We start from the raw sequence: 111,991 nt of genomic DNA on the forward strand, positions 1-111,991 counted from the left end.
CTGGAGGCCAAGGGCCTGGAGTACGACGCCACGGTGGTGGTCTCGCCCGCGGAGATCGCGGACGAGTCCCCGGCGGGCCTGCGGGTGCTGTACGTGGCGCTGACGCGTGCGACGCAGCAGCTCACCGTGGTCGCGACCGAGCGGGACGAGCCGGACGCGGACGGGGTGCCGGCGCTGCTGCTGCCGTAGCCGTACGGCCGGATGGTCGGCAGCCGTGAGCGTGGTCCCGCAAGAGGCGCCCGGGAGGGGGATCATTTCGGGCGATCCTTTGTTAGCCTGGTGTACGGCACCGACTCGATCCAAGCCCCCGGGCCCAACCTTCGTCGCCTAGAGCGACCACTTGCCGCGAGGCGAGCATGGCGGGTCGGTGTCGTAAGCGTCGCACCGTCAGAGGTGCAAACAGGTCCGCGCCCCCCACTCCGTGGGGGGCGCGGACCTGTTTCGTATTAACCCACCATTCCGCCGGCCCCGGTTATCTCGTATGGTGGAAGTGTCTTTCCGAAATTTGTGGCTGGTTACCTTGTACCGGCTGGTAGGTGGGACGATCGGACAACACAGGTCCAGCCACGCCTGCCGTGCGGCCCTGTGTGTACAGCGAACCAGGGACAGAAGAGGAACACGGCCATGGCAACGGCGCCCAGCGTCTCGTATTCGATGACGGTCCGCCTGGAAGTGCCCGCGAGCGGAACCGCGGTCTCCCAGCTCACCACCGCCGTGGAGTCCTCCGGAGGCTCGGTCACCGGCCTCGACGTGACCGCTTCCGGCCACGAGAAGCTCCGTATCGACGTCACCATCGCCGCGACCTCCACCGCGCACGCCGACGAGATCGTCGAGAAGCTGCGGGGCATCGAGGGCGTCAGCCTCGGCAAGGTCTCCGACCGCACCTTCCTGATGCACCTCGGCGGCAAGATCGAGATGGCGTCCAAGCACCCCATCCGCAACCGTGACGACCTCTCGATGATCTACACCCCGGGCGTGGCCCGCGTGTGCATGGCCATCGCGGAGAACCCCGAGGACGCCCGGCGCCTGACCATCAAGCGCAACTCCGTCGCAGTCGTGACGGACGGCTCCGCCGTGCTGGGCCTGGGCAACATCGGCCCGATGGCCGCGCTGCCCGTCATGGAGGGCAAGGCCGCCCTCTTCAAGCGCTTCGCCGGCATCGACGCGTGGCCGATCTGCCTCGACACCCAGGACAGCGACGAGATCGTGGCGATCGTCAAGGCCATCGCCCCGGGCTTCGCCGGCATCAACCTGGAGGACATCTCCGCGCCGCGCTGCTTCGAGATCGAGGCCCGCCTGCGCGAGGCCCTCGACATCCCCGTCTTCCACGACGACCAGCACGGCACGGCGATCGTCGTGCTCGCCGCCCTCACCAATGCACTGCGCGTCGTGGGCAAGGCAGTTGGCGACGTCAAGGTCGTCATGTCGGGCGCCGGCGCGGCCGGTACGGCCATCCTCAAGCTGCTCCTCGCGGCCGGGGTGAAGAACGCCGTCAGCGCCGACATCCACGGCGTCGTGCACGCGGGCCGCCCCGACCTCGTCGACGCGGCCGCGGACTCCCCGCTGCGCTGGATCGCCGACAACACCAACCCCGAGGGCTACACGGGCACGCTGAAGGAGGCCGTGGTCGGCGCGGACGTCTTCATCGGCGTCTCGGCCCCGAACGTGCTCTCCGGCGAGGACGTCGCCGCCATGGCCGAGGGCGCCATCGTGTTCGCGCTCGCGAACCCGGACCCCGAGGTGGACCCGGCCGTCGCCCGCCAGACCGCCGCCGTCGTCGCCACCGGCCGCTCGGACTTCCCGAACCAGATCAACAACGTGCTGGTCTTCCCCGGCGTCTTCCGCGGCCTGCTCGACGCCCAGTCGCGCACGGTCAACACCGACATGATGCTGGCCGCCGCCGCCGCGCTGGCCGACGTGGTCGGCGAGGACGAGCTGAACGCGAACTACATCATCCCCTCCGTCTTCAACGACAAGGTCGCCGGAGCCGTGGCCGGAGCCGTCCGCAAGGCCGCCTCGGGGGCGTGACGGCCGCTGTGACCGCCCTCACGGGCCACCGCTTCCGGCGCGTCGCGAGATGCGGGCCCGGCGGGGCGCCTCTAGGGTTGCGGGGATGCCCGCGTGGTCCGCGGTCCGCATCCACCGAGGGCGGACGGAGCGTCACCGCGGCGTGACTGTGGCGCTTTTCGTGTGACCCCGGCGGGTGCCGGATTGGCTTTCCCGCCGCTGGTGGGGGCAGGATGCGTAACCGGGCGAGAGGGTCTGACGTTCAGACCCGGGTCCGGGGACTGTCCGAGGGCCCTGGCAGCATCGGCTTCGATCTCACGCCTCTAAGGCAAGTTGAACACGGGAGTACAACATGAACCGCAGTGAGCTGGTGGCCGCTCTGTCCGAGCGCGCCGAGGTGACCCGCAAGGACGCCGACGCCGTTCTGGCCGCGCTCGCCGAGACCGTTGGCGAGATCGTCGCCAAGGGCGACGAGAAGGTCACGATCCCCGGCTTCCTGACCTTCGAGCGCACCCACCGTGCCGCTCGCACCGCGCGCAACCCGCAGACCGGCGACCCCATCCAGATCCCGGCCGGCTACAGCGTGAAGGTCTCCGCGGGCTCCAAGCTCAAGGAAGCCGCCAAGGGCAAGTAGCACCGCCCTTGTGCCGAGGGCCGCGCAGGCCCCCGGGACGGCAGTAGTACGTAGAACGCCGAAGGGCGGCCACCCCGGGAGGGTGAGCCGCCCTTCGGCCTGTCCGGGGGCGGTCCGGCCGGTTTCCGCCCCGCCGGGAGCGGCCCCGCCCCCGGCAGGGCGCCCTCCGGGGGCGCTCCGCGGCCCGCGGGCCGCCCGTGGCCGGTTCCGGGCCCCGGGGCCGCGGGGGAGCCCGCCGGGCTCCCGGACGGGCTCCCGGGCCCCGTGCGCGCCGCCGCGTCCGGCCGGCCCCCCCGGGGCACGACGGAGCCCGCCGGCCCCGTGCGGGGGCCGGCGGGCTCCGTCGTGCGGCCGGGAGCGGCTCAGACCAGGTCGCCGCCGGGCAGCTCGACCTTCGCGCCGAGCTCCACGAGCTTCTCCATGAAGTTCTCGTAGCCGCGGTTGATCAGGTCGATGCCGTGGACCCGCGAGGTGCCCTCGGCCGCCAGCGCCGCGATCAGGTACGAGAAGCCGCCGCGCAGGTCGGGGATGACCAGGTCGGCGCCCTGCAGCTTGGTGGGGCCGGAGACCACCGCCGAGTGCAGGAAGTTGCGCTGGCCGAAGCGGCAGGCCGAGCCGCCCAGGCACTCGCGGTACAGCTGGATGTGCGCACCCATCTGGTTGAGCGCGGAGGTGAAGCCCAGGCGGGACTCGTAGACCGTCTCGTGGACGATCGAGAGGCCGGAGGCCTGCGTCAGCGCCACGACCAGCGGCTGCTGCCAGTCGGTCTGGAAGCCGGGGTGCACGTCCGTCTCCAGCGCGATGGCCTTGAGCGGGCCGCCCGGGTGCCAGAAGCGGATGCCCTCGTCGTCGATCTCGAAGGCGCCGCCGACGCGGCGGTAGGTGTTCAGGAAGGTCATCATCGAGCGCTGCTGGGCGCCGCGCACGTAGATGTTGCCGCCGGTCGCCAGGGCCGCCGAAGCCCAGGAGGCGGCCTCCAGGCGGTCCGGCAGCGCCTTGTGGTTGTAGCCGCTCAGACGGTCCACACCGGTGATCCGGATGGTCCGGTCGGTGTCGACGGAGATGATCGCGCCCATCTTCTGCAGGACGCAGATGAGGTCCTCGATCTCCGGCTCGACCGCCGCGTTGCTCAGCTCGGTGACGCCCTCGGCCAGGACGGCCGTCAGCAGCACCTGTTCGGTCGAACCGACCGAGGGGTAGGGCAGACGGATCTTGGTGCCGCGCAGGCGCTGCGGCGCCTCCAGGTACTGGCCGCCCTCGCGCTTCTCGATGGTCGCGCCGAACTGGCGGAGCACGTCGAAGTGGAAGTCGATCGGCCGGCCGCCGATGTCGCAGCCGCCCAGGCCCGGGATGAAGGCGTGGCCGAGCCGGTGCAGCAGCGGGCCGCAGAAGAGGATCGGGATGCGCGACGAGCCCGCGTGGGCGTCGATGTCGGCGACGTTCGCGCTCTCGACGTGCGTCGGGTCGAGCACCAGCTCGCCCGGCTCCTCGCCGGGACGCACCGTCACCCCGTGCAGCTGGAGCAGCCCGCGCACGACCCGCACGTCACGGATGTCGGGAACGTTGCGCAGCCTGCTGGGTTCGCTGCCGAGCAGCGCGGCGACCATGGCCTTGGGCACGAGGTTCTTCGCACCGCGGACACGGATCTCGCCCTCGAGCGGCGTGCCGCCGTGGACAAGCAGTACATCGTCACTGACTGTGCCGGTCATGAATCTCGCGTTCCGGGAGGGGTGGGCAGGGGGCCAGGGAAAAGAGTAAGGGCCTCCACCCCCGTGTTCGCATGGCTGACGCGCCCGTAGGACTGTCATGAATTCGGCACAACACCCTCCGTATCCACCCCATGGCGGAGTGTCGCGTTCCGCCCCGGCCCGGCGCACGCCCCCCGTCCTGCCGCCGGGCGCCCTGAGCTGCGCGTGATCGGATCTCGCCGCCCGCGTCCCCCGCGGCGCGAATGTGCGAGACCATGTCGGCATGACCGAGGTGTCCTCCCTCACAGGGCGGTTGCTCGTGGCCACCCCCGCCCTCGCGGACCCGAATTTCGACCGCGCGGTGGTGCTGCTGCTCGACCACGACGAGCAGGGCTCCCTCGGCGTCGTCCTCAACCGGCCGACGCCCGTGGGCGTCGGCGACGTCCTGCTGTCCTGGGCGCCGCTGGCCGGTGATCCCGGCGTGGTCTTCCAGGGCGGGCCGGTGGCGCTGGACTCGGCGCTGGGGGTGGCGGTCATTCCGGGTGAGGAGGGCCCGCTCGGCTGGCGCCGGGTGCACGGGGCCATCGGGCTGGTCGACCTGGAGGCGCCGCCCGAACTGCTCGCCGCCGCCCTCGGATCGCTGCGCATCTTCGCCGGCTACTCCGGATGGGGGCCCGGCCAGCTGGAGCGGGAACTGGGCGAGGGGGCCTGGTACGTGGTCGATTCGGAGCCCGGCGACGTCTCCTTCCCCGACCCGGAGCGGCTCTGGCGGGCGGTGCTGCGCCGCCAGCGCGGCGAGCTCGCCATGGTCGCCACCTATCCGGACGACCCGTCGCTGAACTGACCCGGGCGGCGTTCAGTACCCTGGGTTGCATGAGCACTCTTGAGCCCGAGCGCGGGACTGGCACGGGGACCCTCGTAGAGCCGACGCCGCAGGTGTCGCACGGTGACGGCGACCACGAGCGCTTCGCCCACTACGTCCAGAAGGACAAGATCATGGCGAGCGCGCTCGACGGGACCCCCGTCGTCGCGCTCTGCGGCAAGGTCTGGGTACCGGGCCGGGACCCGAAGAAGTACCCGGTCTGCCCCATGTGCAAGGAGATCTACGAGTCCATGGGCCCCGGTGGGGACAAGGACAAGGGCGGCAAGGACAAGTAGTCCGCCCGTAGCGGCAGTACCGAAGGCCCCCGGGGTGCGCTCAGGCGTACCCCGGGGGCCTTCGGCGTACTAGGGTCTGCGCAACGAGCACTCTGTGGAACGGGCGTTGCGCAGGGTGCAACTGGCTGCTGCGAAGGGCTGACGCATGGACCTGATCCCCCTACCCAGGGTCGCCGTGTTCCACGAGGAGGGCCGCCGCTACGCCTTCGGGCCCGAACCGGTCCTGACCGCCGGGCCGGGCGCCGAGGGCGTGGCCCGCTGGCTGCGCCGCGAACTCGGCGCGGCCACCGGCTGGAACCTCCCGGACGGCGGAGGCGCGGGCGGGCGCGGAGCGCGCGGTGACATACGGCTGGCCGTCGACCCCGCGGTCGGCGCCGGCGCGGGCGGCGGCGCCGAGGGGCCCGCGGCGGAGGCGTACCGGCTCGACGTCGGCGCGGACGGCGTCGAGCTGACCGGAGCGAGCGCGGCCGGACTGTTCCGGGGCGCCCAGACGCTGCGTCAGCTGCTCGGGCCCGACGCGTACCGCAGGGCGCCGGTGGCGGGAGGGGAGTGGAGCCTGCCGTACGCCGGGATCGTGGACGCCCCCCGGTTCGGGTGGCGCGGGCTGATGCTCGACGTCGCCCGGCACTTCATGCCCAAGGACGGGGTGCTGCGCTACATCGACCTGCTCGCCGCGCACAAGCTGAACGTGCTGCACCTGCACCTGACGGACGACCAGGGCTGGCGGATCGAGATCAAGCGCCACCCGCGGCTGACCGGGGTCGGCGCGTGGCGGGCGCGCTCCCGCTGGGGCCACCGGGCCTCGCCGCTGTGGGACGACACCCCGCACGGCGGCTTCTACACCCAGGACGACATCCGCGAGATCGTCGCCTACGCCGCCGAACGGCACGTCCGGGTGGTCCCCGAGATCGACGTGCCCGGGCACGCGCAGGCCGCCATCGCCGCCTACCCGGAGCTGGGCAACACGGACGTGGTGGACACCGCGGCCCTGGGGGTGTGGGACGACTGGGGGGTCAACCCGAACGTGCTCGCCCCGACCGAGGCCGTGCTGCGCTTCTACGAGGGCGTGTTCGAGGAGGTGCTGGAGCTGTTCCCGGCCGAGGTCTCGCCCTTCGTGCACGTGGGCGGGGACGAGTGCCCCAAGGAGCAGTGGAAGGCCTCCGGAGTGGCGCAGGCCCGGATCGCCGAGCTGGGCGTGGACGGGGAGGACGGCCTCCAGTCCTGGTTCATCCGGCACTTCGACGGCTGGCTCGCGCAGCGCGGCCGGCGGCTCATCGGCTGGGACGAGATCCTGGAGGGCGGTCTGGCCCCGGGCGCTGCCGTGTCCTCGTGGCGCGGGTACGGGGGCGGGATCGCCGCCGCCGAGGCCGGCCACGACGTGGTGATGTGCCCCGAGCAGCAGGTGTACCTGGACCACCGTCAGGCGGCGGGCGAGGACGAGCCGGTGCCCATCGGGTACGTGCGCTCGCTGGAGGACGTGTACCGCTTCGAGCCGGTGCCGCCGGCCCTGTCCGCGGAGGCCGCGGCCCACGTGCTCGGCGCGCAGGCCAACGTGTGGACCGAGGTGATGGAGCACCAGGGCCGGGTCGACTACCAGGTGTTCCCGCGACTGGCCGCCTTCGCCGAAGCGGTGTGGTCGTGGCAGCCGGCCCCGGCCGAGCGGGACTTCGCCCGCTTCGAGGAACGCCTGGCGGCGCACTACGGGCGGCTGGACGCGCTCGGGGTCGAGTACCGGCCACCGGGCGGCCCGTTGCCCTGGCAGCGCAGGCCCGGCCTGCTCGGACGTCCGATCGAGGGCACGCCCCCGAACGTGTGACGGCCTGAACCGGAACTCTTCCTCGATTTAGGTGTATACGGGGAAAAACGGGCGTCCGGCGGGGTCGGGCGGAAGGCGGCCCCGGCCGCCCGACCCTCGCGCCGGGCGGCCCGGAAGATGTGCCAGAGTTGCCACGTCCCGGCGGTGAGGACGTACCGTACGGCGGACAGGCGTGAGCGCCGGGACGGGGACATCGGGAAGGGGCAGCTGGGTTGACCACGCACGCACCGCACGTACCGCACGCATGGGATTCGGCTCAGGGGTCCCAGGGGCCTCGGGCGGCGCAGTCCGTGACGCTGCCGGCCTCGCTCGACGAGGCCGTCGCGGCTCTCACGGCCATGCCCGCCGCCGTGCCCGTCGCCGGCGGCACCGACCTGATGGCCGCCGTCAACGCCGGGCAGCTGCGGCCCGCCGCGCTCGTCGGGCTGGGCCGGATCAACGAGATCCGCGGCTGGCAGTACCAGGACGGCCACGCGCTGCTCGGCGCCGGCCTCACCCACGCCCGGATGGGACGGCCGGATTTCGCCGCTCTGATCCCCGCCCTGGCCGCCGCCGCCCGCGCCGCCGGACCCCCGCAGATCCGCAACGCCGGCACCCTCGGCGGGAACATCGCCACCGCCGCGCCCACCGGTGACGCCCTCCCGGTGCTGGCCGCGCTGGAGGCCGTACTCGTCATCGTCGGCCCGGAGGGATCGCGCGAGATCCCCGTCTCGTACCTGCTCGCCGGCCGCGAGATGCTGCGGCCCGGCGAGCTGATCGGCTTCGTGCGGGTGCCGCTGCTGCACGCGCCGCAGGTGTTCCTCAAGGCCACGGGACGGACCGGGCCGGGGCGCGCGGTGGCGTCCGTCGGCCTGGTCCTGGACCCCGCGCGCCGGGGCGTGCGCTGCGCGATCGGGGCGGTCGCCCCGATGCCGCTGCGCCCGCTGGAGGCCGAGCAGTGGGTGGCCTCGCTGATCGACTGGGACGCCGGACGGAGCCTGGCCCCCGAGGCGCTGGAGGCCTTCGGCGAGTACGTCGCGGCCGCCTGCGTGCCCGACCAGGGCGAACCGGTGGCTCCCGGAGTACTGCATCTGCGGCGGACGGTGGCCGTGCTGGCACGCAGGGCCCTGGGGAGGGCACTGACCTCATGAGTGGGAACGGGAACGGGTACGTGAGCGGAGCGACTGGGGACCCCGGCGACGCGGGTTCCGCGAGCCCCGAATGGGGCTGGGAGCCGGTGCCGCACGGCGGCGAGTACGACTCGGACGCGACGGCCTTCGTGAAGCTGCCGCAGGACATGCTGGACGCGCTCGGCACCGGGGAGCCGCTCGCGGCGCCCGGGCACGGGTACGTGCCGCCGCCGATGATCGTGCCGCTCGGCTCGGTCACCACCGACCCCTCCGCCACGGGCACCTGGGCGCTTCCGGTGCAGTGGCCGGAGGCCGCCGGCTCGGTGCCCGCCGCACCGGCGCCCGGCACCGCCTCGGGCCGGGTGTCGGGCCAGGGCCCGGCCCCGGTGGGCGGGCCGATTCCGGCCACGATCCCGCTCCCGGCCTCGGTGGCGGCCGCGTACGCGCAGCCGGGCCGGGAAGCGGAGCAGGAACCGGAACCGGAACCGCGTCGGGAGGCGCAGCACGCGCCGCGGCAGGACGTCCGGCCGGAGTACGGGCAGGAGTTCGGGCCGGAGTTCGGACAGGAGTACGGGCAGGGCTACACGGCGGGCGAGGGCGCGCACCCCGGGCACGGCGGGTACGAGGGCCACGACCCGTACGCCGGGCAGGAGGGTTACGCGGGGCAGGAGGAGTACGCGGGCCAGGAGGGGTACGCGGACCACGACCCGTACGCCGGCCAGGGCGCGCAGTCCGGCCACGACCCCCGCCAGTCCGGCCACGACCCCGGCCAGGGCTACGACGCGCAGGGCGGTCAGGGCTTCCACGGCGGGCAGGACCTGCACGGCGGTCAGCGGGACCCGCATGGCGGCCAGGACGCGCACCCGGGGCGGGACGGGCGTTCGGGGACGGGCGAGACCGCCGAGTGGCGGTTCCCCGACCCGGGTACGGACACCGGCACCGGGCAGTGGGCGCTGCCCGACGCGGTCCACCGGGCCGACGGGTCCGAGCTGCCCGAACCGTCCGTCCGCTCGGGCGAGTTCCGGCCGGCCGGGCTGGGCGCCGACTGGAGCCAGGCCCCCGCGACGCTGCCGGGCGGCGCCGCCGCGCCCTGGGCGAACCACCCCGACTTCGAGGGCGCGCGCGGCAACGCCGGGCAGCAGCCCTCCGGCGACCCCGCCGCGGACAGCGGCGTACTGCCCGGCACCGATGCCGCGGTGGCGGCGGCCGCGGCCGCCGCCGGACAGGTCCCCGCCGGCCCCGGCACGGGCGCGCTGCGCCGCGGGCCGCGCGTCCTGGGCGGCCCGGGGGTGGGCACCCCGCTCCCGGAGGGCGAGCCGGTCCACCCCGCCCCGCACGACATCGAGGCCGCGCACGGCACGGCGGCCCCGGGCGGGCTCGACCTGTTCGGGGGCGTGCGGACCGAGGCCGAGGCGGCCCCCGAACCCGAGCACCCCGCCCGGGACGCGGACGGCGACGGGCACGCTTTCGCCGCCTTCGGCCACGCGCCCGAGCAGCACCCGCGACCGGAGCCCGGCCCCGCGGCGGCCGGAGCCGGGCAGACGCCGGAGCCCGCGGAGGGCGCCGGGGACGAGGCGTTCGCGGGGGCCACGGACGAGGCGTCGGCGGGGGCCGGGGCGGTGGCCGAGCAGGAACCGGCCGCGGCACCGGAGCCGGAGCCCGAGCCCGAGCCGGGCCGTGGGGCGGAGTCCGGGCCGGAGTCCGGCGCCGGATCCGACGCCGTCCCCGGGACTGCGCCGGTCGTGGCGTCGGACGGGGTCGCGCCGGAGGGTGCGGACGCAGGGGGCGCCGGGGCCGCGCCCGTGCCGGACGCGGACACCGCCGACCGTGCCGTGGCACCCCCGGAGGAGGGCGACGCGGTCGGTCTCCCGGGCGCGGGGGCGGCGTACGAAGAAGAGACCGATACCGAACCCGTCGCCCAGAACGAGCATCCGGCGGCCTCCTACGTCCTGCGCGTCAACGGCGCCGACCGGCCCGTCACCGGCGCCTGGATCGGCGAGTCCCTCCTCTACGTGCTGCGCGAACGCCTCGGCCTGGCCGGCGCCAAGGACGGCTGCTCGCAGGGCGAGTGCGGCGCCTGCGCCGTACAGGTCGACGGCCGGCTCGTCGCCTCCTGCCTGGTGCCCGCCGCGACGGCCGCCGGCAGCGAGGTGCGCACCGTCGAGGGACTCGCGACGGACGGGGAACTCTCGGACGTGCAGCAGGCGTTGTGCAGGTCGGGTGCGGTGCAGTGCGGGTTCTGCGTACCGGGCATGGCCATGACCATCCACGACCTGCTGGAGGGCAACCACGCCCCCAGCGAGCTGGAGACCCGGCAGGCGCTCTGCGGCAACCTGTGCCGCTGCTCCGGCTACGCGGGGGTCATCGGCGCCGTCCGCGAGGTCGTGGCCGAGCGGGCGGCGGCGGGCGCCGAGCCCCCGGCCGCGCCGGCCGGCCCGGCCGCTCCGGCGTCCTCGGAGACGGGCGCGCCCGGATCGGGCGCGGCGGATCACGGCGCGCCGGACCGCGGTGCGGCCGATCACGGCGCGCCGGACCACGGTGCGTCCGATCACGGTGCGTCGGCGGCGCGCATTCCGCACCAGGCACCGCCCGGCGAGGGCGGGTTCCACGGCGCGCACGGCGCCCACGGCCACGGCATCCACCACGGAGGCACGGAGTGAGCGGGCAGGACGCGGCGACGGCGACGACGACGGCGGCCAACGCCACGGTGACGGCCCCGTCGGCCGCCGAGCCGCCGGAGCAGCAGGTTCCGCGCGGCATCGGCGCCTCCGTCCCGGCCGCCGACACCCGGGCCAAGGCCGAGGGCACCTTCCCGTACGCGGCCGACCTGTGGGCCGAGGGCCTCCTGTGGGCCGCCGTCCTGCGCTCCCCGCACGCCCACGCCCGCATCCTGTCCGTCGACACCTCGGCCGCCGCCGCCATGCCCGGCGTGCGCGCCGTCGTCACCCACGCCGACGTCCCCGGCGCCACCACGCACGGGCGCACCGTCGCCGACCGGCCGGTCTTCGCGCACGACGTCGTCCGCCACCACGGCGAGGCCATCGCGGCCGTCGCCGCCGACCACCCCGACACGGCCCGGCTCGCCGCCGCCGCCATCGCCGTCGAGTACGAGCTCCTCGACGCCGTCACCGACCCCGAGCAGTCCTTCGGCGCCCCGGCCCTGCACCCCGACGGCAACCTGATCCGGCACATCCCGCTCCGCTACGGCGACCCGGAGGCGACCGGCGAGGTCGTCGTCGAGGGCCTGTACCGGATCGGCCGCCAGGACCCGGCGCCCATCGGCGCGGAGGCCGGGCTGGCCGTACCGCGTCCCGACGGCGGGGTGGAGCTGTACACCGCCTCCACCGACCCGCACACCGACCGCGACCTGGCCGCCGCCTGCTTCGGCCTGGAACCGGACCGGGTGCGGGTGGTGGTCACCGGGGTCCCGGGCGCGACCGCGGACCGCGAGGACGCCGCGTTCCAGCTGCCGCTCGGCCTGCTCGCCCTGCGCACCGGCTGCCCCGTGAAGCTGGCCGCCACCCGCGAGGAGTCCTTCCTCGGGCACACCCACCGCCACCCGACCCTGCTGCGCTACCGCCACCACGCGGACGCCGAGGGCCGCCTGGTCAAGGTCGAGGCGCAGATCCTGATGGACGCGGGCGCGTACGCCGACTCGTCCGCGGAGTCGCTGGCCGCGGCGGTGGCCTTCGCCTGCGGCCCGTACGTCGTCCCGCACGCCTTCGTCGAGGGCTGGGCGGTGCGCACGAACAACCCGCCGTCGGGGCACGTGCGGGGCGAGGGCGCGATGCAGGTGTGCGCCGCGTACGAGGGGCAGATGGACAAGCTCGCGGCGGCCCTCGGCGTCGACGGCGCAGAACTGCGCATGCGCAACGTACTGGCCACCGGCGACCTGCTGCCCACCGGCCAGACGGTGACCTGCCCGGCTCCGGTGGCGGAACTGCTGCGCGCGGTACGGGACTTCGAGCTGCCGTCGCTGCCGAAGGACACGCCCGAGGAGGAGTGGCTGCTGCCCGGCGGCCCGGAGGGCGCGGGCGAGCCGGGCGCGGTGCGGCGCGGGGTCGGGTACGGGGTGGGCATGGTGCACATGCTCGGCGCGGAGGGCACGGACGAGGTGTCCACGGCCACCGTCAAGGTGGTCGACGGCGCGGCCACCGTCATCTGCTCGGCCGTCGACACCGGCCAGGGCTTCGCGACGCTGGCCCGGCAGATCGTCCAGGAGGTCCTGGGCGTCGAGGACGTGGCGACGGCCCCGGTCGACACCGACCAGCCGCCGGCCGGCCCGGCGGCGCACGGCCGGCACACCTGGGTGTCGGGCGGCGCGGTGGAGCGGGCGGCGAAGATGGTCCGCACCCAGCTCCTCCAGCCGATGGCGCACAAGCTGGGCATGTCCACCGAGCTCCTCCAGATCACCGAGGGCCGGATCACGTCGTACGACGGGGCGTTCTCCATGACGGTGGCGGAGGCGATAGAGGGCAAGGAGCTCTGGGCCACGGCCCAGTGCCGCCCCCACCCGACGGAGCCGCTGGACGGCGACGGCCAGGGCGACGCGTTCGTGGGCCTGGCCTTCTGCGCGATCCGCGCGGTGGTGGACGTGGACATCGAACTGGGCTCGGTGCGCGTGGTGGAACTGGCCGTCGCGCAGGACGTCGGCCGGGTGCTCAACCCCCGCCAGCTGGAGGCCCGCATCGAGGCCGGCGTCACTCAGGGCGTGGGGGCCGCGCTGACCGAGAACCTCCGCACCGTCGCCGGCCTGGTCCGCCACCCGGACCTGACGGGCTACGCCCTGCCCACCTCCCTGGACGCCCCGGCGGTGCGCATCGTCAAGCTCGTCGAGGAACGCGACGTGGTGGCCCCCTTCGGCGCGAAGGCGGCGAGCGCGGTCCCGGTGGTGACGACCCCGGCGGCGGTGGCCTCGGCGGTCCGTGCGGCGACGGGTCGCCCGGTGAACAGGCTCCCGATCCGCCCCTCGGCGGCGGTCGCGACCCCCAACTCGTGACCCCACCACCGGCATTGCACGTGCAACCCCGGGGTTGGGGGCTGTGGGTGCCGGTCGCTAGAGTGCTCGGAGCGAGTGTTTACGCGCGCGTGCGAAGGCGTGCGAACGGGGACGGGGAGCCGGGGAGGCCATCGTGGCAGAGGAGAACGGGACGGGTGTGTTCGGCGCGGGCCCCTCGGGGGGTCTCGCGGACGCGATCAGGGCCCAGGCGGACGCGCAGTCGAGGGCCGCGGCGCTGAGGATCGAGCACGACTCGCTGACGGAGTACAAGGGCATGGTGGATGCCCTGCTGGAGGAGCTCAGCGGTTCGGACGCCGACCACAAGAAGCTGGCGGACGGCACGCTGACGCAGGCGGCGCTGGGGCGCGGCTTCCCGGAGGCCGACGCGATCTACACGTCGTACTCGACGGTCATCACGGAGCTGGAGGGCCTCTCCAAGGGACTGGCGGGCCAGATCGAGGGCCTGGGCATCGCCGTGCTGTCGGCGGGCAACGGCTTCGCGGACGTGGACGAGGAGACGAGGCGCCGCATGGCCGCCATCGCCAAGGAGGCGCGGGCGCAGTACGTGCCGGAGCGGGACCCGTACGTGGAGGAGCAGCGCAAGAGCGCGGCGGGGGGCACGGTCTGATGGCCACCGACTTCGAAGGACACACGCACCAGCAGCTCAAGGCGATGAGCGACGCGCTGAAGCCGGAGACGGTCAAGGCGCGGGCGGAGCAGCTGAAGAAGGCCTCCGAGGACATCGCCAAGATCGCGGAGAAGCTCAAGAAGCACCGTGTGACGGGCTGGGAGGGCGAATCCGCCACGGCCTTCCAGGAATGGGTGGGCCGCGCGGGCAACGCGACGCTGCGGCTGAGCGAGTACAGCGAGCAGGGCTCGCACTGGATGACGCAGGCCGTCCAGAAGATGGTCGAGGCGCAGGGCATGCCCGCGTACGACACGGACGCGGCGGCCAACCTGGAGGCGGCGCGCAAGTACCACAACGACCCGGACGCGGCGGCGCTCGGGTCGGAGGCGCGGTCGAAGCTGAACTCGGAGCTGACCGAGGCCAAGAAGCGGATGAAGGCGCTGGCCGAGGCGTACGAACTGTCGTCGCAGCAGATGAACAAGGCGGAGATCCCGACGTTCCCGCCGCCGCCGGCGGCTTTCGTACCGCGTGGGATCCACGACATCTCCGACATCTCCCGGAGCGGCGACGCCACGAACGGTGGGACCAGCAACCGCCGCGGCGTGGAGGACACTTACTCCCCGCCGTCGAGCCGCGACGGAGTGGAAGACGTCCCGAACGCACCGCGCTCGGCTTCCGCCCACCCGCCGCAGTCCGACGGGCAGCTCCCGTCGGTGCAGGCGATCCCGGACCGGGAGGTGAGCGTGGACCTGGACAACGTCGCGACCCTCCCGGCCACCACCCTGCCCCAGACGGCGAACCCGCCCGTCACCTCGCTGCCCGGCGGTCCTGGTGGCGGCGTGAACCCGGTGGGCGTCGTTCCGCCGCTCACCCTCCCGCCGGTCGGCGGCGTGAAGGGGCCCGGGCCCGGCGGTATCGGCCCCGTGGGCGGAACGCTTCCGGTGACAGCCGGTCCCGGTGGGCCGGGTGCCAGGGCCGGGCACGTCGGAAGCCTGCCCGGGATGGCGCCGCGGGACTCCGGCATCACGGGCGGCCGGCCCGTGGCGTCCGGTGGCCCCCATGCCGGCATCCCGCGCGGCACGGTCATCGGCGCCGAGGGCGCGCACGCCGCCCAGGGAGCCCGCGGTATGGGCATGGGCGGAGGCATGGGCGGAGGCATGGGTGGCCCCCACGGCGCCCCGGCCGGCTCTGTGGCGGGACGGCGCCTGGCCATGGAGGCCGGCGGCGTGGTCGGAGGCCGTCCGGCCGGACCGGTGGGTCGTCCGGTGGCGGGCGGGCAGCCGTTCACGCAGGGAGGTTCGGGTCTCGTCCGCAGCCCTGCGGGGGGAGCCGGGGCAGGTGCGATGGGCCACGGGGGAGCGGGAGCGCGTACCCCCGGCAAGCGACGCGAGGACCGGGGCGGCGAACGCCCCGACTACCTCGCCGAGGACGAAGAGACCTGGCTGGGCAGCCGTCGCGTTGTCCCGCCGGTGATCGACTGAGCAGAACGGACAGAGCACCGGATGCGCATGCGCAAGGCGACCTCGGCCCTGGTGGGTCTGCTGCTGGCCGGGGTCGCCGCGACCCCGGCCCACGCGGACACGATTCGTTCGCAGCAGTGGCACCTCGATGCCATGAAGGCCGACGACATGTGGAAGACGAGCACGGGCAAGGGCATCACCGTCGCGGTGATCGACACCGGTGTGAACGTCATTCCGGAACTCGAAGGACAGGTTCTCTCCGGCGCTGCCTTCCCGAAGGGCGACGGCGGCGACGGGCGCGATGACTACGACGGCCACGGCACCAGCATGGCTGCGATCATTGCCGGTACCGGAAAACACCCCAGCGGTGACGGTGCCTACGGCTTGGCCCCGGGTGCCAAGATTCTCCCGATCCGGGTGCCTGACATGTTGGAGGAGTCGACCACTCCGGCGATGGTCGCAGCCATCAGGTACGCGGCGGACTCCGACGCAAAGATCATCAGTATCTCCCAGGCCCTGTACACACCGCCGGAAGCCGACCGGGATCGGGCAGAAGCGGTGAAGTACGCGCTGGCCAAGGGGAAGGTGATCTTCGCAGGCGTCGGCAATGACGGAGACTCCACCAACAAGGTGCTCTACCCCGCCGCGACTCCCGGTGTCGTAGGAGTCGGCGCCGTGGACGCGGACGGAAAGGCGACCCCTGAGTCCCAGCACGGCCCGCAGGTAGACCTGTCGGCCCCCGGTGTCGACATCGTGACCGCCTGCAAGGGGAAAACAGGGGTGTGCAAGGCCCACGGCACCAGTGATGCGACGGCCCTCGCCTCCGCGTCCGCCGCCCTCCTCTGGGCCGTCCACCCGGACTGGACCAACAACCAGATCCTGCGCGTCCTGCTCAACACCGCAGGCAAGCCCACCGACGGCGCCGAGCGCAACGACTACGTCGGGTACGGCGTCGTCCGCCCCCGGGTCGCGTTGCCGACCCCCGGCGACCCCGGCCCCGCCGACGTGTTCCCCCTGCCCGACCTGGCCGCAGCGGCAGCCGCCCCCGGGGGGTCTCCCTCGGAGGCTCCGGGGGGTGCGACTCCGGGGGCGGCGGCGTCCGCAGCGGCCCCGCTGGCGTCGGACGGGGGTTCGGGCGGTGGGGTGCTGCCCTGGGTCGGGCTCGGGCTGGGGGCGTGCCTGCTGATCGGCGGGGCGGTCACGGCGGTCGTCGTACGCCGTCGCCCCCACCACGGCTGACGGCACCCGCCCGGCCTCCCCGGATCCGGGCCAGCCTCGCTCCCGCTCCGCTCCGCTCCGTTGCGTTCCGTTCTGTTCCGTTTCGACGAGGGAGTTCACGCGATGTCGTTCGACGAGGAATGGTCGGCGGCGCGCGCCACGGCCACCGCCAGCGTCGCCATGCGCCTCAACCAGCTGGCCCCCGAACCCGGCGGGGGTGGTGGTAGCGGCGCTGGCGGCGACCTCGAACTCAACCAGGACCACATCGGCGCCATCGGCTCCGAGGCGTACAAGCTGCACTCCCGCCTCCTCACCGACGGTCGGCACGCCGCGACCGCCACGATCGAGGCGGCGGGCGCCCTCACCCGGGAGGGCTTCGCGAGCGGGGCGGCCCTGTCCACGGCGCAGACCACGTGGGAGAGCCAGGTGAAGACGCTGCTGGCGGCCTGCGCCAACGTCTCCAACGCCCTGAACTACTCGCTCTCCGCGCATGCCAAGGACGAGCAGCAGCTCCGGGCCGACCTCACCGCGTCCGCACTCACCACTCACCTCACGTAGGCGCCCGCATGCTGACGTACGAGAACGTGATCAACGCCCCCGTCGACAAGCTGCGGACGGCCGCCGCCGACTGGCAGGCGATGGCCGGAAAGCTCGACGAGCTGGCCGAGGCGGCGCGGGGCGGCATGAAGGCGAAGTCCGACAAGGCCCAGTGGAGCGGGGTCACCGCGGGCGTGGGGCGGCCCTTCGTCGACAAGACGGCCAAGGAGTTCGAGGACGCCGCCGAGGAGGCCAAGGGCGTCCACAAGGCGCTGACCGAAGGGCTCGCGGTCTTCACGTCGTCCAGGGAGCAGCTGAAGAGGATCGCCGCCGAGGAAGCCCCGGCGGCCGGCTTCCAGGTCGACGCGACCGGCCGGGTGAGCGCCGTCCCGCCGGCGACCGAGGGGGAGCGGAACGCGGCGCGCCACGACCCCGACCACCAGCGGTCCTTACGGGAGAACCGCGGGCTGTGGCAGCAGAAGATCGACGACATCATCGACACCTGCGACGACGTCGACCGTTCCCTGGCCCGCCTGCTCGGCGCCAACGTCACCGACGCCCACGACTTCGGCGGGCCCCGGTACGGCAGTCTCGACGCCGAGCAGGCGGGCCGCGCCGCCGACCTGGCGAAGAAGGGCCGCGACCTCGGCCACGACGAGCTCGTGGAGCTCAACGAACTGTTGGCCGACAACGCGAAGGTGCCGGAGTTCTCGAAGAACTTCTACGAGGCGCTCGGGCCCAGGGGCGCGCTCGAATTCTTCGGGTACATGTCGACGGACACGTACGACTACGCCCAGCTCGACGAGCAGCGGCTCAAGGACGTCCGGGAACTCCAGAAGAACCTGGGCATGAACCTGGCCACCGCCACGAACTCCACGACCCAGCCCCACCTCCCCGACAGCTACGCGCAGGAGCTGCGCAGGCTCGGCACCCAGCACATCCCGATCGCGAAGTACGACCAGAACCCGCCGTACGGCTACCAGCTGCTCGGCGGCATCATGCGCTACGGCACCTACGACCCCGGGTTCCTGGTCCCCATCGCCGAGCACGCCACCCAGATCCACGCCAAGGACCCGGACTTCTTCAACGGCACCCGCCACCTCAACGGGTACGGGAAGAACCTCTTCAACCCGTCCGGGGTCAACGGCGCCGGCTACGACCCGGTGGTGTCCTTCCTGGAGGCGATGGGGCACAGCCCCGACGCGGCGAAGCAGTTCTTCGACCCCGACCGCACGCCGCACGCGTACCAGCGGGACGGCACGGAGAAGTCCGGCCCGGCCGACCTCGGCAAGGGCGGGGACAAGAAGCCGATCACGAGCTACCTCGACTTCTTCGGCAACGAGAAGTACGACTTCACGATCGACATGGAGGGGACCAACCCCGACGACCTGAAGAAGGTCCAGCAGTACATGCCGGACGCCCTGGGCCACGCCCTGGAGGCGGCGACGCTCGGCCACGCGTGGGACGACCCGACGCCGAAGCTCGTCCGGGACGACACGTCGGCGAGCATCATGCAGGAGGTCGTCGGCATGTACGGCGGGAGCGCGGAGCTGCTCAAGAACCAGGAGTCGATGGCGGACAGCCTGGGACGGATGGGAGCGGGCTACATCGACGATCTGAACCACGGCTTGAACGAGAACCACCGGGACAGCGTGTTCGCGCGGGCCGGCGAGGGCCATGCGGAGTTCGAGCGGTATGACGCCCGGAAGTTCCTGAGCAGCCTGGGCCAGCATCCCGACTCCTACCTCACGATGTCGCGGGCGGAATCCGTCTTCCAGTCCTCGATGCTGGAGTCCCAGGTGGGTCCGGACGGCAAGCTCAACCAGAGCGGCCTCATGGAAACCGCCCGCACCGGTGGTGAGTTCCAGGGGATTCTTGACGAGTCGCGAGGCAAGCAGATCGACGCGAACGCCGAGAAGTGGATCAAGGACTACGACAAGGCCCTGGAAAAGCGTTCCGGATGGGTGGAGTTCGGTACGACGGCGGCCATCGCGGCCGGTGTCGCCTTCGCGCCGGCTACCGCGGTGGCGGCCGGAGCGGCAGCCGTGATCGTGCCGCTCGCCGTCGATACGGGCTCGGGGGCCCTGGAACAGATGGCCGGCGGGCTCATCCAGGACTGGTCCGATGCCGAGTCGGAACGCAAGAAGGACCAGGTGGAGGGCAGGGCCCACGAGGACAAGCAGGCCGTCTACCAGAACGGTGAAGAGCTGGCCCGCTCGCCTGTGAAGCACTTCCTGCGGCAACATCCGCCGAGCTCGGAAGATCCGTTCGACGAGGTGCTGAAGCAGTCCGTACTCACCGGCTACAACCACGGCTGGGGTCTTGAGCAGCACACGGGCAACGAGCCCGTGACCGAGAAGTAGGGGGCGCGGATGCGTGCAGGGAGGTCGGCGGGCGGCATCGGCCCTCGCCGCGTTGTGCGGATCGCCGCCTTCTTGGTGGGCGGGATGCTGCTCGTGGGCTGTAGTGGCGGAGCGGAGCCAGCCGGGCCGCCGGAGCAGGCGGAGGTGTCCGCGGGCGGGGCGTGCCCCGAGGGGATGCTGAACCCCGATGCGGTGAGCGGTGTCGAACGGGTGACCGGCACGAACCGGTTCCAGCGGCCGGACGCGGGCGAGAATCCGGGCGTCACATGGGTGGCCGGCGTGCTGGCCCGCGGCTACGCCAAGGACCGGGGGTCGCTGGGTGGAAGGGCGTGCGAGGTCACACCGTCGGACGAGAAGAACCGGAGGCGGGTCTCGGTGAGCTTCGAGATCCAGGGCGTGCTGCAGCGGACCGGCGAGCAGAGCGAGAGCGGAAAGGGCTACTACTGGGAGTACGCCCTGGGCCGCAACGCCCTGGCCCTGTCGGACAGGGCGAAGCTCTTCTTCGACTGTGCGAGCGCCCGCCTGGCGGGGGCCGACACGGCCGTTCCGGTCGCGGCGAGCGTGACGGTGTCGCACGGATCCGACGGGGACGATCCGCGGCTGCGCGAGGCCAACCTCGCCGTCGTGCACTCCGCTGCTCGCGCCTTGGCCGCGGAGCTGGGCTGCAAGGACGGCGGAGGTCTGCCGGAGAAGCTGACGGTCCAGGAGAAGTCGGCACGGACCAGGTAGCGCCCCCCGCCCCCCGCCCCGTGCCGGCCGACCGGCACGCAGGGTCGTCCAGGCCGTGTCCGGGGTGGTCCGGTCCGGGGAATGGCGAAGGCCGTCCGGGGGAGCGCCTGCCCCGGACGGCCCGCTGCGAAGCCGTGACCGGAATCGAACCGGCGTAACTCGCTTTGCAGGCGAGTCCCTCAACCACTCGGGCACACGGCTGGGTGGTGGTGATGTGCACGACCGTACGAGGGTGCGCGGGGGTGGGGGAAGGGGTTCGGGGGGCGTGCAATGCGACTGCCATGCCGCGTTCACAGTTCACAGTTCGCGGCTCCTGGCTCCTGGCTCCTGGCTCCCGGGTCGCGGCTCCCGGCTCTCGGTTCGCCTTTCGGCGGTTGGGGTCCGCGGGGGCGGGGGTTCGTGTGCTGGTGGGTCCGTCAGGTGCTACGGATGAGGTGTGTGCCGCGGACGCCGCCCGACTCCAAGGCCCGGTGGTGGGCCCACGCGATGGCGGAGAGCGGGCGGACGGTGTCCACCACGGGGCGGAGGATCCCGGCGTCGACCAGGCGGGCCAGTGCGAAACGGAACCTGGAACGGAACCGAGGGCGGAGTCGGGTCGGGCGCCGCTGCCCGCGTCGGCGCCGCTGGAGCTGCGCCGCCTCCCCATTGCGCCCTAGGTCCTCCGGCCGATACGGAATGCGACCAATTGACAGGGTCGAAAGAGGGCTACGCACCTTACTCTGGGGCGATGAGTGCCCTCGAACCCCGCGTGCCCCAGCTCGACGTCCCGGCCCCGCTCCCGCCGCCGGGCGGCGTCATGGGTCCCGCCTACCGGGCGCTCAGCGTCGGGATCATCTCCGTCGTCTTCCTTATCGCCTTCGAGGCCACCGCCGTCGGCACGGCCATGCCCGTCGCCGCCCGCGAGCTGGACGGGATCGGGCTCTACGCCTTCGCCTTCTCGGCCTACTTCACGACCAGCCTCTTCGGCATGGTCCTGTCCGGGCAGTGGGCCGACCGGCAGGGACCGCTGCGGCCCCTGGCGGTCGGCATCGGTGCCTTCGCCGCCGGGCTGGCGCTGTCCGGGACGGCCGGCGCCATGTGGGTGTTCGTGCTCGGGCGGGCGGTGCAGGGCTTCGGCGGCGGCCTGGTGATCGTCGCGCTCTACGTGGTGGTCAGCCGGGCCTACGAGGAGCGGCTGCGCCCCGCGATCATGGCGGCGTTCGCCGCGAGCTGGGTGGTGCCGTCCATCGTGGGGCCGCTGGCCTCCGGGACCGTGACCGAACACCTGGGCTGGCGCTGGGTGTTCCTCGGGATGCCGGTGCTCGTCGTCGTCCCGCTGATCGTCGCCCTCCCCGCCATCCGCCGCACCGCCTCCGGGCCCGTCGACACCGGCGCCCCCGCCGCCGCCTTCGACCGGCGGCGCATCCGCCTCGCGCTGATGATCTCGACGGGAGCGGGACTGCTCCAGTACGCCGCCCAGGACCTGCGGTGGCTGTCGCTGCTCCCGGCCGCCGCGGGCGCCGCGCTGATGGTGCCCGCGGTGCTCGGGCTGCTGCCGCGCGGCACGTACCGGGCGCGGCGCGGTCTGCCGTCGGTGGTGCTGCTGCGCGGGGTCGCGGCCGGGTCGTTCATCGCGGCGGAGAGTTTCGTGCCGCTGATGCTCGTCACGCAGCGGGGGCTGAGCCCGACGCTCGCCGGGTTCTCGCTCGCGCTGGGCGGGGTGACCTGGGCGGGCGGTTCCTGGCTGCAGTCGAAGGCGCGGATGGAGCCCTACCGGGAGCGGTTGATCGTGGGCGGGATGGTGCTGGTGGCGCTGGCGATCGCGGCCGCGCCGGCCGTGCTGGTCCCGTCCGTGCCGGTGTGGACGCTGGCCCTGGCGTGGGCCGTCGGCTGCCTCGGGATGGGGCTGGTGATCGGTTCCACGAGCGTGCTGCTGCTCAAGCTGTCGGCGCCGGAGGAGGCGGGCAACAACTCCGCCGCCCTGCAGATCTCGGACGGGCTGGCGAACGTGGTGCTGCTGGCCGCCGGCGGCGCCGCCTTCGCCGCGCTCGGCGGGGGAGCGGTGGGCGCCGCGCACGCGGTCGCGGACGGCGCGGCCGGAGCCTCGCACCCCGGGGCGTTCGTCGTGGTCTTCCTGCCGATGGCGTGCGTCGCGCTCGTCGGGGCGTGGGTGGCGACGCGCCTGCACGCCGAACCTGCCGCCCGGCCCGTCCGGCCCGCCGCCTGAGCGCCCCCGGCGGGTGCCGGGCCGGCCGGAAGAGCAGGGGCCGGCCGGAAGAGCAGGGGCCGGGCGAAAAGCAGGGCCCCGGGGGGCGGGCGGGCCCGTAGGGTCGCGGGATGGACGAGCTGATCATCGCACTGGGCGCCGCCGAGCGGGCGGCGCTGGCCGACCTGGCCGACGCCACCGCGAGCACCCCGCAGGAGGTCGCCCTGGCGGCCGTACGGGCCCACCTGGCCGCCGAGCGCGCGCGGACCGGCGCCGTCGCCGGCCGGCTCGCGGAGCAGCACGCCGACCTCCTGCGACGGCTCGGCGCATGAGCGCCCGCGACACCGCGCCGGTCTCCGCCCCCGTCCGCCACCTCACGCTCGTCGAGGTGCTCGACCTGGCGGAGCACGCCTGCCTCGCCCAGGGGCAGCCCGTCGAGCTGCGGGAGCCCGGGCTGCTGGAGTCCGCCGTGCACCGGCCGCGGGCCCGGATGTTCGGGACGCCGGCCTGGGCGGACCCGTACGAGCAGGCCGCCGCGCTGCTGCACGGCATCGCCGCCAACCACCCCCTGGTCGACGGCAACAAGCGCACCGCTTGGCTGGCCGCCGCGACCTTCCTCGCCCTGAACGGGGTCGACCTCGGGCCCGTCGACCAGCGCGCCGCCTACGACCTGGTCGTCGACGTGGCCGCCGGGGCCGAGCCGGAGCCCGCCCGGATCGCGGAACGGCTGCGCCGGATGTGACGCTCGCCGCACCGCCCGAGGTCACGGGCCCGTCCCTCCGCGCGGGGCGGGCCCGGGCCGGTAGGGTGGCCCGGTTGTCCTACGTACGACTGCCCGTACCAGTACGCGAGTACGCCGAGAGCACGAACCGGAGACCGTGACTACTACCGCCTCCCACCACCTCTCACCCGCCTTCCCCGGCCGCGCCCCGTGGGGCACCGCCAGCGCGCTGCGCGCCTGGCAGCAGGGGGCGCTGGACCGCTACATCCAGACGCAGCCGCGGGACTTCCTCGCGGTCGCGACGCCCGGCGCCGGGAAGACCACCTTCGCGCTGACCATGGCCTCCTGGCTGCTGCACCACCACGTCGTCCAGCAGGTGACCGTGGTCGCGCCGACCGAGCACCTGAAGAAGCAGTGGGCGGAGGCGGCCGCCCGGATAGGGATCCGCCTCGACCCCGAGTACTCCGCGGGACCGCTGAGCAAGGACTACCACGGCGTCGCCGTCACCTATGCCGGTGTCGGCGTCCGCCCGATGCTGCACCGCAACCGCTGCGAGCAGCGCAAGACCCTGGTGATCCTCGACGAGATCCACCACGCGGGCGACTCGAAGTCCTGGGGCGAGGCCTGCCTGGAGGCCTTCGACCCGGCGACCCGCCGCCTGGCGCTGACCGGCACCCCCTTCCGGTCCGACACCAACCCGATCCCCTTCGTCACGTACGAGGAGGGCAACGACGGCATCCGGCGCTCCTCCGCCGACTACACCTACGGCTACGGCAACGCGCTGACCGACGGCGTCGTGCGGCCGGTCATCTTCCTCTCCTACAGCGGCAACATGCGCTGGCGCACCAAGGCGGGCGACGAGATCGCCGCGCGCCTGGGCGAACCGATGACCAAGGACGCCGTCTCGCAGGCCTGGCGCACCGCGCTGGACCCGCGCGGCGACTGGATGCCGAACGTGCTGCGCGCCGCCGACCGGCGCCTGACCGAGGTCCGCAAGGGCATCCCGGACGCGGGCGGCCTGGTCATCGCCTCCGACCAGGACTCGGCGCGCGCCTACGCCAAGCTGCTGCGCGAGATCACCGGCAGCAAGGCGACCGTCGTGCTGTCCGACGACACCGGGGCGTCGAAGCGGATCGACGAGTTCAGTGTGGACGGCAGCCGCTGGATGGTCGCGGTCCGCATGGTGTCCGAGGGGGTCGACGTGCCGCGGCTGGCGGTCGGCGTCTACGCGACGACGATCTCCACCCCGCTGTTCTTCGCGCAGGCCGTCGGACGTTTCGTGCGTTCGCGCAGGCGCGGCGAGACCGCGTCGGTGTTCCTTCCCACCATCCCCTACCTGCTCGGCTTCGCCAACGAGATGGAGGTCGAGCGCGACCACGTGCTCGACAAGCCGAAGAAGCAGGGCGAGGAGGACCCGTACGCCGAGTCCGAGAAGGAGATGGACGAGGCGAACCGGCAGGAGGACGAGGACACCGGCGAGGAGGAGCAGATGTCCTTCGAGGCGCTGGAGTCCGACGCCGTCTTCGACCGGGTCCTCTACGACGGTGCCGAGTTCGGCATGCAGGCCCACCCGGGCAGCGAGGAGGAGCAGGACTACCTCGGCATCCCCGGGCTGCTGGAGCCGGACCAGGTGCAGATGCTGCTCCAGAAGCGGCAGTCCCGGCAGATCGCCCACAGCCGCCGCAAGCCGGACGCCGACGCGGACCTGCTGGAGCTCCCGGCCGACCGGCGGCCCGTGGTCTCCCACAAGGAGCTGCTGGAGCTGCGCAAGTCGCTGAACACGATGGTCGGCGCCTACGTCCACCAGAGCGGCAAGCCGCACGGGGTGATCCACACGGAGCTGCGCCGGGTGTGCGGCGGTCCGCCGAGCGCGGAGGCGACGGCGGGTCAGCTGCGGGAGCGGATCAAGAAGGTCCAGGAGTGGGCCACCCGCATGCGGTGAGCCGTTCGTACAGGGTCGGGGCCGGGGTCCGTGCGGAGGTTCGCACGGACCCCGGCCCGGTCGAACGCCCCCTGGACGGGCGGGAGGTAGGGGTGCGGGGGCCGGCAGCAGGTCACGAAACGACACCGGGATCGATCAGTAATCGGCATAAAGAGGTAAGAGGCGCCCGGATTCTGGACGAGCCCTTCCGCTGAGCGAACCTGCTCGCTACTGTCCCCGCATCGAACGCACCGTGGCAGCGCCGCCGCGGGAGCGCAGCCGGTGCCATGGCCGCTACCGGCGGCCTCTCCGTGCGCCGCCGCGGGACCGGCGGCGCGCCACCCCGAGAGTCACCGCCGCCCACCGAAAGAGGGAGAGGCGTCGTGACCGCGGAAACCTCCCAGACTCTCGACAGAGGGCTCAGAGTCCTGAAACTGCTCGCCGACACCGACCACGGTCTGACCGTCACCGAGCTCTCCAACCGCCTCGGTGTCAACCGCACCGTGGTCTACCGGCTCCTCGCCACCCTCGAACAGCACGCCCTGGTCCGCCGCGACCTCGGCGGGCGGGCCCGCGTCGGCCTCGGGGTGCTGCGACTGGGCCGGCAGGTGCACCCGCTCGTACGCGAGGCGGCCCTGCCCGCGCTGCGGTCCCTCGCCGAGGACATAGGCGCCACCGCGCACCTGACCCTCGTCGACGGCACCGAGGCGCTGGCCGTGGCGGTCGTCGAGCCGACCTGGACGGACTACCACGTGGCCTACCGGCCCGGCTTCCGGCACCCGCTGGACCGCGGGGCCGCCGGACGGGCCATCCTGGCCGCCCGCCAGGGCTCGCTGATCGAGCCCGGGTACACCCTGACCCACGGCGAGCTCGAAGCGGGCGCCAGCGGGGCCGCCGCGCCGCTCGTGGGGATCACCGGGCTGGAGGGCAGCGTCGGCGTCGTGATGCTGGCCGACGCGGTGCCGGAGCGCGTGGGCCCCCGGGTGGTCGACGCGGCCCGCGAGGTCGCGGACGCCCTGCGCTAGGTCGTCTGGCAGGCCGCCCGACGGCTGCCCCCGGATCCGTCCCGCGGGCCCGTGCCCCGGCCGGGGCACGGGCCCGCGGGGCGGCCGGGGCGGCCGGGGCGGCCGGGGCGGCCGGGGCGGCCGGGGCGGCCGGGGCGGCCGGGGCGGCCGGGGCGGGTGGGCCGATAGATTGGGCGGGTGCTCTCTCGTCTCTCACGTCTGCCGCTTCCCGCCGCCCTGGCCGTGTGCGCCGTGCCCGTCGTCGGGCTCCTCGCCGTCGCCGCCTTCGCGCCGCTGCCCTTCGTGATCGCCCAGCCCGGACTCACGGCCGACGTGCTCGGCGACCGGGACGGCAAGGCCGTCATCGCCGTCGACGGCGCACCGACCCGCGCGACCAGGGGCCAACTGCGCATGACCACCATCCAGGCCACCGGACCGTCCACCACGGTGACCCTGCCGCACCTCGTCGACAACTGGTTCGACACCACCCGCGCGGTCATGCCGAAATCGTCCGTCTACTCCTCGGGCGGAACCGACAAGGAGATCGAAGCGCACAATCTGGAGGAAATGGCCAAGTCGCAGTCGACCGCCACCGACGCCGCCCTCGGCTTCCTCCACAAGAACCCCGAGGACGTGCGCGTCCGGCTGAACCTCGCCGACGTCGGCGGCCCGAGCGCCGGACTGCTCTTCTCCCTCGGCATCGTCGACAAGCTCGACGGCGACGGCAGCGGCGGCGACCTCACCGGCGGCCGCACCATCGCCGGCACCGGCACCATCAGCGCCGGCGGCCGGGTCGGCCCGGTCGGCGGGGTGGCCCTCAAGACGCAGGCCGCGCGGCGCGACGGGGCGACCGTGTTCCTCGTACCGAAGGACGAGTGCTCCGACGCCCGGTCCGAACTCCCCGCGGGCCTGCGCCTCATCCCCGTCGGCACGCTCACCGACGCGGTGGAGTCGCTGCGGTCGCTGGACCGGGGAGGGGCCGTTCCGTCCTGCTGACGGCCGGCGGCCCGGCGGCGTCCAGCCCGCGCCAGGCCGGGAAGACCAGCGGGGCCAGCGTCGTCAGCAGGTACGCCCCGCCGAACAGCAGCAGCGCCACGGTCGCCCCGAACCCCTCGACCAGCAGCCCCGCCGCCAGCCCGCCCAGCGGCATGGTCAGCTCGCAGCCCGCCGTGGTCACCCCGGACACCCGGCTGCGCAGCTCCTGCGGCACCTGCTCGTAGATCACCGTGGTCAGGATCGGGTTGAGCATCCCCGCCCCCAGCCCGGCCAGCGCCATCGTCACCGCCAGCGGCAGCGTCGTGTCCGTGCAGGCGGCCACCACGTACCGGGTCGCGCCGGAGGCCAGGAAGGCCGCGGCGAAGACCGCCCGGCGCGGGAAGCGCTCGCCCCACGCCCCGTACAGCAGGGCGCCCAGCAGGGCGGAGCCGCCGAAGAGGGAGATCATCAGGCCGAGCGAGCCGGCCCCGCCGAGCTCCTCGGTGCCGTGCACGGGCAGCAGGACCGAGGACCAGCCCTGGTCGAGGCCGTTGGTCATCATCACCATCAGCGTGATGCCCGTCAGCAGCCGCGAACGGGCCAGGAAGGCCCAGCCCTCGGCCATCTCCGCCCGGTACGCGGCGAACGAGGCCTCCGCCCCGCCGCGCTGCGGCTCGGCCGCCGGGACCCCGCGCAGGAACGCCGACACCAGCAGCGCCGAGGCCCCGAAGGTCGCCGCGTCCAGCAGCAGTACGGTCTCGGCGCCGAACGCCGCGATGAGCAGCCCGGCCACCGCCGCCCCGATCATCCGGGCACCGCGGGAGACGGCGTCGTAGAGGCCGGCCGCCCGGGTCAGACCGGTGCCGGCGTGCTCGGCGAGGTCGGGCAGCAGCACGTAGCGGGCGGTCAGCCCCGGGGTGTGCACGAGACCGCCGACGGCCATCAGCGCGCACAGCATCCAGAACTCCAGCAGGCCCGCGTAGTGCAGCAGCGGGATCGCGCCCACCGCGACACCGCAGATCAGGTCGGAGGCGGCCGAGACGCGGCGGCGGCCGATGCGGTCGATGAACGGGCCGCCGACGAGCGCGGCCACGACGACGGGCAGGGTCGCGCAGAAGGCGACGACCCCGGCCCGGGCGGGGCTGCCCGTGGTCTGCAGCACGAACCACGGGACGCCGATGAGGGTCAGCGAACTCCCGGCTATGGAGATGGTGTTGGCGGCCAGGACGGCGGCGAAGGGCCGCCGGTTCACGCGGTGCGCCGCTGGACGCGGGCGGGCGTGTGGGCCGGGCGCGTCAGGCGCACGCCGGCCGCGATCAGGGCCTGGCCGAGCCGGTCGCGCAGGGCGGGCGCGGCAGGGGCTGCCGCCCGGGCGAGCCGCTCGGCCGCGGCCTCGGCGGCCAGCTCGACGGCGCGGCCGGCGTGCGTCCGGGCATGGCTGTAGGCGTGCACGGCGGAACTCCTTCGGGGGCTGCGGAACGGGTGGGAGGGGGCGGGTCGCGGCAGGAGCCGAAGGGGAACGCCTAGGGCGCGTCGCGGGCGCCGGTGCGGCGCGGGAAGGCGTGGGTGTGGACGCGGACCGACTCCGCGCCCTCGGCGGCCGGCAGGTCGCGGTACTCGTTCACCAACGCGTGCATCCGCCGGACCAGTTCGAGGCTCTGGGCGGGCGTCAGCCGCAGGGTGAAGTCGCTGAGGTCCGCACCGCGCCGCCACTCCTGTGACCAGCTGTGGGCGTCGCCGAGCCAGGTGCCCATCTCCTGCGTGTGGATCGTCGCGATCTCGTGCAGGAAGAGGTCCGCCGCCCCCCGGGTCGCGGGGTCGTCGTCGTAGGCCAGCGTCTCGTCGAAGGCCGTGCCGTCGTGCACGGCGCGCCACCACCGCTCGCGGCCCTTGCCGTGCCCGGGCGCGTCCTCGACGAAGCCGTGGGCGGCCAGCTGGCGCAGGTGGTAGCTGGTGGCACCGCTGGACTCGCCGAGCCGTCCGGCCAGTTGGGAGGCCGTGGCCGGGCCGTCGTGGCGCAGGGTGGCCAGCATCCGCATGCGCAGCGGATGGGCCAGGCCGCGCAGGGAGCGGGCGTCGAGCAGGTGGACCTGCGGCTGTCGGGGGTCCGGGGTCTGCGGGGTGTCGGGCATGCCTCGACGATAGAGTTGCAAAGGTTCCTGTGCAAGGGTTTCTTTGCAACATCTTCTTTGGATCGTCTTCTTCGGAGCATCTTCTGCGGGAGGTCTTCTCCGGAACCCTCCCCGGGACGTCCGGCCGGACCCCGGGGCCTGCGGGGCCGGCCCGCGACCGCTCAGCCCTCCTTGATGAAGCCCTCCTTCAACAGCCAGTCCTTCGCCACCTGGTGCGGGTCCTGCCCCTCCACGTCCACCTTGGCGTTCAGCTCCTGCGCCACGCCGGTCGTCAGCTTCGCCGTCACCGGGTCCAGCAGCTTCGCGATGACCGGGTACTTCGCGAACGTCTTGGCGTTGATCGCCGGGGCCGCGTTGTAGTTCGGGAAGAAGCGCTTGTCGTCCTCCATCACGTCCAGGTCCATCGCCCTGATCCGGCCGTCCGTCGTGAACGCCTCGCCCAGCAGGCAGGAGTCGGACTTCGAGACCTGCGTGTAGATGATCCCGGCATCCATCTTCCGGATGTTGCCCGCCGGGATCCTCATCCCGTACGCCTTCTCCATGCCGGGCAGCCCGTCCTCCCGCGAGGCGAACTCGTTCTCCACGCACAGCGTCACCGCCGACGGGTCCCTGCGGGCCAGCTCCGCCACGTCCGACAGGGTCTTCAGCCCGTACTTGGCGTTGTTCTTCCTGCTGATGGCCAGCGTGTAGGTGTTGTTGAGGGAGGCCGGCGGCAGCCACACCACGCCGTTGCGCACGTCCGCGTCGCGCACCGCCCGCCACTGCTCCCGCGGGTCGTCGATCGGCTCGGTGTTGCCCAGGTACGTGATCCACGCGGTGCCCGTGTACTCGTACATCGCGTCCGCGTCGCCCTTGCGGACCGCCTCGCGCGCGCTGATCGAGCCGGGCAGGTTGGTGCGGTCCAGGACCTCCGCACCGGCCGCCTCGAAGACCAGCCCGATGATCTGGCCGAGCACGATGTTCTCGCTGAAGTTCTTCGAGGCGACCGTGAGCGAGGCGCCCTTGAGCGGTTCGCCCCGCCCCACCGAGCCCGGTACGACGTCGTCCACCATCGGGGACCCGCTCTTGAGCCCGCAGCCCGCCAGGGCCAGGGCGAGCGCCGCCAGCGCGGCCACCCCGCGCGGCGCGCCCGCCCTCCCGCGTGTGCCGAAGGTGCCCATCTACGCCTCCAGCCCGCGCGGGGTCAAGGCCGTCTCCGCCAGCGTGGCCAGCCAGTCCACGAACAGGGCCAGCACCACCGTCAGCACCGACCCCACGATCAGGACCGGCATCCGCTGGGTCTGGATGCCCGAGGTGATCAGGTCGCCCAGGCCGCCGCCCCCGCCGAAGGTGGCCAGGGTCGCGGTGCCGACGTTCAGGACCAGGGCCGTCCGTACGCCCGCCAGGATCAGCGGGACGGCCAGCGGCAGTTCGACCTTCCGCAGCACGCCCGCCGCCGACATCCCGATCCCGCGCGCGGCCTCCACCAGCTGCGGGTCGATGGCCCGCAGCCCGGCCACGGTGTTGGACAGCACGGGCAGCACGGCGTACGCGACCATGCCGATGACGGCGGTCGAGGGGCCGATGCCGAGCCAGATCACCAGCAGGGCCAGCAGGCCGATGGCCGGCGCGGCCTGCCCGATGTTGGCGACGGCGGTCACCAGCGGCGCCGCCCGGCGCAGCCCGCGACGGGTCAGGGCGATGCCGAGCGGGATCGCGATGACCAGCACCCAGAAGGTGGAGACGGCGGTGAGCCCGATGTGCTGGCGCAGCCGGAGCATCACGTTGCCGCCGCCCAGCGAGTTCCGTTCGATCGCGTCCAGCGGGATGTTCGTGATCCACAGGTACAGGGCCAGCACCACCAAGGCCAGGGCGGCCGGCGGAAGCACCAGCATGCGCCAGGTGATCCGCCGGGCCGGCCGGGCCGCGGCGCCGGGACCGCCGGGCGCCTGCGGCCCGTCCGTCGCGCCGGGCCCCTCCGCGAGCTCGTCGCGGAACGAGAGGCCCTTGACCTCGTGCTCGCCGGGCGGCCGTTCACCGGGGGAGCGCTGCGGGTGGGCGGTGGTCATGAGCGGCCCCCACCGCCCTCCAGCTCCTCCTCGGTGCGGTGGTGGCGCAGCTCCTCCAGGTCGTGCCGGTGTTCGGCGGCCGCCAGCCGGTCCGCCTCCAGCATCTCGTGCACCGAGTTCATCAGGGTCTCCATGTCCACCACGCCGATGTACTCGCCGCGCCGCCCGGTGACCGCGACCCGGCCCCCGCTGTCGGTCAGCACCGCCTCCAGGGCGTCGTGCAGGGTGGCGTCCCGGGTCACGGTGTCGTGCACGAGCTGGCCGGCGCGGGCCAGCGAGCCCTTGGCGCGCATCAGGTCGCCGCGCCGCAGCCACTTGTACGGGCGGCCGCGCCGGTCCAGCATCAGCAGCTCGTTGGTGGCGCCGCCGCGCAGGGTGGTGAAGATCCGCTGGAGCGGGTCGTCCACCGAGACGGTCGGGAAGTCGGCGATCTCCACGTCCCGCACGCGGGTCAGGTTGAGCCGTTTGAGGGCCGCGCCCGCGCCGACGAAACCGGAGACGAAGTCGTCGGTCGGGTTGGTGAGGATGGCCTCGGGGGTGTCGAACTGGGCGATGTGCGAGCGCTCGCGCAGCACCGCGATCCGGTCGCCCAGCTTGATGGCCTCGTCGAAGTCGTGGGTGACGAAGACGATCGTCTTGTGCAGCTCGTGCTGGAGGCGGATCAGCTCGTCCTGGAGGTGGTCGCGGGTGATCGGGTCGACCGCCCCGAAGGGCTCGTCCATCAGCAGGACGGGCGGGTCGGCGGCCAGCGCCCGGGCCACCCCGACGCGCTGCTGCTGGCCGCCGGAGAGCTGGCGGGGGTAGCGGCCGTGGAACTCGCGCGGATCGAGCCCGACCAGGTCGAGCATCTCCTCGACCCGGTCCTTGACCCCCGCCTTGGACCAGCCCGTCATCTTCGGCACGAGGGCGATGTTCTCGGCGACCGTCATGTGCGGGAACAGCCCCGAGGACTGGATCGCGTAGCCGATCTTGCGGCGCAGCTTGACCGGGTCCATGTCGGTGACGTCCTCGTCGCCGATCCGGATGCGGCCGGAGCTGGGCTCGATCAGCCGGTTGATCATCTTCAGGGTGGTGGACTTGCCGCAGCCCGAGGGGCCGACGAAGACGACCGTCTCGCCCGCCCGGATCTCCATCGAGACGTCGTCGACGGCGGGGTTCGGATTGCCCGGGTAGCGCTTGGAGAGGTTCTCCAGCCGGATGGTCGCGCCGGAGGTGCTGCTCGCGGCCGGGACGCCGGCCTGCTCGGGGGCTCCGCCGCTCGCGGGGCCGGTGGGCTCAGGCACGGATTCCCCTCGGGATGGTCAGACGGCCGAGCAGGACGTACGCGGCATCGAAGAGCAGGGCGAGGACGACGATCCCGATGGTCCCCGCCAGGACCTGGTTGAGGGCGTTGGCGCTGCCCAGTGAGGCGATCCCGCGGAAGATCTCGTTCCCGAGGCCCGGGCCGGAGGCGTACGCGGCGATCGCGGCGATGCCCATCAGCATCTGCGTGGAGACGCGGATGCCGGTCAGGATCGGCGGCCAGGCCAGCGGCAGCTCCACCTTCAGCAGCCGGGCCGCACGGGACATCCCGATGCCCTTGGCCGCGTCGACCAGCGACGGGTCCACCCCGCGCAGCCCCACGATGGAGTTCCGGACGATCGGCAGCAGCCCGTACAGGGTCAGGGCGATCACGGTCGGTGGCACTCCGAGCCCGACCAGCGGGATCAGCAGGCCGATCAGGGCCAGCGAGGGGACCGTCAGGATGGTGGCGGTGGAGGTGATCGCGAAGTTGCCGCCCCAGCCGCTGCGGTAGCTGAGCAGGCCGATCGCGATGCCGAGCACGGTCGCGACGACCATGCACTGGAAGACGGCGCTGGCGTGCTGGAAGGCGTCGGTGAGGAGCTGTTCGTGACGGCTGGACAGATAGCGCCAGAAGCTCACGCCGTGTCACCTCGTCCCGTGCCGGGCCGCCAGGGTCAGCGACTGTCGTCCTCGGCCGCTTGTTCGACCAGGGGGATGATCCGCAAGGGCACGGGGTTCTCCATGACGATCGCCGTGGAGGCCCGCACGATGCCATCAAAACCGACGACCCGGTCGATCACCCGCTGGAGATCGGCGTTGGAACGGGCCACGAGCCGGCACAGCATGTCCCCGTGACCCGTCGTCGTGTGCAGCTCCAGCACCTCCGGCACCCCGTCCAAGTGGGCCCGTACGTCCACCCCTTGGCCCTGTTTGATCTCCAGCGTGGCGAAGGCGGTCACCGGGTAGCCGAGGGCCGTCGGATCCACCTGCGGCCCGAACCCGCGGATGACTCCGTTCGACTGAAGCCGGTCCAGCCGGGCCTGCACGGTGCCGCGCGCCACGCCGAGCCGCCGCGAGGCCTCCAGCACCCCGATCCGGGGCTCGCGGGCGAGCAGGACGATGAGCCGGCCGTCGAGGTCGTCGATGCCCATGGATGCCTCCGGGGTCCGCGAGGGTGGTCATAGTGCACAGATGTTTCAGTCATCCTGCGACGGCACTGGACAGGATGTACAGCGGAAACGGAAACTATTGCGCAGCTTGTGGATCGGCGGGACTCTGCGCTCATGACTGAGACCCTCGACACCACCCCGCACACCGCGCGTGAGGCCGACCCCTTCCCGGTGAAGGGCATGGACGCGGTCGTCTTCGCCGTGGGCAATGCCAAGCAGGCCGCGCACTACTACTCGACCGCCTTCGGCATGAAGCTCGTGGCCTACTGCGGACCGGAGAACGGCGTCCGCGAGACCGCCAGCTACGTCCTGACCAACGGCTCGGCCCGCTTCGTCCTGACCTCGGTCATCAAGGAGGCGACCGACCGCGGCCGCTCCCTCGCGCGGCACGTCGCCGAGCACGGCGACGGCGTGGTCGACCTCGCCATCGAGGTCCCCGACGCCCGGGCCGCCTACGCGTACGCCGTCGAGCACGGCGCGCGCGGCCTGGACGAGCCGCACGAGGTCAAGGACGAGCACGGCACGGTCGTGCTCGCCGCCATCGCCACGTACGGCGAGACCCGCCACACGCTGGTCGAGCGCCGCGACTACACCGGCCCCTACCTGCCGGGCTTCGTCGCCGTCGACCCGCTGGTCGAGCCGCCGGCCAAGCGGACCTTCCAGGCGATCGACCACTGCGTCGGCAACGTCGAGCTGGGCCGCATGAACGAGTGGGTGGCGTTCTACAACAAGGTCATGGGCTTCACGAACATGAAGGAGTTCGTGGGCGACGACATCGCGACCGAGTACTCGGCGCTGATGTCGAAGGTGGTCGCGGACGGCACCCTGAAGGTGAAGTTCCCGATCAACGAGCCGGCGATCGCGAAGAAGAAGTCGCAGATCGACGAGTACCTGGAGTTCTACGGCGGCGCGGGCGTCCAGCACATCGCGCTGGCCACGAACGACATCGTCGCGAGCGTGCGCGCCATGCGCGCGGCGGGCGTGCGCTTCCTCGACACCCCGGACTCGTACTACGACACGCTCGGCGAGTGGGCGGGCGAGACGCGGGTGCCGGTGGAGACCCTGCGCGAGCTGAAGATCCTCGTCGACCGCGACGAGGACGGCTACCTGCTGCAGATCTTCACCAAGCCGGTGCAGGACCGGCCGACGGTCTTCTTCGAGATGATCGAGCGGCACGGCTCGATGGGCTTCGGCAAGGGCAACTTCAAGGCGCTGTTCGAGGCGATCGAGCGGGAGCAGGAGAAGCGCGGCAACCTCTAGCCGCAGCCGCAGCCGCAGCCGCAGCCGCAGCCGCAGCCGCAGCCGCCGCCGCCGCCGGCGGCGGGCCGGGCCCTGTCCTGCGGCCCGGCCGCCCTCCGGGCCGCACGGCACCCGCCGGGCCGCCGCAGCCGCAGCCGCAACCTCTAGCCGCAGCCGCAGCCGCAGCCGCAGCCGCAGCCGCAGCCGGCGGGCCGGGCCCTGTCCTGCGGCCCGGCCGCCCTCCGGGCCGCACGGCACCCGCCGGGCCGCCGCAGCCGCCGCCGCCGGCGCCGGCGGGCCGGGCCCTGACCCGCGGCCCCGCCGCCCTCCGGGCCGCACCGGCACCCGCCGGTGCGGCCCGTCGTGCGTACGGGCGTCCGGGCCCGGCCCTGCCCTGCCCTGGCCATGCCCTTGGCCCCGCCCCGGTCCGTGCCCGGGCGCGCCGCCGTCGCGGGGGCTCCGCCCCGGGGCCCCCGCGCCTCGATCGCCGGCGGGGCTCGGGGTGGGGGTCAGCGGGACGGGGAGGGCTTCGGTTTGGTCGGGGGGGCCGGCTTCGGCTTCTTCGGGGGGTTCGGTTTCGGGAGTTCCGGGGCGACCCACGGCCTGGTCGGCAGGAGGTTCTCCGGGCCACCCGGCCCCGGCTGGCCGATCGCCGCCAGGGCCTCCTTGGCCAGCGGCGCCCGCAGCGGCGAGAACCGCGGATTGGTCCGCATGGCCTCCTCCAGGTGCCGCCGCACCGCCGCCTCGTCCCCCAGGCCCCGCTCGATCATGGCCCGGTGGTAGGCGAAGTCCGCGCTCCGCAGCCCCGGCTCCGTGGCCTTCTTCGCGTACTCCAGCGCCGCCGTGTCCTCGCCCGACCGGTGCAGCGCCCACCCCAGCGCGTCGGCGACCTGCATGTTCTTGTGCCGGGCCCACTCCTGCGACAGCCGCCGCACCGCCGCCGCCGGATCACCGTGGTCCGCCTCGTACAGGCCCAGCACCACGTCGTCGTCCACCCCGTGCACGTCGTCCCGGGCGGCCAGCGCGCCCAGCATGTCGTACGGCACGCGCGCCTCCTGGTCCCGGCCCAGCGCCTCCAGCAGCTCGCCCAGCTCCAGCGCCAGCTGCGGCACCGGCGTGCGCCCCAGCGCCAGCCGGTAGTCCCGCACCGCCTCCCCGCCGCGCCCCAGTCCGGCCAGCGCCTTCGCCCGGCCGCCCAGCGCCTGCGCCTGACCCGGGTCCGTCCGCAGCGAGGCCTCGAACTGCCGCAGGGACTCCGCGGTGTCCCCCCGCTCCCACGCCAGCTCCCCGAGCCGGTACAGCGCGTACGCCTTCTCCGCCGGAGCCTTCGCCGCGCCCGCCGCGTGCTCCATCGCCATGGTCGCGTCCTCGCGCCAGCCGCGGTCCCGGTAGACCTGTGAGGCCCTCGTGTAGCCGACCAGGCCCGGCTGGAGCTCCAGCAGCCGGTCCATCGCCTGCTGCGCCGCCTTGTAGTCGCCCAGCCCCGCGTACGCGTCCACCAGCACCGGGTACGCCGACCACCGCTTCGGCGCCTGCGCCCGCAGCAGCTCGCCCCACTTCTTCCCGGTCCCGTAGTCCCGCCGGGCATTGGCCAGCGCGCCCATGCCCGTCATCGCGTCCAGGTTGCCCTTCTCCGCCGGACGGACCTCCAGCGACCGCTTCAGCGCCTTCTCCGCCTTCGGGAACCAGCCCGTGTCCGCGGTGCGCCGCGCCTGCTCCAGGTAGGCGGCCCCGAGCACCGCCCACGAGGCGTCGTCCTTCGGATGCGCCGCGACCCACTTCTCGCGGTCCGCGACCAGCGCCGACAGGTCCACCGCCGCCGCCGGCGCGCCCATCCCGACCGCCGACGCGGCCCGCTCGCTCGGCCCGGGCGGACGGGCGTCGTCAGCGGTGCGGGCCGGCCGGATCAGCAGGGCCCCGGCGATCAGGACCACGGCGACCGCGGCCGCCACGAGCGTCTTGCGGCCGGTGAAGGTCACGGGGGGCGCCGGCTGCTGCGATTCCACGTCCATACGGTCCATGTGCTCACTGTGCGTCAATATGAAGAGCTCTCCGAGGTGTCCGAAGAGGGGCGCGGGCGTGTTCACACCGATGGCCCCGAGTGCCACGCTGGCACCATGGACGCCGATCTCTCCGCACAGCTCACCGCACGCCTGCTGGCAGGGCTCCCGGCCGAGGCCCTGCTCACCGACCCCCAGGTCACCGCCTCCTACGCCTCCGACATGGCGGGCTTCTGCGCGGCCGGCACCCCGGCCGCCGTGGTCCTGCCCCGCACCGTCGAACAGGTGCGGCACGTGATGCGCACCGCCACCGCCCTACGGGTCCCCGTGGTCCCGCAGGGCGCCCGCACGGGCCTGTCCGGCGCCGCCAACGCCTCCGACGGCTGCATCGTCCTGTCCCTGGTGAAGATGGACCGCATCCTGGAGGTCTCCGCCGTCGACCGGATCGCCGTCGTCGAGCCCGGCGTCGTCAACGCCGTGCTCTCGCGGGCCGTCGCCGAGCTCGGCCTGTACTACCCGCCCGACCCCTCCAGCTGGGAGCAGTGCACCATCGGCGGCAACATCGGCACCGCCTCCGGCGGCCTGTGCTGCGTCAAGTACGGGGTCACCGCCGAGTACGTCCTCGGCCTCGACGTGGTCCTGGCCGACGGACGGCTGCTGACCACCGGCCGCCGCACCGCCAAGGGCGTCGCCGGCTACGACCTCACCCGGCTCTTCGTGGGCTCCGAGGGCAGCCTCGGCGTCGTCGTCCGGGCCGTCCTCGCACTGCGCCCGGCTCCGCCCCGCCAGCTGGCGCTGGCCGCCGAGTTCCCCTCCGCCGCGGCCGCCTGCGCGGCCGTCTGCGCCGTCATGGAGGCCGGGCTGACCCCCTCGCTGCTGGAGCTGATGGACCGGACGACCGTCCGCGCCGTCAACGCCCTCGGCAAGATGGGCCTGCCCGAGTCCACCGAGGCCCTGCTGCTCGCCGCCTTCGACACCCCGCACGCCGCCGAGGAGCTCGCGGCGGTGGCGGAGCTGTGCACGGCCGCCGGAGCCACCGCCGTGGTCCCCGCCGACGACGAGGCCGAGTCCGAACTGCTGCTCCAGGCACGGCGGATGTCGCTGACCGCCCTCGACGCGCTGCGCCCGGCCACGATGATCGACGACGTGTGCGTACCGCGCTCGCGGCTCGCCGAGATGCTCGACGGCACGGCCGCCATCGCCCGCGCGTACGAGCTGCTCATCGGGGTCTGCGCGCACGCGGGCGACGGCAACACCCACCCCGTGGTCTGCTTCGACCCGGCCGACGAGGACGAGACGCGCCGGGCCCGCGAGTCCTTCGACGCGATCATGGCGCTCGGGCTGTCCCTCGGCGGGACGATCACCGGCGAACACGGCGTGGGCGTACTGAAGAAGGAGTGGCTGGCCCGCGAACTGGGCCCGGTCGGGCTGGAGATGCAGCGCGCGGTCAAGCACGCCTTCGACCCGCTCGGGCTGTTGAACCCGGGCAAGCTGTTCTGACCCGCCACCGGGCCCCGCGCCGGACCGGCTCCGCGTCCGCACCCGTAGCCGCGTCCGCACCCGCGTCCGTAGATGCGCCCGCGTCCGGGCGCCGGGGCTCACAGCTCGCCGTCCGCCGACTCGTCCGAGGGCCACGGGTCGCGCAGCCACAGCTCGTCCGCCGGGGTGGGGGCGAGCAGCAGCTCCAGCGCGGCGTCCAGGCCGAGCCGTCCGGCCTCGGTGCCGGGCGGCACGGTCCGCAGCGTGCTCTCCAGCCAGGCCGACACCAGGGGGGCCGGGGCCTCCAGCAGGGCGTCGCCGTCCGGGGAGCTGAGGGCGAGGCAGAGCACGGCCCGGTTGTCGATCTTCGTGGGCCAGATCCGGACGTCGCCGTGGCCGCAGGGCCGGAACACCCCCTCCACCAGCAGCTCGCGGGCGAAGGTCCAGTTGACCGGGGCGCTGGAGCCGGTGTGGAAGGTGATGTGGACGGCGTACGGGTCCTCGGTGAGGTAGCGCAGGCGTGCGGGGACGGCGACGCTGCGCTCGGGTGACACGACCAGCTTCAGTTCCAGCTCGCGCTCGATGACGGGGTGCTGCATGGCGGCCTCACTCACTTCGGTGCCCCGCACGCGAGGGGTGCGCGCCGGGCGGCGGTGCGCGGGGCCGGATCGCGCCCCGCACCCGGAGAGAGTCGCGGGGCGCCCGGATGTGACGCGGGTTCGGGCCGAAGGAAAAGTTTGGCCTGATGTTTTCGAATGACCGAAAACAGTCGTATGCGCAAGAGTTCGCCCGAAGGCTTGCATTCTTCCGTTACCGGACCTGCCGGACGGCGGTTCTTGGCTATGGTCCTTCCTTTGGACAAGCCTCAAGCCACGATCGGAGTTGGGGACATTGACGGCCTCCCCTGGTGACGGCGAGCAAGCGGCCCGCGAGGGCTACTACCCCGATCCGTCCATCCCCGGGTACGTCCGGTACTGGAACGGCGCCGCCTGGGTTCCCGGTACGAGCCGACCCGCCCCGGCCCAGGCCGCCCCGCCCGCCCCCGCTCCGATGGAGGAGACCGGGCCGGTCTTCCTCGACGAGACCTCCGCGACCGAGGCGCTGCCGGAGTCGGGCGTGTGGCAGGCCGACCCCCTCCACCAGGGCGGCTTCGGCGGCCCGCGCGACCACCGGGTGTCCTGGGGCAGCCCGGCCGATCCGGCGGAGCCCGCCACCGGACACGCGCCCCGGCGCGCGGCCGCACCCGGCGCGGAGCACGCGACGGCCCGCGCAGCCGACCACGAGGGCGCGCACGGGGCCGGCCACGAGGGCGCGCGCGGGGCCGGGTACGGGGCCGGGTACGGCGACGGCCACGGAACCGGCCCCGGGGCCGCCCGCCCGGCCGCGCACGCGGAGGGGTACGACGGCGGGTACGGAACCGGAATCGGAACCGGAACCGGAACCGGGGCCGGGCCCGAGGCCGCCCGCCCCGCCGCGCACGCGGCCGCCGCCCGCCCGGCCGGGACCCCGGTCGGGCGGGCCCGGCCCGAGTCGCCGGACGGGCCGGGCGCCGCCGGGATCTCCCTGGCCCGCAGGCCGTTCGGCGCGCCGGCCCCGGCACCCGCCGCCGTATCCGCCTCCGCCGCCCTGGCGGCCCCGGCCGCCCGGCTCCCCTCGCACGCCCCCGCGGGCATCCTCTCGGCCCGCTCCCCGGCCGCCGCCCCCACCGCCCTCGCCGCCCCCGCCGCTCCCGCACCCGCCCCCGCCGTCCCGGCCCCGGCCGCCCCGCAGGCTCCCGCGCCGGAGTGGCCCGACGCCCCGGGCGGCGCCTCCGGAGCGCGCGGCACCGGCCTCACCTCCTCCTGGCCCGAGGCGGCCCCCCGCACCCCGGCCGACGCCCCGGCCCCGGCCGCTCCCGCAGCCCCCGCCCCGGAGGCCGCCGGGGCCTCGGCGCCGGGGTGGGAGCCGCGCGCCGGCGGCGCCCGTCCGGCGCCGACCCGGCCCGTGCCCGCGGCCCGTACCGCGACGCCCCGCGCCGTGTTCGAGCAGATGGCCGACCGGGCCGTGCGCCCCGCCGGGCTGCCGCGCCGGATCGCGGCCCGCGCCCTGGACTCGCTGGTCCTCGGAGCCGTCGCGGTCGCGGTCGCGCTGCCCCGGCTGCCCGCCGCCACCGCCCACCTCCAGTCCAAGATCGACACGGCCCGGGCGGGCGGCCGCACCACCACCGTCTGGCTGCTCGACGGGACGATCGCCGGCCAGCTCGGCCCGGCGCTCGGCGCCGTACTGTTCTTCGGCCTCTTCTACGAGGTCCTGCCCACCGCCCGCTGGGGCCGTACGCCCGGCAAGAAGCTGCTCGGCGTCCGCGTGCTCGCCACCGCCACGCTGCGCCCGCCCACCGTCGGCGCGGCCCTGCGCCGCTGGCTGGTGTACGGGCTGCTGGGCCTGCCGGGAAGCCTCTGGTGCCTCGTGGACCGCCCGCGCCGCCGGGCCTGGCACGACAGGGCGGCCGGGACGTACGTGGCCCGCTGAGCGCCCCGGAGCGGGCCGTCGCCCGAACGGACGCGGCCCCGTTGCGGGGGCCCCGGAGCCGGGTTCGACTCGGGCCATGAGTACCGACCAGCCGCCGCCGGGCCAGCCGCCCGAGGACGACCCGTTCCTCAAGAAGCCGCAGGAACCGACGCCCCCGTCGGGCGGTTCGCCGTACGGCTCGCCGCCTCCCGGGGACGGCGGCCACCCGCCGCCCCCGCCCCCCGGAGGCCCGGGCGGCGGCTATCCGCCCCCGCCGCCCCCGTACGGCGGCGGGGACCCGTACGGCGGCAGCGGCGGCTACGGCATGCCCGATCCGCTGGCCGGTATGCCGCCGCTCGCGGACTTCGGCAGGCGGCTCGCGGCCCGCGTCATCGACGTGATCATCGTCGCGGTACCGCTGTTCCTCATCCAGCTGGCGTTCGGCACCAACCGCTACACCGTCGACACGAGCCGCGGCGAGGACGTCTCCGAGGTCGTCACCAAGTCGTACAGCGGCAGCGGCCTCGTCATGACCCTGATCTCGATCCTGCTGTACGTCGGCTACGACTGGTGGTTCACCAGGAAGAACGGCCAGACCCTCGGCAAGAAGGCGATGGGCCTGCGCGTCGCGATGCTCAACGACGGCAGCGTCCCCCCGTCCAACGCGTCCCTGAGCCGCGCCGCGGTGCTGTGGCTGCCCACGCTGATCTGCTGCTTCTGCCTGTGGCCGATCGCGCTGGTGATCTCGATCCTCGTCGACAAGCCCTACCGGCAGGCCCTGCACGACAAGGTCGCCAAGACGGTGGTCGTCAAGGTCACGACCTGACCCCACCCGACCCACCCGAACCACGCGTGCCGCCGCGACGGCACGGCGAAGCGGCAGCGCCACGCGGGCGGCCTCCCTCCGGGGAGGCCGCCCGCGCCGCATCGCGCACCGGAGCCGCGGGGCCGCGGGGCCGACCGGGGCGTGGCCGCAACGGCCTAGTGGTGCACCGGGTGTTCGGCGCCGGCCTTCCTGGGCTCGGGCACCCGCGCCCCGGCGGGGGCCGCGGCGGCCCCGGCGCGGGCCGCGGGGCGGCCACGGCGCCCGGGGGCGGGCACGGTGAGGGCGACGAGCAGACCGAGCGCGAGGGCGGCCGCGGAGATGACCGCGACCCCGAGTCCCGTGCTGGTCTGCGAGAGCAGCAGCATGGCGAGGGTCGACACGACGACGGTGGCGGATCCGTAGGCGAGCTGTGCGGCAGTCGGACGCGGCATGGCGATATCCGTCCTCAGGGAGGGGAGGGGGAGTCGGCTCAACTGGGTCGCGCGTCAAGTGACTCTACGACCGTGGATGCCCGGACGGAACGGCCGGTAAGCGTGACCTAACCCACGGTGCCGGAGCACGGGGGGCGCACGGGTTCATTTTCCGGACGGCCCGCTGAGATGAACCGGCCAGCAAACCGGCGAGAACCGGACAGAAGTGCGACCGGGAGACACCCTTCGCCCCGTATGGAAGCGGAACGTCCGAATAGCGGAACTCATCGCCCGCATAGTGCAGTTGTAACGAACAAGTCAAGGTCTGTCTTTTCTCGCGTCTCTCCGGTCAAATGTCGTCACTTGAGACGCGCGCCGCGCGGAACCCCCCGCTCCTATGGAGACGTTCCGACCTATGTTGCGGCCGCGGGAGGGGAACGACATCAAGTGACCAGCAACTCCGTCAGACGACGCGCCCTGCGCGCTGCCGCCGTCACCGTGACGATGGCCGCCTGTGCGACCAGTGCCACCTTCTTCAGCGTCACCGCCGCCCAGGCGGACCCGACTCCGGTCGGGGCCCCCGCGGCCGAGCACCAGGACCCGACCGCTCCGTCCAAGGAGCAGGTCAAGCACGACCTGGAGGGCCCCTACAGCAAGCAGCAGTCGCAGCAGCGCGAAGCGGCCCTGAACCAGGTGCTGAGCGGCAAGAAGGACGTCGAGCAGCGCGGCGCCTCCAAGGTCGTCAAGCTCGACGACAAGAAGTACGTCGAGCTCGGCCGCGAGAAGACCGACAAGATCTTCACGATCCTCGTCGAGTTCGGCGACCAGGTCGACAACACGACCATGTACGACCCGGACGGCCCGGGCCCGAAGCCCGAGGCCCCCAAGTACGGCGGCACCCCCGGTCCGCTGCACAACACGATCGCCCAGCCGGACCGCGCGCAGGACAACAGCACGGCCTGGCGCAAGGACTTCAGCCGCAGCTACTTCCAGGACCTGTACTTCGGTACGGGCAAGGGCAAGGACTCGCTGAAGACCTACTACGAGAAGACCTCCTCGGGCCGCTACTCGGTCGAGGGCGAGGTCGCCGACTGGGTCAAGGTCCCGTACAACGAGGCCCGCTACGGCTCCAACTACTGCGGCCAGACCAACTGCTCCAACGTCTGGGACACCGTCAAGGACGGCGTCACGGCGTGGACCGCGGCCCAGAAGAAGGCCGGGAAGACCGACGCGCAGATCAAGGCGCAGCTGTCCCAGTACGACCAGTGGGACCGCTACGACTTCGACGGCGACGGCAACTTCAACGAGCCCGACGGCTACATCGACCACTTCCAGATCGTCCACGCGGGCGAGGACGAGTCGGCCGGCGGCGGCGTGCAGGGCACCAACGCGCTGTGGGCCCACCGCTGGTACGCCTACGGCACCCAGGCAGGCAAGACCGGCCCGGACAACAACAAGGCCGGCGGCACCCAGATCGGCGACACCGGCATCTGGGTCGGCGACTACACGATGCAGCCGGAGAACGGCGGCCTCGGCGTCTTCGCGCACGAGTACGGCCACGACCTCGGCCTGCCCGACCTCTACGACACCTCCGGTGGCGGCGAGAACGGCGTCGGCTTCTGGTCCCTGATGTCGGCCGGCTCCTGGCTCGGCAAGGGCAAGGACTCCATAGGCGACCTCCCGGGCGACATGACCGCCTGGGACAAGCTCCAGCTGGGCTGGCTGAACTACGACAAGGCCAAGGCCGCGACGAAGTCCACCCACACGCTGGGCGTCTCCGCGTACAACACCAAGGACAAGCAGGCGCTGGTCGTCGAGCTGCCCAAGAAGAAGGTCCAGACCGACGTCGTCGCTCCCGCCGAGGGCTCCTCGCAGTGGTGGAGCAACATGGGTGACGACCTCAAGAACACCCTCACCCGGTCGGTCGACCTGACGGGCAAGAAGTCCGCCGCCCTGTCCCTCAAGGGCTGGTGGGACATCGAGGCCGAGTACGACTTCCTCTACACCGAGGTGTCCACCGACGGCGGCACCTCCTGGACGCCGCTCGCCGGCACCGCCGACGGCGCGGCCCTCCCGGTCGACGCCTCCGGCAGCCCGTCGCTGACCGGTGCCTCGGGCGCCTGGAAGTCGCTGAACTTCCCGCTCGACGCCTACGCGGGCAAGAAGGTCGACCTCCGCTTCCGTTACCAGACGGACGGCGGCGCGGGCGGCAAGGGCTTCACCGCCGACGCCCTCGCGATCACCGCGGACGGCTCCACCCTGTTCACCGACGGCGCCGAGAACGGCGACAACGGCTGGACCGGCAAGGGCTTCTCCCGCATCGGCGCGAACTTCACCAAGGAGTACGCGCAGTACTACCTGGCCGAGAACCGCCGCTACGTGTCGTACGACTCCACCCTCAAGGTGGGCCCGTACAACTTCGGCTTCTCCAACACCCGTCCGGACTGGGTCGAGCACTACCCGTACCAGGACGGTCTGCTGATCTGGCAGTGGGACACCTCCCAGAAGGACAACAACACCAGCCAGCACCCGGGCCAGGGCCTGATCCTGCCGATCGACGCCAACGCCAAGCCCATGAAGTGGGCCGACGGCACGCTGCTGCGGAACAAGATCCAGCCGTACGACGCGACCTTCAGCGCCTACTCGACGGACGCGTTCACGCTGCACAAGAACGGCGAGTCGCTCTTCGTCAAGCCGAAGCCCACGAACCTGGTCTTCGACGACCGCAAGGGCAAGTACTACTACGACGAGAACCCGACCGGCTCCGTGAAGGTCACTGACACCAACACGAAGATCAAGATCGTCAAGGAGACCTACGATGGCCTCCAGATGAAGATCGAGGTCGGACCCTCCGGTAAGTAGTCCGGTAAAACCGCAGGTCAAAGCGTGATCGGCCGTCGCCCTCTAGCGGGCGGCGGCCGATCGCGTTTAGATGCGTGAGCCGAGTCTTCTTATTGACGGGGGAGCTGAAGATCATGCCGGGTGGCGGTTTCGTCAGATTGCCGGGCGGCAGCGTGGTGGTCGCGCTCACGCTGCCGAGACCCTCCGGAGAGGGTGGGAACGTCCGCGTGCTGGTGCACGCCGCGAACCGGGCCCGCGCCCTGACCAGGCTGCGGAACCTCGGAATGCGGGCCGTGTACCTCCGGGGCAACGCACAGCCCCCGACCCCCGACGAGGTGACGGCCGTCCTCCACCATCCGGACGGCCTCCTGTGGCGCGGCGCGCCCGACGTGGCCGCCGAGCTCTGGCACCCGATACGGGCCCTGCTGGGGCGGTAGGGCCGGGGCCGCCCGGACGGGCGGCGGGTGTCCCGCCCGGGGCCTCAGAGCGCGTCGGGCCCGTCGGGGGCGACCCGCCGGGCCCCGCCGCCGACCAGCCGGACCCCGGCCTCCCGGAGCTCTTCCAGGGCCCGTGCGGTGGTGTGCGGGGCGACGGCGGCCGTCAGGTCGAGCAGGACGCGGGTGGTGAAGCCGGCGCGGGCGGCGTCGAGGGCGGTGGCCTTCACGCAGTGGTCGGTGGCGATGCCGACCACGTCCACCTCGGTGACCTCCCGCTCGCGCAGCCACTCGGCCAGGCGGGCCCCGTTCTCGTCGGCGCCCTCGAAGCCGCTGTAGGCCGCCTCGTACGCGCCCTTGTCGAAGACGGCGGCGATGGCCCCGGACGCGACGGCGGGGGCGAAGTTCGGGTGGAAGCCGACGCCCTCGGTGCCGGCGACGCAGTGGACCGGCCAGGAGGTCTCGTAGTCCGGCTCGGCCGGCGGGTGCGCGAAGTGGGCGCCCGGGTCGACGTGGTGGTCGCGGGTCGCCACCACGTGCCGGTAGCCGGGCGTGGCCTGGCCTATCAGCTCGGTGACGGCCGCGGCGACGTCGGCCCCGCCGGCGACCGCGAGGCTGCCGCCTTCGCAGAAGTCGTTCTGGACGTCGACGACGATCAGTGCGCGGTGCATGGCGCGTGCCCTTCGGTTCGTTGTGGTGGAGCGGGGTCGGGGCCCGCGGAGGCTCTTCCCCCACCCCGCCCCTGCCCGAAACCGGGCGCCCTGCCCCGCTCCCGCCCCACGGGTTTCACCGGAGGCGGGAGCGGCCGCGGCCGCTCAGACGTACTCGGTGGGGATCACGGCCTCGCCGCGCGAGAGCTGCGTCGCCGACAGCGGGAGCCCCGCCAGGGCCGCGCGGTGGCGGTCGCGGGCCGCCTCCAGCGGCTCGCGGGTCACCACCTCGCCCGCCTTCACGAGCAGGGTCGCCAGCTGGTCGCCGGCCAGCGCGGCCGGCACCGGGCCCAGGCCCACGACCTCCGCCTCGGCGACCCCGTCGGCGTCCCGGCGGCGGGCCGCCCACTTGCGGCCGCCGAGCGAGGTCTTGCCGCCCGAGGACTTCTTCGCCACCGGCACCAGCGCCGCCTTCGGGTCCGCCGAGGCCGCCCGCGCCACCAGCTTGTAGACCATCGAGCACGTGGGGTGCCCGCTGCCCGTCACCAGCTGCGTGCCCACGCCGTACGCGTCGACCGGGGCCGCCGCCAGCGAGGCGATGGCGTACTCGTCCAGGTCCGAGGTGACCACGATCCGCGTCCCGGTCGCCCCCAGCTCGTCGAGCTGCTGGCGCACCCGGTGGGCCACCAGCAGCAGGTCGCCGGAGTCGATGCGCACCGCGCCCAGCCCCGTCCCCGCGACCTCCACGGCGGTGCGGACCGCCTCCGCCACGTCGTAGGTGTCCACCAGCAGCGTGGTCCCGCCGCCGAGCGAGGCCACCTGTGCGGTGAACGCGTCCCGCTCGCTGTCGTGGACCAGGGTGAAGGCGTGCGCGCTGGTGCCGACCGTCGGGATGCCGTACCGGAAGCCGGCCGCCAGGTCCGAGGTGGAGGCGAAACCGCCCACGTACGCGGCGCGGGCCGCGGCCACCGCCGCCAGCTCGTGGGTGCGCCGGGCGCCCATCTCGATCAGCGGGCGACCGCCGGCGGCCGAGGACATCCGGGAGGCGGCCGCGGCGATGGCCGAGTCGTGGTTGAGGATCGACAGGACCACGGTCTCCAGCAGCACGCACTCGGCGAAGCTGCCCTCCACGCGCAGGACCGGGGAGCCGGGGAAGTAGACCTCGCCCTCCGGGTAGCCCCAGATGTCGCCGGAGAAGCGGTACGAGGCCAGCCACTCCAGCGTCCGTGCGTCGACGACGGCCCGCTCGCGCAGGAACTCCAGCACGGCGCCGTCGAAGCGGAAGTTCTCGACCGCGTCCAGCACCCGGCCGGTGCCGCCGACCACGCCGTAGCGGCGCCCCTCGGGCAGCCGCCGGGTGAAGACCTCGAAGACCGAGCGGCGGTCGGCGGTGCCGTTGGCCAGCGCGGCCTGCAGCATCGTGAGCTCGTAATGGTCCGTGAAGAGCGCTGTCGACGGCACGTCCACCGGCAGGCCCAGGTCCGCAGGGTTCATGTCAGGGATGCTAGCGCACATTTCGTCAGAGTGACGAGATCTAGGCCCCGTTTGTGCGACGGGCCCTCCGCAGTGGCAGCATGGGACGAGTGAGTGTTGCTCCCATTGAGATCGAACGCACCGAATCGGCCGAAGAGACCTTCGCGGTCCCCGAACCCGACGTCCCCTGGGTGACCCTGGTGCACAACGACCCGGTCAACCTCATGAGCTACGTGGCCTACGTGTTCCAGGCGTACTTCGGCTACCCCAAGGACAAGGCGCACCGGCTGATGCTCGACGTCCACCACAAGGGGCGGGCGGTCGTCTCCAGCGGCACCCGCGAGGAAATGGAGCGCGACGTGCAGGCCATGCACGGCTACGGCCTGTGGGCGACGCTGACGCAGGACCGCGGCTGATGGGCGGCACGTTCGAAGCCCTGGGGGACGGCGGCGGCGCCGCCATCGCGCTCGACGAGGTCGAGGTCTCCATCCTGCGCTCGCTCGCGGTCCAGCTGCTGGAGCTGATCGGGCCCGGCGCCCCCGAGCCCGACGCGGACGCCGACCCGCTGGCCGCGCTGTTCGCGGAGGGCCCCTCCGAGCCCCCGTCCGACCCGGCGCTGGCCCGCCTCTTCCCCGACGCCTACGGCGCCCCCGACGGGGAAGGGGACGCGGGCGTGGACCCGGCCGAGCTGACGGCGCGGTCGGCGGAATTCCGCCGCTTCACCGAGAACGACCTGCGCACCCGCAAGCGCGAGGACGCGCTGGCCGTCGTCCGCAGTCTGGACGGGCTCGCCCCGGCCGGCGACGGGGCCGTGGTGCTGGAGCTGACCGGGGAGCTGCCGCTGCGCTGGCTCGGCGCGCTCAACGACCTGCGCCTGACCATCGCCGCCCGCCTCGACATCACCGAGGACGACGAGGGCGCGGTGCTCTTCCGGCTGCCGGACGACGATCCGCGCAAGCCGATGGTGATGGCGTACCTCTGGCTCGGCGGTCTCCAGGAGACCCTCATCGAGACCCTCTGAGACCCGCGGCGCCCCGGACGTTCGCTCAGCGGACGCTCAAATCCGGATAACGATCAGATCACCGCGATGCGGTGATCTGATTGCTTTTTCCCCTGATGTCCTGAATTTCCTGTGGGCTGCGCCACACCCGGTTCCCTCGATCACCCGTAAGCCCGTGATAAATCTTCACGACCGCCGACGGGACGCCACCCATGTCCCGCGGCCTGCTCCGACCGGCTGACCGCCGGAGTGCAACTCCATCCGTATCCGGGGGGATCGAGGACCCGATCCGCAGCCAGTCGAGGCGCGGACCGGCGTGGAGAAAGGCGCACCAGACATGACCTCTGTGCAGGTCGAGCAGCACGGCAAGAAGCCCGGCGAGGGCGGCGAGGGCCAGGGCGGCGAGGGTTACCACCGCGCGCTCGGAGCCCGCCAGATCCAGATGATCGCGATCGGCGGTGCCATCGGCACCGGCCTGTTCCTGGGTGCGGGCAAGGCCATCTCCAAGGCCGGCCCGAGCCTGATCCTGGCCTACGCCATCGCGGGCCTGGTCATCTTCTTCATCATGCGGGCCCTGGGCGAACTGCTCATGTACCGCCCCGTCTCCGGCTCCTTCTCGGACTACGCCCGCCAGTTCCTGGGCCCGTTCTGGGGCTACGCGACCGGCTGGACGTACTGGCTGTTCTGGGTGGTCACCGGCATCACCGAGGTCACCGCGGCCGCGAAGTACATGGCGTACTGGACGCACGACGGCTTCCCGCAATGGGCCTACGCCCTGATCTTCACGGTCATCCTCTACGGCGCCAACCTGATCTCCGTGAAGCTCTTCGGCGAGCTGGAGTTCTGGTTCTCCATGGTCAAGGTCACCGCCATCGTCGGCATGATCCTGATCTGCGCCGGCATCCTCACCATCGGCTTCTCCGACGCCGCCGCGACCGCCTCCGTCTCCAACCTGTGGAACGACGGCGGCTTCTTCCCCAAGGGCATCGGCGGCACGCTGATGACCCTCCAGATCGTCATGTTCGCCTTCCTCGCCGTCGAGCTGGTCGGCGTCACCGCCGGCGAGTCCAAGGACCCCGAGAAGACCCTGCCCAAGGCCATCAACACCGTGCCGTGGCGCATCGCCGTCTTCTACGTCGGCGCCCTGATCATGATCCTGTCGGTCGTCCCGTGGTCCCACTTCCAGCCCGGCGTCTCGCCCTTCGTCGCCGCCTTCGAGCGCATGGGCCTGGGCGTCGGCGCCGCGATCGTCAACTTCGTCGTGCTGACCGCCGCCCTGTCCTCCTGCAACTCGGGCATGTACTCCACCGGCCGCATGCTGCGCGACCTCGCCCTCAACGGCCAGGGCCCGAAGGTCTTCACCAAGCTCACCAGGAGCGGCACCCCGCTCGTCGGCACCACCTTCTCCGCCGCGCTGATGCTGGTGGGCGTCTGGATCAACTACGTCGCCCCGGGCAAGGCCTTCGACTACGTCGTCTCCTTCGCCACCATCTCCGGCATGTGGGCCTGGATCATGATCCTGGTCTGCCAGATCAAGTACCGGGCCAAGGCCGACCGCGGCGAACTGCCCGGCTCCCCCTTCCGGGCCCCCGGAGCGCCGTGGACCAGCTGGTTCTCGCTGCTCTTCATCGGCATGGTCATCGTGATGATGGGCGTCGACAAGGACTCCCGGGTCTCGCTCTACTGCGCCCCGCTGTGGGGCCTGGTCCTCGGCGCCTCCTACCTGGTCCTCAAGCGCCGCAACCCGGAGGGCGCCGCCTTCAACAAGGCCGCCTGACCGCCGGCCGCACCCGGCTCCCGGCCGCCCGCCGCGGCCGGGACCCGCACCCCGCCGGCCGGGCCGCTCCGACGGCGTGTCCACCATTCGGGCCCTCCCGTACCACACCTCGGTACGGGAGGGCCCGTCTGCTTATCCTGTCGCTCATGCTGACCCTCACCCAGGCCCTGTACGACCGGATCGTCGAGCACGCCCGCCGGGACCACCCCGACGAGGCCTGCGGCGTGGTGGCCGGCCCGGCGGGCACCGACCGCCCGGAGCGGTTCGTCCCGATGCTGAACGCGGCCCGCTCGCCCACGTTCTACGAGTTCGACTCGAAGGACCTGCTGAAGCTCTACCGCGACCTGGACGACCGGGACGAGGAGCCGGTGATCGTCTACCACTCGCACACCGCCACCGAGGCCTACCCCTCGCGCACGGACGTCACCTACGCGAACGAGCCCGGCGCCCACTACGTGCTCGTCTCCACGGCCGACGCGGACGGCCTCGGGGAGTTCCAGTTCCGCTCGTACCGCATCGTCGAGGGTGTGATCACGGAGGAGGAAGTGCAGGTCGTGACAGATTACTGACCAGTATGTGAGCGGTAGGGGTCCACGATGCGGGATCACACTCCAAACGGGGGAGCGGGAATCGTTAACATGACCGCATGGTTTCCCCCGACGTGAGCATCGAGACGCCCGGCAGACTGCTGCTCGTGGCGCGGCTGCACGTCGACCTGTGCCGCCTCGCCAGCGCCATCTGTCCCGCTGCCTGAGCACCACAGCCCCGCCCGCGCGGGCACCCCGCGCGCGATCCAGCCCGCACGTCACGCACGTCACCCCGTACGACCCGCACGCCCTCACGCGATCAAGCGATCGCGCCGAGACGACACAGGAGCCCGCCATGGCCATCGAGGTCCGCATCCCCACCATCCTCCGCACCTACACCGACGGCGAGAAGGCCGTCTCCGGCGAGGGCGGCACCCTGGCGGAGCTCTTCTCCGACCTGGAGACCCGCCACAAGGGCATCCAGGAGCGCATCGTCGACGAGGCCAAGGGCGGCGAGCTGCGCCGCTTCGTGAACGTCTACCTCAACGACGAGGACGTCCGCTTCCTCGCCGGCATCTCCACCGAGCTCAAGGACGGCGACAGCGTCACCATCCTCCCGGCCGTGGCCGGCGGATCGAAGTAATGCGCTACGACTCCCCGCTCGCCGCGGTCGGCAACACGCCGCTCGTCCGGCTGCCCCGGCTCTCGCCCTCCGCCGACGTACGGATCTGGGCGAAGCTGGAGGACCGCAACCCGACCGGCTCGATCAAGGACCGCCCCGCGCTCCACATGGTCGAGCAGGCCGAGAAGGACGGCCGCCTGGTCCCCGGCTGCACGATCCTGGAGCCCACCTCCGGCAACACGGGCATCTCGCTCGCCATGGCCGCGAAGCTCAAGGGCTACCGGATCGTGTGCGTCATGCCGGAGAACACCTCACAGGAGCGGCGCGACCTGCTGGGCATGTGGGGAGCCGAGATCATCCCGTCCCCGGCCGCGGGTGGGTCCAACACCGCGGTCCGGGTCGCCAAGGAGCTCGCGGAGCAGCACCCCGACTGGGTGATGCTCTACCAGTACGGCAACCCGGACAACGCGGGCGCCCACTACGCCACCACGGGCCCGGAGATCCTCGCCGACCTCCCGTCGATCACCCACTTCGTGGCCGGCCTCGGCACGACCGGCACCCTGATGGGCGTCGGCCGCTACCTGCGCGAGCACGTCGAGGGCGTGCGCATCGTCGCCGCCGAGCCGCGCTACGACGACCTGGTCTACGGACTGCGCAACCTGGACGAGGGCTTCGTCCCCGAGCTCTACGACGCATCCGTGCTGACCACCCGCTACTCGGTCGGCTCGGCCGACGCCGTGACCCGTACCCGGGAACTGCTCCAGCAGGAGGGCATCTTCGCGGGCGTCTCGACCGGCGCGGCCCTGCACGCGGCGATCGGGGTCGGCCGCAAGGCGGTGGCCGCGGGCGAGAGCGCGGACATCGTGTTCGTCGTCGCCGACGGCGGGTGGAAGTACCTGTCGACGGGCGTGTACACGGCCGCGACCACGCACGAGGCGATCGAGGCCCTCCAGGGCCAGCTCTGGGCCTAGGCCGTCTCTTTCGGATCTTGCCGGGCCCGCGACGCCTGGCACCGTGCCTGGCCGCACTGCCGAGGCGACCACGTACGTCCAGTACGCGAGCGCCCCGGCAGCACGCCCGGGCACGGCACCAGACGCCGCGGGCTCGGCCGACAAGATCCGAAAGAGACGACCTAGGCCGGGCGGCCGGTGATCCCGCCCCGGACCGGGGGCCGGATCACCGGCCGCCGTCCCCGCCGAGTCCCAGCCCCCTGACCTCGTCCCACACCGTCGGGTCCAGCGTGCCCAGCCGGCCGCGGAACTCCCACAGGGACACCTCCTGCGGCCGGTCCGCCTCCAGGTAACCCACCCGGCCCTGCGCCGTGCCCACGGTTCCCGGCGGCAGCGGGATCACCCCGGCCCGCCGGTCGTCGTACCTCCCCGTGATCCACGCGACCCGCGCCCGGCCGTCCCGTACCCGCCCCGCCGCCAGCACCAGGCACGTCCGGCCGTCGGCCAGCGACCACACCTCGCCCGCCCCGGGCCGCGGCGGCGGGCCGGACCCGTGCGCGGGCGGGGCCCGGCGGGGGAGCCGCGGCCGGTCCCCGGCGACCAGCACCACCAGCGCCACGGCCACGACCGCGGCCACGGCGGGCCACCAGGACGTGTCCATGTTCCGACCGTAGCCCCGCGGGGGTGCCCCGGCACGGCAGGACGGCAACCCCGGCGCCCCGCGTCGCTCCCCCGGGTGACAGCGCAGGTGATTCCCCCCACAACGGCCTGCCGCGGAGGAGCGACCGGTCGTTTCGCGCCTTACGCTCGACCCACGCACGGCCCGCATTCCGTCCACGGACCGTCCACGGAGGTTCACGCTCCATGAAGCTCACCGTCGTCGGCTGTTCGGGCTCGTTCCCGTCCGCGGAATCGGCCTGTTCGAGCTACCTCGTCGAGGCCGACGGCTTCCGGCTGCTCCTCGACATGGGCAACGGCGCCCTCGGCGAACTCCAGCGCCACACCGGTCTCTACGACCTCGACGCGATCTTCCTGAGCCACCTGCACGCCGACCACTGCATCGACATGTGCGCCTATTTCGTGGCCCGCTTCTACCGGCACGAGGGCGGCCGCTGCGGCACCATCCCCGTCTACGGCCCCGAGGGCACCGAGAAGCGCCTGACCACCGCCTACGACGACGTGCCCGACGAGCGCTCGATGAGCGAGGTCTTCGACTTCCGCACCCTGAAGCCGGGCAGCTTCGAGATCGGCCCGTTCCGGATCCGCACCGAGAAGGTCTGCCACCCGGTGGAGTCCTACGGCATCCGCGTCGAGCACGGCGGCCGTTCGCTCGTGTACTCCGGCGACACCGGCACCTGCGCCGAGCTGGGCCGGCTCGCCGAGGGCGCCGACCTCTTCCTGTGCGAGGCCTCCTTCACCCACGGCAAGGAGGACATCCCCGACCTGCACCTCAACGGCCGCGAGGCCGGCGAGTACGCCCGCGACGGCAAGGTCGGCCGGCTCGTCCTGACCCACATCCCGCCGTGGACCGACGCCGAGCAGAACCTCGCCGACGCCCGCGCGGCCTACGACGGCCGCGTCGACCTGGCCCACACGGGCGCCGTCTACGAGCTCTGACCGCCCGCCGGGGTCCGTCCCGCCCCCGCGTACGGACGTCAGGACCGCGCCTGCCGGCCGCCCAGCGCCATCCGGTTCCAGGTGTGGCGCCGGCCGCGGATCGCCACCGAGTACGCGTACATGACCTCCGGGTCGCACACGCCGGGGATGTAGGAGTCCCCGAAGTGGTGCGCGTCGAAGCCCGCCTCCTTGGCGTTGAGGGCGAGTTGCGGCACCACGTCGGCGTGGGAGCCCTCCTGGCTGGTGCCGATCGCGCCCATCACGATCGCGCCCGCGTCCTGGACGGCGGCCACCGCCTCGGCGGCCAGCTCCCGGGTCACCCCGGGCAGGGTTCCGGGCAGCGGCATGACCACGCCGTCGGCGCCCGCGTCGACCAGCGCCGTCAGCCGTGCCGCGGTGACCCGTTCGGGGTGTCCGGCGTGGTGCATCTTGCCCGACCACAGGGCCGTGTCGGGGTCGAGGCCGGCGCGCAGTTCCGCGGTGACCCGGGCCATCGCCTCGTACGAACCGCCCGTGCCCGGGTTCGCGGTGATGCACAGCAGCGCGGCGCCCATGTCGACCAGCCGCTTGGCGTGCTCGGGCTTCGCCCGGCGTATCTCGGGCACGTCGCCGGGCTCCAGGTTCACCCCGACGGGCCGCCCGATCACCCGGGCCAGCTCGGTGAAGGAGGTGAACTCGCCGAGGCCCGGCAGCCGCAGCCGCTCGCCGTCCCAGGCCCGCTCGATGAGGTTCAGTACGACGACGTCCGCTCCGAAGGCGGCGACGAGCTCGGCGTTGTGCACCCCGCGCCCGTCCGGGTGGGGGGACAGGGCGGCGCGTTCGGCGAAGACCTCGGCGACCATCGTCCGCCCTTCGGCGGCGGCCACGGCCCGGGTCAGGGCGCGGCCGCGCAGGGCGGCGAGCCGGTCGCGATCGAGGTCGAGGATGCGGGGCTGCTCGTTGTCGGTCATGGTTCCACGCTAGGGAACGCGGACAGGCCGAAGCCCCTGCCTTTCGGAAGGAAAGGCAGGGGCTTCGGTCCTGAATCGCCGCGGGGCGGCAGGCTGCGGGCGGGGCCTACTTGGCCTCGGCCTTGGCCAGCTCGGCGAGCTCCTCGTCGGACTCGCGGCCCGGGGTGGGCAGGTTGAACTTGGTGATGGCGAAGCGGAAGACGAAGTAGTAGACCACCGCGAAGCAGAGGCCGACTCCGGCCAGGCCCCACGGGTTGTCCGCGATGCCGAGGTTGAGGAGGAAGTCGACGGCGCCGGCGGAGAAGCCGAACCCGTCGCGCATCCCCAGGGCCCAGGTGAGGGCCAGGGAGACACCGGTGAGGACCGCGTGGATCGCGTAGAGCACCGGGGCGATGAACATGAAGGTGAACTCGATCGGCTCGGTCACACCGGTGACGAACGCGGTGGCGGCGAGCGAGAACATCATGCCGCCGACGACCTTGCGGCGCTCGGGGCGGGCGCAGTGGACGATCGCGAGGCAGGCCGCCGGGAGGGCGAACATCATGATCGGGAAGAAGCCGGTCATGAACTGTCCGGCGGTCGGGTCGCCGGCGAGGAAGCGGGCTATGTCGCCGTGGACGGCGCCGGTGGCGGTGTCGAACGAGCCGGCCTGGAACCACGGGAAGGAGTTCAGCAGGTGGTGCATGCCGATCGGGATCAGCGCACGGTTGGCGACACCGAAGATGCCCGCGCCGACGGAGCCGGAGCCGACGAGCCACTCACCGAAGTTGTGCAGACCGGTGCCGAGGACCGGCCAGATCAGACCGAAGACGATGCCGGTGACCAGACCCGCGAGGGCCGAGAGGATCGGGACGAGGCGGCGGCCGCCGAAGAAGCCCGCCCAGTCGGGCAGCTTGGTCCGGTAGAACTTCTGGTACAGCAGGGCCGTGATGATGCCCATCACGACACCGCCGAGGACACCGGCGTTGACCGGGGCGTCCAGCATGACGATCTTGCCGGCGTCGACCTTGGCGACCTTGGGCAGGTTGCTGTCGGTGAAGGTCGCCAGGACCTTCTGGAAGACCAGGTAACCGGTCACGGCCGCCAGCGCGGTCGAGCCGTCCGACTTCTTGGCGAAGCCGATCGCGATGCCGACGGCGAACAGCAGCGCCATGTTGTCGAGGATCGCGCCACCACCGGCGGCCATGTAACCGGCGATCTTGACGACGAACGTCGGGAAGACGTCCTTGTCGCCGAGCATGTCGCCCGCGCCCAGGCGGAGCAGGAGAGCGCCGGCAGGCAGCACGGCAACGGGAAGCATGAGGCTCCGGCCGATGCGCTGCATGACGGCCATCACGCCAGCGCCCTTCTTCTTTTCCGCAGCGGTCGCTGTGGACATGTGGTTCCTCCAGTGGGCAAGGCGCCGCCAGGGGACAGAAAATGGGGATGGCGACGTCTCAGAAAGGTGGACCGCGGTCCCTGACGGGCCCTCGTGGTCTACACCAATAGGTGGTGTAGACCAGTTGTAACACGGTGAGGGTTAGATAAGGAACCTTCGTTTTCCTGTGGCCTGCGCCACACCCCGGCCGCGGCGGCCGTACGACCGCGACCACGGACCTCCGGACATGGCCGAGGCCCCCGGATCAAGGGATCCGAGGGCCTGGAAGTCGGGGCCGAAAGGCCCGGCGCGGCAGGGCCGCGCCTTCATAACGGCTTGGCTACGCCTTGGTGTTCTCCCCCTCCATCGCCTCGATCTCCTCGTCCGACTCCCGGCCCGGGGTCGGGATGTCGAACTTCGTGATGGCGAAGCGGAAGACCGCGTAGTAGACGAGGGCGAAGACCAGCCCGATCGGGATGATCATCCACGGCTTGGTCGCCAGGCTCCAGTTGATGAGGTAGTCGATCAGGCCGGCCGAGAAGCTGAACCCGTCGTGCACGCCCAGCGCCCAGGTCACCGCCATCGAGACGCCGGTCAGCACCGCGTGGATCGCGTACAGCAGCGGGGCGACGAAGAGGAACGAGTACTCCAGCGGCTCCGTGATGCCCGTGACGAAGGACGTCAGGCCGACCGACAGCATCAGGCCGCCGACCTCCTTGCGGCGCGCCGGCTTCGCGCAGTGGGTGATCGCCAGCGCCGCCGCCGGAAGCGCGAACATCATGATCGGGAAGAAGCCGGACAGGAACTGCCCCGCCGCCGGGTCGCCCGCCAGGAACATCGGGATGTCACCGTGCACCACCTGGCCGTCCGGCTTGGTGAAGCTGCCGAACTGGAACCACACCGGCACGTTCAGGAACTGGTGCAGGCCGATCACCAGCAGCGCCCGGTTCGCGAGCCCGAAGATGCCGGCGCCCCACGAGCCCAGACCCACCAGCCAGTCCGAGAAGCTCTGCAGCGCGTCGCCGATCGGCGGCCAGACCCACAGGCAGACCACGGCGAACGCGATCGCGACGAAGGTCATGATGATCGGGACCAGCCGCCGGCCGTTGAAGAAGCCGAGCCAGTCCACCAGCTTCACCCGGTGGTAGCGCTTCCAGAACCAGGCCGCCAGCAGGCCCATCACGATGCCGCCGAAGACCCCCGGGTTCTGGAACGTGTACTCGGCGAGGGTCTGGTCCGGTCCCAGGCAGCCGCCCCCGACGTCCCGGGTCCCGGTCGGGCAGGGCTGGGGGAAGACGCGCAGCACGCCCCGGTAGACGAGGAAGCCGACCACCGCCGCCAGCGCCGTCGAACCGTCCGCCTTCTTGGCCATGCCGATGGCCACGCCGACGCAGAACAGCAGCGGCAGGCCCAGGTCGGCGTTGAGCAGCGAGCCGCCCGCGGCCGCCATCACCCTGGCCACGTCGGTCCAGCCCAGGCCGTCCTTGCCGAAGACGTCGTCCTGTCCGAGACGGTTGAGGATGCCTGCCGCGGGGAGCACGGCGATCGGCAGCTGCAGGCTGCGGCCCATCTTCTGCAGGCCCTGGAACAACCCGTTCCACCACATCGGCCGCGACTCTGCTGCTGCGCTGCTCGCGCTCATTCGGCGTCCTCCCTGACCGGCCCGTTTTTGGCAGCCGCAACACTTGCGGCACACTGGTGTAGACCAGTTGTGGGCAGGTTGCTGCTGATCGTCATCATTCGGCAGGGACCGCTCACGCGCTCGCGAAGATGCGCCAACCGTGGGTTACCGTGACAACGCGGACCGCAGTGGCGGGCACCCGTGACTGACTGGCCGCCGAGACTCGTTCTTCGTAGAACTCAGGGAGAAACACATGGCCACCAAGGCTGAGAAGATCGTCGCCGGGCTCGGCGGGATCGACAACATCGAAGAGGTCGAGGGCTGCATCACCCGCCTCCGCACCGAGGTCAAGGACCCCGCCCTGGTCGACGAGGTCGCGCTGAAGGCCGCCGGCGCCCACGGCGTCGTCAAGATGGGCACCGCGATCCAGGTCGTCATCGGCACCGACGCCGACCCGATCGCCGCCGACATCGAAGACATGATGTGATCCAGGCTCCCTAGCCGGACCCGCAGCACCCGCACCACCACCGACGACCCCGTACCGGACCCCTCCGGACGGGGTCCTCGCGTTCCCCCGCAGCCATTAGGCTCGGACCCATGTCTCGCATCGACGGCCGTACGCCCGAACAGCTCCGCCCGGTCACCATCGAACGCGGATGGAGCAAGCACGCCGAGGGCTCCGTCCTCATCTCCTTCGGAGACACCAAGGTCTTCTGCACCGCCTCCTTCACCGAAGGCGTCCCGCGCTGGCGCAAGGGCAGCGGCGAGGGCTGGGTCACCTCCGAGTACTCGATGCTGCCCCGCTCCACCAACACCCGCGGCGACCGCGAATCCGTCCGCGGCAAGATCGGCGGCCGCACCCACGAGATCTCCCGACTCATCGGCCGCTCGCTGCGCGCCGTCATCGACTACAAGGCCCTCGGCGAGAACACCATCGTCCTGGACTGCGACGTCCTCCAGGCCGACGGCGGCACCCGCACCGCAGCCATCACCGGCGCGTACGTCGCCCTCGCGGACGCCGTCGCCTGGGGCCAGAAGAAGAAGCTGGTCAAGGCCGGCCGCAAGCCGCTCACCGGCACCGTCGCCGCCGTCAGCGTCGGCATCGTCGACGGCGAGCCGCTCCTCGACCTCTGCTACGAGGAGGACGTGCGGGCCGAGACCGACATGAACGTGGTGTGCACCGGCGACGGCCGCTTCGTCGAGGTCCAGGGCACCGCCGAGGGCGAGCCCTTCGACCGCAAGGAGCTCAACGCCCTCCTCGACCTCGCGGCCGGCGGCTGCGCGGACCTGGAAGCCATCCAGCTGGGCGCCCTCGAACTCTAGGGCGCACGGCAACCGCCGGGCCCGGCCCGGCGTCTGTGCAGGTACGGGCGCACGGTGTCACCACCGTGCGCCCGGTCACGTATCCGAGCTCTTGGGGGGACCCGCAGTGAAGCCGCTCCAGCCGAAGCACCGCATAGCCGCCGTCGCCGTCGCCGCGGCCCTCGTCCTGCCCGCCCTCACCGCGTGCGACGCCATCTCCACGGCCATGGACTGCGCCAACACGGCCGTGGCCATCACGGACGGTGCGAACGACCTCCAGCAGGCCGTGTCCCAGGCCGGCAACAGCCCCCAGGACGCCCGGAACGCGCTCGACCAGATCGACGCCAACCTGAAGAAGATCGGCGACCAGACGGACAACGCCGACCTGGGCAAGGCCATCGACTCGATGGAGGCCGCCGTGAAGAGCGTCCGCACCTCGGTCGAGAGCGGCAACACCGCGCCCGACATCCAGCCGGTCGCGGACGCGGCGAGCGAACTCTCGAAGGTCTGCACCCCCGGCTGACCCCGCACCCCCGGCCGGACCGGGGCGTTCCGCAGGTCGCGATAATGGCGGACATGACCTCCACGCCCAGCCGCCTCATCCTCGCCACCCGCAACGCGGGCAAAGTCACCGAACTCCGCGCGATCCTGTCCGACGCCGGCCTGCCGCACGAGCTGGTCGGCGCGGACGCCTACCCCGAGATCCCGGACGTGAAGGAAACCGGCGTCACCTTCGCCGAGAACGCGCTGCTCAAGGCCCATGCCCTGGCGCAGGCCACCGGCCTGCCGGCCGTCGCCGACGACTCCGGCCTGTGCGTGGACGTCCTCAACGGCGCCCCCGGCATCTTCTCCGCCCGCTGGGCCGGTTCCCACGGCGACGACGCCGCGAACCTCGCGCTCCTGCTGGCCCAGCTCGGCGACATCCCCGACGGCCACCGCGGCGCCCACTTCTTCTGCGCGGCGGCCCTGGCCCTCCCGGACGGCACCGAACGCGTCGTCGAAGGCCGCCTCCTGGGCACCCTGCGCCACACCCCGGCCGGCACGGGCGGCTTCGGCTACGACCCGGTCCTCCAGCCCCTGGGCGAGTCCCGCACCTGCGCGGAACTCTCCGCGGCGGAGAAGAACGCCATCTCCCACCGGGGTCTGGCCTTCCGTGCCCTGGTCCCGGTGGTCCGCGAACTGCTGGGCTGACGCCGAACGCACCGAAGGACCGGCTCCGCGAGCGGTGAGCCGGTCCTTCGCCATACGTGCGGTTGGGGGGACTCGAACCCCCACGGGTTTTACCCCACTGAGACCTAAACCCAGCGTGACTGCCAATTCCACCACAACCGCGACAGTTGGCCCGTTCCGAACATCAAGCCTGCTGGGCCGCTGACATTCTACGGGGGCGAGGGTCGGCGCTGCGACAGGATGCGTCGGTCTCCTGCGGCATCACGTGTCCGTGCGGGAGCGGCGGTTCGGGGCGGACGTGGCGCGGATCCTCCCCGGGCCCCTCCCTCCTCCGCCCCTCGCGCCGCCCGCCCCCTCGCGGCCGCGCGTGCGGCACCCGCACTCGTACGGAGCAACGGGGCGCAGGAGGCTCGGTCACGGGGGATCGCGCGGGACGGGCGCGGCGGCCCGGACCGTTCGGGTGCGGGCCGCCGCGCCCGGGGACGGGGGGACGGGTCAGATGCCGAGGTCCTTGATGATCTTGGCTACGTGGCCCGTGGCCTTCACGTTGTAGAAGGCGTGCTCGACCTTGCCCTCCTCGTCCACGACCACGGTGGAGCGGATGACCCCGGTCACCGTCTTGCCGTACAGCTTCTTCTCGCCGTACGCGCCGTACGCGGTCAGCGTCTCCTTGTCCGGGTCGCCGACCAGCGTGACCTTGAGGTTCTCCTTCTCGCGGAACTTCGCGAGCTTCTCCGGCTTGTCGGGGGAGACGCCGATGACGTCGTAGCCCGCCGTCGCCAGCGCGTCCAGGTTGTCCGTGAAATCGCAGGCCTGCTTGGTGCAGCCCGGCGTCAGGGCGGCCGGGTAGAAGTAGACGATCACCTTGCGGCCCTTGTGGTCGGCGAGCGAGACCTCGGTGCCGTCCGCGTCGGGCAGGGTGAAGGCGGGGGCGGTGTCGCCCGGCTGGAGTCGCTCGCTCATGTCAACACTCTCCTCGGGAGGGGATCGGTACGGCATGAGCCTAAGCTGGCGGAGCTGACAGACTGTCCCTGACCTACACGATCACGACCGATCACGACGACGACGGAGGCAGCGCGGTGCCGGAAGCCAGGACCCCCGCACAGATCGAGGCGGACATCGTCCGCCGTCGCGACCAGCTCGCCGAGACGCTCGACGAGATCGGCGTGCGCCTGCACCCGAAGACGATCGTCGGGGACGCGAAGGCCAAGGTCGCCTCGACCGTCGACCAGACGGCGGGCCGCGCCTTCGTCGCGGTGAACCGGGTGGTCACGGACGTCAAGGACGGCCTGCGCCACGAGGACGGCTCCCCGCGCGTGGAGCGGATCGTGCCGGTCGCGCTCCTCGCGGTCGGGCTCGTCGGCCTGCTCGTGGTGTCGGCGCGCCGCAAGCGCTGACCACCCGCCGAGGTACGGGGCGGACACGGGCAGGTAGGTTCGGGGCGTGAGCGACAACACCACCGACGACAAGCTGCCCATCCGCATGCTGCACGACCGCGTGCTCGTGAAGTCCGACCTGCCGGAGGGCGAGCGCCGCTCGGGCGGCGGCATCCTGATCCCGGCGACGGCCGCGGTCGGCAAGCGCCTGGCCTGGGCCGAGGTCGTCGCGGTCGGGCAGAACGTGCGCAGCGTCGAGCCGGGTGACCGGGTGCTCTACGACCCGGAGGACCGGGCCGAGGTCGAGGTGCGCGGGGCGACGTACGTGCTGATGCGCGAGCGGGACCTGCACGCCGTGGCCGCGGAGCGGCTGGAGGGGGCGAAGGACTCCACCGGGCTGTACCTCTGACGCCCCGGACGCCTCCGATGCCCTGGACGTCTCCGATGCCCTGGACGTCTCCGGGCCGGTGACCGGTGTCACCGGCCCTTCGCGCTGTCCTTTGCTACGGTGGAGGGACCCCGACGAGACGCGCCGTACCGGGTTGACGACAAGACGACGCACCCCCGTTCGCTCATCGTCCCGGAGGTGCCGTCATGGCCTGGATCCTGTTGCTCGTCGCCGGTCTGCTCGAAGTCGGCTGGTCGATCGGCATGAAGTTCACCGAAGGCTTCACCCGGCTGTGGCCCAGCGTGTTCACCGGCGCGGGCATCGTCGCCAGCATGGTGCTGCTGTCCTACGCGGCCAAGACCCTGCCGATCGGTACGGCGTACGGCGTGTGGGTGGGCATCGGCGCGGCCGGTGCGGCCGTGCTCGGCATGGCGGTGCTGGGCGAGCCCGTGACCGCCGCCCGGATCTTCTTCATCTGCCTGCTGCTGGTGGCCGTCGTGGGCCTGAAGGCCACCTCCGGTCACTGACCGGCCGGCCCGGGGGCCCCGGGCCGGACCCGGGCCCCGCCGCGCCGCGGCGGGGCCCGCGCTCATTCCACGAACGCGGACGGCGGTCGCCGCAGGCCTTCGGTGCCGCCGCCCGCGTCGGTGCCCTGGCCGCCCGTGGTGGCGCCGCCCCGGTCGCCCTCGCCGGTGCCGCCGTTGTCCTGGCCGCCCTGGGTCCGACCGCCCTGCGTCCCGCCGCCGTCGTCCTGGCCGCCGTTGCCGCCGCCCCCGTTGCCGCCGCCCCCGTTGTCCTGGCCCCCGTTGCTCCGGCCGCCCTGGCTCTGGCCGCCGCCGTCCTGGCCGCCCTGGGTCCTGCCGCTGGTGGACGGGCTGGGCGGGCGGGGCGGGGTCGGCCTGGTGGAGCGCCCCGGGGTCGGAGAGGTGTCGCCGGGGGTCTCCTGCGGGGACTGCGGGCGGGAGGGCGGGAGCGGCGGCGGGAGCTGGGCCGCGCCCGGCTGGAGGTCGAGGTCGAAGTCGACGGGGTCGGTGTCCTCCAGGGCGGCCTTGGTGTAGGCGGCCCAGATGCGGGCGGGGTAGCCGCCGCCGCTGATGCGGGCCTCGCCGAGCGCCCCGTACAGGGACTGCAGGGTGCCGGTGTCGGGGTCCTGGCCCATCATCGACACCACCGTGACCAGGTCCGGGGTGTACGCGGCGAACCAGGCGGAGCGGTCCAGCTCGCCGGTGCCGGTCTTGCCCGCGGCCGGGTGGCCGGCGGCGAGTGCCGCGGTGCCGGTGCCGTTGTCGACGACGCTGACGAGCATCGAGGTGGTGGTGTCGGCGGCTTCGCGGTCGACGGCCTGGACCGGCTCGCGGTCGGGCAGCGCGAGGGTCTCGCCGCCCTTGGTGACCTTCTCCACGAGGGTGTAGGGGGTGCGGCGGCCGTGGTCGGCGAGGGTCGCGTAGGCCTGGGTCATGTCGAGGACGCTGGCCTGCAGGGTGCCGAGGGCCATGGCCGGGCCCGGGTCGAAGTTGGGGGTGTCCTCGGGGATGCCGAGGTCGAGGGCGGTCTGCTTGACCTTGGCGGTGCCGACGTCGACGACCATCTGGGCGAAGACGGCGTTCACGGAGAGGTCGGTGGCCGTGTTGACGGTGATGTTGCCGTAGGAGACCTGGCCCTCGTTCTCGGGGGCGTAGGGGACGCGGGCGCCGACGACGCGGCGCTTGTTGTCGCCGTTGTAGACCGTGTTCGGGGTGATCCGCCGGCCGTCCTGGGTGCGGGAGCCGTTCTCGACGGCGGCCGCGAAGACGAACGGTTTGAAGGTGGAGGCGACCTGGTAGTCGTGGCGGGTCGCGTTGTTGACGTACTGCCGGGTGTAGTCGATGCCGCCGTACAGGGCGACGACCTTGCCGGTGGCGGGGTCGATGGAGGCGCCGCCGGCGCGCACGAGGCGGTCGGCCTTGCGCTTCTGCGGGTCGAGCTTGTCGGCCATCTGTGTTTCGACGGCCCGGACGAAGGCGTTCTCGCGGCGCTTGTCGATGGTGCTGGTGATGCGGTAGCCGCCTTCGGCGAGCGTCTTGTCGTCGAGGACCTTGTGGTCGACGAGGTAGTCCTTGACGGCTTCGACGAGGTAGCCGCGCTGCCCGGAGAGCCCGGCGGCGGCGCGGACCTTGCCGGGCTCGGGGAAGGAGGTGGCCGCGCGGGCGGACGCGGACAGCCAGCCCTTCTTGACCATGCCGTCGAGGACGTAGTTCCAGCGGGCGAGCGCGCGGGGGCGGGCCTGGGGGTGGGAGACGACGTCGAAGGCGCTGGGGGAGTTGAGGAGGGTGGCGAGGTAGGCGCCCTCGGCGGTGGTGAGCCGGCCGACGTCCTTGCCGTAGTAGGCCTGGGAGGCGGCCTGGATGCCGTAGGCGTTGCGCCCGAAGTAACTGGTGTTCAGGTACCCCTCCAGGATGTATTCCTTCGACTTCTCACGACCGAGTTTGATCGCGATGAAGAACTCCTTGGCCTTGCGCTTGATCGTCTGTTCCTGGCCCAGGTAGTAGTTCTTGACGTACTGCTGGGTGATGGTCGATCCGGACTGGGTGCCCTTGCCGGTCGCGGTGTTCCAGGCGGCGCGGAGCATCGCCTTGGGGTCCACCGCCCGTTCGGAGTGGAAGTCCCGGTCCTCGGCGGCGAGTACGGCCTCCTGGACGGTCGGCGGGACCTGGGAGAGCGGCACGTTGACCCGGTTGACCTCGCCGTCGCGGGCGAGCAGCGAGCCGTCGGAGTACAGGTAGAGGTTGGACTGCGCGGTCGCGGCGGAGTTGGCCGGCGGGATGTCGACCAGGACGTAGCCGGCGACGAGGGCGCCGCCGAGCAGCACCGCGAGGAGCACGACGGCGCTCAGCAGCATCCGCCAGGTGGGGAGGATCCGGCGCCAACCGGTCCGCTTGCGCCGCGGCCGACGGCCGGGACTGCCGGCCCTACCGGGACCGGGCGGGCCGGGTGGGCCGGGTGGGCCCGGGTCCCCGGCCCGCGGTGCTCCGGGGGGAGTGTCGGGATCGCGAGGGGTCCAGCCCGGCGGTGGTGACGGGTCGCTCATCTCCAGGGCTCCTCGGCGCCGTGCGAAATATCCACTTCTGTACCTCATGGTGTCTACCCGATGGCCGCAGGTTCCGCTCCGTACGGCCGTAAATCGGTCGCATGGATCGCCCCTCCGCACTAAGCTCCCGCGCTTTGGCCGACGTAGGAACGACGGGGGAAACGGAGGGATACGGTGCGTCAGGGAGTGCTTCTCTACCCGGCGGTCGCGGCCGGCGGATTCAGGCGCTACGCGACCTACGGGACGGCGACGGCGGCGGGTGTGTTCACGAACACCGTGTTCGGTTTCATCGTCGCGTACACGTACATCGCGCTCTGGGACGAGCGGCCCGGACTCGGCGGCTACGACCAGGCGCAGGCGCTGACCTTCGTATGGGTGAGCCAGTCGCTGCTCGCCGCCGGGGCGCTCATCGGGGGCGGCTTCCAGGAGGAGCTCCAGGAGCGCGTCCGCACGGGGGACATCGCCGTCGACCTGTACCGGCCCGCCGACCTCCAGCTGTGGTGGCTCGCGGCCGACCTCGGCCGGGCCGGCTTCCAGCTGCTGGGGCGCGGGGTGGTCCCGCTGGTCGCCGGGGCGCTCGCCTTCCCGCTGGCGCTGCCCGCCGACGCGGTGCGCTGGCTGCTGTTCCTGGTGTCCGTGGTGCTGGCGCTGGTGGTGAGCTTCGCGGTGCGCTACCTGCTGGGGCTGGCCGCGTTCTGGCTGATGGACGGGTCCGGCGTGAACATGATGGCCACCGTGGTCAGCATCCTCTTCTCGGGGATGCTGCTGCCGCTCACCGTCTTCCCCGGCGGCTTCGGCGAGGTGGTGCGGCTCCTGCCGTGGTCGGCGATGCTCCAGGTCCCGATGGACGTGCTGCTGGGCGTGCACGCGGGGGCCGGGTCGGCCGCCGCGGCGCTGGGGTTCCAGGCCGCGTGGGCGGCCGTCCTGCTGGCCGCTGGCCGGCTGGTGCAGTCGGCCGCGACGCGGAGGGTGGTGGTCCAGGGTGGCTGAGGCCGTACTGGAGCGGGAACCGGCAGTCCGGGAGGCGGTGCGGCGCGGCCGCGTGCGGGAGGGGCTGCGCGGCTACGGGCTGATCGTGGCGATGTGGATCCGGTCGACCATGGCCTACCGGACCTCCTTCGCCCTGGCGACGCTGGGGAACGCGGCGATCACGCTGCTCGACTTCGTGGCGATCTGGATCATGTTCTCGCACGTGAGCGTCCTCGGCGGGTTCACGCTGCCCGAGATCGCCCTGCTGTACGGGTCGTGCTCGGCCTCCCTGGGCCTGGCCGACCTGCTGATGGGCAACACCGACCGGATCGGCGCCCGCGTCCGCGACGGTTCGCTCGACACCATGCTGGTGCGCCCGGTGCCGGTGCTCGCGCAGGTCGCGGCGGACCGGTTCGCGCTGCGCCGGCTCGGGCGGGTCGGGCAGGGGCTGGGGGTGCTGGGCTGGGCGCTGTCCTCCCTGGACGTGGCGTGGACCCCGGGCAAGGTGCTGCTCGTCCCGGTGATGGTGGTGGCGGGGGCCGCGATCTTCGCGGCCGTGATGGTGGTCGGCGCGGCCTTCCAGTTCGTCGCCGGCGACGCGGCCGAGGTGCAGAACGCGTTCACGTACGGGGGCTGCACGATGCTCAAGTACCCGCCGACCGTGTTCGCCGCGGACCTGCTGCGCGGGGTGACCTTCGTCGTGCCGCTGGCCTTCGTCAACTGGCTGCCCGCGCTGTACCTGCTGGGGCGGCCCGACCCGCTGGGGCTGCCCGGGTGGGCGGCGTTCGCGAGCCCGCTGGTGGCGTTCGCCGTGTTCCTGCCCGCGTCGCTGGCGTGGCGCGCGGGAGTCCGTTCGTACCGAAGCACGGGGAGTTGACGTGGCCGATGCGCTGATCTCGCTGGACGGGGTCGAGAAGGTCTTCGACGTACGGCGCCGGGTGGGGCTGATGCGCAGGGAGAAACGCCAGGTCAGGGCGGTGGACGGGATCTCCTTCGAGGTGGCCCGCGGCGAGGTGGTCGGCTACATCGGCCCCAACGGTGCCGGGAAGTCGACCACGATCAAGATGCTGACCGGCATCCTGACCCCGTCCGGCGGCCGGCTGCGCGTGGCGGGCATCGACCCGGCGCGGGAGCGGCTGCGGCTGGCGCACCGGATCGGGGTGGTCTTCGGGCAGCGCACGACGCTGTGGTGGGACCTGCCGCTGAAGGACTCGTACGGGCTGATGCGGCGGATGTACCGGATCCCGGCGGCCCGCTACGCGCAGAACCTGGAGCGGTGCGTGGACCGGCTGGACCTGGCCGAGCTCCTCGACGTACCGGTGCGCCAGCTGTCGCTGGGGCAGCGGATGCGCGGGGACATCGCGGCGGCGCTGCTGCACGATCCGGACGTGCTGTACCTGGACGAGCCGACGATCGGGCTCGACGTGGTGAGCAAGGCGAAGGTGCGGGGCTTCCTGCGGCAGTTGAACCGGGAGCTCGGCACGACCGTGCTGCTGACCACCCACGACCTCCAGGACATCGAGCAGCTGTGCGAGCGGGTGATGGTGATCGACCACGGCCGGCTGATGTACGACGGCCGGCTGGACGGGCTGCACGCCGCGGGGCCGGCGGGGGAGAGCGAGCGGACGCTGGTGGTGGACCTGGAGCGGGAGAGCGAGCCGATCCGGGTGCCGGGCGCGCGGGTGGTGCGCGTGGAGGGGCCCCGGCAGTGGCTGGCGTTCCCGGCGGGGGCGTCGGCGGCGCCGCTGGTGGCGGCGGTGGCGGCGCGGTACCCGCTGGTGGACCTGTCGGTACGGGAGCCGGACATCGAGGACGTGATCGCGCGGATGTACGCGGGGCGCGGCTGAGGGCGGGGCCGGGTGAGGGGGCGTGGTCAGGGCCGGGTCAGGGCCGGGTCAGGGAAAAGCCCGGGGAAAGCCCGGGGAAAGCCGGGGGTGCGGGGGCGCCCCGGGCCATACACCTCCCGCGGATCAGTGCATAGGCTGCTCCACATGAGTGACGAGCGGGCACAGAAGCCGTTGCCGGAGCTGAGGGCGTCCGACGCCGACCGGGACCGGGTGGTGGAACGTCTGCGCGACGCCGTCGCCGAGGGCCGGCTCGACATGGAGGAATTCGAGGAGCGGCTGGAGGCGGCGTACACGTCCCGCACGTACGGGGAGCTGGAACCGCTCACGCGCGACCTGCCCGCGGTCCCCGGCGTGCCGGGGGGCGTCGTCGCGCCGTACTCCGGTGCGGCCCCGTCCCCCGCGGCGGCCTCGTCCTGGGCGTCGCGGATCGGCGGGACGGCGGGCTCGGGCGTGGCGGTGGCCGTCATGTCGGGCTTCGAGCGCAAGGGGCGGTGGACGGTACCGGCCCGCTTCGACGCGGTGGCGTTCTGGGGCGGCGGGGAGCTCGACCTGCGCGAGGCGGACTTCGCCCAGCGCGAGGTCGTGATCAACTGCATCGCGATCATGGGCGGCATCCAGATCACGGTGCCGCCGGGTGTGGAGGTCGACGTCCGGGGCATCGGCATCATGGGCGCCTTCGACCAGAGCAACCCCGGTCCCGCCGAACCGGGCGCCCCGCGGGTGGTGGTGAACGGCCTGGCGTTCTGGGGCGGCGTGGAGGTCAAGGTCAAGCGCCCCAAGAACCTCCCGCCGGGCCCGACCTCCCTGCGCAAGGAACTCTGAGGGAACACCGGGGCCCCCCGGGGGGCCCGTCGGCGGAGCGAACCGGCGTGCCGGGAACTCCTCGGGCCTCCCGGGAGTCGGATGCTATGCAGACGAACCGGCGCCCCGGGGGAAGGCAGGAGCACGTGAACGACCGCACCACCGCCGGAGGCTCCGCCCCGCCGCCGCCGACCGGGCTGCCCCCGGGCGGCCCTCCGCCCGACGGCCCCCCGCCCCACGGCGCTCCGGCGGGCGGTCCCGCGGGGGCCGCGCCGGCGCCGCCCGTCCGCGGGGCCTTCGTGTTCAGCGCGGCCGACGAGGAGCGCCGCCGCGGTGTCCGCCGGATGAAGACCACCGCGACGGGCCTGCTGCTGTTGGTCGCACTGGTCTACGTACTGGCCAAGTACGCCCAGCACGCCTGGGGTGCGGGCGGCTGGGCGGGCTACGTCGCCGCCGCGGCCGAGGCCGGCATGGTCGGCGCGCTCGCCGACTGGTTCGCGGTCACCGCCCTCTTCCGGCGGCCGCTGGGCCTGCCCATCCCGCACACCGCGATCATCCCGACCAAGAAGGACCAGCTCGGGGTCTCCCTCGGAGAGTTCGTCGGCGAGAACTTCCTCTCCTCCGACGTGGTCCGGGCCCGCCTGCGGGCCCTCGGCATCGGCGGCCGGCTCGGAGCCTGGCTGGCCGAGCCCGAGCACGCCGACCGGGTCACGGCCGAGCTGGCGACGGCGCTGCGCGGGGCCCTGACCGTCCTGCGCGACTCCGACGTGCAGGCCGTCGTCGGCGAGGCCATCACGCGGCGGGCGGAGGCCGCGGAGATCGCCCCGGGCATCGGCAAGACCCTGGAACGGGTCGTCGCCGACGGCGGCCACCACCGGGCCGTCGACCTCATCTGCGCGCGGGCCCACGACTGGCTCGTCACGCACGGGGAGTCGGTGATGGACGCGGTCCAGGGCGGGGCTCCCGGCTGGACCCCGCGGTTCGTGGACCGCAAGATCGGCGACCGCGTGTACAAGGAGCTGCTCCGTTTCGTCACCGAGATGCGGGACATGCCGCAGCACCCGGCGCGCGGGGCGGTGGACCGCTTCCTGACCGACTTCGCGGCCGACCTCCAGTCGGACACCGAGACGCGGGCGCGCATGGAACGGCTCAAGTCCGAGCTGCTGGCGCGGGGCGAGGTGCAGGACGTGATCGCCTCCGCGTGGACGGCGGTCCGCTCGATGATCATGTCGGCGGCGGAGGACGAGCAGAGCGAGCTGCGCCTGCGGGTCCGCTCCTCGCTGATGACGCTAGGGGCGCGGCTGGCCACCGACGGCCGGCTCCAGGGCAAGCTGGAGGGCTGGATCGAGGGCGCGATGGTGTACGTGGTCACCACCTACCGCACCGAGATCACCTCGCTGATCACGGACACGGTGGCGGGCTGGGACGCCGAGCACACCTCCCGCAAGATCGAGGCCCACATCGGCCGCGACCTCCAGTTCATCCGCATCAACGGCACGGTCGTCGGCGCCCTGGCGGGCCTGCTGATCTACACGGTGTCGCAGGCGTTCGGCGCGTAGCGCGCCCGGGCCGTACGGGACGCCGGAGGCGGGTCACCGGTCACCGGAGGCCGGCGCGCGGGGCGCGGCCTGCGGGGCGTTGGGCGTCGGCCGTGGGGCGCCGGGCCGGTGCCGTGCGGGGCCACGGCCCGGCGCGGCGTCCCGTACGGGTCAGGCGCGGTCGGCGGTGGCCCAGGCGGCCGCCGCGACGACGGCCGCCGCCCCGACGACGGCCGGCCAGGCTCCTACCTTCCTGGCCGGCGGGTGCGCCCCGGCAAACCCGGCCAGGTACAGCGCCCCCAGCCCGGCCGCGGCGCGCACCCCGCCCCGCCGGTGCCGTTCCCGCCCGGCCGCGAGCCCGGCGGCCCCGAGCACCACTCCGCCCAGGGGTCGCTTCCCGGTCCACCGCGCGACGGCGTACCCGCCGACGAGACCGGTGGCCGCCACGGCCGAACTCGGTACCCGAGCCCTCTCGAACTCGCCGGTCGTCCTGTCCGACGGGCGGTCGTGCGAACCGCTCCGCACGAACGAGGCCAACGCGGCGGCTACCGCGACCGGCCGGGCGTCCACCGGCCGCCCACCACCGCCACCAGCACGATCACCGCCCCGCCGATCACGGTGCGGGGGACCGCGTCCCGTACGGCGCGCGGCAGCAGCGCCAAGGCGCCCAGCGCGAGGAGGAAGGCGAGCGCGCACCGGCCCACGGTCCGAAGCAGTCTGTCCACGGCTGCTCAACGCGGCCGCCGGGTTTCCCGACACGGAGGGCGGGGAGGGGATTTGTCGCACACTCGCCGCATCCGTGCGATGCCCGTCCGGGCAACGCGCAGCGAATAAATTCACTCTCCCACCCCAAAAGGGGAAAATCCCCACCCCTGCCCCCTCCCTTTCCCACCCCCCTCACCCCTGACCCAGGAGCCGGAACAACGTGATCTGCTACGGACAGGCCGTCCTCGACCTCGCGGACGAACTGGTCGACACCTACGCCGACGTCTTCTCCGGTCCGCCGTGGAACGAGGGCGAAGAAACCATTCGCCAGTTCGCGGCCCGCCTCCCCGCCGACGCCCGGCGCCGCGGGTTCCGCACCGCGTTCGCCCAGTGCGCGACCGGCATCGACGGCTTCGCCACGGGCTGGATCACACCGGCGACCTTCCCCAAGGACCGCGCGTACGCCCAGGTCGCGGCCCAGCTCGGCCCGGCCCGGGTACGGAAGCTGCTGACCGGCGCCCTGGAGATAGACGAGCTCGCGGTACGCCCCCACGCGCGCGGCCGCGGCACCGGCCGGGCCCTGCTCACCGAGATCACCGCCGACGCCCCGGACCGGCGGGCCTGGCTGCTCACCTCCCGACTGGCCGCCGACACGGTGGCGACCTACCGCCGCCTCGGCTGGCACGAGGTGTCCGCCCGCCCCGGCACCGAGACCGGGGTGATCGTCTTCCTGTCCCCGGAGCACCCCGACCACTGACGGGCGTACGCCGCCGCCGCGCCGGGCATATCGGCGCCATGATCACTCCGAACCACCGCACCCCGACCTCACGGCCCCCCGGCCCGGACGCCCCCACCACCCGCCCGACCCCGGCCGACGCGCCCTCCACCACCCGTACGGGCACGACCGGCCCCCGCCGCGCCACCACCCGCCCGCCCGGCACCCGCACCGGCCCGACCCCGAGCCCGGCCGACGCGCCCTCCACCACCCGTACGGGCACGACCGGCCCACCCCCGCACGGCACGGCCACCGGCACCCGCAGCGCGTCCACCCGCGGGTCCGGCCCCCGCGCCCACCGGCCCGGTAGCCGCCAGCTCGGCCTGGCCACGCGCCACCAGCTCACGGCGGCCGGGGTCCCCACGGGCACGGTCACCTCCCGCACCCGCCCCGGCGGCCCCTGGCAGCGCCTGCTGCCCCGCGTCTACCTCCTCCAGACCGGCCCCCCGGACCCGCGCCAACGCGCCCTCGCCGCCGTCCTGTACGCCGCCCCGCCGGACGCCGACCCGCTCTCCGGCGACACGGCCGCCCTCACCGGCGGCGCCGCCCTCGCCCTCCTCGGGGTCCGCGAGGCCCCGCACACCCCGGCGGACGTCCTGATCCGCGCCCCGCGCCGGCTCGCCGCCACCGGCTGGGCCCGCCCGCTGCCGACCTCCCGCTGGCCGCGGACCATCACGGTCGCCGGCATCCCCTGCACCCGCCCCGTCCGGGCGGCCGCCGACTAGGCCTCCCGCGGCGACCAGCCGCCGGACCGTGTTCGCTCGGTGCTGGCCCACGTCGTCCAGGCCGGCTGGTGCCACCCGCACGACCTGCACGCCGAACTCCGCGCGGCCCGGCTCCTGCGCCGCCCGGCGGTCCGCGCGGCCGCGGAAGAACTGCTCGCCGGGGTCCGCTCGGTCGCCGAGGCCCGGGCCCGCGACGCCCTCACCGCGTCCGACCTGCCGGCCCCGCTGTGGAACGCCCGCCTGCACACCCCGGACGGCGCCTTCCTCGCCACCCCGGACGCCTACTGGCCCGAGGCGGGCGTGGCCCTGGAGATCGACTCGGCGGAGTACCACTACACGCGCGACGCCTGGCAGGCGACCCTCCGTCGCCGCCTGCGCCTGGAGGCCCACGGAGTCCTGGTGGTCAGCGCCACCCCGTCGATGATCCGCGACACCCCGCACGACGTCCTCGCGGCCCTCCGCGCCCTCCTGGCCCTGGCCACCGCCCGCCCCGCCCCGCCCACGGCCCGAGCCCGCGGCCACCGACAGCTCACGCTGCCGTTCTGAACGAGGCGCCCGCACGCCGGGTGCCGGGCCAGAATGGGGGTGTGGAGAAACTGGCGACGACGGCCGAGGTCCGTACCCGGATGAGCCGTCAGAAGAGCCGTGACACGGCGGTGGAGTTGGCGCTGCGCAAGGCCCTGCACGCCACGGGAGCGCGGTACCGCGTCCACCGCCGGCCGGTGAAGGGCGTACGGCGGGAGGCCGACATCGTCTTCGGCCCCACCCGGGTCGCCGTCTTCGTCGACGGATGCTTCTGGCACGGTTGCCCGCTCCACGCGACGTGGCCCAAGAACAACTCGGAGTTCTGGCGCGCGAAGATCGAGGGGAACCGGCGCAGGGACGCCGACACCGACGCGCGGCTGGCCGCGGCGGGCTGGTCGACCGTACGCGTCTGGGAGCACGAGGACGCCGACGAGGCGGCCGTGCGGGTCCTGGCCGTGGTGGCGGCCCGCAGGGCGAAGCCCCGCCCGGCCGCCGACCCGCACTGAGGGTCGCGCTCCCGGCTCCGGACACGGGGCGCATGCGGCCGCCCGGGCCGGGTCGGAGCGATCCGCGACCCAGCGGCGGCGGCCGGCCGTCCGCTACTTGTCGCCGTGGCACTCCGCGTACGGCTTGCCCGAGGTGCACCAGCAGGTGGCTGTCGGGGTCGGGGGCCAGGTGGTGGCCTTGCCGCGGGCCGCCAGGGTGGTGGCGTACTCCGCCAGCAGGGACGGGGACGCCGGGGAGGTCTTCTCCGAGGCGGCGAAGGCCTCGTACGACGGGACGCTCGCCGTGACGATGCCGAGGTTCGTGGTGCCCGAGGCGGCCAGGGCGCGCAGGGAGGCCTCGATGGCGGCCAGGTGGGTCTCGTGGGAGGTGTACTCCGCGGCGAGGGTGGGGTAGCTGGTCAGGAGCTCGGCGAGTTCGCGCTGCGGCCAGTGGAGGATCGCGACCGGGAACGGACGGGAGAGGGCCGCGCGGCGGTCGCCCAGTTCCGCGCGGAGGCGGGCGATCTCGGCGCGCAGCTCGGCCGGGTCGTCGGAGCCCAGGGCCCAGATGCGCTTGGGGTCGTGGAGTTCGTCGAGCGGGATCGGGCCGATGTGCCGGGTGTCGGCGACCATGTCCCAGTCGTCGTGGGGCCGGGCCAGGAGGCGGCGGACGCGGTGGCGGCCGGTGAGCAGGGCCGTGGTGGCCGGGGTGAGCGGGTCGTCGTCGGTGATGAGGAGCGAGGCGGCCTCGGTGAAGCAGTCGTGGGACGCTTCCAGCTCGTCGTGGGTCTCCAGGGTCTCGGCGATGACCTCCCACGGCGCCGGGTCCTTCGGGGACGCGGCGCGGATGCCCGAGATCAGGGCGCGGGCCTCGGCCTCGTGGCCGTACTCCCAGAGGTTGGCGGCCTGGAGGGCCTTGATCAGCTGGGGGTTGCCCGGTGCTTCGGACAGGAGTTGGTCGTACAGGGCGCTCGCCCGGTCGCGTGCGTCGCCCAGTTCGAGGTGGGCCGCGGCCTGGAGGAGCAAGGGCTCCTGGTCCTCGGGGTAGCGGGTCGCCGTGCGGATGAGGCGCTCGGCTTCGGCGATGTGCTCGGCAGGCGTGTCGGGGCGCATGGTTCACACCGTACTGCCGCTGGTCAGTTGGCGGGGCAGGACTTAGGGTGCCGCCCGTGCGAGATCACATACCGGTGGTGGTCCAGGGGCGCGGGCGGCGGGCACGGGGTGCGCGCCGGAACGCGTTCGCGCGGGCGCTGTGGGTGGGCGCCGAGGTGATCACCACCCTGGGCGTGGTGGTGGCGTTGCTGGTGGTGCACCAGGTGTGGTGGACCAACCGGCAGGCCCTCGTCGGCGCGCACGAGCAGGTGCGTGCGCTGGAGCGGGCCTGGGGCGAGCCGGCGACGGACCCCGGTCCGGGGTCCGGTCCGGAGCCCGGGGCCGAGGGGGCCGACGGTACCGCGCCGCCGTCCGTCGGGTCCGCCGAGCCCCCTCCGTCCGGTTCGACCGCTTCCTCCGGTTCCGGTTCCTCCGGGGGTGCCGCCCGGGCCTCCCGGCCGCCGGCCGGGGAGCAGGCGTACGCCGTCCTGCGCATCCCGCGCCTCGGCCTGTCCGTGCCCGTCGCCCGGGGCGTCGACAAGCGGACCGTGCTCGACAAGGGGTACGCCGGCCAGTACCCGGGGACGGCGCGGCCCGGGGAGCAGGGCAACTTCGCGCTCGCCGGGCACCGCAACACCCACGGCGAGCCGTTCCGCCACATCAACCGGCTGCGGCCGGGCGACGAGATCCAGGTGGACGTGCGCGGCCGGCGCTCGACCTATGTCGTCGACCGGACCCTCGCCGAGACCACCGAGCGGGACACCGGCGTGATCGCGCCGGTACCGCGCAGTCTGGTCAAACCGGGCTACGGGTACACCGCGCCGGGCGCGTACATCACGCTCACCACCTGCACGCCCGAATACACCTCGACCTACCGGCTCGTGGTGTGGGGGACGCTCAAGTCCCCGTCGGCCTAGGGTGGAACGGAGAGTCATATCTGGATGAAGCGTCCGAACCTGCTGTGGCTCGGTGTGCTGTTCGTGCCGTTCGTGCCGTTCGTACTGTTCTGCGTGGTTCTGCCGCTGGTGAACCGGGTGGAGCCGCGCATCGCCGGAGTCCCCTTCCTGCTCGTCTGGTTGGCCGTCGCCACCCTGGTGACCCCGCTCGCCGTGTGGCTGGCCCGGCGCGGTGACCGGCGGTGAGCGCGGCGGCCGTGGCGACCACCGCTTCGCCGCGTTCATGGCGGCGACCGTCGCCCTCGGCCTGCTCGCGGTGCGCGGGCGCGGCGGGGGCGGCGGCGGGCTCGCCGAGTGGTCGGTGGGCGGGCGTTCGCTGGGCCCGGTGTTCATCTGGGTCCTGATGGCGGGCGAGGGCTACACCAGCTTCAGCTACCTGGGGGCGGCGGGCTGGAGCTACGACTACGGCGCACCCGTCCTGTACGTGGTCGCGTACATGTCCTGCGGTTACGCGGTCGGCTACGTCGTCGGGCCCCTGCTGTGGGACTACGCCCGCCGGCACGGCCTCGTCGGCATCACCGACATGGTGGCCCACCGCTACGGCCGGCCCTGGCTCGGCGCCGCGGTCGCGGTGCTGGCCACGGTGTTCCTGCTGCCCTACATCCAGCTCCAGATCACCGGGATGGGCGTGGACGATAGACCCTGGGTAATCGGCGAGTAGCCAGTCAGGGCAAGGGAAAGCCCCGCTCGGCATGTGACCGAACGGGGCTTTCTGATGCCTGTACCGGACCCCTACGGCCAGACCGGCTCACCCGGCATCGGACCGTGCGGGACGGTCGCAGCGTGGTCGGGGCAGGCCCGCAGAGTCGTTCCGGGGCCGCTCGTGCTCTCGATACAGCGGACCGGTACGGGGGCCGTGGTGCGGCGGTGGCATTTCACACAGACCGCTACGTTGCCGAGTGGGGGCGGGGTCGTCAGTCCGTCGACAGTCACGCTGCCACCCCTGCCGTGCGTCGCGAGAAGTCGGGTCCCGCAGCGCTGTGCCAGTAGTCGACTCCGATAGCGGCGAAGCCTGCCGCGTAGCGCCGTTCCGGCAGATTGCTGCCGACCTGGCCGCGGAGATCGAGCGGGGCGAGCTGGCCCCTGGTCGTCCGCTCCCGTCCGAGAGAGAGCTGACGGAGCGGTACGGGGTCGCGCGCAATACGGCGCGTTAGGCAGCAGAGCCCGCCCGCTCCGGACTCGGAACGAGCGGGGCCCGCGAGGCTTGCCTATTCCTCGCCCAGTGAACCGCTCCACTGTCCGCGTGACAGGTGGACTACGCCGTCTGGGGTTACGCGCGCGTGCGCTCCGTACAGGGGCAGCGCGCCTTCCATGTTGAGCCTTCCCCGGATGCGTTCGAGCGCATCCCACAGTCGGCGAGGACCACCCTGGTGGACGGTCGGGGGATCGGTCCATTCCCCGATTGCGCGTGCCCATGACCCATCAGCATGGATCAGCAGGAGCGTTCTTCGCCTGTCGTGAGTGGAGTACCGGGATTGCACGCCCGGGGTCGTGATCTCCAACATGGATCGCACTTCCCATGCGTTGGCCACGTCCATCACGGGATAGCGGCCCGTGCCGGTCTCGTCCCCCGCCTGGTCGCTCGCCACTGCGAACAACTCCGACAGCGCTGGTGGGTAGTCGTGGCCGCTCCGGGTGAGCATGAATTCGGCCCCACCCCGTTCGATGCACCCGACCAGTTCCCCGGTCTTGTGCTTCCAGCCGGTGAGGATGAGAGACGTACCGGCGAGGGTGGTCACCAGTCGTCCGCCCTCATGGAGTGCGCCGAGAACCGTACGCAGTCCCGTTCCCGGCCGTATGGCCACAGTGCAGACGATCCGGTCGTAGTGGCCCGGAATCTCTGCCGTGGCGTCCACAGCGTGGAACGTCGGGCGGAGCCCCATCCGTGCGAGCCGTTCGGATGCTGCTTCGGTGAGGTACGGGTCCACGTCGATGCTCGTCACGTGCTGGTCGCCGAGCCGGCGGGCGGCGTATGCGGCCAACCCTCCCGCACCTGTGCCTAGGTCGAGCGTGGCGAGTCCCGGCCCGAGTCGCCCGTGACGCAGCATCCGAACGACCAGGCTGGGCAGTGTGGAAGACGATGTGGCCATGCCGTCCGCGTACTCCCCGGGTGTGCCGTGGTCGGCGTGCCGGGCCCCAACCCGGGTGACCACAGACGTATCCGAGTAGGCCACCCGCGCCCATGCTTCCGGGTCACTGGCACCGTCCCGCAGAACCCACAGTTCTGCCCGATCGTCATACTCCCACCATCGGGGGACCAGTTCGTGCCGGGGAGTGTGCGCCACGGGGGCGAGCCATCGCGAATCGGGATCGGTTACCGAGTCGGCCAACTGCGCCGCGCGTCTTGTCCAGTCCATGGCGACCTTTCTAGTACGCCGGGTCACACGCGGTGGTGTTCGCGGGGTCACAGTCGCTCGAATCCTGCGACGCGCACGACGTAGGCCGGACGGAACGGAAGTGACTGGAGAGCGCGGCCCACCTGGGCCCGTCAAGGAGCTTGAACAACCGGTCCTCGCGCACGTTGCCCGCCGGGAAATCACGCGACAGTACGCAGCCGGCGAGGTCACCGTTCGGAAGAACTGCCGCTCGGCCCTGCGTGCACCGTCCGCACATTTCGTCCAGCGTCGGCACGCACCCACTCTTTTCCGCGGCCCGTCCCACGGCACGCACCCGGTCGGTGTTGATTCGGGTCACGCCCATGGACAGCAGCTCTGCGCGCGCCTGGGCGACGCGCTGCCCCGGGAGAACGTCCACGATGCCCGCGCGCACGGCCACCCCGCGGCGGACAGCTTCCCGGATGTTGGTCCGGGTGGCGACGTAGCTTCCGGGGCGCGTGGTGATCGTGTCGTGCTCGGTGGGGTCGTCGCTGTAGTAGCTGGTCCCGATGGTCACCCCGTCCCGTAGGAACACGTCCCAGTAGTGGGGCAACACCTTGAACATGTTGCTGTAGACCTCCACGCGGAGATTCAGCGAGAGAGCGAGTTCCGCGAGGGCGATCCACTGCGGGTGTGTCGTCGGCTCTCCGCCGATCAGTTGCACCTGCGGGATGCCGAGCCGGGCCGCGTCAATGATGACTTCGCGCCAGTCCGCGTACGTCATGTCACCTTGCTTGGCATGCGGGCTGGACTCCGTCAGACAGTGCTCACAAGCAAGCTGACACGTGCCAGTGATTTCCAGTTCGAGCGAGTCGAGACCCCCGGTGGGCCGGGGGAGCGGAGGTACGAACAACGTAGTCATGGTTCCCTCTCTGACGTGTCGTGGCGGGTCGGGTGGTGCCCCGCCCCCGCCGAGGGCTGCCGCAGGGGCCAACGGCTCCGGCTCGACAGGGGCGGGAGTTCAGAAGAACGGCCACTCGGCGCCGTGCTCTTCCTCGTAGAGCACGGGGGCGATGGCCGCGAGCATGTCCCGGTCGGGGTCGGAGAGTTCCCATGTGTGTCCGCCCTTGTGGCCAAGGTGATGACAACAGGCGTCGCCACCAGGGCCGGGGTCGTTCACGGGGCAGTCAGGCACCCACCGCATTCCGGCGGGCTCGGCGCCGTCTGCCCACCACACCCATAGGCACAGTCCGCGTGCGTTGTCGTGCACCATCTCTGCGTGTAACCCCGCGTGGGTTTCCAGGGTGCACCGCAGGGTGATGCTGGGTGACGCGCCTACCTGGTAGGTGTCGTCCTGCGCCGCGAGCGCATTCAAGAGCGCTACCAGCTCCGATGACCGCGCCTCGCACTGCGCGCCGCACACGTACCGCCCGAGCGTCACACCCACCCCCGAGCGACGATGACCGCCACGGTGGCGATCCAGATCACCGCGCCGAGGGTGACCGCCACAGTGCCTCGCCGGCTGGTGCGGGTGTGCACCTGGTCGCGCTGCTCGTCGGCGCTCACTGGACGCACTCCACGATCGCGGTGTCGGTGAACGTCCGCTCGAACACGTCGTGCCGAGTGCTTCCGCAGTGCCCCAGACACGCTAGGTCGCACTCCTCCAGCGTCAGCCCCGAACGCGCTTCCCACTCGCAGCCCACCTTGAGACAGCGGGCGCCTACGGTCGGATCGGTACCGGGATGGCGCCGGATGCGGTGGTCCACGAACCGCCAGATTCGCCGTTTCACGTCACCCGCTCTTCGTTCTCGCACAGCAGGATCCGCAGCGCTCCAGCAACCGTTACCGCGCGTGCCGCGAACGCGTCCTCATCGGCTCGCCGCTGCACGATCGCTGAGTCAAGGGCCGTACGGAACTGAACTCGGGCCGCGGGGCCGGACGCGATGCTGTGCAGCTCGGCGAGGGCTAGGCATATCGGGACGGACGGGGAGACTCTGAGCGCACGCACCGCCGCTCCTCTCTGTAGCAAGACCACTACCGGGGGGTTTCAGGTTGGCCTAGGGTCTGTCATCTATCAACTGTCCGAACCCTGACTGAAAGTTGGCGGGGCGCACATGAACCGGAACGAGTTATCTCCCGACGCGAGCCCCCGGGCAGCGTTCGGCGCGCGTCTACGCAGCTTGCGGGACGCGCACTCCTGGACTCTCGATGACCTGAGCGCACGGATCGAATATTCGGCCTCGCATATTTCGGGGGTTGAAAATGCCAAGCGTGAACCAACTATCAAATTTGCGGAACGCGCTGATCGGGCCTTCGGCCTGACCGGGACCCGCGAGACCCTGGCGAGCGACGTGTTCCGGATCAGGGGCGGATCACTACTTGAGGGCTTCTCCGAGTACGTCACTTGCGAGGCCCGGGCGGCAGAGGTCCGTCTTTTTGAGACGGGCGTCATCCCGGGCTTGCTCCAGACTGAGGAGTACGCGAACGCTCTGGCACAGAGTGCGGTGCAGCGGGGCATCATCACTCCTGAGCAGGCACGCGAGCGCGTCGCCGTGGTAGCGGATCGGCAAAATGTCCTCCGCAGAACGCCGCCCCCACTTGTGATGGCAGTGCTTGATGAGAGCTGCGTTCGCCGTCCGATCGGCACTGATGCGCAGTGGGATGCCCAGCTAGCCCGACTGCTGGAGTTCGCTGAGCAACCGGGGACCGTGCTGCAGCTTGCGCCGTTCACGATGGGAGTGCGCCGAACCTTTGACCTGCCCCTCTACGTGCTGACGATGCCCGATCGGTCGATCGTGGCCTACGCCGAGTCCGCCACCCGCGGACATCTCCAGCGCGACGGCAGGGTCGTTGCGGCCATACTGGGGACCTACTATCAGTTGCAGGCCGAAGCGCTACCCCAAGCAGCGTCCGCGGCCACGATCAACGCGTTGCGAAAGGGCACACCGTGACGAGCACGACCGAATCCCCCCGCTGGTTCACGTCCTCTTACAGCAACAACGGCGGCGCGTGCGTCCAGGTCGCCACTAACCTCGTTTCCGCGCGCGGCGTGGTCCCTGTCCGGGACTCTAAGGCGCCCGAGGGCCCGGTACTGGAGTTCACGGCAGGGGCGTTCGCAGCGTTCGTGTCCGGGGTCCGGTCCGACACGGCCGTTTGACGTCACCGCGCACGGCACGACCAGGCCCCGCCACGCACGTTCACTCGGAGCGGCGGGGCCTCGCTGTATCACGCGGCCAGAGACCTGATCGTCAGGTGCGCCGCCGCCCGGTCGGGGCGGACTCCAACCTGGCGCTGTTCAAGCTGGTCGTGGACTCGCTGCCGGCCTGGGCGGTGGGGGTGGTCGGCGTGGCCGCCGCGTTGTCGTCGATCGTGCCGATGGCGGTGTTCATGCTGGTCATCGGGACGATGTGGGGGCGCAGCGTGTTCCCGCTCGCGCCGCGCTGGAGCTCGGGCGAGCGGCAGAAACGCGCCTCGCAGGCCGTGGTGGTGATCAGCGGCTCGGTGGCGCTGGTGATGACGTACGTCGCCCCGAACACGCTGGTCCGGCTGTCGCTCGTGTCGTACGAGGGGATGGCGCAACTGCTGCTGCTGCTGCTGGGGCTGGTGTGGCGGCGACTGACCATGGTCGGCGCGCTCTGCGGGCTGGTGGCGGGGGTCGGGCTGGTCTGCGCCCTCGCCTTCACCGGGAACGATCCGGTGTGGGGGGTGAACGCGGGGATGGTCGCCCTCGTGGTGAACCTCGCCGTCGCGCTGGCGGTGAGCCTGGCCGGGCCCCGGGAGGCGCCGGACGGGCGGCCGGACGAGGAGGTCCTGGCGCGCGATCCGCTGCCGGGGGAGGGCTCCGTACCCGTTGTCGGCGCGTCCGGTTAGGATCGGTCGCAGTCCCGCCGGCCGACTGTCCGGCGGACGACGGATCGGCGGACCCCTTACGGGGGTTCGCGCGGGAGCGGACGGAAGGGGGGCTCACATGGCTCGCACCCCCGTGCCCGCGCAGGCCCGTGTCACCGCCGGCCGTTCCGCTGCGGATCGGGTCCCTTCGGGCCTCGTCCCCTCGGCCCGCCTGCGGTCCGTCCGCGCCGTCGCGCTGCTGCTTCCCCTGGTGCTCGTGCTGCTCGGGGGAGTCCTCGGGCTGTTCGCCGGGGAGAGCGGGCTCGGGGCCGTGGTGGTGGCCCTCGCCGCCACCGTCGCCGTGGGGGCCGAGGCCCTCGCGGCCGCCGCCCGACTGGTACGGCCCGTGCCACCGCACCGCATACGCACCGCGATCCGGGACCGCGAGCAGCGCACGGCGTTCCTGCCGCAGCGCGATCCCGACGCCTCGGGCCGGTCGCGGCCGAGGGCGCCCGGCCGTCTCGTCCCGACGGCCGCGTAGGGGCGCGCAGTAACGCATCACCACCCTCTTCACCCCTCTTCGCCCTTCCCCCTCGGTCGGTTCCCACCGACCGCGCGCTGCTGCCGCCCCTCGCGGCTCGTCACGCCGAAATGCGGTTCCCTGCATCCCTTTCGACGTCCGACGAGACCCTCCGGAGCGCCCACGTGTCCGTTTTCACCCATCTTGTGGCCGAGCTCGGCCGGCTGTTGCAGCCGATGCTCGCCGGTTCCGCGACCGCTGCCGCGATCGTGCTGTTCACCGTGCTCGTCCGGCTCGCCCTGCACCCGCTGAGCCGTGCCGCCTTCCGGGGAGCCACCCCGGTGGCGGGGATCCTGCCCACCCTCCTGCAACTGCCGGTGTTCTTCGTGATGTACCGGGCCTTCTCCTCGGCGGAGGTCGGCGGCTCGGCCAACGAGCTCCTCGGACACCGGCTGTTCGCCGCGCCGCTCGGGGCCGACTGGACCGAGGCGTTGGGCGAGGGCGGGCTGCTCGGGGCGCAGGGGCTGGTGTTCCTCGGGCTGTTCGCGGCCATCGCGGCGGTGGCCGCGTGGAGCGCCGTACGCGGCCGGCGCGCTGCGGCGTCCGCGCCGCTGGGCACCCCTCCGGTGCCCGCGGGCCGGAGCGTGGAGCCGAAGGGCGGGGCCGGCGCGCGGGCGGGGAAGGCCGGGAGGCCGTCGGGTGCGGCCGGGCGGCCGGGCGGCAAGCCCGTCGAGTTGACCGCCGAGCAGCAGGAGGCCGTGCGCAAGCTGGGCGGTGTGCTGCCGCTGCTCTCCTTCGGCACGCTGATCACGGCCGCCGTGGTGCCGCTGGCCGCCGGGCTGTACCTGCTGACCAGCACCTCGTGGGCCGTGGCCGAGCGGGCCTGGCTCCAGCACCGCAAGGAGCGGGCGGGCCGCGCCGAGCGTGCCGGGAGCGGTGCGCCGCTGGCCGCCGAGGCGGCCGTGCGTTCCACCCTGTGAACAGGGTCTTGCGGATTGGGTCGACTTCTTGGAGGATCAACCAATCCTCCGATGGCCGCAACCCATCGGCCGGTCCGGGCGCGCGCCCGGACCGACCACCCACGACCACGGGAGAATGCCCATGAAGCTGCTGCGTGTCGGACCCGTCGGGTCGGAGCGCCCCGCGCTGCTCGACCAGGACGGGACCCTGCGTGACCTGTCCGGCCTGGTCACGGATGTGGACGGTGCACTCCTGGCCGACGACGCCGTGCTGTCCCGCGTACGGGACGCGGCCGGATCGGGGGAGCTCCCGGTCCTGGACCCGGAGGGGCTGCGCATCGGTGCGCCCCTCGGTCGCATCGGCAAGGTCGTGGGCATCGGGCTGAACTACTTCGGGCACGCGGCCGAGGTCGGCGCGGAGCCGCCGGCCGAGCCGATCCTCTTCCTCAAGGCCCCCGACACCGTGGGCGGTCCCGACGACACCGTGCTGATCCCGCGCGGCAGCGTGAAGACGGACTGGGAGGCGGAGCTCGGCGTCGTCATCGGCGCCACCGCCCGCTACCTGGCCTCCGCCGAAGAGGGCCTCGCGCACGTCGCCGGCTACGCGCTGGTCAACGACGTCTCCGAGCGCGAGTTCCAGATCGAGCGCGGCGGCACCTGGGACAAGGGCAAGAACTGCGAGACCTTCACCCCGGTCGGCCCCTGGCTGGTCACGGCCGACGAGGTCGCCGACCCGCAGGCCCTGGCCGTGAAGCTGTGGGTGAACGGCGAGCTCCGGCAGGACGGCGACACCGCGGACCAGATCTTCCCGGTGGGCGAGGTCGTGCGGTACGTGAGCCAGTTCATGACCCTGTACCCGGGTGACCTCATCGTCACCGGTACGCCGGCGGGCGTGGCCATGGGCCAGCCCGAGCCGAAGCCGTACCTGCGGGCCGGTGACGTCGTCGAGCTGGAGATCGAGGGCCTCGGCCGCCAGCGCCAGGAGTTCAAGGGCGCGTAGACCCGGCCGCGCGGGCCGTCCCCCCGTCCGGGGACGGCCCGCGCGACCGGCTTTCCCCGGGCCGTCCGGACCATCGCCCGCCGGGCCGCGCCGTCCGGACGGGCCGCCGTGCCGCCGGGTGGTGCCCTACCGCTCCGCGGCCGCCGGGACCTCCACCGCCACGCCCTCGCGCGAGGAGGTCCGCGCCGCCTCCAGGACGTCGAGGCAGGCCGCGGCCTCGTACGCGGTGACCGGGGCGGAGCCGCCCTCGCGCAGGGCCGCGGCCACCGCCGCGTAGTACGCCGGGTAGTCGCCCGGCAGCGTCGGCACCGGCGTCCCGCCGCCGGTCAGCGGGGACTCGCCGGAGCCCAGCCGGCCCCAGAGGTGCTCGGGTTCCTCGCCCCACGGCGCGCCCGTGCCCGGCCGCAGCCCCTCGCGCAGGGCGGCCTCCTGCGGGTCCAGGCCGTACTTCACGTAGCCCGCGGTCGAGCCCAGGACGCGCATGCGCGGGCCGAGTTGGGCGGCCGTCGCGCTGACGTAGAGGTGCGAGCGGACGCCGCTCGCATGGGTGAGGGCGATGAAGGTGTCGTCGTCGGCGCGGGCGCCGGAGCGGCGGACGTCGGCCTCGGCGTAGACGCGGACCGCCGGACCGAACAGCACCAGGGCCTGGTCCACCACGTGGCTGCCGAGGTCGTACAGCAGCCCGCCGATCTCCTCCGGCGCCCCCGACTCGCGCCAGCCGCCCTTGAGCTGCGGGCGCCAGCGTTCGTAGCGGGACTCGAACCGCTGCACCTCGCCGAGCTCTCCGTCCGCGACGAGACGGCGCACGGTCAGGAAGTCGTTGTCCCAGCGGCGGTTCTGGAAGACCGACAGGAACGTCCCGGTCCGCTCGGCGAGGTCGCCGAGCGCGCGGGCCTCGGCGGCGGTGGCCGCCAGCGGCTTGTCCACGACGACGGGGAGGCCGGCTTCGAGGGCGGTGGTGGCCAGCGCGACGTGCGTCTTGTTGGGCGTGGCGATCACCACGAGGTCGAGGGCCGGAGCGTCCCCGCGGTCCCACAGTTCGTCGGCGGACGCGGCGATCCGCACCTCCGGGTAGGCCGCGCGGGCCTGCGCCTGCCGCTCGGGGTCGGAGGTCACGACCGTGTCGAGGACGAGGCCTCCGGTGGCGGTGACGAGGGGCGCGTGAAAGACGGAACCGGCGAGTCCGTAGCCGATGAGGCCGACGCGGAGGGGACCGGTGGGAGCGGCGGTGGCGTTCATGGCTCCACTTTGGCAACAGTGTTGCCAAAGTGCAAGGAAGGTGGACAATGGCCAGGTGAACAGGGGTACGGACGGGCGTGCGGACGGTGCCGAGGGCAGGACGGCGGCCTACGGGCGCGCGGGTGTGCGCGGCGGGGCGAACCTCCCGGCGCTGCGCGGCCACAACGAGGCGCTGCTGCTGGACCTGGTGCGCGGGGCCGGGCCGACGGGCCTGGGCCGCGCCGAGCTCGCCGCCCGTACCGGGCTCACCCCGCAGGCCGTCAGCAAGATCGCGGCGCGGCTCGCGGCGGAGGGGCTGCTCGCGGACGCCGGCCGCGCCGCGTCCACCGGAGGCAAACCGCGCACCCTGCTCCGGCTGGCCCCGCAGGCGCGCCACGCGCTCGGGGTGCACCTGGACCGGGACGAACTGCGGGCCGTACGGGTCGACCTGGCGGGTGCGGTCCTCGCCCGGACCGGCGGCCCGCTGGACTTCGGCGCCGGTCCGGAGGCGGCGGCCGGGGCGGTCGTACGGGCGGTCGTGCGGCTGGCGGACCCGTCCGGGCCGCCGCTGCTGGGCGTCGGCGTGGCCGCCCCGGGACCGCTGGACCACCGGACCGGGGTGCTGGGCCGGGTGACGGGCTTTCCGGGCTGGGAGGGGTACCCGTTGCGGGAGGTGCTGGAGCGGCGGCTGGGCCTGCCCGTGGTCCTGGACAAGGACACGAACGCCGGGGCGGCCCTGGCCGGTCCGGCCCGGCCGGCGGCCTCGGCAGGGGAGGCCGGTGCACGGGAGGCCTCGGCACGGGAGTTCTCCGCACGCGAGGCCGGTGCACGGGAGCTCATCGCACGGGCGGCCGGCGATCCCGTCGGCCCTGCCGGTCCCGCGGCGGCGCCGGCGCCGTTCGCCGCGACGGGGCCCGCCGACTCCGTGTACCTCCACGTCGGTACCGGGCTCGGGGCCGGGCTCCGGCTGGGCGGGCGGATCCACCGGGGGGTGCGCTCGGCCGCGGGGGAGTTCGGCCACCAGGTGCTCCGCCTGGACGGGCCGCCCTGCCGGTGCGGGGCCCGGGGCTGCGCGGAGGTGCTCTGCCTGGACGCGGTGGCCCGGGGCGACCTGCCCGGCGCCGCGCGGATCCTGGGCGAGGGCGCGGCCAACCTGGTCGCGCTGCTGGACGTGGACCACGTCCTGCTCGGCGGCCGGGTCGTCGCGTCGGCCCCGGAGGTCTTCGTGGCGGGCGTCCGCGCGGTCCTGGAGGCCCGCTCCCTGACCCCGGACCCGCCCGCGGTCGCCCCGGCCCCGGGCGAAGTGGCGCAGGGTGCGGCGGAACTCTGCCTGGCCCCCTTCTTCGGCCGCGCCTGAACAGGGGCCGCCCCGCCCGGCCCGGCCGCCCCGCCCCTGCTGCCCTGCCCCGCCCACCCGGCCCTGCCCCTGCCCGGGCCGCGCCGTGACCCCGTGCGCCGATCGGGCGTAAACCGGGGTGGTGCGCGCGTGGCTCTCCGCAGGGGGTCGCGCGGGCGTGACAGGGTGCGGGCAGGCCGGGGTGATCGTCACCTCGTCCGATCATCGTCCCGTCCGGCGAGCAAGCGAAGGTCTTCCATGCGACTGCGCAAAGCCCTTGCCCTCACCGCCGTCCTCTGCGCCGCCCTGGCCACCGCCGCGCCCCCCGCCGGCGCCGATGTCGGGACCGGCGGCGGCGCCCGCCCCGCGCCCGCGCTCCCGTCCCGGGCCAAGGCCACCTGCGGGGACGGGAAGAGCCCCGCGTTCCCGATCGGGGCGCGGATCAGGGGCGGCCCGGCCGTGTACCGCACCGGCGGCGACCCGCAGAGCTGGTACCTGGACCTGACCAACTCCACCGGCTCCGTGTGCACGGCCATCCACCCCGTCGTCGTCCTCACCGACACGGCCCGCGCCCTGCGCCCCGCGCACCTGCGGATGGACTTCGCCGCCTCCGGCGGCCCCTTCCCCGTCAGCCTGGAGCACACCGACCGCGACGAGATCATCGCCGTCTTCGACGGCGGCGACGCCTTCCCCGGCTTCACCGTCGCCTCCGGCGGCACCCTCACCGTCAAGGTCTCCCTCGCCTTCGCCCCCGACGCCCCCACCGGCGAGGTCGTCGCCGACGCCGCCCTGGTCCAGCGCAAGGGCGACGACGGGGACTGGGTCGGCGAGGCCGGCGGCTACCGCTTCACCGTCGAAGGCCCGGAGGACGGCGCCGAAGCGGGCTCCCTCGCGCACACCGGGCCCCGCGACCGGGCCTACGGGCTCGGCGTCGGCGCCGCGGCCGCCCTCGCCGCCGGCGGCGGACTGCTGCTGGGCGCCCGGCGGCTGCGCACCCGGGACGGCCGCCCCAGGGACGCCTCCGCGCAGTAGTCCCGCCCCGCCCCGGCCGTCCGCCCGCGCCCCCGCGCCGTCCCGTCGCCGTCCGTACACCCGGCCCGCATAGAGTCCCTCCGTGGAAGAACAGACCCAGCGCCACCGGCCCGGATCGCCCGTCCGCTCCGGCATCCCCGAGCACGGGCGCATCCCCAAGTACTACGCCGTGAAGGCCCGCATCGCCGAGCTCCTCGACGAGCTCGGCGAGGGGGGCCCGCTGCCCACCGAGCGGGACCTCGCGGAGCGGTACGAGGTCTCCCGCGAGACCGTCCGCCAAGCCCTCCGGGAGCTGCTGCTGGAGGGCCGGCTGCGCCGCTCCGGCCGCGGGACCGTCGTCGCCGGCCCGAAGCTGGAGCAGCCGCTCTCCCTGGCCAGCTACACCGAGGGCGTCCGCCGTCAGGGCCGTCGGCCCGGCCGCCACCTGATCGGGCTGGAGCAGTTCCCCTGCCCGCCCGAACTCGCCCCGGGCATCGGTGCGCAGGCCGGCGAACCCGTCTGGCACCTGGAGCGCGTCCTGCTGGCCGACGACGAGCGCGTCGGCCTGGAGAGCACCTACATCAGGGTCGCCCGCGCCCCCCGCCTGGACAGCGATTTCCAGCCGGACTCCTCCTTCTACGGCTACCTCCGCGACAGCCTCGGCATCGCCTTCGGGGAGGCCGACGAGAAGCTGGAGACGGTCCTCGCGACGCCCCGCGAGGCCCTCCTGGTCGGGACCCCGCCCGCGCTGCCCATGCTGCTCATCCACCGCTTCTCGCGGGACCGCGAAGGCAGCCCGCTGGAGCGGGTGCGTTCCCTCTACCGTGGGGACCGGTTCAGCTTCACGACCCGCCTGCGGCCCGAATAGTCCGAACGAAATCCCTCACAGCGCCTCGAAAGGGGCGTCGCGATGTCACGAGAAGATAACGGGTCTAGTCCAAACGTTGAGGCCTGTTCACCGGCCCGTAGCCCGGCCGCTCCCCGCGGGCCACGGGACGCGACCACCTTGGTCGGCGTGAGAGTCATAGTCGTCGGAGGCGGCGTGGTCGGCACCATGCACGCCTGGCAAGCAGTCCAACGCGGCCACGAGGTCGTCCAGATCGAGCGCGAGGCGGAGGCCCGCGGAGCGTCCCTGCGCAATTTCGGCCAGATCTGGGTCAGCGGGCGGGCCGGGGGCGAGGAGCTCGACACCGCCCTGCGGGCCCGCGAGCTCTGGGAGCGCATCGGCGCGGAGGTGCCCGGCCTGGGCTTCCGGGCCATCGGCTCCCTCACCCCCGTCCGCACCGCCCGCGAACACGCGGTCGCCCGGGCGGCCGTGGCCCGGCCCGACGCCGCCGCCCGCGGCTACGCGCTGGTCACCGCCGCGGAGGCACGGGCGCTCAACCCGGCCCTGCGCGGCGACTTCGAGGCCGCCCTGTGGTGCGAGCGGGACGCGGCCGTCGAACCGCGCACCGCCCAGCTCCACCTCCGCGAGGCCCTGCGCGCCACGGGCCGCTACACCTTCCTCCCCGGCCGCGAGGTCCGCGCGGCGGCCGGCCCCGGCGCGGTCCGCGACGACCACGGCGACGTCCACCGCGGCGACGCGGTCGTCCTCGCCACCGGAGCCTGGCTGTCCGGCCTGGTCCGCGAGCTGGCCCCCGACCTGCCCGTACGGCGCGTACGCCTCCAGATGATGCAGACCGCGCCGCTCGGCGAGGAACTGACCACCTCGGTCGCGGACGCCGACAGCTTCCGCTACTACCCGGCCTACGCCTCGCCCGCCCTCGACGAACTGAACGCCGGACAGGACCAGGCGCCCGTCGCGGCCGCGCACGCCATGCAGCTGCTGATGGTGCAGCGCAGCGACGGCGGGCTGACCATCGGCGACACCCACGAGTACGAGCACCCCTTCGCCTTCGACACCCTCGAAGACCCCTACGAGCACCTCACCGGGGTCGCCGAATCCTTCCTGGGGCGGCCGCTGCCGAAGGTCCGGCGCCGCTGGGCGGGCGTGTACGCGCAGTGCACCGACACCACCCGCGTCGTCCACCGCCAGCAGGTGGCCGACGGCATCTGGCTGGTGACCGGCCCCGGCGGGCGCGGCATGACCTGCTCGCCCGCCATAGCCGAGACCACCGCGAACGAACTGGGCTGGTGAGCCGGATGACCGACACGACGGGCAGGACCGACATGACGCACCCCCACCCGAACCCGCACCCGAACACCGCGCGGGCCACGCAGCGCGCGCAGGCCACCGGGACGGCCACCGCCCCGCCCGCCCGCCCCGCCGGCCCCCGCACGCTGGTCGTGCTCGACATGGCCGGTACCACCGTCGCCGACGGCGGCCTCGTCGAGCGGGCCTTCGAGCGCGCCGCCGAACACCTGGGCGTGCGGCCGGGCACGCCCGACCACGCCGAGAAGCTCCGCTACGTCCGCGACACGATGGGCGAGTCGAAGATCTCCGTCTTCCGCCACCTCTTCGGCAGCGAGGAGCTGGCCCACCGCGCCAACTCCGCCTTCGAGACCGCGTACGCCGACCTGGTCGACGGCGGCCTCGTCACCCCGCTCCCCGGCGCCCGCGAGACCATCGAACGGCTCCGCGCCGACGGCCGCACCGTCGTCCTGACCACCGGCTTCGCCCGGGTCACCCAGGACGCGATCCTCGACGCCCTCGGCTGGCGGGACCTCGCCGACCTCACCCTCTGCCCGGCCGACGCGGGCGGCCGCGGCCGCCCCCACCCGGACATGGTGCTGGCCGCCTTCCTGCGCACCGGAGCCGCGGTGGACGTGCGCGACGTCGTGGTCGCCGGGGACACCGCCTTCGACATGCTCAGCGGCCGACGGGCCGGCGCCGGCCTCGTCGCGGGCGTCCTCACCGGCGCCCACGACCGCGCCGCGCTCCTGGACCACGGCGCGACCCACGTCCTGGACTCGGTCGCCGGGCTCCCGGCCCTGCTCGCGGAGCCGGTGTGAGCGGCATCCGGTTCGACGGGGTCCGCGTCTCCTACGGCGACCACACCGTCCTGGACTCCCTCGACCTGACCGTCGAGCCAGGCGAGGTGATGGCCCTGCTGGGCCCGTCCGGCTCGGGCAAGACGACGGCGCTGCGCGCGGTCGCCGGCTTCGTCCGGCCCGCCGCGGGCCGGGTGCTGATCGGCGGCCGGGACGTCACCGCGCTCCCGCCGCACCAGCGCGGCATCGGCATGGTGGTGCAGCAGTACGCGCTCTTCCCGCACCTGCGGGTGGCGCAGAACGTGGCCTTCGGCCTCAAGGCCCGCAAGGCCCCCAGGGCGGAGGTCCCCGGCCGGGTCGCCGAGGCCCTGGAGATGACCGGGATGGCGGCCTACGCCGACCGCTACCCCCGCGAGCTCTCCGGCGGCCAGCAGCAGCGCGTGGCCATCGCCCGCGCGCTGGCCATCCGGCCCGGAGTGCTCCTGCTCGACGAGCCGCTGTCCGCGCTCGACGCGCAGCTGCGCTCGGGGATGCTCGCCGAACTGGCGCGGCTCCACCGCGAACTGCCCGAGGTCACCATCCTGTACGTCACCCACGACCAGGTGGAGGCGCTCACCCTCGCCGACCGGATCGCGGTCATGGACCGGGCCCGGCTCCAGGACTGCGGCACCCCGCAGCAGCTGTACCGGTCCCCGCGCACCGAGTTCACCGCCTCGTTCGTCGGCAACGCGAACCTGCTGCCGGTCACCGTCGCGGACACCGGCGCCGTCTTCGAGGGCCGCCCGCTGGCCCTCGACCGGGGCCGCGCGGTGCCGGGGGCGAGCGCGACCCTGTGCGTACGCCCCCACCTGCTCGGACTCGGGGACGGGCCGAACGCGCTGAGCGGCACGATCGCCGAGGTCCAGTGGCGCGGCTCCACGCACCGGCTGTACGTGGACGTCGACGGGCACCGGGTCAAGGCCGACCTGCCCGAACTGCGCGAGACCCCGGCCCTGGGCGACCGGGTCACCCTGCACTTCGAGCCGCGCGACGCGGTGCTGCTGTCCGCGGGGGTCGGCGATGGCTGACGCCGCCCGCCCCCCGGCCCCGCCCGCCGCGCCGGCCGTACCGCACCCGGCCGCCCCGCACGCCATCGTCCCGGCCCCGCACCCGCGGCGCCCGGACCCCGCGCCGGGACCCCCGGACGCCGCCCGTCGCGGACCCCGGCCGCCGCGGCGCGCCCGGGGGGTGGCCGCGCACTGGTGGGCGCTGCCGCCCGTCGCCGTGCTCGCCCTGGTGTTCCTCTATCCGCTCGCGCTCGTCGTCCGGCAGTCCCTCACCCCCGACAACGGCGGCGGTCCCCTCGACGCCTACGCCTCCGTCTTCGCCTCCCGCGCGTTCCGCGAGGCGCTCGGGACCACCGTGTGGCTGGCGGTCGGCGCCACCGCCGGCTGCCTCGTCCTCGGGTTCGTCCTCGCCCTGATCATCGCGTTCGTACCCTTCCCCGGGGCCCGGGCCGTCGCCAAGTTCATCGACGTCTTCCTCTCCTTCCCCTCCTTCCTCGTCACCCTCGCCCTCCTCTTCGTCTACGGCACCGTCGGCATGGCCAACGGCCTGTGGACCGACCTCACCGGCGCCGCCGACGGCCCCTTCCACTTCCTCGCCACCCCCTGGGGAGTGCTCCTCGCCGAGATCACCTACTTCACGCCCTTCGTGATGCGCCCCCTGCTCGCTGCCTTCTCCCAACTGGACACCGCCCAGCTGGAAGTCGCGTCGAGCCTCGGCGCCCGCCCCGCCCGGATCGTGCGCCGGGTGATCCTGCCCGAGGCCCTGCCGGCCCTCGCCGCGGGCGGCGGCCTCGTCCTGGTCATGTGCCTCAACGAGTTCGGCATCGTCCTGTTCACCGGCGCCAAGGGCGTCACGACCCTGCCGATGCTGGTCTACGGCAAGGCCATCCTCGAATCCGACTACCCGGCCGCCTGCGTGGTCGCCGTCGTCAACATCGCGATATCCGTCGGCCTGTTCGGCCTCTACCGGGTGGTGAGCAAGCGTGCTGGTGCATAACAGGACCGGCCGCTGGGCCGCCTGGGCCCTCTTCGCCCTCCTCTTCCTGCCCCTCTTCGCCCTGCCCCTGCTCGTCGTGGTCGCGGCCTCCTTCGCCACCCACTGGTCCGGGGCCCTCCCCTCCGGCCCGACCACCGGGAACTACGCGGCCGCCGTACAGGGCGAGTCCCTCCGGGCCCTGACCACCTCCCTGGTCACCGCCGTGACCGCCAGCCTGCTCGCGCTCACCGTCGGCACCTGGGCCGCGCTGGCCGCCGCCGCCCTCGGCAAGCGCGGCAGGCGCACCCTGGACGCGCTGTTCGTGCTGCCCGTCGCCGTGCCCTCGGTGGTCGTCGGCCTCGCCGTGCTCGTCGCGTTCAGCAGGCCGCCGGTGCTCCTCAACGGCACCGGGTCGATCGTGGTGCTGGCCCACACCGTCCTGGTCACCGCCTTCGCCTACCAGTCGGTCTCGGCCGCGATCGTCCGGCTCGACCCGGCGTACGAACAGGCGGCGGCCTCCCTGGGCGGCCGCCCCGCGTACGTGCTCTGGCGGGTCAGGCTGCCCCTCCTGCTGCCGTCCCTCACGGCCGCCGCCGGGCTCTGCTTCGCCCTGTCCATGGGCGAGCTCAGCGCGACGATGATGCTCTACCCGCCGGACTGGATGCCCCTGCCCGTCCGCGTGTTCACCGCCACCGACCGCGGTTCGCTCTTCAGCGGCTCCGCCGTCGCCGTGGTCCTGATGACCGCCACCCTGATCGTCCTGCTGGCCGTCTCGCGCATCCGCACCAAGGCCACCTACCGCTGACCGCGGCGACGCCCCCACCGCCGCCGCGCTCCGCACACCCCCCGCTGAACCACTGCCGACTCCCTTTCCCCGTAAGGAAGTTCCATGCCCAGCAACCGCAACAGCCGCCACCGCCTGCTCCTGCGCACCGCCGCCGTCACCGGCGGACTCGCCCTCGCCTCCACCCTCACCGCCTGCGGCGGCGCCTCCTCGGCCGACTCCCGGGCCGGCGAGAAGGTCGTCACCGTCTACAGCGCCGACGGCCTCAAGAGCGACAAGGGCGACGGCTGGTACGACACGGTCTTCGCCGCGTTCACGAAGAAGACCGGCATCGAGGTCAAGTACGTCGAGGGCGGCTCGGGCGAGATGGTCCAGCGCGCGCTGCGCGAGAAGACCAACACGCAGGCCGACGTCCTGGTCACCCTGCCCCCGTTCATCCAGCAGGCCGGCGGCAAGGGGCTCCTCCAGGCGTACCGGCCGCAGGGCTCCGACCAGGTCTCCGGCGCGAACAAGGCCGCCGACGGCACCTGGACCTCCGTCGTGAACAACTACTTCGGCTTCGTCTACAACAAGAAGGAGCTCGCCGAGGCCCCCAAGACCTGGGAGGAGCTGCTGGACGCCAAGTACAAGGGCCGGCTCCAGTACTCCACCCCGGGCGTCGCGGGCGACGGAACCGCCGTCCTCGTCAAGTCGATGCACGACTTCGGCGGCAAGGAACCGGCGATGGAGTACCTGAAGAAGCTCCAGGCCAACAACGTCGGCCCGTCCTCCTCCACCAGCAAGCTCGCGCCCAAGACCGACAAGGGCGAGCTCCTCGTGGCCAACGGCGACGTCCAGATGAACTTCGCGCAGTCCAAGTCCATGCCCAACCTGGGCATCTGGTTCCCGGCCAAGGACGGCGGGAAGCCCACCACCTTCGCCCTCCCGTACGCCGCCGGCCTGGTCGACAAGGCCCCGCACACCGCCAACGGCCGGAAGCTCCTCGACTTCCTGCTCTCCGAGGATTCCCAGAAGCTGGTCAGCGAGGTCGGCGGCGGCTTCCCGGCCCGCACCGACGTCAAGCCGACCGACGCCAACGCCGTCGAACTCACCAGGATCATGGCGGGAGTCGAGGTCTTCGAGCCCGACTGGGCCGACATCGACCAGAACCTCACGGGCTACGTGGACGCGTGGAAGTCGGCAACCGGAAGCTGATCCGTCACGTCCCGGCCACCCGCGGCCGGGAGAGTGGCACCTGCGCAGCGACGCCCCGCACGGTGTCGTTTAGGTAACGGGTCTGGACCGAAGACCGCACCGGTCCGGGCCCGGCACCCACCCCGCACCACCCGTCGCGCCATCCCCACGAATACTCCCGGAGGAGTACGTGTCCCCTGCTGTCCCGTCCGGACGCACCCTCGCCGTGGCCGCCACCGCCACCGCCCTGCTCGCCACCGCCCTCGGCGTGCACACCGCCGTCGCCGAGGAGTCCGCGGCCACCGTCGACAAGGTCCTCGTGATCGGCATCGACGGCGCGGTCCTCGACCGCGTCAAGGCCGCCAACGCCCCCAACCTCAACGGCCTGATGGCCCAGGGCCTCACCGCCCGCAGCACCCTCTACGCCAACCCGATGGCCGCCACCTCCTCGGGCCCCGGCTGGTCGACCATCGCCACCGGCGTCTGGCCCGACAAGCACGGGGTGAAGGACAACTCCTTCACCGGCAAGAACTACACGGCCTACCCGGACTTCCTGACCCGCATCGAGAACGCCAAGCCGGCGCTCAACACCTACGCGGCCGCCGACTGGGAGCCCATCACCTCCACCGACCAGAACGGCCCGATCTTCTCCGCCAAGGTCGACAAGCGGCTCTCCCTCAAGGGCGACCGCGACGGCTACGGCAGCGAGGACCCGAAGATCGCCGCCGCGGCCGCCGCGGAACTGCGCGACCAGAACCCGGACGCCGCCTTCGTCTACCTCGGCGAGATCGACCACGCCGGCCACACCTCCGGCGCCGCCAGCCAGGAGTACCTGAACGCGATCGGCCGCGTGGACACCCTCGTCGGCCGGCTGCTGACGGCCGTCCAGAGCCGCCCGACCTACGCCCAGGAGAACTGGAAGGTCCTGGTCACCACCGACCACGGCCACACCGACGGCGGCGGCCACGGCGGCTCCACCATCCAGGAGCGCGGCACCTTCGTCCTCGCCCGAGGCGCGGGCATCCCGGCCGGTTCCGTCCGCGACGACGTACGCCTCGTCGATGTGGCCGCCACCGCCCTCGCCCAGGTCGGCGTCGCCACCGCCGGCATCGACGGCGTCCCGCTGAACGCCCCCGACAACGACCCCTTCGACACCCTGCGCCCGGTGCTCCGGGCCCGCGCGGACGAGACCGGCATCCCGGCCGCCACCAAGGGGTTCACCCACACCCCGCCCGCGGGCTGGACCGTGGACAACTCCAGGATGGGCACCGGCGGCGTCACCGAGTGGGCGGGCTGGGCCTTCGCCACCGACGAGTTCTGGAGCCAGTCGCAGCGCGACCAGTGGCGCGAGCTCAACGTCCGCTCCCGCGACGTCTTCGCGGTCGCCGACTCCGACGAGTGGGACGACAAGAGCCACACCGGCACCTTCGACTCCACCCTGGTCACCCCCAAGTGGGCGGTCAGCGGCGGCAGCACGAAGAACCTCACCTTCCAGACCCACTACCGCCACGAGGCCGGCCAGAGCGCCCAGGTCCTGGTCTCGTACAACGGCGGCACCCCGGCCGTGGTGAAGACCTACACCGCCGACGCCGTCGCCAAGGCCGAGTCCCTCGCCCTCCAGGTCCCGGCCGGAGCCACCGACGTCCAGGTCCGCTTCCGCTACAGCGGCAACAACAACTGGTACTGGACCGTCGACGACGTCCGCCTCGGCTGACCCGCCGCGCCGGCCCGGACGGCCCGCCCGCCCGGCGGGCCGTCCGGGCCGTGGACGGCCTCCGCGTCCGGGCCCCGACCCGGATAAGGTGGTTCAGACCAGAGGCCCCCGAGGTCAGAGGCCCCGCAGAGCGGAGAACAGTCCCGTGGCAGAGCGCAAGCCGATCGAATCCTGGCTCACCGACATGGACGGGGTCCTCATCCACGAGGGCACCCCGATCCCCGGCGCGGACGCCTTCATCAAGCGGCTGCGGGATTCGGGCAAGCCCTTCCTGGTGCTGACCAACAACTCCATCTACACCCCGCGCGACCTCCAGGCCCGCCTCAGCCGCATGGGCCTGCACGTCCCCGTCGAGAACATCTGGACCTCCGCCCTCGCCACCGCGAAGTTCCTCGACGCCCAGCGCCCGGGCGGCACCGCGTACGTCATCGGCGAGGCGGGGCTGACCACCGCCCTGCACGACATCGGCTACATCCTCACCGACCACGAGCCCGACTACGTGGTCCTGGGCGAGACCCGCACGTACAGCTTCGAGGCCATGACCAAGGCCGTCCGCCTGATCAACGCGGGCGCCCGCTTCATCTGCACCAACCCCGACGAGACCGGCCCCTCCACCGAGGGCCCGCTCCCGGCCACCGGCGCCGTCGCCGCGCTCATCACCAAGGCGACCGGCAAGAAGCCGTACTTCGCCGGCAAGCCCAACCCGCTGATGATGCGGACCGGGCTGAACGCCATCGGCGCGCACTCCGAGACCAGCGCGATGATCGGCGACCGGATGGACACCGACGTGCTCGCCGGGCTGGAGGCGGGCATGCAGACCTTCCTCGTCCTCACCGGCCTGACCTCGGTCGCCGACACCGAGAAGTTCCCCTACCGGCCCACCAGGACCGTCGACTCGATCGCCGACCTGGTCGACCTGGTCTAGGGCGTACGGGCGGGGTCCACGGCCGGCCCGGACGGCTGACACGTACGGCGCCGCTCCGGGTGCGGGGCGGCGCGCCGCACGGGAACCTCCTTGAAGAGGAGGTTCACCATGCGCAGCATGTCCATCGCTCTCCGTGTCACCGGTGCGGCCGCCGTCCTGACGGCGTTCACCGCGGTGACCGCGCCCACCGCCCTCGCGGGCGAAGAGGACCGCGGCGGCCGCGGGAGCATCTCGGTCGATCCGAACCCGGCCCACCCCGGAGCGCAGGTCAAGCTGCGCGTCCACGGCTGCGAGAACAACCGCGGCGCGGCCAAGTCGCCCGTCTTCGCGGCCGACGTCGACCTGTACGGCCGCGACGGCGGCCGCAGCCCGCTCTACGGCGAGGCGGTGATCAGCTCGTACGCCTCGCCCGGCCGGCACTCCATCCGGGTGTTCTGCGACGGCGACGAGCGGGCCACCGGCTCCATCGAGATCACCCACCACCGCCCCAGCCATCACGCCTCGCCGGTCTGGCCGGTCCACGCGGGCGGCGGCGGGATGTCCGCCGAGCTCGCCGAGACCACCCGGCTGGCCGCGGCCGCCAAGAAGGACCACGGTTCCGGGGGCGGCCCGGGCATGCCGCACACCGTGATCGGCGCCCTGCTCGCCGCCGCGGCCACCCTGGCCGTCGCGGGCCGCGCGCTGGCCCTGCGGCGGCGCCGAAGCGGCGAATGAGCGAGCCCCGGAGGGCCGGCGGCAGCCGGCTGCTGACCTTCGCCGCCTGGTCGGTGCTGGTCCTCGGCCTGTGGCTGTGGGGCCGCCAGCTCACCGGGGTCCCGGCCCCGCCGACCGGCCCGGCCGGCGGGGCGCCGGCCCCGGGGATGCCGGCGGCGCACGCCCCGCTGCCCGGGGCCTCGCCGCAGCGGCTCGACGTCCCCTCCATAGGCATCCAGGCCCCGGTGATCTCCCGCGGCCTGGACGACGACGGCGCCATCGAACCGCCCCCGTACGCGAGCCCGGGCACGGTCGGATGGTGGGGCGCGGGCACCCAGCCGGGTTCGGCCGGGACCGCGCTGATGGTGGGACACGTGGACACCAAGGCGAAGCCGGCGGTGTTCTTCGGCCTCGGCTCGGCGCAGCCGGGCGAGAAGGTGCGGGTGGTGCGCGCGGACGGCTCGGTCGCCGAGTTCACCATCGAGGACGTTCGGGTCTACGAGCGCGCGGGCTTCGACCCGCACAAGGCGTACGGCCAGCGGGTCGCGGGCCGGGCCGAGCTGCGGCTGGTCACCTGCGGCGGTTCGTACGACAAGGCGGCCAAGCAGTACACGGCCAACGTGGTGGTCTCCGCCTACCTGACCGGCGCGGGCGTCCGCCCGGGCACGGCCGCCTAGGCCGTCGCCCTCGGATCGTGCCGGGCCCCGCGTCCGTACGGATGACCGCGGACGACCCCGCACGCGGTGACGACAGAAGCCCCGCACGGCTTTCGCCGTGCGGGGCTTCCGGTGTCTGTGCGCCGCCAGGGACTCGAACCCCGGACCCGCTGATTAAGAGTCAGCTGCTCTAACCAACTGAGCTAGCGGCGCTTGGTGACAGGGAAAACTCTACCCCACCCCCACAGGTGCTCGTGACCAGCCACGCCCGCCTTGTCCGATTAACCCATGTTTAAGGGTTTTGTCGTGCACGATATGTCTTGGCCGTACGCATCTGATGCCCCGCCAGATACGGGACGGATCGACCAGTGGACGAGTAGGGGAGTGGACGGAACCGCATGACGATGCAGCCTCCGGCACGTGTGCAGATGCCGATGCCCGTTTTCCAGGAGTACGAGCCCGCGGGCGACTGCGCGTGCAAGGGCTGCGCCCAACGCCGCCGCTCCCTCGCCCGCGCGCGGGCCATAGCGCCCCGGGACGGCGGACACCCCTCCGCGCGCGGCGCCCGCCGGGCGCTGGTCCTGGCCACCGCCGCCGGAGTGGTTCTGAGCGGCGGCGGGGTCGCGGCGGCGCGCACCACCCCGCCCCCCGGCCCGGTCTCCCACGACGAGCCGGGCTCGCCGCAGGGCCGGCCGGCCCCGCTGCACGGGCCCAAGGGCGGCCCGGTCGGCAAGCCCGGAGCACCGGGCGCGCCGAGCGCGGCGAAGCGGATCGACCGGTCGACGATCATCAACCGGGCGAAGCTGTGGCTGGACGCGAAGGTCCCGTACAGCATGTCCGAGTACTGGACCGACGGATACCGGCAGGACTGCTCGGGCTACGTCTCGATGGCGTGGAACCTCGGCACCAACGAGTGGACCGGCAGCCTGCACACCTTCGCCACCCGGATCACCAAGGACGAACTGCTGCCGGGCGACATGCTGCTCTTCCACAACCCGGCCGACCCCAACAAGGGCTCGCACGTCACACTCTTCGGCGGCTGGGCGGACGAGAGCCGCACGCACTACATCGCCTACGAACAGACGAAACCGGCCACGCGCAAGCAGGTCACGCCCTACGGCTACTGGAACAACGCGGCGAAGTACCTGCCGTACCGGTTCAACGGGGTCACCGGCGGGATCGTCCCGGAGGGCCAAGGGCCGGACGGCAAACCGGCCACCCCGGTCGCGAAGGCCTTCCCGGGGGCGGCGACGTTCGGCCCGGGCCGCACCGGCGACCACATCGAACAGCTGGGCCGGATGCTGATCGACCGCGGCGCCCTGCGCTTCTACCCGCAGGGCGCGTCCCGCCGGTGGACGGACGCCGACCGGCTGGCCACCCAGGCCTTCCAACGGGCCCAGGGCTGGACGGGGGCCGACGCGGACGGCACGCCGGGCGCGCACACCTGGCGGCTGCTGGTCGAGCGCCAGGGCAAGGACATCCCGCCGGTGCCGGAGACGGCGGGGCCGGGCGGCGTCCGGGCGTACCCGGGGGCGGCCGTCTTCCGCCCCGGCTCCGCCCACGACGCCGTCACGGCACTCGGCCGCATGCTGCTGGCCAAGGGCTTCGGCACGTACTACACATCCGGCCCCGGCCCCCGCTGGGGCGAGGCCGACCGCCGGGCCGTCGAGGCGTTCCAGCGCGCGCAGGGCTGGCGCGGCGCCGCGGCCGACGGCTACCCGGGACCGGAAACCTGGCGCCGGCTGTTCGCATGACGGAGGCAACGATGTACCCCACCCGCACCACCTCGACCACGGGCACCCTCCACCTCCCCCCGGCACCCCCGCGCCCCGCGCGACCGGCACCGGCCGCCCCCCACCCGACCGCCACCCCGGCCCCGGCGCCGACCGGGCCCACGGCTTCGACCCCACCCCCGGAGCCCGCCCGGACATCCGCCCCGCCCCTCCCGGCCCCGGGCCGGACCACGGCACCGGCGCCGGATTCCGCTCCGGTCTTCGGCACGGGGCCCGACCCGGCTCCCGCAGTGGCCCTTCCGCTCCCGGGCCGGGCCACGGCGCCGGATTCCGCCACGGCGCCCGACCCGGTTCCCGCAGTGGCCCTTCCGCTCCCGGGCCGGGCCACGGCGCCGGATTCCGCCACGGTCCTCGGCACGGGGCCCGACCCGGCTCCCGCAGTGGCCCTTCCGCTCCCGGGCCGGGCCACGGCGCCGGATTCCGCCACGGCGCCCGACCCGGTTCCCGTCCCGGCGGTCCCCAGCCGGGCCGCGGCTCCGGCTGCCGGTCACGCCCAGGCGCCCGCCCCGGCCCCGGTCCCGGGCTGGATGGCGGCTCCGGCGCCGGTTCCGGCTTCGGCCACGCACCACACCACGGCCGTGTCGCAGGCCCCGGCCCACCGCACGGCCCCGGCCGAGGAGGCCGTCCCGTACCCGGTCGCGGCCCACCTCGCCGTCCCGGCCGGGGAGGCCGCAGGCCCGGCGCCGGCGCAGGTCCCGGTGCCGTTCCCGGCTCCGGCGGAGCACCAGGCGCAGGTCGCCCCGGTTCCGGCGTACGCCGGTCCGGCCGAGGCCGAGCCGCACGCCCGCGCCGACGCGGCCGTCCCGGTCCTGCCGCACACCCGCCCGACCCCGGCGGCCGAGGTGCCCGCGCCGGAGCCCGCGCGGGCCCCCTACGGCGAGGCCGCGGCGCCGGCCCCCGGGCCGCTTCCGTACGGTGCGTCCCCCGCGTACGCCCGCCCGGTCGAGGCCCCGGCCGTCGCCGCGCCCCGCGAGGCCCCGCCCACCGGGGGCCCGGGGCCGGACCACCCGGCACCCCGGTACGCCGAGGCCCCGGAGGGCGGGGCGAGCCCGTACGGCGACGTACCCGCCGCCCGCGTGCAACCCGAGGCGGAGACCGAGCCCGAGACCGGTACCGGCACCGAGCCCGAGCTCCGGAACGAGCCCGCCCCCGCCCCGGACCCCGCGCACCGGACCCCCGCGCACTCCGGGGTGCCCGGGCCCGGGGCGGCCGAGATCGTGGCCTTGGCCGTGACCCGCGGGCTGCGCCGGGAGGCGGCCGAGGACGACGACACCCAGGACATCCCCCGCGTCGCACCGCTGCGCGGCAGCGCCGTCACCGAGGTGCCGGCGCACCTGCCGTTCCGCGGCGGACCGATGCCGTCCGCCCCGGCGCCCCGCCCCGCCCCCGCCCGCCCCGCAGCCGTGCGGCGACCCGCTCCCGGGCGCCGCGTCCCCCGGGGCGACGACCGGCTGCGGGAGCACCGGGGGCCCGTGCTGCCCGGCTGGATCGGCGTGCTCGTCGGCGGTCTCGCCCTGGCCGGCTGCTCGGCGGTGCTCTGGCGGGCCGGCGCCGTCCCCGCCCCGCTCGCGGCGGCGTTCGGCGCGACCCCGCGCCCCTACGAGGGGCTGCGCGCCACCCACTGGCCCCCGCTCGCCTTCCTCGGCGTCGTCGCCCTGCTCGCCCTCGGCGGGCTCGGCCGGGCCCGGGCCGGGCACGCCTGGGTGCTCACGCTCTTCGGCCGCTACCGCGGCACGGTCCGCCGGACCGGCCTGACCTGGGTCAGCCCGCTCCTGCTGCGCCGGCGGGTCGACGTACGGCTGCGGCACTGGCGCAGCGAGCCCATGCCCGCCGTGGACTCCGGCGGCCTCGCCCTCCAGGTCGTCGTCCAGGTGGTCTGGCAGGTCAAGGACACCGCCCGGGCCACCCTCGCCGTGGCCGACCACACCGCGTACCTCGCCGAACAGGTCGAGTCGGCCATGGCGCGCGTGCTGTCCCAGCTCCCGGCCGACGCGTTCCACGAGGACGCGCCGACCCTGCGCGACGCGGAGGCCGTGGGCGACGCGCTGACCCGGCTGCTGGCGGCGGAGACCGAGGCCGTCGGGATCGAGGTGTTCTCGGCGCAGCCGACCCGGATCGAGTACGCCGCCGAGGTCGCCGAGGCCATGCGCCGCCGCCGGGTGGCCGCGATCGACGCCAAGCACCGCGACACCGTGCTGACGTCGGTGGTGGACGCGGTGGACGACACCGTCCACCGGCTGACCTCGCGCGGGATCGTGGAGCTCGACGACTACGAGCGCAAGGCCCTGGTGAAGGACCTCACGGTCGCGTTCTACACCGGCCGCGCGGAGTAGCGGCGGCGGCCACCGCGGCGCCGCGGGAACGGGTGGTCCGGGCCGACCGGACCACCCGTTCTTCCGTTGGTATGGACACGGCCAACTCTCGTCAATAATCTGGTACTTGGTCTAGACCTAAATCCGAACGGCGAGCCCCACACCCGCCGGCCCCGGCACCAACGCCATCGCCGAGGCCGGCAGCACCGCCCTGCGTGCGCACGCTCTCGCCGAACTCCCCCCATGTTCAAGGAGCATCATGCGTCACTCCCGCATGCCCGGACGGGCCGGCGCCGCCGCGCTCGGACTCGGCCTCGTCGCCGGCATCACCCTGCTCAGCGCCCCGAGCGCGAGCAGCCACGGCTACACCGACACCCCCATCAGCCGCCAGAAGCTCTGTGCCAACAAGACCGTGTCCGACTGCGGTGCCATCCAGTGGGAGCCCCAGAGCGTCGAGGGCTTCAAGGGCTTCCCGGCCGCCGGCCCCGCCGACGGCAAGATCTGCGCCGGCGGCAACAGCCAGTTCGCCGAGCTCGACAACCAGCGCGGCGGCACCTGGCCCACCACCAAGGTGACCAGCGGGCAGAGCTACTCCTTCCGCTGGCAGTTCACCGCCAACCACTCCACCACCGACTTCAAGTACTACGCGACGAAGAACGGCTGGGACCCCACCAAGCCCCTCACCCGCGCCGCGCTCGACCCCCAGCCCTTCCTGACCGTCGCCTACAACGGCGCCCGGCCCTCCCAGACCACCGTCCACCAGGGCACCCTGCCGGCCGGAAAGTCCGGCCGCCACATGATCCTCGCGGTCTGGACCGTCAACGACACCCCGATGGCGTTCTACTCCTGCTCGGACGTTCAGTTCTGACGTAACGTCAGCTAACCTCCGGCGGCATGCGGACGACGACTGCACCGGGGACCGTCGCGGAGCTCGTGGCGCGCCAATGGGGCGACCACCGGCCCGGGCTGAAACACGAGGACGGGGTCCTCACCCGGCACCGGACCGCCCAGGAGGCCGCCGCGCGTGCCGCGCTCCTCGTCGACCTCATGCCGCCGGGGGCCGAACCGCACCTGGGGGTGCTGCTCGACAACACCCCCGAGTTCCCGTTCTGGCTCGGCGCGGCGGCCCTCGCGGGGGCCGCCGTCGCCGGGATCAACCCCACCCGGCGCGGCCCCGAGCTGGCCCGCGACATCCTGCACACCGACTGCCGTCTGCTGATCACCGAGCCCGCCCACCTGCCGCTGCTGCGCGGCCTCGACCTGCCCGGCGTACGCGTCCTGGTCACCGGCACCGAGGAGTACGCGGCGCTGCTGGCCCCCTACGCGGCCGCCGAGCCCGGCGACGCGACCCTGGGCGCCCCCGGCCCCGGCTCCCGGCTGCTCCTCTACTTCACCTCCGGCTCCACCGGCGCCCCCAAGGCCGCCATCTGCACCCAGGGCCGGCTCGCCGCCGCCGGGGCCGCCCTGGCCCGCCGGTTCTCGGTCACCCCCGACGACGTGCACTACGTCTGCATGCCCCTCTTCCACGGCAACGCCGTCATCGCCGACTGGCTCCCGGCCCTCGCCGGCGACGCCGCGGTCGCCCTGCGCCGGCGCTTCTCCGCCTCGGCCTTCCTGGACGACGTACGGACCCACGGCGCGACGTACTTCACCTACGTCGGCCGGGCCGTGCAGTACCTCCTGGCCACCGAGCCCCGCCCCGACGACCGCGAGCACCCGCTCCGGCTCGGCTTCGGCACCGAGGCCGGGGCGGCGGACGCGGCCCGCTTCACCGAGCGGTTCGGGGTCCCGCTGGTCGAGGGGTACGGGGCCACCGAGGGCGGCGCCTCCGTCCAGCGCACCCCGGACACCCCGCCGGCCGCACTGGGCCGGGCGGGCGCGGGTGACGACCTGGCGGTGATCGATTCGGAGACCGGCCGCACCTGCCCGCCGGCCGTCTTCGACGACCGGGGCCGGCTGCTGAACGCGGACCGGGCGATCGGCGAGCTGGTCAACCGGGGCCGCAGCCTCTTCGAGGGCTACTGGCGCAACCCGGACGCGGAGGCCGCCCGCACCCGCGACGGCTGGTACTGGACCGGCGACCTCTTCTACCGCGACGCGCAGGGCTTCCTCTACTTCGCGGGGCGCACGGACGACCGGCTGCGGGTCGACAGCGAGAACCTGGCCGCGGCGGTCATCGAGAACATCCTGGCCCGCTGGGCCGACGCGGCGGCCGTCGCCGTCTACGCGGTCCCGGACGAGGTGGCGGGGGACCAGGTGATGGCGGCCCTCGCCCTGCGCGACGGCGCGGTCTTCGACCCCGCGGCCTTCGCGGCGTTCCTGGCCGCCCAGCCTGACCTGGGGACGAAGATGCCCCCGCGCTACGTCCGGATCGTTCCGGCCATGCCGGTCACCGCCACGAACAAGGTCCACCGGGTCGCCCTGCGCCGGGCCGGCTTCCGCTGCCCGGACCCGGTCTGGCACCGCGCCCCCGGCGGCGCGTACCGCCCGCTGACCGGAGCGGACCTCGCGAACCTCCTCGCGGCCTACGCCGCCCACGACCGCACCGACCTGCCGGCCCGCTGAACCGGCGCTCCGGCCGGCCCGCGGACCTGCACGGGCAGTGGTTTCGAGCACCCCGCGGGACCGGGTAGTATTTTCTCTGTCGGCAGGCGCCGCTAGCTCAGTTGGTTAGAGCAGCTGACTCTTAATCAGCGGGTCCGGGGTTCGAGTCCCTGGCGGCGCACCTGTCCTTCGGGCGGTTTCCGGTTCACCGGGAACCGCCCGAAGTGTTTTCCGGCCACGGCAGCCCCGGCCGCCGAGGTCGCGCCATCCACGGCCCGCCCCGCCCCGCTCTGCTCCGTCTCAGAGGGTGAGCGACAGCAGCAGCGGTGCGGCCTTGCGGTTCAGGGCCTCCGCCGCGGCGCGCAGCCGGTGGGCGTGCTCGACCGGCATCGACAGGGCCAGGCAGCCCACCGAGGCCCCCGCCGTGATCGGGACCGCCGCGCAGACGGTGCCCACCGCGTACTCCTGGAGGTCCAGCACCGGCACGGTGGCCGGCTGGGCGTCCAGCTGGGAGAAGAGGACCCGCTCGCTCACGATCGTCTTCGACGTCAGCCGGGCGGTCTTGTGCCGCGCGAGGTGGTCGCGCCGCCCGTCCTGGTCGAGCTGCGTCAGCAGGCACTTGCCGACCGCGCTGGCGTGCGCGGCGGAGCGGAAGTCGACCCACTCGTGCACCTTCGGGGTGCGGGGGCTGTCCGCGAACTGCGTGATCCGGACCTCTCCGTCCACGTACCTGCTGATGTAGACGGCCGCGCCGACCGAGTCCCGCAGCCGGTCGAGGGTGTCCTGCAGCTTGTCCGCCAGGGCCTGCTCGCGGTCGGCGCCGGAGCCGAGCAGGACCAGGGAGTCGCCGATCGCGTAGGCGCCGTCGGCCACCTGCAGCACGTAGCCCTCCCGGCGCAGCATGAGCAGCATCGGCGTGAGGTGCACCGCGGGCAGGCCGGTCTCGCGCGCGATCTGCGCGCCGGTCACGCCACCGGCGTGCCGCGCGATCGCTTCGAGTACGCGCAGGGCGTACTGCACCGAGTGGAACGGCGCGGTCGGCTCGGGCTTCAGCGCCACGGTTTCCCCCTAGCAGGTAGCTACCGCTTGCCGTCCCACGATAGCCACGAAGGGGCCCGTACGGAGCGGCTGTTGAAGAGATTGATGGCTCAATCAAGTCGGTCCGTCCCGATCCACTCCTTCGGCATATGCCAAGGTCATGCACCCTGCCCCTCGGGAATGCCGGGAATGCCCGGCGGTCGCGCGGGGTTCTCCCCTCGGTACGTCTGTCGTACGGATGTCGTACGGACGTGAATCGAGACGGGAGCGACGATGAGTGACACCGGGGACGCCGGCCGGCAGGGCCGCGACGAGGGTCCTGACGGGCCCGGCGACGGGATCCGCGACGAGATCCGCGGCTCCGCGCGGGGCCGGGCCCCCGTGCCCCTGTCGGTGCTGGACCTCGTCACCGTGGGCGCCGGCAGCACCGCCGGCGAGGCCCTGCGGACCAGCGTGGAGATCGCCCGGCTCGCCGAGTCCCGCGGCTACCACCGCCACTGGGTGGCCGAACACCACTCCATGCCCGGCGTCGCCAGCTCCTCCCCGGCCGTGATCCTGGCCCACCTCGCCGCGCACACCTCCCGCATCCGGCTCGGATCGGGCGGCGTCATGCTGCCCAACCACGCCCCCCTCGCCGTCGCCGAGCAGTTCGGCACCCTGGAGGCGCTCGCCCCCGGCCGGATCGACCTCGGCCTGGGCCGCGCCCCCGGCACCGACCAGCGCACCGCGGCCGCCCTGCGCGGGCCCGCACGCCTGGACGAGGCCGCCGACGAGTTCCCCCGCAGCCTCGGAGAGCTCATCCGCTTCCTCGACGACGACTTCCCCGACGGGCACCCCTACGCCCGCGTGCACGCCGTACCGGGACCGGTGCAGGGGCCCGCCGGGCGGCCGCCGATCTGGCTGCTCGGCTCCTCCGGCTTCAGCGCCCGCCTCGCCGGCCAGCTCGGCCTGCCCTTCGCCTACGCCCACCACTTCTCGGCCGCCGGCACCCTGCCCGCCCTCGACCTCTACCGGCAGAGCTTCCGGCCCTCGGCCGTCCTGGACGCCCCGTACGCGGTCATCGGTGTCGCGGCGCTCGCCGCCGACACCGAGCGGGAGGCCCGTGCCCAGGTGCTCACCGGCGCCCTGTCCATGCTGCGGCTGCGCAGCGGGCGCCCCGGTCTGATCCCCACGCCCGAGGAGGCGGAGGCGTACGCCTACTCCCCGCTGGAGCGGGAGTTCGTCGACGGCCGGCTCGCCGACATCGTGTACGGGACCGCGGACGAGGTCCGCTCCGGACTCGACGACCTGGCCAAGCGGACCGGCGCGGACGAACTGATGCTCACCGCCAACGCCCACGGCGGAGACGTCCGGTTGCGCTCGTACGGGCTGGTCGCAGATGCGTACGGGCTGCCGGTCGGGGCTCCGCGGGCGGGTTGAGACCGCGGAACGGGAGTTCGGCTGGTTTGTTGCCGAAACCTTGCCGCGGGGTGTCTCAAGGCAGCCTTAAACCGCTCGTCACCCTAGGTGGCGAGCGGTTTCTGATGTGCTCTCAAGTCTCTGACGTGTGGATTTGTGCTGGGAGTGGTCTAGTCCTTCTTTGGTCCAAACCATTGACTCGGACCTCCGGTGATCGCTATCACTTCTCCCACCTGAACTTCTTGCTCTTCCCTCCCACCCCCCGGAGGCAGTTCATGCACATCCGTAAACCCCTCATCGCCGCCGCCGCCACGGCGGCGCTGGCAGCCGGAGCACTGGCCTCCTTCGCGGGGCTCGGCACCGCGCAGGCCGCGGACGCCTCGACCTCCGCCGCGGCCGGCGGTGTCCGCATCGCCTACTACGACCAGTGGAGCGTGTACGGGAACGCCTTTTACCCCAAGCACCTCGACACCCGCGGCATAGCGGGCAAGCTGGACGTCATCAATTACTCGTTCGGCAACATCCACCCCACCAACCTCACCTGTTTCGAGGCGAACAAGGCGGCGGGCGACGACAACAACCCCAACGCCGGTGACGGCGCGGGCGACTCGTACGCCGACTACCAGAAGTCCTTCAGCGCGGCCGACAGCGTCAGCGGCGTCGCGGACAAGTGGGACCAGCCGATCGTGGGCGTCTTCAACCAGTTCAAGCAGCTGAAGGCCAAGTACCCCCACCTGAAGATCAACATCTCGCTGGGCGGCTGGACGTACTCCAAGTACTTCAGCGACGCGGCCAAGACCGACGCCTCCCGCAAGAAGCTCGTCTCCTCCTGCATCGACCAGTACATCAAGGGCAACCTGCCGGTCGAGGGCGGCTACGGCGGCCAGGGCGTCGCGGCCGGCATCTTCGACGGCATCGACATCGACTGGGAGTACCCGGGCTCGTCGGGCGGCCACCTCGGCAACCACTACGCCCCCGAGGACAAGCAGAACTTCACCCTCCTGCTGAAGGAGTTCCGCACCCAGCTCGACGCCTACGGCGCGGCCAACGGCGGCAAGAAGTACCTGCTGACCTCGGCCCTCCCGGCCGGCCAGGACAAGATCAAGTACATCGAGACGGACAAGATCGGCGCGTACCTCGACTACGCGAACATCATGACGTACGACATGCACGGCGCCTGGGACAGCGACGGTCCGACGTACCACCAGTCGCCGCTGTACTCGCCGGCGGGCGACCCGACCGACGTGATCGCGCCGGGCACCCAGAAGTACAGCATCGACAACGCCATCGACTCCTGGATCGACGGCAACCCGGCCTACGGGATCACGGGCGGCTTCCCCGCCAACAAGCTGACCCTGGGCTACGAGTTCTACTACCGCGGCTGGAAGGGCGTCCCCGCCGGGACCGCCAACGGCCTCGCGCAGTCCGCGACCGGGGCCTCCGCGGCCCGGCCCACCAGCCAGCAGACCGGCATCGCGAACTACAAGGAGCTCGGCGGGCTCGTCGACAACCCGGCGAACACCTTCTGGGACGACCAGGCCAAGGCCTCGTACTTCTACAAGGACGGCGAGTTCTTCACCGGCCTGAACCAGAAGTCGATCCAGGCCCGGGTCGACTACGGCAAGCAGCGCGGCCTGGCCGGGGCGATGATGTACTCGCTCCTCGGCCTGGACAACAACACCACGCTGCTGAACCAGATCTCGGACGCCCTCGGCGGCACCACGGTCCCGCCGACCACGCCGCCGACCACACCCCCGACGACGCCTCCCACCACGCCGCCCACGACGCCTCCGACCACGCCTCCGACGACCCCGCCGACCACCGGCTGCGGTTCCGTCCCGGCCTACGTCGCGGGCAGCGTCTACACCGGCGGCACGGAGGTCTCGTACAACGGGCGCAAGTGGAAGGCCCAGTGGTGGACCCAGAACGAAGCCCCCGGGACCACCGGTGCGTGGGGCGTCTGGAAGGACCTCGGCGCCTGCTGATCTCCCCCCACCCCGCGCCGAGCGGCACCCCGCCCCGCACCCGGACCACCGGGTGCGGGGCGGCGGTGTTCCGGCGCCCCGCGCGTCAGCGGGCGGCGGGCGACTGCCCGTCGTCGCCGGACCCCGGGGCCCGGCCCGCCTGGTCGGGCGTCCTGGCGTGGTCGTCGGCGCCCGGCCGGGTGCCGATCATCTCGGCGATCCGCTCCGGGGCCACCGCCCGCGAGTACAGCCAGCCCTGGCCGGTGTCGCAGCCGACGCGGCGCAGCCGGGCCGCCTGGCCCGCCGTCTCCACGCACTCGGCGGTCACCGTCAGCCCGAGCCGGTGCGCGAGCTGGACCAGGGCCTCCACGATGGTCTCGTCGGCCGGGTTCGGATGCCGGCCCTCCTCGTAGCGGAAGCCCCGCACGAAGGAGCCGTCCAGCTTCAGGACCGAGACCGGCAGGCGGCTCAGGTAGGCCAGGTTCGAGTACCCGGTGCCGAAGTCGTCGATCGCGATCCGCACCCCCATGTCGCTCAGCGCCTGCAGCGCCTGCAGGGGCCGGCCCGCCGAACCCATCACGGCCGACTCGGTCAGCTCCAGCTGGAGCAGCTGCGGCGCCAGGCCCGTCTCGGCCAGGATCTCCGCGACGTCGCCCACCAGGTCGGAGTCCCACACCTGGCGCACCGCCACGTTCACGGACACGAAGACCGGTGCGTCACCGGGCTGTTCGAGCTGCCAGCGCCGTGCCTGCCGGCAGGCCGTCCGCAGCACCCACTGCCCCAACTGCACGATGGAGCCGTCCTCTTCGGCGATGCCGATGAACCGATTCGGCGTCAGCGTGCCGAACTGCGGGTGGTTCCAGCGCACCAGCGCCTCGACCCCGCGCACCACCCCGCTCTCCAGGTCCACCAGCGGCTGGTACTCCAGCTCGAACTCGCCCTGCTCCACCGCCGGCCGCAGCGTCGATGACAGGGCCTGACGCGTCATGCGGTGCGCGTTGCGCTCGGGGTCGAAGAGGGTCCAGCGGGCCTTGCCGTCCGCCTTCGCCCAGTACAGCGTCGTGTCGGCGGCCTGCATCAGGCCGGTCGCCGAGGTGCCGGCGGTGGTCCGCTCCACCACGCCGATGGACGCGGAGACCGACAGCCGCTGCCCGGCCAGGTCGAACGGCTCCTGCACGGCGGCCAGCACGCTGCGCGCCAGGTCCGCGAGCTGCTCGGTGCCGGTGGAGTCCTCGACCAGCAGCGCGAACTCGTCACCGCCGAGCCGCGCCACCAGATGGCCGCCCCTGCGCCCGTAGCCGGACTGGTCGGCACACTGCGTCAGCCGGGCCGCGACCGCGGTCAGCAGCCGGTCCCCGACCCGGTGGCCGAGGGTGTCGTTGACGGCCTTGAAGCCGTCGAGGTCCAGGTAGCACAGCCCGATCCGCCCGGTACCGCCCCCGTGTTCGTACGAGGAGGCCTCCAGGGCGGCGGAGAGGCGCTCGAAGAACAGGGCCCGGTTGGGCAGCCGGGTCACCGGGTCGTGCATCTGGAGGTGGCGCAGCCGGGCCTGGAGGTCGCGCCGGTCGCTGATGTCGGCGACGGAGAGCAGCACGTTGCCGGTGCCGGGTACGGGTCCCAGCGTGACCTCGGTCCACAGCGAGTGCCCGTCGGGGTGCTTCAGCCGCCGGGTGCAGCGCAGCCGGGCCTGCCGCCCGCGGAGCACCTCCTGGTACGCGGCCCAGGTCCGGGCCTCGGCGGCCAGGTCCACCAGGTCGGCGGCGCACCGGTGGGCGAGGGCGTGCGGCTCGGTGCCCAGCAGGCCGGCGAAGGCCGGGTTCGCGGTGACGACGAGGCCGTCCCGGTCGACGACGGCCATGGCGAGGTGCGCCGCGTTGAAGGCGGCCTGGTAGTCGCGCGACTCGGACCGGGCGCGGAGCGACCCGTCCGCGGCGGCCGGGACGGCGGGGGCCGGCGCCTGCGCCGACGGCGCTGCCGGCACCGCCGGGTGACGCTCCGTGACGGCCGATCGGATGCTGTCGGCCGCCGAACCGGTTCCCTCTGGGGTTCCGCTCACCGTTGGCTCCCGCAGTGCTCGTGAGTGTCCGTGCA

At 73.2% G+C, this 111,991-nt stretch carries 111 protein-coding genes, 4 tRNA genes, 2 pseudogenes and 1 riboswitch (1 of these 118 cut by a window edge); of the genes and pseudogenes, 81 read left to right on the plus strand and 36 right to left on the minus strand.

The features are described 5' to 3' along the window. From CP968_RS20560 to CP968_RS20575, 3 genes are all read left to right on the plus strand, one after another. Nucleotides 1-189, plus strand: partial view of a HelD family protein gene (locus CP968_RS20560; protein WP_150519399.1) — the 3' end only. Its footprint begins 2,130 nt before the window's first position; the window shows 189 of its 2,319 coding nt (coding positions 2,131-2,319); its start codon lies beyond the left edge, outside the window; the stop codon is at nt 187-189. Between the two features lie 435 nt (nt 190-624). After that, entirely contained in the window at nt 625-2,028 is a 1,404-nt protein-coding gene (locus CP968_RS20565) for an NAD-dependent malic enzyme (RefSeq protein ID WP_150519400.1), read from the plus strand. A 331-nt stretch (nt 2,029-2,359) separates the two neighbouring features. Further along, nucleotides 2,360-2,641, plus strand: a complete 282-nt coding sequence (locus CP968_RS20575) for an HU family DNA-binding protein (RefSeq protein ID WP_007264399.1) — start codon at nt 2,360-2,362, stop codon at nt 2,639-2,641. 362 nt (nt 2,642-3,003) lie between these two features. Here the strand turns inward: CP968_RS20575 and murA are convergent, their stop codons facing one another. After that, nucleotides 3,004-4,350 carry a UDP-N-acetylglucosamine 1-carboxyvinyltransferase gene (gene murA, locus CP968_RS20580; protein ID WP_150519401.1) on the minus strand — a complete coding sequence of 449 codons (1,347 nt, stop codon included), beginning with the start codon at nt 4,348-4,350 and terminating at the stop codon, nt 3,004-3,006. 262 nt (nt 4,351-4,612) lie between these two features. Here murA and CP968_RS20585 point away from each other — a divergent pair, with 262 nt between their 5' ends. The 12 genes from CP968_RS20585 (at nt 4,613) to CP968_RS20640 (ending at nt 20,346) form a co-directional block, all read left to right on the plus strand. Further along, nucleotides 4,613-5,173, plus strand: coding sequence for a YqgE/AlgH family protein (locus CP968_RS20585; protein ID WP_150519402.1), 561 nt, complete (start codon nt 4,613-4,615; stop codon nt 5,171-5,173). Nucleotides 5,174-5,202: 29 nt separating this feature from the next. Then, nucleotides 5,203-5,487 carry a DUF3039 domain-containing protein gene (locus CP968_RS20590; RefSeq protein WP_030010729.1) on the plus strand — a complete coding sequence of 95 codons (285 nt, stop codon included), beginning with the start codon at nt 5,203-5,205 and terminating at the stop codon, nt 5,485-5,487. Nucleotides 5,488-5,632: 145 nt separating this feature from the next. After that, nucleotides 5,633-7,303, plus strand: coding sequence for a beta-N-acetylhexosaminidase (locus CP968_RS20595; protein WP_150519403.1), 1,671 nt, complete (start codon nt 5,633-5,635; stop codon nt 7,301-7,303). Between the two features lie 212 nt (nt 7,304-7,515). After that, nucleotides 7,516-8,433, plus strand: a complete 918-nt coding sequence (locus tag CP968_RS20600; protein WP_150519404.1) for an FAD binding domain-containing protein — start codon at nt 7,516-7,518, stop codon at nt 8,431-8,433. A 20-nt stretch (nt 8,434-8,453) separates the two neighbouring features. Further along, nucleotides 8,454-11,072 (plus strand): 2Fe-2S iron-sulfur cluster-binding protein, encoded by a 2,619-nt coding sequence (locus CP968_RS34930; RefSeq protein ID WP_229886596.1) that lies wholly within the window; start codon nt 8,454-8,456, stop codon nt 11,070-11,072. Nucleotides 11,073-11,119: 47 nt separating this feature from the next. Beyond that, nucleotides 11,120-13,411 (plus strand): xanthine dehydrogenase family protein molybdopterin-binding subunit, encoded by a 2,292-nt coding sequence (locus CP968_RS20610; RefSeq protein ID WP_189828952.1) that lies wholly within the window; start codon nt 11,120-11,122, stop codon nt 13,409-13,411. A gap of 133 nt (nt 13,412-13,544) precedes the next feature. Then, complete coding sequence (locus CP968_RS20615; protein ID WP_150519406.1) at nt 13,545-14,039, plus strand: hypothetical protein; 495 nt, start codon at nt 13,545-13,547, stop codon at nt 14,037-14,039. Continuing rightward, nucleotides 14,039-15,520, plus strand: a complete 1,482-nt coding sequence (locus CP968_RS20620) for a WXG100 family type VII secretion target (RefSeq protein ID WP_150519407.1) — start codon at nt 14,039-14,041, stop codon at nt 15,518-15,520. Before CP968_RS20615 ends, CP968_RS20620 begins: the two co-directional genes overlap by 1 nt. A gap of 27 nt (nt 15,521-15,547) precedes the next feature. Further along, nucleotides 15,548-16,738, plus strand: coding sequence for a type VII secretion-associated serine protease mycosin (gene mycP / locus CP968_RS20625; RefSeq protein ID WP_244330577.1), 1,191 nt, complete (start codon nt 15,548-15,550; stop codon nt 16,736-16,738). 102 nt (nt 16,739-16,840) lie between these two features. Continuing rightward, nucleotides 16,841-17,275 carry a hypothetical protein gene (locus CP968_RS20630; protein WP_150519409.1) on the plus strand — a complete coding sequence of 145 codons (435 nt, stop codon included), beginning with the start codon at nt 16,841-16,843 and terminating at the stop codon, nt 17,273-17,275. 8 nt (nt 17,276-17,283) lie between these two features. After that, nucleotides 17,284-19,617: a hypothetical protein gene (locus tag CP968_RS20635; RefSeq protein ID WP_150519410.1), complete on the plus strand. Its 2,334-nt coding sequence runs from the start codon at nt 17,284-17,286 to the stop codon at nt 19,615-19,617. A gap of 192 nt (nt 19,618-19,809) precedes the next feature. Next, on the plus strand, nt 19,810-20,346 hold the full coding sequence (locus tag CP968_RS20640) for a hypothetical protein (RefSeq protein WP_150519411.1): 537 nt from the start codon (nt 19,810-19,812) through the stop codon (nt 20,344-20,346). Between the two features lie 129 nt (nt 20,347-20,475). Here CP968_RS20640 and CP968_RS20645 read toward each other — a convergent pair. Both CP968_RS20645 and CP968_RS34935 read right to left on the minus strand, forming a co-directional pair. Beyond that, nucleotides 20,476-20,547, minus strand: a tRNA-Cys gene (locus tag CP968_RS20645). 215 nt (nt 20,548-20,762) lie between these two features. Beyond that, entirely contained in the window at nt 20,763-21,059 is a 297-nt protein-coding gene (locus CP968_RS34935) for a zinc-binding dehydrogenase (protein WP_229886594.1), read from the minus strand. 14 nt (nt 21,060-21,073) lie between these two features. Between CP968_RS34935 and CP968_RS20655 the strand changes: the two genes are divergently transcribed. The 6 genes from CP968_RS20655 (at nt 21,074) to CP968_RS20680 (ending at nt 27,173) form a co-directional block, all read left to right on the plus strand. Next, nucleotides 21,074-22,552, plus strand: coding sequence for an MFS transporter (locus CP968_RS20655; RefSeq protein WP_150519412.1), 1,479 nt, complete (start codon nt 21,074-21,076; stop codon nt 22,550-22,552). A 110-nt stretch (nt 22,553-22,662) separates the two neighbouring features. Then, nucleotides 22,663-22,863 carry a hypothetical protein gene (locus CP968_RS20660; protein ID WP_150519413.1) on the plus strand — a complete coding sequence of 67 codons (201 nt, stop codon included), beginning with the start codon at nt 22,663-22,665 and terminating at the stop codon, nt 22,861-22,863. Then, nucleotides 22,860-23,273 (plus strand): type II toxin-antitoxin system death-on-curing family toxin, encoded by a 414-nt coding sequence (locus tag CP968_RS20665; protein ID WP_150519414.1) that lies wholly within the window; start codon nt 22,860-22,862, stop codon nt 23,271-23,273. The genes CP968_RS20660 and CP968_RS20665 overlap by 4 nt, the downstream gene beginning before the upstream one ends. Nucleotides 23,274-23,409: 136 nt before the next feature. Then, the gene (locus CP968_RS20670; RefSeq protein WP_150519415.1) at nt 23,410-25,194 is read left to right on the plus strand and encodes a DEAD/DEAH box helicase; all 1,785 of its coding nucleotides are present in this window, start codon (nt 23,410-23,412) and stop codon (nt 25,192-25,194) included. A gap of 362 nt (nt 25,195-25,556) precedes the next feature. Further along, the gene (locus CP968_RS20675; RefSeq protein ID WP_150519416.1) at nt 25,557-26,198 is read left to right on the plus strand and encodes an IclR family transcriptional regulator; all 642 of its coding nucleotides are present in this window, start codon (nt 25,557-25,559) and stop codon (nt 26,196-26,198) included. 177 nt (nt 26,199-26,375) lie between these two features. Further along, a complete protein-coding gene (locus tag CP968_RS20680) occupies nt 26,376-27,173 on the plus strand; it encodes a S16 family serine protease (RefSeq protein ID WP_150519417.1) in 798 nt (265 codons plus the stop codon). On the opposite strand, the gene CP968_RS20685 is transcribed toward CP968_RS20680, so the two are convergent. The 8 genes from CP968_RS20685 to CP968_RS20720 all read right to left on the minus strand — a co-directional run bounded on the left by CP968_RS20685 (nt 27,112) and on the right by CP968_RS20720 (nt 33,767). Then, nucleotides 27,112-28,404 (minus strand): MFS transporter, encoded by a 1,293-nt coding sequence (locus CP968_RS20685; protein WP_150519418.1) that lies wholly within the window; start codon nt 28,402-28,404, stop codon nt 27,112-27,114. The two genes, CP968_RS20680 and CP968_RS20685, sit on opposite strands and share 62 nt — an antisense overlap. Beyond that, nucleotides 28,401-28,604 (minus strand): hypothetical protein, encoded by a 204-nt coding sequence (locus CP968_RS20690; RefSeq protein ID WP_150519419.1) that lies wholly within the window; start codon nt 28,602-28,604, stop codon nt 28,401-28,403. The genes CP968_RS20685 and CP968_RS20690 overlap by 4 nt, the downstream gene beginning before the upstream one ends. Before the next feature lie 71 nt (nt 28,605-28,675). Continuing rightward, nucleotides 28,676-29,284 (minus strand): ArsR/SmtB family transcription factor, encoded by a 609-nt coding sequence (locus CP968_RS20695; protein ID WP_150519420.1) that lies wholly within the window; start codon nt 29,282-29,284, stop codon nt 28,676-28,678. A gap of 161 nt (nt 29,285-29,445) precedes the next feature. Then, on the minus strand, nt 29,446-30,444 hold the full coding sequence (locus CP968_RS20700; protein ID WP_150519421.1) for a glycine betaine ABC transporter substrate-binding protein: 999 nt from the start codon (nt 30,442-30,444) through the stop codon (nt 29,446-29,448). Then, nucleotides 30,445-31,332 carry an ABC transporter permease gene (locus CP968_RS20705; protein WP_150519422.1) on the minus strand — a complete coding sequence of 296 codons (888 nt, stop codon included), beginning with the start codon at nt 31,330-31,332 and terminating at the stop codon, nt 30,445-30,447. Continuing rightward, entirely contained in the window at nt 31,329-32,615 is a 1,287-nt protein-coding gene (locus tag CP968_RS20710) for a betaine/proline/choline family ABC transporter ATP-binding protein (protein ID WP_189828948.1), read from the minus strand. Before CP968_RS20710 ends, CP968_RS20705 begins: the two co-directional genes overlap by 4 nt. Continuing rightward, a complete protein-coding gene (locus CP968_RS20715) occupies nt 32,608-33,255 on the minus strand; it encodes an ABC transporter permease (protein WP_150519423.1) in 648 nt (215 codons plus the stop codon). Before CP968_RS20715 ends, CP968_RS20710 begins: the two co-directional genes overlap by 8 nt. Nucleotides 33,256-33,290: 35 nt before the next feature. Beyond that, on the minus strand, nt 33,291-33,767 hold the full coding sequence (locus tag CP968_RS20720) for an Lrp/AsnC family transcriptional regulator (protein WP_150519424.1): 477 nt from the start codon (nt 33,765-33,767) through the stop codon (nt 33,291-33,293). Between the two features lie 132 nt (nt 33,768-33,899). Here CP968_RS20720 and hppD point away from each other — a divergent pair, with 132 nt between their 5' ends. Continuing rightward, nucleotides 33,900-35,045 (plus strand): 4-hydroxyphenylpyruvate dioxygenase, encoded by a 1,146-nt coding sequence (hppD, locus tag CP968_RS20725; protein WP_150519425.1) that lies wholly within the window; start codon nt 33,900-33,902, stop codon nt 35,043-35,045. Between the two features lie 488 nt (nt 35,046-35,533). Here the strand turns inward: hppD and CP968_RS20735 are convergent, their stop codons facing one another. Continuing rightward, nucleotides 35,534-37,045 carry a tetratricopeptide repeat protein gene (locus tag CP968_RS20735; RefSeq protein WP_229886592.1) on the minus strand — a complete coding sequence of 504 codons (1,512 nt, stop codon included), beginning with the start codon at nt 37,043-37,045 and terminating at the stop codon, nt 35,534-35,536. 96 nt (nt 37,046-37,141) lie between these two features. Here CP968_RS20735 and CP968_RS20740 point away from each other — a divergent pair, with 96 nt between their 5' ends. Further along, nucleotides 37,142-38,524 (plus strand): FAD-binding oxidoreductase, encoded by a 1,383-nt coding sequence (locus tag CP968_RS20740; protein WP_150519426.1) that lies wholly within the window; start codon nt 37,142-37,144, stop codon nt 38,522-38,524. Nucleotides 38,525-38,622: 98 nt separating this feature from the next. Here CP968_RS20740 and CP968_RS20745 read toward each other — a convergent pair whose 3' ends face one another. Continuing rightward, on the minus strand, nt 38,623-39,102 hold the full coding sequence (locus CP968_RS20745; protein ID WP_150519427.1) for an SsgA family sporulation/cell division regulator: 480 nt from the start codon (nt 39,100-39,102) through the stop codon (nt 38,623-38,625). A 292-nt stretch (nt 39,103-39,394) separates the two neighbouring features. Here CP968_RS20745 and CP968_RS20750 point away from each other — a divergent pair, with 292 nt between their 5' ends. Further along, entirely contained in the window at nt 39,395-41,011 is a 1,617-nt protein-coding gene (locus CP968_RS20750) for an RDD family protein (protein ID WP_150519428.1), read from the plus strand. A 76-nt stretch (nt 41,012-41,087) separates the two neighbouring features. After that, the gene (locus CP968_RS20755) at nt 41,088-41,816 is read left to right on the plus strand and encodes an RDD family protein (protein ID WP_150519429.1); all 729 of its coding nucleotides are present in this window, start codon (nt 41,088-41,090) and stop codon (nt 41,814-41,816) included. Between the two features lie 155 nt (nt 41,817-41,971). On the opposite strand, the gene CP968_RS20760 is transcribed toward CP968_RS20755, so the two are convergent. Next, the gene (locus CP968_RS20760) at nt 41,972-42,247 is read right to left on the minus strand and encodes a hypothetical protein (RefSeq protein WP_150519430.1); all 276 of its coding nucleotides are present in this window, start codon (nt 42,245-42,247) and stop codon (nt 41,972-41,974) included. Nucleotides 42,248-42,730: 483 nt separating this feature from the next. Here CP968_RS20760 and CP968_RS20765 point away from each other — a divergent pair, with 483 nt between their 5' ends. Continuing rightward, nucleotides 42,731-45,088 carry an immune inhibitor A domain-containing protein gene (locus CP968_RS20765; protein ID WP_150522029.1) on the plus strand — a complete coding sequence of 786 codons (2,358 nt, stop codon included), beginning with the start codon at nt 42,731-42,733 and terminating at the stop codon, nt 45,086-45,088. 113 nt (nt 45,089-45,201) lie between these two features. Next, complete coding sequence (locus tag CP968_RS20770; RefSeq protein WP_150522030.1) at nt 45,202-45,504, plus strand: hypothetical protein; 303 nt, start codon at nt 45,202-45,204, stop codon at nt 45,502-45,504. Between the two features lie 44 nt (nt 45,505-45,548). On the opposite strand, the gene CP968_RS20775 is transcribed toward CP968_RS20770, so the two are convergent. Both CP968_RS20775 and CP968_RS20780 read right to left on the minus strand, forming a co-directional pair. Further along, complete coding sequence (locus CP968_RS20775; RefSeq protein WP_150519431.1) at nt 45,549-46,172, minus strand: isochorismatase family protein; 624 nt, start codon at nt 46,170-46,172, stop codon at nt 45,549-45,551. Nucleotides 46,173-46,316: 144 nt separating this feature from the next. Next, complete coding sequence (locus CP968_RS20780; RefSeq protein ID WP_150519432.1) at nt 46,317-47,645, minus strand: nicotinate phosphoribosyltransferase; 1,329 nt, start codon at nt 47,643-47,645, stop codon at nt 46,317-46,319. An 80-nt stretch (nt 47,646-47,725) separates the two neighbouring features. On the opposite strand from CP968_RS20780, the gene clpS reads away from it, so the two are divergent. The 7 genes from clpS to CP968_RS20810 all read left to right on the plus strand — a co-directional run bounded on the left by clpS (nt 47,726) and on the right by CP968_RS20810 (nt 52,521). After that, nucleotides 47,726-48,040, plus strand: coding sequence for an ATP-dependent Clp protease adapter ClpS (gene clpS / locus CP968_RS20785; RefSeq protein WP_150519433.1), 315 nt, complete (start codon nt 47,726-47,728; stop codon nt 48,038-48,040). Then, entirely contained in the window at nt 48,040-48,645 is a 606-nt protein-coding gene (locus CP968_RS20790) for a DUF2017 domain-containing protein (RefSeq protein WP_150519434.1), read from the plus strand. Before clpS ends, CP968_RS20790 begins: the two co-directional genes overlap by 1 nt. A gap of 316 nt (nt 48,646-48,961) precedes the next feature. After that, a complete protein-coding gene (locus CP968_RS20795; RefSeq protein WP_150519435.1) occupies nt 48,962-50,401 on the plus strand; it encodes an amino acid permease in 1,440 nt (479 codons plus the stop codon). 146 nt (nt 50,402-50,547) lie between these two features. Next, on the plus strand, nt 50,548-50,970 hold the full coding sequence (locus CP968_RS20800; RefSeq protein ID WP_150519436.1) for a M67 family metallopeptidase: 423 nt from the start codon (nt 50,548-50,550) through the stop codon (nt 50,968-50,970). Between the two features lie 77 nt (nt 50,971-51,047). Continuing rightward, nucleotides 51,048-51,155: a putative leader peptide gene (locus CP968_RS35585; RefSeq protein WP_327168163.1), complete on the plus strand. Its 108-nt coding sequence runs from the start codon at nt 51,048-51,050 to the stop codon at nt 51,153-51,155. Nucleotides 51,156-51,283: 128 nt separating this feature from the next. Beyond that, nucleotides 51,284-51,571 (plus strand): MoaD/ThiS family protein, encoded by a 288-nt coding sequence (locus CP968_RS20805; RefSeq protein WP_150519437.1) that lies wholly within the window; start codon nt 51,284-51,286, stop codon nt 51,569-51,571. Then, complete coding sequence (locus tag CP968_RS20810; protein WP_150519438.1) at nt 51,571-52,521, plus strand: PLP-dependent cysteine synthase family protein; 951 nt, start codon at nt 51,571-51,573, stop codon at nt 52,519-52,521. Before CP968_RS20805 ends, CP968_RS20810 begins: the two co-directional genes overlap by 1 nt. A 205-nt stretch (nt 52,522-52,726) precedes the next feature. On the opposite strand, the gene CP968_RS20815 is transcribed toward CP968_RS20810, so the two are convergent. Then, a complete protein-coding gene (locus CP968_RS20815) occupies nt 52,727-53,161 on the minus strand; it encodes a hypothetical protein (RefSeq protein WP_150519439.1) in 435 nt (144 codons plus the stop codon). A gap of 203 nt (nt 53,162-53,364) precedes the next feature. Between CP968_RS20815 and CP968_RS20820 the strand changes: the two genes are divergently transcribed. After that, the gene (locus CP968_RS20820) at nt 53,365-54,117 is read left to right on the plus strand and encodes an MBL fold metallo-hydrolase (RefSeq protein WP_150519440.1); all 753 of its coding nucleotides are present in this window, start codon (nt 53,365-53,367) and stop codon (nt 54,115-54,117) included. A 38-nt stretch (nt 54,118-54,155) separates the two neighbouring features. Here the strand turns inward: CP968_RS20820 and CP968_RS20825 are convergent, their stop codons facing one another. The 3 genes from CP968_RS20825 to CP968_RS20835 form a co-directional block, all read right to left on the minus strand. Beyond that, on the minus strand, nt 54,156-55,067 hold the full coding sequence (locus tag CP968_RS20825) for a DUF7916 family protein (RefSeq protein ID WP_150519441.1): 912 nt from the start codon (nt 55,065-55,067) through the stop codon (nt 54,156-54,158). Nucleotides 55,068-55,173: 106 nt separating this feature from the next. Further along, the gene (locus CP968_RS20830) at nt 55,174-56,445 is read right to left on the minus strand and encodes a PTS transporter subunit EIIC (RefSeq protein ID WP_150519442.1); all 1,272 of its coding nucleotides are present in this window, start codon (nt 56,443-56,445) and stop codon (nt 55,174-55,176) included. Between the two features lie 319 nt (nt 56,446-56,764). Continuing rightward, complete coding sequence (locus tag CP968_RS20835; RefSeq protein ID WP_150519443.1) at nt 56,765-58,066, minus strand: PTS transporter subunit EIIC; 1,302 nt, start codon at nt 58,064-58,066, stop codon at nt 56,765-56,767. Between the two features lie 184 nt (nt 58,067-58,250). Here CP968_RS20835 and CP968_RS20840 point away from each other — a divergent pair, with 184 nt between their 5' ends. The 4 genes from CP968_RS20840 to rdgB all read left to right on the plus strand — a co-directional run bounded on the left by CP968_RS20840 (nt 58,251) and on the right by rdgB (nt 60,538). Beyond that, the gene (locus CP968_RS20840) at nt 58,251-58,532 is read left to right on the plus strand and encodes a PTS sugar transporter subunit IIB (RefSeq protein WP_268253287.1); all 282 of its coding nucleotides are present in this window, start codon (nt 58,251-58,253) and stop codon (nt 58,530-58,532) included. A gap of 110 nt (nt 58,533-58,642) precedes the next feature. Next, nucleotides 58,643-59,368, plus strand: coding sequence for a ribonuclease PH (gene rph / locus CP968_RS20845; protein WP_150519445.1), 726 nt, complete (start codon nt 58,643-58,645; stop codon nt 59,366-59,368). Nucleotides 59,369-59,474: 106 nt separating this feature from the next. After that, entirely contained in the window at nt 59,475-59,870 is a 396-nt protein-coding gene (locus tag CP968_RS20850; RefSeq protein WP_150519446.1) for a hypothetical protein, read from the plus strand. Nucleotides 59,871-59,923: 53 nt separating this feature from the next. Beyond that, nucleotides 59,924-60,538, plus strand: a complete 615-nt coding sequence (gene rdgB / locus CP968_RS20855; RefSeq protein ID WP_150519447.1) for an RdgB/HAM1 family non-canonical purine NTP pyrophosphatase — start codon at nt 59,924-59,926, stop codon at nt 60,536-60,538. A gap of 57 nt (nt 60,539-60,595) precedes the next feature. On the opposite strand, the gene CP968_RS20860 is transcribed toward rdgB, so the two are convergent. Together CP968_RS20860 and bcp are read right to left on the minus strand one after the other, a co-directional pair. Further along, nucleotides 60,596-60,679: transfer RNA gene (locus CP968_RS20860), tRNA-Leu, on the minus strand. A 333-nt stretch (nt 60,680-61,012) separates the two neighbouring features. Next, entirely contained in the window at nt 61,013-61,480 is a 468-nt protein-coding gene (gene bcp, locus CP968_RS20865) for a thioredoxin-dependent thiol peroxidase (RefSeq protein WP_150519448.1), read from the minus strand. A gap of 116 nt (nt 61,481-61,596) precedes the next feature. Here bcp and CP968_RS20870 point away from each other — a divergent pair, with 116 nt between their 5' ends. From CP968_RS20870 to CP968_RS20880, 3 genes are all read left to right on the plus strand, one after another. Continuing rightward, nucleotides 61,597-61,914 (plus strand): DUF3618 domain-containing protein, encoded by a 318-nt coding sequence (locus tag CP968_RS20870; RefSeq protein ID WP_150519449.1) that lies wholly within the window; start codon nt 61,597-61,599, stop codon nt 61,912-61,914. Nucleotides 61,915-61,960: 46 nt separating this feature from the next. Then, a complete protein-coding gene (locus CP968_RS20875) occupies nt 61,961-62,302 on the plus strand; it encodes a GroES family chaperonin (RefSeq protein ID WP_150519450.1) in 342 nt (113 codons plus the stop codon). Nucleotides 62,303-62,385: 83 nt separating this feature from the next. Beyond that, nucleotides 62,386-62,456, plus strand: a riboswitch (guanidine-III (ykkC-III) riboswitch). 31 nt (nt 62,457-62,487) lie between these two features. Then, nucleotides 62,488-62,808: a DMT family transporter gene (locus CP968_RS20880; protein ID WP_150519451.1), complete on the plus strand. Its 321-nt coding sequence runs from the start codon at nt 62,488-62,490 to the stop codon at nt 62,806-62,808. 62 nt (nt 62,809-62,870) lie between these two features. Here CP968_RS20880 and CP968_RS20885 read toward each other — a convergent pair whose 3' ends face one another. After that, nucleotides 62,871-65,159: a transglycosylase domain-containing protein gene (locus CP968_RS20885; protein WP_444545996.1), complete on the minus strand. Its 2,289-nt coding sequence runs from the start codon at nt 65,157-65,159 to the stop codon at nt 62,871-62,873. Nucleotides 65,160-65,534: 375 nt separating this feature from the next. On the opposite strand from CP968_RS20885, the gene CP968_RS20890 reads away from it, so the two are divergent. From CP968_RS20890 to CP968_RS20910, 5 genes are all read left to right on the plus strand, one after another. After that, the gene (locus CP968_RS20890) at nt 65,535-66,338 is read left to right on the plus strand and encodes an ABC transporter permease (RefSeq protein ID WP_150522032.1); all 804 of its coding nucleotides are present in this window, start codon (nt 65,535-65,537) and stop codon (nt 66,336-66,338) included. Next, complete coding sequence (locus CP968_RS20895; protein WP_229886588.1) at nt 66,331-67,194, plus strand: ABC transporter permease; 864 nt, start codon at nt 66,331-66,333, stop codon at nt 67,192-67,194. The genes CP968_RS20890 and CP968_RS20895 overlap by 8 nt, the downstream gene beginning before the upstream one ends. A gap of 1 nt (nt 67,195) precedes the next feature. Continuing rightward, on the plus strand, nt 67,196-68,164 hold the full coding sequence (locus CP968_RS20900) for an ABC transporter ATP-binding protein (RefSeq protein WP_150519453.1): 969 nt from the start codon (nt 67,196-67,198) through the stop codon (nt 68,162-68,164). A 144-nt stretch (nt 68,165-68,308) separates the two neighbouring features. Beyond that, nucleotides 68,309-68,986, plus strand: coding sequence for a DUF1707 SHOCT-like domain-containing protein (locus CP968_RS20905; protein ID WP_150519454.1), 678 nt, complete (start codon nt 68,309-68,311; stop codon nt 68,984-68,986). 86 nt (nt 68,987-69,072) lie between these two features. Further along, on the plus strand, nt 69,073-70,524 hold the full coding sequence (locus CP968_RS20910; RefSeq protein ID WP_373304083.1) for a DUF445 domain-containing protein: 1,452 nt from the start codon (nt 69,073-69,075) through the stop codon (nt 70,522-70,524). A 150-nt stretch (nt 70,525-70,674) separates the two neighbouring features. On the opposite strand, the gene CP968_RS20915 is transcribed toward CP968_RS20910, so the two are convergent. Both CP968_RS20915 and CP968_RS20920 read right to left on the minus strand, forming a co-directional pair. Next, nucleotides 70,675-70,950 (minus strand): hypothetical protein, encoded by a 276-nt coding sequence (locus tag CP968_RS20915; protein ID WP_229886586.1) that lies wholly within the window; start codon nt 70,948-70,950, stop codon nt 70,675-70,677. A gap of 98 nt (nt 70,951-71,048) precedes the next feature. Beyond that, a complete protein-coding gene (locus tag CP968_RS20920; RefSeq protein WP_150519456.1) occupies nt 71,049-71,228 on the minus strand; it encodes a hypothetical protein in 180 nt (59 codons plus the stop codon). A 200-nt stretch (nt 71,229-71,428) separates the two neighbouring features. Here CP968_RS20920 and CP968_RS20925 point away from each other — a divergent pair, with 200 nt between their 5' ends. From CP968_RS20925 to CP968_RS20940, 4 genes are read left to right on the plus strand one after another with little or no spacing between them, the layout of a single operon-like run. Further along, a complete protein-coding gene (locus CP968_RS20925; protein WP_208835990.1) occupies nt 71,429-71,965 on the plus strand; it encodes a GNAT family N-acetyltransferase in 537 nt (178 codons plus the stop codon). A 38-nt stretch (nt 71,966-72,003) separates the two neighbouring features. After that, entirely contained in the window at nt 72,004-72,708 is a 705-nt protein-coding gene (locus CP968_RS20930) for a hypothetical protein (protein ID WP_150519457.1), read from the plus strand. 39 nt (nt 72,709-72,747) lie between these two features. Beyond that, entirely contained in the window at nt 72,748-73,254 is a 507-nt protein-coding gene (locus CP968_RS20935) for a hypothetical protein (RefSeq protein ID WP_150519458.1), read from the plus strand. 41 nt (nt 73,255-73,295) lie between these two features. Further along, nucleotides 73,296-73,739: a very short patch repair endonuclease gene (locus tag CP968_RS20940; RefSeq protein ID WP_150519459.1), complete on the plus strand. Its 444-nt coding sequence runs from the start codon at nt 73,296-73,298 to the stop codon at nt 73,737-73,739. Nucleotides 73,740-73,832: 93 nt separating this feature from the next. On the opposite strand, the gene CP968_RS20945 is transcribed toward CP968_RS20940, so the two are convergent. Next, complete coding sequence (locus CP968_RS20945) at nt 73,833-74,831, minus strand: SEC-C metal-binding domain-containing protein (protein WP_150519460.1); 999 nt, start codon at nt 74,829-74,831, stop codon at nt 73,833-73,835. A 56-nt stretch (nt 74,832-74,887) separates the two neighbouring features. On the opposite strand from CP968_RS20945, the gene CP968_RS20950 reads away from it, so the two are divergent. The 4 genes and pseudogenes from CP968_RS20950 to CP968_RS20970 all read left to right on the plus strand — a co-directional run bounded on the left by CP968_RS20950 (nt 74,888) and on the right by CP968_RS20970 (nt 76,920). Continuing rightward, complete coding sequence (locus CP968_RS20950) at nt 74,888-75,727, plus strand: class E sortase (RefSeq protein WP_150519461.1); 840 nt, start codon at nt 74,888-74,890, stop codon at nt 75,725-75,727. 24 nt (nt 75,728-75,751) lie between these two features. Beyond that, nucleotides 75,752-75,952, plus strand: a complete 201-nt coding sequence (locus CP968_RS20955) for a DUF3311 domain-containing protein (RefSeq protein WP_150519462.1) — start codon at nt 75,752-75,754, stop codon at nt 75,950-75,952. Continuing rightward, a pseudogene (locus tag CP968_RS20960) lies at nt 75,949-76,397 on the plus strand (sodium:solute symporter family protein); the annotation flags it as partial. The gene CP968_RS20955 and the pseudogene CP968_RS20960, both read left to right, overlap by 4 nt. A gap of 349 nt (nt 76,398-76,746) precedes the next feature. Next, a complete protein-coding gene (locus CP968_RS20970) occupies nt 76,747-76,920 on the plus strand; it encodes a GntR family transcriptional regulator (RefSeq protein ID WP_229886584.1) in 174 nt (57 codons plus the stop codon). 54 nt (nt 76,921-76,974) lie between these two features. Here the strand turns inward: CP968_RS20970 and CP968_RS20975 are convergent, their stop codons facing one another. The 5 genes from CP968_RS20975 to CP968_RS35770 all read right to left on the minus strand — a co-directional run bounded on the left by CP968_RS20975 (nt 76,975) and on the right by CP968_RS35770 (nt 79,895). After that, nucleotides 76,975-77,940, minus strand: coding sequence for a methyltransferase domain-containing protein (locus CP968_RS20975; protein WP_306419905.1), 966 nt, complete (start codon nt 77,938-77,940; stop codon nt 76,975-76,977). 193 nt (nt 77,941-78,133) lie between these two features. Then, on the minus strand, nt 78,134-79,003 hold the full coding sequence (locus CP968_RS20980; protein WP_150519465.1) for a radical SAM/SPASM domain-containing protein: 870 nt from the start codon (nt 79,001-79,003) through the stop codon (nt 78,134-78,136). A gap of 99 nt (nt 79,004-79,102) precedes the next feature. Then, complete coding sequence (locus CP968_RS20985) at nt 79,103-79,528, minus strand: hypothetical protein (protein ID WP_150519466.1); 426 nt, start codon at nt 79,526-79,528, stop codon at nt 79,103-79,105. Continuing rightward, the gene (locus CP968_RS35385; RefSeq protein ID WP_268253286.1) at nt 79,519-79,647 is read right to left on the minus strand and encodes a hypothetical protein; all 129 of its coding nucleotides are present in this window, start codon (nt 79,645-79,647) and stop codon (nt 79,519-79,521) included. The genes CP968_RS20985 and CP968_RS35385 overlap by 10 nt, the downstream gene beginning before the upstream one ends. After that, nucleotides 79,644-79,895, minus strand: coding sequence for a DUF7848 domain-containing protein (locus CP968_RS35770; RefSeq protein ID WP_483030222.1), 252 nt, complete (start codon nt 79,893-79,895; stop codon nt 79,644-79,646). Before CP968_RS35770 ends, CP968_RS35385 begins: the two co-directional genes overlap by 4 nt. 300 nt (nt 79,896-80,195) lie before the next feature. On the opposite strand from CP968_RS35770, the gene CP968_RS20990 reads away from it, so the two are divergent. The 6 genes and pseudogenes from CP968_RS20990 (at nt 80,196) to CP968_RS21015 (ending at nt 84,388) form a co-directional block, all read left to right on the plus strand. After that, nucleotides 80,196-81,032 carry a helix-turn-helix domain-containing protein gene (locus CP968_RS20990; protein WP_150519467.1) on the plus strand — a complete coding sequence of 279 codons (837 nt, stop codon included), beginning with the start codon at nt 80,196-80,198 and terminating at the stop codon, nt 81,030-81,032. Beyond that, a complete protein-coding gene (locus CP968_RS20995) occupies nt 81,029-81,238 on the plus strand; it encodes a DUF397 domain-containing protein (RefSeq protein ID WP_150519468.1) in 210 nt (69 codons plus the stop codon). The genes CP968_RS20990 and CP968_RS20995 overlap by 4 nt, the downstream gene beginning before the upstream one ends. Before the next feature lie 113 nt (nt 81,239-81,351). Continuing rightward, a pseudogene (locus CP968_RS21000) lies at nt 81,352-81,951 on the plus strand (sodium:solute symporter family transporter); the annotation flags it as partial. A 97-nt stretch (nt 81,952-82,048) separates the two neighbouring features. Beyond that, nucleotides 82,049-82,450 (plus strand): DUF6412 domain-containing protein, encoded by a 402-nt coding sequence (locus CP968_RS21005; RefSeq protein WP_306419904.1) that lies wholly within the window; start codon nt 82,049-82,051, stop codon nt 82,448-82,450. 164 nt (nt 82,451-82,614) lie between these two features. Then, a complete protein-coding gene (locus tag CP968_RS21010; RefSeq protein ID WP_306419903.1) occupies nt 82,615-83,409 on the plus strand; it encodes a membrane protein insertase YidC in 795 nt (264 codons plus the stop codon). A 121-nt stretch (nt 83,410-83,530) separates the two neighbouring features. Continuing rightward, entirely contained in the window at nt 83,531-84,388 is an 858-nt protein-coding gene (locus CP968_RS21015; protein WP_150519471.1) for a fumarylacetoacetate hydrolase family protein, read from the plus strand. Nucleotides 84,389-84,514: 126 nt separating this feature from the next. Here CP968_RS21015 and CP968_RS21020 read toward each other — a convergent pair whose 3' ends face one another. Continuing rightward, complete coding sequence (locus CP968_RS21020; protein ID WP_150519472.1) at nt 84,515-85,627, minus strand: Gfo/Idh/MocA family protein; 1,113 nt, start codon at nt 85,625-85,627, stop codon at nt 84,515-84,517. 55 nt (nt 85,628-85,682) lie between these two features. Between CP968_RS21020 and CP968_RS21025 the strand changes: the two genes are divergently transcribed. From CP968_RS21025 to CP968_RS21075, 11 genes are all read left to right on the plus strand, one after another. Beyond that, entirely contained in the window at nt 85,683-86,963 is a 1,281-nt protein-coding gene (locus tag CP968_RS21025; RefSeq protein WP_229886582.1) for an ROK family transcriptional regulator, read from the plus strand. A 237-nt stretch (nt 86,964-87,200) separates the two neighbouring features. Beyond that, on the plus strand, nt 87,201-87,974 hold the full coding sequence (locus tag CP968_RS21030) for a hypothetical protein (RefSeq protein ID WP_150519474.1): 774 nt from the start codon (nt 87,201-87,203) through the stop codon (nt 87,972-87,974). Between the two features lie 82 nt (nt 87,975-88,056). Continuing rightward, a complete protein-coding gene (locus tag CP968_RS21035; protein WP_150519475.1) occupies nt 88,057-88,821 on the plus strand; it encodes a GntR family transcriptional regulator in 765 nt (254 codons plus the stop codon). Between the two features lie 147 nt (nt 88,822-88,968). After that, complete coding sequence (locus tag CP968_RS21040; RefSeq protein ID WP_150519476.1) at nt 88,969-90,090, plus strand: TIGR03364 family FAD-dependent oxidoreductase; 1,122 nt, start codon at nt 88,969-88,971, stop codon at nt 90,088-90,090. Nucleotides 90,091-90,095: 5 nt separating this feature from the next. Next, entirely contained in the window at nt 90,096-90,905 is an 810-nt protein-coding gene (locus CP968_RS21045) for a phosphonatase-like hydrolase (protein WP_327168149.1), read from the plus strand. Beyond that, nucleotides 90,902-91,951, plus strand: coding sequence for an ABC transporter ATP-binding protein (locus tag CP968_RS21050; protein ID WP_150519477.1), 1,050 nt, complete (start codon nt 90,902-90,904; stop codon nt 91,949-91,951). The genes CP968_RS21045 and CP968_RS21050 overlap by 4 nt, the downstream gene beginning before the upstream one ends. Continuing rightward, nucleotides 91,944-92,927 (plus strand): 2-aminoethylphosphonate ABC transporter permease subunit, encoded by a 984-nt coding sequence (locus CP968_RS21055; protein ID WP_150519478.1) that lies wholly within the window; start codon nt 91,944-91,946, stop codon nt 92,925-92,927. The genes CP968_RS21050 and CP968_RS21055 overlap by 8 nt, the downstream gene beginning before the upstream one ends. Continuing rightward, nucleotides 92,914-93,711 carry an ABC transporter permease gene (locus CP968_RS21060; protein WP_150519479.1) on the plus strand — a complete coding sequence of 266 codons (798 nt, stop codon included), beginning with the start codon at nt 92,914-92,916 and terminating at the stop codon, nt 93,709-93,711. The genes CP968_RS21055 and CP968_RS21060 overlap by 14 nt, the downstream gene beginning before the upstream one ends. Nucleotides 93,712-93,795: 84 nt before the next feature. Then, the gene (locus CP968_RS21065; RefSeq protein WP_150519480.1) at nt 93,796-94,884 is read left to right on the plus strand and encodes a 2-aminoethylphosphonate ABC transporter substrate-binding protein; all 1,089 of its coding nucleotides are present in this window, start codon (nt 93,796-93,798) and stop codon (nt 94,882-94,884) included. A 169-nt stretch (nt 94,885-95,053) separates the two neighbouring features. Further along, the gene (locus CP968_RS21070) at nt 95,054-96,577 is read left to right on the plus strand and encodes an alkaline phosphatase family protein (RefSeq protein ID WP_229886580.1); all 1,524 of its coding nucleotides are present in this window, start codon (nt 95,054-95,056) and stop codon (nt 96,575-96,577) included. A 145-nt stretch (nt 96,578-96,722) separates the two neighbouring features. Beyond that, nucleotides 96,723-97,502 (plus strand): HAD-IIA family hydrolase, encoded by a 780-nt coding sequence (locus CP968_RS21075; RefSeq protein WP_150519481.1) that lies wholly within the window; start codon nt 96,723-96,725, stop codon nt 97,500-97,502. Here the strand turns inward: CP968_RS21075 and CP968_RS35390 are convergent. Next, entirely contained in the window at nt 97,499-97,621 is a 123-nt protein-coding gene (locus tag CP968_RS35390; protein ID WP_268253285.1) for a hypothetical protein, read from the minus strand. The two genes, CP968_RS21075 and CP968_RS35390, sit on opposite strands and share 4 nt — an antisense overlap. Here CP968_RS35390 and CP968_RS21080 point away from each other — a divergent pair. Then, nucleotides 97,620-98,216, plus strand: coding sequence for a hypothetical protein (locus CP968_RS21080; RefSeq protein ID WP_229886579.1), 597 nt, complete (start codon nt 97,620-97,622; stop codon nt 98,214-98,216). The two genes, CP968_RS35390 and CP968_RS21080, sit on opposite strands and share 2 nt — an antisense overlap. Beyond that, the gene (locus tag CP968_RS21085) at nt 98,213-98,872 is read left to right on the plus strand and encodes a class F sortase (RefSeq protein ID WP_150519482.1); all 660 of its coding nucleotides are present in this window, start codon (nt 98,213-98,215) and stop codon (nt 98,870-98,872) included. The genes CP968_RS21080 and CP968_RS21085 overlap by 4 nt, the downstream gene beginning before the upstream one ends. A 118-nt stretch (nt 98,873-98,990) precedes the next feature. Here CP968_RS21085 and CP968_RS21090 read toward each other — a convergent pair. Then, nucleotides 98,991-99,064: transfer RNA gene (locus tag CP968_RS21090), tRNA-Lys, on the minus strand. 215 nt (nt 99,065-99,279) lie between these two features. Between CP968_RS21090 and CP968_RS21095 the strand changes: the two genes are divergently transcribed. The 5 genes from CP968_RS21095 to CP968_RS21120 all read left to right on the plus strand — a co-directional run bounded on the left by CP968_RS21095 (nt 99,280) and on the right by CP968_RS21120 (nt 105,681). Further along, on the plus strand, nt 99,280-100,605 hold the full coding sequence (locus tag CP968_RS21095; protein ID WP_150522039.1) for a peptidoglycan-binding protein: 1,326 nt from the start codon (nt 99,280-99,282) through the stop codon (nt 100,603-100,605). 617 nt (nt 100,606-101,222) lie between these two features. After that, on the plus strand, nt 101,223-102,977 hold the full coding sequence (locus CP968_RS34940) for an SPFH domain-containing protein (RefSeq protein ID WP_229886577.1): 1,755 nt from the start codon (nt 101,223-101,225) through the stop codon (nt 102,975-102,977). A gap of 253 nt (nt 102,978-103,230) precedes the next feature. Then, the gene (locus CP968_RS21110) at nt 103,231-103,824 is read left to right on the plus strand and encodes a lytic polysaccharide monooxygenase auxiliary activity family 9 protein (RefSeq protein ID WP_150522041.1); all 594 of its coding nucleotides are present in this window, start codon (nt 103,231-103,233) and stop codon (nt 103,822-103,824) included. A 26-nt stretch (nt 103,825-103,850) separates the two neighbouring features. Next, nucleotides 103,851-105,521 carry an AMP-binding protein gene (locus CP968_RS21115; RefSeq protein WP_150519483.1) on the plus strand — a complete coding sequence of 557 codons (1,671 nt, stop codon included), beginning with the start codon at nt 103,851-103,853 and terminating at the stop codon, nt 105,519-105,521. An 86-nt stretch (nt 105,522-105,607) separates the two neighbouring features. Beyond that, nucleotides 105,608-105,681: transfer RNA gene (locus tag CP968_RS21120), tRNA-Lys, on the plus strand. 119 nt (nt 105,682-105,800) lie between these two features. On the opposite strand, the gene CP968_RS21125 is transcribed toward CP968_RS21120, so the two are convergent. Continuing rightward, complete coding sequence (locus CP968_RS21125; RefSeq protein WP_150519484.1) at nt 105,801-106,559, minus strand: IclR family transcriptional regulator; 759 nt, start codon at nt 106,557-106,559, stop codon at nt 105,801-105,803. Between the two features lie 252 nt (nt 106,560-106,811). Between CP968_RS21125 and CP968_RS21130 the strand changes: the two genes are divergently transcribed. Continuing rightward, the gene (locus CP968_RS21130; RefSeq protein WP_150519485.1) at nt 106,812-107,957 is read left to right on the plus strand and encodes an LLM class flavin-dependent oxidoreductase; all 1,146 of its coding nucleotides are present in this window, start codon (nt 106,812-106,814) and stop codon (nt 107,955-107,957) included. A 254-nt stretch (nt 107,958-108,211) separates the two neighbouring features. Beyond that, nucleotides 108,212-109,921, plus strand: coding sequence for a glycosyl hydrolase family 18 protein (locus tag CP968_RS21135; RefSeq protein WP_150519486.1), 1,710 nt, complete (start codon nt 108,212-108,214; stop codon nt 109,919-109,921). A gap of 85 nt (nt 109,922-110,006) precedes the next feature. On the opposite strand, the gene CP968_RS21140 is transcribed toward CP968_RS21135, so the two are convergent. Continuing rightward, complete coding sequence (locus CP968_RS21140; protein WP_229886575.1) at nt 110,007-111,956, minus strand: putative bifunctional diguanylate cyclase/phosphodiesterase; 1,950 nt, start codon at nt 111,954-111,956, stop codon at nt 110,007-110,009. Nucleotides 111,957-111,991 lie beyond the last annotated feature (35 nt).

This window comes from Streptomyces subrutilus (genome assembly GCF_008704535.1).
In the GTDB taxonomy this organism is placed as follows: domain Bacteria; phylum Actinomycetota; class Actinomycetes; order Streptomycetales; family Streptomycetaceae; genus Streptomyces; species Streptomyces subrutilus.

Excerpts from the sequence above, each read along its gene's own strand:
- CP968_RS20565 (WP_150519400.1), top strand. The coding sequence starts at position 625 with ATGGCAACGGCGCCCAGCGTCTCGTATTCGATGACGGTCCGCCTGGAA.
- CP968_RS20575 (WP_007264399.1), top strand. The coding sequence starts at position 2,360 with ATGAACCGCAGTGAGCTGGTGGCCGCTCTGTCCGAGCGCGCCGAGGTG.
- murA (WP_150519401.1), bottom strand. The coding sequence starts at position 4,350 with ATGACCGGCACAGTCAGTGACGATGTACTGCTTGTCCACGGCGGCACG.
- CP968_RS20585 (WP_150519402.1), top strand. The coding sequence starts at position 4,613 with ATGACCGAGGTGTCCTCCCTCACAGGGCGGTTGCTCGTGGCCACCCCC.
- CP968_RS20590 (WP_030010729.1), top strand. The coding sequence starts at position 5,203 with ATGAGCACTCTTGAGCCCGAGCGCGGGACTGGCACGGGGACCCTCGTA.
- CP968_RS20595 (WP_150519403.1), top strand. The coding sequence starts at position 5,633 with ATGGACCTGATCCCCCTACCCAGGGTCGCCGTGTTCCACGAGGAGGGC.
- CP968_RS20620 (WP_150519407.1), top strand. The coding sequence starts at position 14,039 with ATGGCCACCGACTTCGAAGGACACACGCACCAGCAGCTCAAGGCGATG.
- mycP (WP_244330577.1), top strand. The coding sequence starts at position 15,548 with ATGCGCAAGGCGACCTCGGCCCTGGTGGGTCTGCTGCTGGCCGGGGTC.
- CP968_RS20630 (WP_150519409.1), top strand. The coding sequence starts at position 16,841 with ATGTCGTTCGACGAGGAATGGTCGGCGGCGCGCGCCACGGCCACCGCC.
- CP968_RS20635 (WP_150519410.1), top strand. The coding sequence starts at position 17,284 with ATGCTGACGTACGAGAACGTGATCAACGCCCCCGTCGACAAGCTGCGG.
- CP968_RS20655 (WP_150519412.1), top strand. The coding sequence starts at position 21,074 with ATGAGTGCCCTCGAACCCCGCGTGCCCCAGCTCGACGTCCCGGCCCCG.
- CP968_RS20660 (WP_150519413.1), top strand. The coding sequence starts at position 22,663 with ATGGACGAGCTGATCATCGCACTGGGCGCCGCCGAGCGGGCGGCGCTG.
- CP968_RS20665 (WP_150519414.1), top strand. The coding sequence starts at position 22,860 with ATGAGCGCCCGCGACACCGCGCCGGTCTCCGCCCCCGTCCGCCACCTC.
- CP968_RS20695 (WP_150519420.1), bottom strand. The coding sequence starts at position 29,284 with ATGCCCGACACCCCGCAGACCCCGGACCCCCGACAGCCGCAGGTCCAC.
- CP968_RS20700 (WP_150519421.1), bottom strand. The coding sequence starts at position 30,444 with ATGGGCACCTTCGGCACACGCGGGAGGGCGGGCGCGCCGCGCGGGGTG.
- CP968_RS20705 (WP_150519422.1), bottom strand. The coding sequence starts at position 31,332 with ATGACCACCGCCCACCCGCAGCGCTCCCCCGGTGAACGGCCGCCCGGC.
- CP968_RS20720 (WP_150519424.1), bottom strand. The coding sequence starts at position 33,767 with ATGGGCATCGACGACCTCGACGGCCGGCTCATCGTCCTGCTCGCCCGC.
- hppD (WP_150519425.1), top strand. The coding sequence starts at position 33,900 with ATGACTGAGACCCTCGACACCACCCCGCACACCGCGCGTGAGGCCGAC.
- CP968_RS20735 (WP_229886592.1), bottom strand. The coding sequence starts at position 37,045 with ATGGACCGTATGGACGTGGAATCGCAGCAGCCGGCGCCCCCCGTGACC.
- CP968_RS20740 (WP_150519426.1), top strand. The coding sequence starts at position 37,142 with ATGGACGCCGATCTCTCCGCACAGCTCACCGCACGCCTGCTGGCAGGG.
- CP968_RS20745 (WP_150519427.1), bottom strand. The coding sequence starts at position 39,102 with ATGCAGCACCCCGTCATCGAGCGCGAGCTGGAACTGAAGCTGGTCGTG.
- CP968_RS20755 (WP_150519429.1), top strand. The coding sequence starts at position 41,088 with ATGAGTACCGACCAGCCGCCGCCGGGCCAGCCGCCCGAGGACGACCCG.
- CP968_RS20760 (WP_150519430.1), bottom strand. The coding sequence starts at position 42,247 with ATGCCGCGTCCGACTGCCGCACAGCTCGCCTACGGATCCGCCACCGTC.
- CP968_RS20765 (WP_150522029.1), top strand. The coding sequence starts at position 42,731 with ATGGCCGCCTGTGCGACCAGTGCCACCTTCTTCAGCGTCACCGCCGCC.
- CP968_RS20770 (WP_150522030.1), top strand. The coding sequence starts at position 45,202 with ATGCCGGGTGGCGGTTTCGTCAGATTGCCGGGCGGCAGCGTGGTGGTC.
- CP968_RS20775 (WP_150519431.1), bottom strand. The coding sequence starts at position 46,172 with ATGCACCGCGCACTGATCGTCGTCGACGTCCAGAACGACTTCTGCGAA.
- CP968_RS20780 (WP_150519432.1), bottom strand. The coding sequence starts at position 47,645 with ATGAACCCTGCGGACCTGGGCCTGCCGGTGGACGTGCCGTCGACAGCG.
- clpS (WP_150519433.1), top strand. The coding sequence starts at position 47,726 with ATGGGACGAGTGAGTGTTGCTCCCATTGAGATCGAACGCACCGAATCG.
- CP968_RS20790 (WP_150519434.1), top strand. The coding sequence starts at position 48,040 with ATGGGCGGCACGTTCGAAGCCCTGGGGGACGGCGGCGGCGCCGCCATC.
- CP968_RS20795 (WP_150519435.1), top strand. The coding sequence starts at position 48,962 with ATGACCTCTGTGCAGGTCGAGCAGCACGGCAAGAAGCCCGGCGAGGGC.
- CP968_RS20800 (WP_150519436.1), top strand. The coding sequence starts at position 50,548 with ATGCTGACCCTCACCCAGGCCCTGTACGACCGGATCGTCGAGCACGCC.
- CP968_RS35585 (WP_327168163.1), top strand. The coding sequence starts at position 51,048 with ATGGTTTCCCCCGACGTGAGCATCGAGACGCCCGGCAGACTGCTGCTC.
- CP968_RS20805 (WP_150519437.1), top strand. The coding sequence starts at position 51,284 with ATGGCCATCGAGGTCCGCATCCCCACCATCCTCCGCACCTACACCGAC.
- CP968_RS20810 (WP_150519438.1), top strand. The coding sequence starts at position 51,571 with ATGCGCTACGACTCCCCGCTCGCCGCGGTCGGCAACACGCCGCTCGTC.
- CP968_RS20815 (WP_150519439.1), bottom strand. The coding sequence starts at position 53,161 with ATGGACACGTCCTGGTGGCCCGCCGTGGCCGCGGTCGTGGCCGTGGCG.
- CP968_RS20820 (WP_150519440.1), top strand. The coding sequence starts at position 53,365 with ATGAAGCTCACCGTCGTCGGCTGTTCGGGCTCGTTCCCGTCCGCGGAA.
- CP968_RS20825 (WP_150519441.1), bottom strand. The coding sequence starts at position 55,067 with ATGACCGACAACGAGCAGCCCCGCATCCTCGACCTCGATCGCGACCGG.
- CP968_RS20830 (WP_150519442.1), bottom strand. The coding sequence starts at position 56,445 with ATGTCCACAGCGACCGCTGCGGAAAAGAAGAAGGGCGCTGGCGTGATG.
- CP968_RS20835 (WP_150519443.1), bottom strand. The coding sequence starts at position 58,066 with ATGAGCGCGAGCAGCGCAGCAGCAGAGTCGCGGCCGATGTGGTGGAAC.
- rph (WP_150519445.1), top strand. The coding sequence starts at position 58,643 with ATGTCTCGCATCGACGGCCGTACGCCCGAACAGCTCCGCCCGGTCACC.
- rdgB (WP_150519447.1), top strand. The coding sequence starts at position 59,924 with ATGACCTCCACGCCCAGCCGCCTCATCCTCGCCACCCGCAACGCGGGC.
- bcp (WP_150519448.1), bottom strand. The coding sequence starts at position 61,480 with ATGAGCGAGCGACTCCAGCCGGGCGACACCGCCCCCGCCTTCACCCTG.
- CP968_RS20880 (WP_150519451.1), top strand. The coding sequence starts at position 62,488 with ATGGCCTGGATCCTGTTGCTCGTCGCCGGTCTGCTCGAAGTCGGCTGG.
- CP968_RS20885 (WP_444545996.1), bottom strand. The coding sequence starts at position 65,159 with ATGCTGCTGAGCGCCGTCGTGCTCCTCGCGGTGCTGCTCGGCGGCGCC.
- CP968_RS20905 (WP_150519454.1), top strand. The coding sequence starts at position 68,309 with ATGAGTGACGAGCGGGCACAGAAGCCGTTGCCGGAGCTGAGGGCGTCC.
- CP968_RS20910 (WP_373304083.1), top strand. The coding sequence starts at position 69,073 with ATGCAGACGAACCGGCGCCCCGGGGGAAGGCAGGAGCACGTGAACGAC.
- CP968_RS20930 (WP_150519457.1), top strand. The coding sequence starts at position 72,004 with ATGATCACTCCGAACCACCGCACCCCGACCTCACGGCCCCCCGGCCCG.
- CP968_RS20945 (WP_150519460.1), bottom strand. The coding sequence starts at position 74,831 with ATGCGCCCCGACACGCCTGCCGAGCACATCGCCGAAGCCGAGCGCCTC.
- CP968_RS20955 (WP_150519462.1), top strand. The coding sequence starts at position 75,752 with ATGAAGCGTCCGAACCTGCTGTGGCTCGGTGTGCTGTTCGTGCCGTTC.
- CP968_RS20980 (WP_150519465.1), bottom strand. The coding sequence starts at position 79,003 with ATGACTACGTTGTTCGTACCTCCGCTCCCCCGGCCCACCGGGGGTCTC.
- CP968_RS20990 (WP_150519467.1), top strand. The coding sequence starts at position 80,196 with ATGAACCGGAACGAGTTATCTCCCGACGCGAGCCCCCGGGCAGCGTTC.
- CP968_RS21005 (WP_306419904.1), top strand. The coding sequence starts at position 82,049 with ATGGCTCGCACCCCCGTGCCCGCGCAGGCCCGTGTCACCGCCGGCCGT.
- CP968_RS21015 (WP_150519471.1), top strand. The coding sequence starts at position 83,531 with ATGAAGCTGCTGCGTGTCGGACCCGTCGGGTCGGAGCGCCCCGCGCTG.
- CP968_RS21020 (WP_150519472.1), bottom strand. The coding sequence starts at position 85,627 with ATGAACGCCACCGCCGCTCCCACCGGTCCCCTCCGCGTCGGCCTCATC.
- CP968_RS21030 (WP_150519474.1), top strand. The coding sequence starts at position 87,201 with ATGCGACTGCGCAAAGCCCTTGCCCTCACCGCCGTCCTCTGCGCCGCC.
- CP968_RS21045 (WP_327168149.1), top strand. The coding sequence starts at position 90,096 with ATGACCGACACGACGGGCAGGACCGACATGACGCACCCCCACCCGAAC.
- CP968_RS21055 (WP_150519478.1), top strand. The coding sequence starts at position 91,944 with ATGGCTGACGCCGCCCGCCCCCCGGCCCCGCCCGCCGCGCCGGCCGTA.
- CP968_RS21065 (WP_150519480.1), top strand. The coding sequence starts at position 93,796 with ATGCCCAGCAACCGCAACAGCCGCCACCGCCTGCTCCTGCGCACCGCC.
- CP968_RS21080 (WP_229886579.1), top strand. The coding sequence starts at position 97,620 with ATGTCCATCGCTCTCCGTGTCACCGGTGCGGCCGCCGTCCTGACGGCG.
- CP968_RS35390 (WP_268253285.1), bottom strand. The coding sequence starts at position 97,621 with ATGCTGCGCATGGTGAACCTCCTCTTCAAGGAGGTTCCCGTGCGGCGC.
- CP968_RS21085 (WP_150519482.1), top strand. The coding sequence starts at position 98,213 with ATGAGCGAGCCCCGGAGGGCCGGCGGCAGCCGGCTGCTGACCTTCGCC.
- CP968_RS21095 (WP_150522039.1), top strand. The coding sequence starts at position 99,280 with ATGCCGATGCCCGTTTTCCAGGAGTACGAGCCCGCGGGCGACTGCGCG.
- CP968_RS21110 (WP_150522041.1), top strand. The coding sequence starts at position 103,231 with ATGCCCGGACGGGCCGGCGCCGCCGCGCTCGGACTCGGCCTCGTCGCC.
- CP968_RS21115 (WP_150519483.1), top strand. The coding sequence starts at position 103,851 with ATGCGGACGACGACTGCACCGGGGACCGTCGCGGAGCTCGTGGCGCGC.
- CP968_RS21130 (WP_150519485.1), top strand. The coding sequence starts at position 106,812 with ATGAGTGACACCGGGGACGCCGGCCGGCAGGGCCGCGACGAGGGTCCT.
- CP968_RS21135 (WP_150519486.1), top strand. The coding sequence starts at position 108,212 with ATGCACATCCGTAAACCCCTCATCGCCGCCGCCGCCACGGCGGCGCTG.